The organism is Pseudomonas cremoricolorata DSM 17059 = NBRC 16634, from assembly GCF_000425745.1.
Taxonomy (GTDB): domain Bacteria; phylum Pseudomonadota; class Gammaproteobacteria; order Pseudomonadales; family Pseudomonadaceae; genus Aquipseudomonas; species Aquipseudomonas cremoricolorata.
In genome coordinates, this window is record NZ_AUEA01000011.1 from 55336 (window position 1) to 168678 (window position 113343).

The following is a 113343-nucleotide window of genomic DNA, read 5'->3' on the forward strand; positions in this document are numbered from 1 at the left end:
GAAGAAGGGTGTGCACCTGGCCTACGCGATTCCCAAGGAAGGCGGCAACCTGTGGTTCGATGTGCTGGCAATCCCCAAGGATGCCCGCAACCCCGAGCAGGCCCACGCGCTGATCAACTATCTGCTCAAGCCCGAGGTGATCGCCCGGGTCAGCGACTACGTCGGCTATGCCAACCCCAACCTCAAGGCCAAGGCGCTGATGGATGAATCGGTCAGCGATGATGCGTCGGTCTATCCGCCGCAGGAGGTACTGGACAGGATGTTCGTCAACGCCGAATTGCCACCCAAGGTGCAGCGTCTGATGACCCGCAGCTGGACCAAGGTCAAGTCAGGCAAGTAATCATTCAGGCCCGTCACGGCAGGGGCGGGCACACACCATTTGTTGGGAGTTTCATTCATGGCACTTGCCTCCGGCGCCCATAAGAAAACCCTCGAAGGCGAGCAGCAACCCAAGCAGGTGCTGGTCAAGATCGATCGGGTGACGAAAAAATTCGATGAGACGGTCGCGGTCGACGACGTCTCCCTGGAAATCCGCAAAGGTGAAATCTTCGCCTTGCTGGGTGGCTCCGGCTCCGGCAAATCGACCTTGCTGCGCATGCTCGCCGGCTTCGAGCGGCCGACCGAAGGGCGCATCTTCCTCGATGGCGTCGACATCACCGACATGCCGCCCTACGAGCGGCCGATCAACATGATGTTCCAGTCCTACGCGCTGTTCCCGCACATGACCGTGGCGCAGAACATCGCCTTCGGCCTGCAGCAGGACCGTATGCCCAAGGCCGAGATCGACGCGCGGGTTGCCGAGATGCTCAAGCTGGTGCACATGACCCAGTACGCCAAGCGTAAGCCGCACCAGCTCTCGGGCGGTCAGCGTCAGCGCGTGGCACTGGCCCGTTCCCTGGCCAAGCGGCCCAAGCTGCTGCTGCTCGATGAGCCGATGGGCGCGCTGGACAAGAAACTGCGTTCGCAGATGCAGCTGGAGCTGGTCGAGATCATCGAGCGGGTCGGGGTGACCTGCGTGATGGTGACCCACGACCAGGAAGAGGCCATGACCATGGCCCAGCGCATCGCCATCATGCACCTGGGCTGGATCGCCCAGATCGGCTCGCCGGTGGACATCTATGAAACCCCCACCAGCCGTCTGGTGTGCGAGTTCATCGGCAACGTCAACCTGTTCGACGGTGAGGTCATCGACGACGCCGAAGGTCACGCGCTGATCGCCTCGCCGGAGCTCGAGCGCTCGATCTATGTCGGCCACGGCGTCAGCACCTCGGTGGAAGACAAGCACATCACCTACGCGCTGCGCCCGGAAAAGCTGCTGATCACCACCACCCAGCCTGAATTCGAGCACAACTGGTCGCGCGGCAAGATCCACGACATCGCCTACCTGGGCGGTCACTCGGTGTTCTACGTCAAGCTGCCCAGCGGCAAGCTGGTGCAATCGTTCGTCGCCAACGCCGAGCGCCAGGGCGCACGGCCGACCTGGGATGACGAAGTGTTCGTGTGGTGGGAAGACGACAGCGGCGTGGTACTGCGTTCATGAAAATCCGCAAGCTCAAGCGAGCGTTCCAGCGTCTGGTGCCGGAGGGCCGGCACCTGGTGATCGGCGTGCCGTTCATCTGGCTGTTCCTGTTCTTCATGCTGCCGTTCTTCATCGTGTTGAAGATCAGCTTCGCCGAAGCGGATGTCGCCATTCCGCCGTACACGCAGATCTACAGCTTCGTCGAAGACAAGATCCAGATCGTGCTGAACCTGGCCAACTACGGCCTGCTCGGTGAGGACGACCTGTACCTGGCGGCCTACCTCGGCTCGCTCAAGGTGGCCTTCTTCAGTACCTTGCTGTGCCTGCTGATCGGCTACCCGATGGCCTACGCCATCGCCAACGCGCGCAAGGACATCCAGACGGTTCTGCTGCTGCTGATCATGATGCCGACCTGGACTGCGATCCTGATTCGCGTCTATGCCTGGATGGGCATTCTCAGCAACAACGGCCTGCTCAACAGCTTCCTGTTGTGGCTGGGCCTGATCGATCAGCCTTTGCAGATTCTCAACACCAACATCGCGGTGTACATCGGTGTGGTCTATTCCTACCTGCCGTTCATGATCCTGCCGCTCTACGCCAACCTGGTGAAGCACGACCAGAGCTTGCTCGAGGCCGCCTCTGATCTTGGTTCGAGCACCTTCAACAGCTTCTGGAAAATCACCGTGCCGCTGTCGAAGAACGGCATCATCGCTGGCTGCATGCTGGTGTTCATTCCGGTGGTGGGCGAGTTCGTCATCCCGGAACTGCTGGGCGGTCCTGAGACGCTGATGATCGGCAAGGTGCTGTGGCAGGAGTTCTTCAACAACCGTGACTGGCCGGTGGCCTCGGCGTTGGCCGTGGTGATGCTGGCGATCCTGATCGTGCCGATTCTGCTGTTCAACCGCAGTCAGGCCAAGGAAATGGAGGGTCGGGCATGAAGCGTTTCGGATTCTCCAAGCTGATGCTGGTGCTTGGCTTGCTGTTCATCTACCTGCCGATGGTGATTCTGGTCATCTACTCGTTCAACGCCTCCAAGCTGGTGACGGTGTGGGGCGGCTGGTCGGTGAAATGGTACGTCGGCCTGCTCGACAACACCCAGCTGATGGGCGCGGTGATGCGCTCGCTGGAAATCGCCCTGTACACCGCCGTTGCGGCAGTGGCGCTGGGCACCATGGCGGCATTCGTGCTCACCCGCATCACCCGCTTCAAGGGCCGCACGCTGTTCGGCGGCCTGGTCACCGCGCCGCTGGTGATGCCCGAGGTGATTACCGGTCTGTCGCTGTTGCTGCTGTTCGTGGCCATGGCGCAGTTGGTTGGCTGGCCTCAGGAACGTGGCGTTGCCACCATCTGGATCGCCCACACCACCTTCTGCGCCGCCTATGTGGCGGTGGTGGTGTCGGCGCGGCTGCGCGAGCTCGACCTGTCGATCGAAGAGGCGGCCATGGACCTCGGTGCACGGCCGTGGAAGGTGTTCTTCCTGATCACCATCCCGATGATCGCCCCTTCGCTGGCCGCGGGCGGCATGATGTCGTTCGCCCTGTCGCTGGATGACTTGGTACTTGCCAGCTTCGTCTCCGGTCCTGGCTCGACCACCTTGCCGATGGAAGTGTTCTCGGCGGTGCGCCTGGGCGTGAAGCCTGAGATCAATGCCGTGGCCAGCCTGATCCTGCTGTCGGTGTCGCTGGTGACCTTCCTGGTCTGGTACTTCACCCGTCAGGCCGAAGAGCGTCGGCGCAAGGCCGTGCAGCAGGCGATCGAAGAGGCAGCCGCTGGCAGTTCACCGCATGAGGGAGTCCGTCCTCAACAAGTACGTTGAGCCCATCGTTCAGTCCGGCCTGGAGCCTGCGCAAAAAGGTTCCAGGCTGGCGGATGAGGCTTGTAGCTCTAAATGTCCCTCTCGGGTCATCTCCCCTCAACGTCCGGCCCGCAGCAAACCGGCCAAGATACCCGCAGTGAGGGGGTCTGCGTGGCCAATCATGCTTTTAAGCGCGGTGCGATGTGTCCGAAACTCGTTATGCGCGGCGACGAAGTCCTTACTCCGTCGAGAGTCCATGGACGTTTTCCTCACATCGGAGTTGATCATCGCGGTTCGAGCATTCGCTGCCCGTATGTAGGCTGCTGCCCGAGGCTGTATGGCGTCAGGAAGAAACTTGAGATGCTTGATCTCGATATTCAAAGGCGTACGTGCCGCTCTTCGAGCGCCCATGCGCGTGTTTTGACCATGAACGAGGTGAGAAAGACTTTCCCTACCGGTGAAGCCGGATGAAGATTCTGACTGTTCAAACCTTTTGATATGCGCGAGCCCCCAATGCACCCTTGTGTTTCCGGCGCTAGCGAGTGGCGTAGTCATCGTTGAAGCGGAACGCGTCAAAACAGAAGATTGCAGATAGTGAGGCCTGCTTTTCAGGGTCCAGTTAGCGTCAAGCTGTATGACTTTGAACTGCCCAGACGGATCATGAAAGTTGACCGGGTCGTTTGCGCAGTAGGCGTAAGCATTCATCCCCCCATGGTCGAAAGGAGACAAGTGATCCTGAGACACAAATCTTCTCAGTGTGCTCGAGTAGCCCCGATGCCCCTGGCCCAGCATGTACAGCTGGCTGATCGGGTCGAGGAATTCTGCGCAAAAGCTCACTCTGCTCGCGGCCGAAACGCGCATTCCTGAGTGGCCGTAGGGGTCATAGCAAATCGGATCGTGAGCTCGCGCAATGACCGTGTCGCTGCTATAAAAATAGCGTTCTGTCAGGTAGCCCATGATCAAACTCGGTTTTGAATGTGGAGGGTAGGCATGGTCTCGGGCCCTATGGAAAATTATCGTGCTGGTGAATAGGGGCGGCCGCTACAGGAAAACCGTAGAACTCACCTTCAGCAGTTCTCTGAACCTTCTTGCGTTGCTGGCACCGCGGTGCGACGCGAACAACTTGCTCGACGCCGCAAGCCGGCGACACTCAGGTGCGGGTCGACCCGTTCTCAATAAAGCTTGAGCGCGCTGAGCCTGGATTGCGCACATTGTGGTTCGACGTTAAGAGTTCCACGGCCTGCCCCGTTGGGGACTGCACGCTGGTACTGAGCGCCCTTACGGCCTCTTGGGCCCCGAAGAGGGCTCTGTAAGCGGGAGGCGGGGACTGGGATGCCTCGGAATAGCCCGAGATTGGTCGGGCATTCGGTTGGAGCATTACAACTTGGTCGTAATCAGGCGGTGCGTCCAGATCTTCAAGCTGCAGCGATCGTCGAGGTGGCTGTCTTGCCCATTGCGTTGGTGATGGTGGGGGGCCGACCGGCGTCAACGAGTTTCGTCGCGAGGGGACTTGCCCAACTGGGGGGCGAAGCGCCCATTGTATCGCCTTGCCGGTGCCGAACCCGGTGACAGCCGCCAGCGCCAGAGCGCCTGAGGCACCATAGAGGAGGTCTTTGATGGGCTTCGATTGCGTCGATACCGCTGCAATGAGCACGCCGATACTCGATACGCCAAATCCGAGGGCCGCGTATTTGAACGGAACAGGCATATGCCCCGAGGGATCATGACGATTGACCGGATCTCCTGCGCAGTAGCCATAGCCATTCAGCCCGCCCTGGCCGAACGGACTCAGATTATCTGCGCTGCCAAACCTGCCCAGACTGGGGCTGAACAAGCGATAACCGTTTCCTAGCAGATAGCCGCGTGTTGCCGCGTCCAGTAATTGCCCAGTGAACGCCACTGGCTGTTTTGCTGAGTCATGAGCACCGCAGTGGCCATAAGGCGTATAAGCGAACGTGGCCCCTCGTGCGCCTTCAAGCGCGTGGGTCACCGTGCTGGCGCTATCCACGGACAGCAGCGAGCGTGAGGGTTGATTCGCTGATCTGTATTCTGCCAGGGGTAGGCCGTTGCGGCGGAGCACTGAGCGCGATCCCGCGCCGTCGAGTTCCGTGCAAATATGACCGTTTTGGTAGAATCGATGCACCGTCCGGGGAGTACTCATGGGTATGCCTCAGTTTGAAGTCAGTCAGAAGAGATTCACCGCACAGGCGTCGTGTCCAGACCATCAGCTTGATGAGCCCATGCTAGTGAAACGCTATTTTCTGGCTACTGGCATAAATGCCAGCTCGCCTCCATTACCCGCATCATCTCCTTCAACGACAGTCTCGCTGTTTTACCAACGAGCCTGACCAGCCCCACAAACTGAACCCTGATCTACGCTCAAGGTCGACTCATCGAATCATTTGTGCGCAAACAAGGAGCGAGCATGACGGTGGTGCGTCCGTTGATGGTCGTGTGCCTCGGGCTGCTGTTCACCCTCGCCGGGTGCGAGCAGGAAAAACACAGCCCGCAGCTGCCCAGGGTCGGGGTTATGCGTGTCGAGCCGGTGGACTTCGCCGCGTCGGTGGCGCTCACCGGTGATGTGCAGGCGCGGGTGCAGACCGACCTGTCGTTCCGCGTCGGCGGCAAGATCATTTCCCGTAGTGTCGATGTCGGTGACCACGTCAAGGCCGGCCAGGTCCTGGCCCGGCTCGATCCGAAAGACCTGAAGAACAACGTCGACTCGGCCAAGGCCGAGGTTTTCGCCGCGCAGGCTCGGGTCAACCAGAGCGCCGCAGCCTTTGTGCGCCAGGAAAAACTGCTGCCCAAGGGCTACACCAGCCGCAGCGAATACGACGCCGCGCAGGCTGCCTTGCGCGGTAATCAGAGCGGCCTGAAGGCGGCCCAGGCGCAGTTGGCCAACGCCAACGAGCAACTGGGCTACACCGCCTTGGTGTCCGATACCGATGGCGTCATCACCGCGCGCCAGGCCGAGGTTGGCCAGGTGGTGCAGGCGACCATGCCGATTTTCCGCCTGGCCGCCGATGGCGAGCGTGATGCCGTGTTCAATGTCTATGAATCGCTGCTCAGCGCCCCCGCCAGCGACGAAACCGTCACCGTGCAGTTGCTCGAGGACCCCAAGGTGCAGGCCCAAGGGCGGGTACGCGAAGTCACCCCGACCGTGTCTGCGCAAAGCGGCACCTTGCAGGTCAAGGTCGCCCTGCGTGACGTGCCGCCGGCCATGGCCCTCGGCGCGCCGGTCACCACCCAGGCGAAAACCCAGGGCCAGCAAAGTGTCGAGCTGCCATGGTCGGCGCTGAGCAAGGGCCTGCGCGACCCTGCGGTATGGGTCGTCGGTGACGGCGACAAGGTCGAGCTGCGCCCCGTGCGTATTGCCCGCTACCTGACCGGCAAGGTCATCATCGGTGCGGGTATCAACGGTGGCGAAACCGTGGTGATCAACGGCGCGCAGCTGCTGCACCCGGGCATGCAGGTCGAGCAGGTCGCGGCCAAGGACGGAGGGGCGCTGCCATGATTCGCCTGCTGTGGATAACCCTCGCGGCGCTGCTGTTGGCCGGCTGCGGGAAAGATGAAGAGAAACCCGCGCCGGTGCGTCCGGTGCTGTCCGCCGTGGTCGAGCAGTCGTCAGAGGCGCAACTGGGCCGCTTTGCCGGCACCATCCAGGCGCGCTATGAAAGCACCTTGGGCTTTCGCGTGTCCGGGCGCATCGCGCGGCGCTGGGTCGATGTCGGCACCTCGGTGAAAGCCGGCGACACCCTGGCCACCCTCGACCCGACCGACCAGCAGAACCAGCTGCGCGCCGCCGAAGGCGACCTGGCGCGGGTTCAGGCACAGTGGATCAACGCCCAGGCCAACGCCCGCCGTCAGCAGCAGTTGTACGATCGTGGCGTCGGTGCCCAGGCACAACTGGACATCGCCCAGACCGACCTGAAAACCGCCGATGCCAGCCTGACCCAGGCGCGCTCGTCGGTCAGCCAGGCGCGCGATCAACTCGGTTACAGCGAGCTCAAGGCCGATCATTCGGCGGTGGTCACCGCCTGGCACGCCGAAGCCGGGCAGACCGTCAGCGTCGGTCAGGAAGTGGTGACGCTGGCCCGCCCCGACGTCAAGGAAGCGGTCATCGACCTGCCCATTTCGCTGGCCGAACAGCTCAACCCGAACATGACCCTCACCGTGGCCTCGCAACTCAACCCCGACATCAACACCACCGCCAGCCTGCGCGAGCTCGAACCCCAGGCCGATGCCACCACCCGCACCCGCCGCGCACGCCTGAGTCTGGCCTCGACCCCCACCGGCTTCAACCTCGGCACCTCGGTCAGCGTCAGCCTGACCTCGCCGATCGCCGCCCGCAGCGAACTGCCGCTGACCGCGCTGCTGGAGCGCGACGGCAAGACCCAGGTGTGGGTGGTCGACCCCAAGCAGCAGGTGGTCAACCTGCGCGATGTGTCGGTCAGTGCACGCACCGAGCGCAGCGTGGTATTGACCGGCGGGGTGCAGCCCGGTGAGCGGGTGGTCACTGCCGGGGTCAACAGTCTCAAGCCAGGCCAGAAGGTCACGTTCGACGAGGAATCACGATGAAAGGCGGCTTCAACCTGTCCGAATGGGCGCTGCGCCACCAGTCTTTCGTCTGGTACCTGATGTTCGTCGGCCTGCTGATGGGGGTGTTTTCCTACTTCAACCTGGGCCGTGAAGAAGACCCGTCCTTCACCATCAAGACCATGGTCATCCAGACCCGCTGGCCCGGTGCCACCCAGGATGAAACCCTGTATCAGGTCACCGACCGCATCGAGAAGAAGCTCGAAGAACTCGACTCGCTCGACTACGTGAAGAGCTACACCCGCCCTGGCGAGTCGACCATCATGGTGTTCCTGCGCGACACCACCAAGGCCGGCGATATTCCGCAGATCTGGTACCAGGTGCGCAAGAAGATCCAGGACATCCGCGGGCAGTTCCCGCAGGGCATCCAGGGACCGGCGTTCAACGACGAATTCGGGGATGTGTACGGCTCGATCTACGCCTTCACCGCCGATGGCCTGAGCATGCGCCAGCTGCGCGACTACGTAGAGCAAGTGCGCGCAGAGATTCGCGAGGTCGAGAACATCGGCAAGGTCGAGGTGGTCGGCACGCAGAACGAAGTGCTCTACCTGAACTTCTCGGTGCGCAAGCTGGCGGCGCTGGGTATCGACCAGCGTCAGGTGATGCAGGCCCTGCAATCGCAGAACACAGTGACTCCGGCCGGGGTGATCGAGGCTGGGCCAGAGCGTATTTCGGTGCGCACTACCGGCCAGTTCGCCTCGGAGAAGGACCTGGAAAGCGTCAACCTGCGCATCAACGACCGCTTCTTCCGCCTGGCCGACATCGCCACCATCGAGCGCGGCTACGCCGACCCTCCCGCGCCGATGTTCCGCTACAACGGCCAGCCGGCCATTGGCCTTGCCATCGGCATGCAGAAGGGCGGCAACATTCAGGTGTTCGGTGAACAGCTCAAAGAGAAAATGACCCAGATCACCGGCGAGCTGCCGGTCGGGGTCGGTGTGCACAGCGTTTCCGAGCAGGCCGAGGTGGTCAAGGAAGCGGTGGGCGGCTTCACCAGTGCGCTGTTCGAGGCGGTGATCATCGTGCTGGTGGTGAGCTTCATCAGCCTCGGCGTGCGCGCCGGGCTGGTGGTGGCGTGCTCGATTCCGTTGGTGCTGGCGATGGTCTTCGTGTTCATGGAGTACAGCGGCATCACCATGCAGCGGATTTCCCTGGGCGCGCTGATCATCGCCCTGGGCCTGCTGGTGGATGACGCGATGATTACCGTCGAGGTGATGGTCACCCGGCTGGAGATGGGCGAAAGCAAGGAGGATGCGGCGACCTTCGCCTACAAGTCGACGGCCTTCCCGATGCTCACCGGCACCCTGGTGACGGTGGCCGGCTTCGTGCCCATTGGCCTCAATGCCAGCTCGGCGGGGGAGTACACCTTCACCCTGTTCGCGGTGATCGCCGTGGCGCTGTTGGTGTCGTGGGTGGTGGCGGTGTTCTTCTCGCCAGTGTTGGGGGTGCACATTCTCAGCAACCGCAAGCTCAAGGCCCACGATGAAAAGCCAGGCCGTGTCGCGCGTGGCTTCGAACATGGTCTGCTGTGGTGCATGCGCCATCGCTGGCTGACGGTGATCGGCACTGTGGTGCTGTTCGTGCTGGCGGTGTTCTGCATGCGCTTCGTGCAGAACCAGTTCTTCCCCTCATCCGACCGACCGGAAATTCTCGTCGACCTCAACCTGCCGCAGAACGCTTCCATCGAAGAGACCCGGCGCACCGTCGACCGCCTGGAAGCGACGCTCAAGGACGACAAGGACATCGACCACTGGAGCACTTACATCGGCCAGGGCGCGATCCGCTTCTACCTGCCGCTCGACCAGCAGTTGCAGAACCCCTATTACGCGCAGCTGGTGATCGTCAGCAAAGGCCTGGATGAGCGCGGCGAGCTGATCGCCCGCTTGCAGAAGCGCCTGCGCGAAGACTTCGTCGGCATTGGTAGCAACGTGCAGTCGCTGGAGATGGGGCCACCGGTAGGGCGGCCGATCCAGTACCGGGTCAGCGGCAAGGACATCGACCAGGTGCGCCATCACGCTATCGAGCTGGCCACCGTGCTCGACGCCAACCCCAACATCGGCGAGATGATCTACGACTGGAACGAGCCGGGCAAAGTGCTGCGCATCGACATCGCCCAGGACAAGGCGCGTCAGTTGGGGCTGTCGTCGGAAGACGTCGCCAACGTGATGAACAGCATCGTCAGCGGCGCGCCAGTGACTCAGGTGAACGATGAAATCTACCTGATCGATGTCATTGCCCGCGCCGAGGACAGCGAGCGTGGCTCGCCCGATACCTTGCAGAACCTGCAGATCGTCACCCCCAACGGCACCTCGATTCCGCTGCTGGCGTTCGCCACCGTGCGCTACGAGCTCGAGCAGCCGCTGGTGTGGCGGCGTGATCGCAAGCCGACCATCACCCTCAAGGCCTCGGTCAACGGCGACATGCAACCCACCGACCTGGTGGCCCAGCTGAAACCGAAGATCGACGAGTTCGCCAGCAAGCTGCCGAGCGGTTACGAGGTGGCGGTGGGCGGCACGGTGGAGGAGAGCGGCAAGGCTCAGGGGCCGATCGCCAAGGTCATTCCGCTGATGCTGTTCCTCATGGCGACCTTCCTGATGATCCAGCTGCACAGCGTGCAGAAACTGCTGCTGGTGGTGAGTGTGGCGCCGCTGGGGTTGATCGGCGTGGTGCTGGCGCTGGTGCCGACCGGCACGCCCATGGGCTTCGTGGCGATTCTCGGGGTGCTGGCGCTGATCGGCATCATCATCCGCAACTCGGTGATTCTGGTGACCCAGATCGACGCCTTCGAGGCCGAGGGCTATGCACCTTGGGATGCGGTGGTGGAAGCCACCAACCACCGGCGACGGCCGATCCTGCTGACGGCGGCGGCGGCCAGCCTGGGCATGATCCCGATTGCCCGCGAAGTGTTCTGGGGGCCGATGGCCTACGCCATGATCGGCGGCATCATCAGCGCAACGCTGCTGACGCTGTTGTTCCTGCCGGCGCTGTATGTGGCCTGGTACAAGATTCGCGAGCCGCAAGCGTAGGAGCGGCCGGCCGGCGCTCCGGTTTAGCCGCGGTGGGCCGCAAAGCGGCCCCAATTGCTCCAATGCAATCTGACCGATAAATATCAGTCGCCTGGGTTGGGCCGGCTTTGCCGGCCATCGCGACTGGCGTCGCTCCTACAGTCGGCCATCCTCATGAAAATGGTTATATAAACATTCTTAAACAGTATTTTTAAGAATATCCGCGCCTCACTATGATTGCCCTCACGCCAGGCGCAATCCCCTTCTCACTCTGCCCGGCACTTCACTCACAGGAGAACGAGCATGAGTGCATCCCTGCGTAGCATCGACGGTCAGGACGAAGCCACCATCCTGCGGGAAATCCAGAGTGCCCTGCGCGACCTGCGCTTCGGCGCGGTGGAGATCACCGTACACAACGCGCAAGTCGTGCAGATCGAGCGCAAGGAAAAATTCCGCCTGCAACAGCCTTCCAGCAAGTCCAGCTAATCACTGCCTACTTCTAATAAAACGACTGCCAATCGGGAGCTTCAACCTATGTCCATCCGCCGTTACGCGCTGGCTGCGCTCGCCAGTGCCGTGTTTGCCGGTTCCGCCATCGCCAAGGATTACGAACTGCTCAACGTTTCCTACGACCCGACCCGCGAGCTGTACCAGCAGTACAACGCCGAATTCATCAAGCATTGGCAGCAGCAGCACCCAGGCGACAAGGTGAAGATCCAGCAATCCCATGGCGGTTCGGGCAAACAGGGCCGGGCGGTGATCGATGGCCTGCGCGCCGACGTGGTGACCCTGGCGCTCGCCGGTGACATCGACGAAATCGCCAAGCTCGGCAAGACCCTGCCGGAGAACTGGCAGACCCGTCTGCCCGATGCCAGCACCCCGTACACCTCGACCATCGTGTTCCTGGTGCGCAAGGGCAACCCGAAGAACATCAAGGACTGGGGCGACCTGGTCAAGAATGACGTCTCGGTGATTACCCCCAACCCAAAAACCTCCGGCGGTGCACGCTGGAACTTCCTCGCCGCCTGGGCCTATGGCCTGAAGACCGGCGGTAGCGAAGACAAGGCCAAGGCCTACGTGCAGGAGCTGTTCAAGCACGTACCGGTGCTCGACACCGGCGCCCGTGGCTCGACCATCACCTTCGTCAACAACGGTCAGGGCGATGTGTTGCTGGCCTGGGAGAACGAAGCCTTCCTGGCGCTCAAGGAAGACGGTGGCGCCGACAAGTTCGACATCGTCGTACCGTCGCTGTCGATCCTCGCCGAGCCGCCGGTGGCGGTGGTGGACAAGAACGCCGAGCGCAAGGGCAATACCGAGATCGCTACCGAATACCTCAAGCACCTGTACAGCCCCGAAGGGCAGAAGATCGCCGCGGAAAACTTCTATCGCCCACGTGACGAGAAAGTCGCTGCCGAGTATGCCAAGCAGTTCCCCAAACTGGACCTGGTGACCATCGACAAGGATTTCGGCGGCTGGAAGACTGCACAGCCGAAGTTCTTCAACGACGGTGGCGTGTTCGACCAGATCTATCAGGCGCAGTAATCGAGCAGCCGGTCCGGCGGCCGGCGAGAACAGCCTGAAGAGGTCGAAGGCCAAATCATCAGCACCGGCCCGGGATCACCCCCGGGCTTCGTGCATTCAACAGGGACTTTTATGTCACGACGTATCTCCCCCGTCATACCCGGCTTCGGGCTGACGCTGGGCTACACCCTGGTGTATCTCAGCCTGATCGTGCTGATACCGCTGGCGGCCATGTTCATCCATGCCTCGCAGCTCACCTGGGAACAGTTCTGGACCATCATCAGCGCCCCGCGGGTCATCGCCGCGTTGAAGCTGAGTTTTGGCACCGCGCTGTTCGCCGCCATCATCAACGGCCTGATCGGCACCCTGCTGGCCTGGGTGCTGGTGCGCTACACCTTCCCCGGGCGCAAAGTCATCGACGCGATGATCGACCTGCCGTTCGCCCTGCCCACGGCCGTTGCCGGTATCGCCCTGACGGCGCTGTACGCGCCGGCGGGCTGGGTCGGACAGTTCGCCACCGACCTGGGCTTCAAGATCGCCTACACCCCGCTCGGCATCACTTTGGCGCTGACCTTCGTCACCCTGCCGTTCGTGGTGCGTACGGTGCAGCCGGTGCTGGCCGACATCCCGCGGGAAGTCGAAGAAGCCGCCGCCTGCCTGGGCGCAAGGCCGTTGCAGGTGTTCCGCCATGTGCTGGCGCCCGCCTTGCTGCCCGCCTGGCTGACCGGCTTCGCGCTGGCCTTCGCCCGTGGTGTGGGCGAGTACGGCTCGGTGATCTTCATCGCCGGCAACATGCCGATGAAGACCGAAATCCTGCCGCTGCTGATCATGGTCAAGCTCGACCAGTACGACTACACCGGCGCTACCGCCATCGGCGTGCTGATGCTGGTGGTTTCCTTCATCCTGCTGCTGCTGATCAACCTGTTGCAGCGGCGTATCGAAACCCCTTGAAGGAGGCCCAGGCTCATGTCTAGTTCAACCCTTGGCGCCACCGCCAATGCCAACGCCGCACGCCGTGGCAGTGCCACCGCGCGGCGAGTGCTGATCGTCTCGGCGTGGCTGGTGTTCGCGCTGTTTCTGCTGCTGCCGCTGTTCATCGTCGTGTCCCAAGCATTGAAGAACGGCTTCGGTACCTTCTTCGAAGCGATCTTCGAACCTGACGCGCTGGCTGCGCTGCAACTGACCTTGCTCGCCGTGGCCATTTCCATGCCGCTGAACCTGGTGTTCGGCGTCAGCGCGGCGTGGTGCGTGAGCAAATATGACTTTCCCGGCAAGAGCATCCTGGTCACGCTGATCGACCTGCCGTTCTCGGTCTCGCCGGTGATCGCAGGTCTGGTCTATGTGCTGATGTTCGGCGCCCAGGGCCTGTTCGGCCCCTGGTTGCAGGACCACGACATCCAGATCGTCTTCGCCCTGCCCGGCATCGTGCTGGCGACCATCTTCGTCACCGTGCCGTTCGTTGCCCGTGAGCTGATCCCGCTGATGCAGGAGCAGGGCACCCAGGAAGAGGAGGCCGCGCGCCTGCTCGGCGCCAACGGCTGGCAGATGTTCTGGCACGTGACCCTGCCGAACATCAAGTGGGGCCTGATCTACGGCGTGGTGCTGTGTACCGCGCGGGCGATGGGCGAGTTCGGTGCGGTGTCGGTGGTGTCCGGGCATATCCGTGGCGTGACCAACACCTTGCCGCTGCACGTCGAGATTCTCTACAACGAGTACAACCATGTCGCGGCCTTCAGCGTGGCCAGCTTGCTGCTGATCCTGGCGCTGTTCATCCTGCTGCTCAAGCAGTGGAGCGAATCCCGCATTAACCGCCTGCGCCACAACGCAGCGGAGGACTAATTCATGTCGATCGAAGTTCGTAACGTCAGCAAGCGCTTCAATACCTTCCAGGCCCTCGACGCCATTAACCTGGATATCCATAGCGGCGAGCTGGTGGCACTGCTCGGCCCGTCTGGCTGCGGCAAGACCACCCTGCTGCGCATCATCGCCGGCCTGGAAACCCCCGACCAGGGCAGCATCGTCTTCCATGGCGAAGATGTGTCCGGCCATGACGTCCGTGATCGCAACGTCGGCTTCGTGTTCCAGCACTACGCGCTGTTCCGCCACATGAGCGTGTTCGACAACGTCGCCTTCGGCCTGCGCATGAAGCCCAAGGGCGAGCGCCCGAGCGAGAGCAAGATCGCCGAGAAGGTCCATGAGCTGCTCAACATGGTGCAGCTCGACTGGCTCGCCGACCGCTACCCCGAGCAGTTGTCCGGCGGCCAGCGCCAGCGTATCGCCCTGGCCCGTGCCTTGGCGGTGGAGCCCAAGGTGCTGCTGCTCGATGAACCGTTCGGGGCGCTGGATGCCAAGGTGCGCAAGGAGCTGCGCCGCTGGCTGGCGCGCCTGCACGAAGATATCAACCTGACGTCGGTGTTCGTCACCCACGACCAGGAAGAAGCCATGGAAGTGGCTGATCGCATCGTGGTGATGAACAAGGGCGTGATCGAGCAGATCGGCTCGCCGGGCGAGGTGTACGAAAGCCCGGCCAACGATTTCGTCTATCACTTCCTCGGCGATTCCAACCGCTTCGCCATCAGCGAAGGCCAGCATGTGCTGTTCCGTCCCCATGAAGTGTCGCTGTCGCGCCATGAAACCGAAGGGCACCATGCCGCCGAGGTGCGCGACATCCGACCACTGGGCGCAACGACCCGCGTCACTCTCAAGGTGGAAGGGCAGAGCGATCTGATCGAGGTCGAAGTGGTCAAGGACCACGACAGCCTTACCGGGCTGACTCGCGGTGAGACGCTGTTCTTCCGGCCCAAGGTCTGGCAGAACGCTGCCGGCGCCTGAATCGGCGCACGCTGCGTGACTGCCCCGGGGCCGCGTGCCGGCCCCGGCGGCAGGTGGGCATTGCCGAACGAGGGTTTCCCGCCGCCGCTGCAATCTGCTTCACTGGCGGGCAACCTCGGCAAGGACGACCGCCTCCATGAGCACTTCCGTGCAACGCAGCCAGTTCAACCATTCCTACCCGATCCTCACCCGCCCCCACGACAACGACCTGCACGGGCATGTCTCGGGCGCGACCGTGCACGGCTATTTCGAAGCGGCGCTGCAGGCATTGCTGCTGCAGGAAGCCGGGCTCGATCTGCGCGATGGCGACGTCACCGGGTTCGTGGTCAGTTCCGCGGCGGACTTCTTCGCCCTGCCCAGTTTCCCCGATGCCTTGGAAGTGACGGTGGCCGTTACCCGCCTTGCCGGTAGCACGGTGGAATACCGGTTGGGGCTGTTCCGTCCAGGTGAGGCCGAGGCGTGTGCCCTGGGGCGGGTGGTGCAGGTGTTCGTCGAACGCGCCAGCGGCCGCCCGGTGGCGGTGCCCGATGCGTTGCAGAAGGTGTTGGCAGGGTTGCAATTGGGTGAGGCGGTTGGGGAGGGGTAGCAGGGCAGGTGGCACTGCGCCGCTCCTTCCAGGTCGTGGATTTCCCCTTTAAGAGCGGCTTGAGCCGGGACAAAATATTCAGGCAACAGAGACTCAGGCTAGCGAAGGCCAGCCAACCGCCTCAACGATGGTGACGGTGATGACGCGGGCCGGGGTGCTTGCGGTGGCCGTAGTGACGGCCACGGTCGTAATGCCGGCGATCATCGTAGCCGCGGCGGGCGCGACGGTCGTCGCGGTCGGCTTCGTTGCCCATATAGTTGCCCAGCGCGCCGCCGGCGCCGCCGCCTGCGGCTGCGCCGATCAGGCTGCCGGTGTTGCCACCGACCTGGCGACCGATGACGTTACCGCCCGCAGCGCCGAGACCGCCACCGATGGCCGCCTCGCCGCGCTGGCGCTTGTCGGCGCCAACCGCGCTACCGGCTGCGCCGCCCAGGCCTGCGCCGATGGCCGAGCCGGTGCTGCCGCCCATGGACTGACCGACCACGGAGCCGAGTACCCCACCGAGCGCGCCGCCAATGCCGGCTTCGGTGTTGCCACCTGCCATTGCAGCGCCGCTGAGCAGGCCCAAGGACAACAACAGAATGGAGGAATACTTCTTCATCGATAACGCCTCATAGGGATGACGAGGGCGAATGTGCCGCCCGAAGGCAAGCCTGGCAACGCAAATCCGACGAATAGCACGCATGCTAACGATTTATCTAAGTTGTTGTTTTAGCTATGAAACTTTGTTCGAAAAGTGAGGTCATAGGTTACTTGAGAAAAAGCCCCGGCCATTGCGGTCGGGGCTTTTTCGTTGTTCCGGGGTGCAAGGTGTGCGCTCACTTCGATGACTCGACTTGTATCTCTCCAGCTAGCGTCCCGGCGACATCAAGCAGCGTCTCCTCGAGCCGTTTGGCGGGGATCTGCGCAGACTTCTGATGGTCCATCCCACTGCCTGGCAGGGTGACCTTGATGATGCGGGCCGAGAAGTATTTGTCGAACGGCTCCAACTCCGAATATTCATCGGGTGCAAGCGACAGGGCCGTGAGTCGCCCGATCAGGCCGCAAATCCAGTCAGCGCATTGAATGGTTTGGAACAAGTGGCTCTCGGCCTGAATGGGCGGTTCAATGAGAGTCCTGCACTTCTCCGACGCGTCCTCGAACATGGCCAGGGTGCAAACTTCGACATTGGTCTCCCGCCACTGATTACCGGCGCGTTGCTCATCGAGCATCAGCATGAACGTCGATTCGTTCTGCGCGCAGAACCTATCTATCTTGCGCACAGATTGCAAAAGCTGCCGCTTGAATGTCTCGGTTGAGTTGTGCGCCTTGGGATCGGTCGTCTTGTGCTCACCGGTGTAAAACACGTATCCGCCGATTTTTTCGATGTGGTTGAGAAGTCGAAAGGTGGTGCGACGCAGCTGCTCGTACTTGGTGACGTTTCGCAGTGCGTACAACTGAGAGCCTTTCTTCTCCCACTGGTAAGCCGGAAGGTTTTTTGGATTGTCGTTGGCCAGGTCATGCGCCAACAGCTGACACTTGGCCTTGTAAAAATAGATCGCAAACTCTCGGATTTCAGATGCGGGCAAAACCAGGCCTGCGAATCCGAACGCCGGGTGCGTTTTGTAGTTTGGATGATTGCGAGAGACGTACTGGCCGACATGCCCGAATTCGTCCAGGTATGCGACGTAGTGTGTCATTGCTACCGGATTCCTTGCTCCAGAAACACGAAAACCCGCTGCTTTCGCAGGCGGGTCTCGGAAGGTAGGCACGAAAGCGAGCTCTCATGCGTTGAGGTCGATCATACGCCGGCTGACACTTATGTCAACGTGCCCCCACGGCTCAACCGAAGTCTTAACGATTCAGCATGTAACTGGATAACACGCGGCGCTTTCCTGAGTAGAAGTATCCGCAGGCCCCTCTGAATGCCCAGAGGGGGGTGTGATATAGGTCTGTCATATGGCTGGATCAAACAATCCGGCCATTGTCCCGCGCGCGCTCCAGCTTGATCGCCACGAACTTCGACGTCGGCGTGTGGCTGCCATCGCCGACGCTTTCCAACGGCACCAGCGGGTTGACTTCCGGGTAGTAGGCGGCGGCCTGCCCGGCAGGCATGTCGAAGGCCAGCAAGGTGAAGCCGTGTACGCGGCGCACGTGGTCATCGCCCCACAGCGAAACGATGTCGACCTTCTGCCCCGGCTGGAAGCCCAGACGCATGATGTCGGCTTCGTTGACGAACAGTACGTCACGCTGGCCGCGCACGCCGCGGTAGCGGTCGTCCATGCCATAGATGGTGGTGTTGTACTGGTCGTGCGAGCGCATCGACTGCATGACCAGGTCAGGCGTCTGGCCGCTGGCCAGCACCCGTGGATCGATCAGGCTGTCGGGCAGCAGGTTGGCATTGAAGTTGGCGCGCTTGCTGGGCGTGGCCCATTGCCGTTGTGCGGCGCTGTTGCCCAGGTAGAAGCCGCCTGGATTTTGCAGCCGCTCGTTGAAGTCGGTGAAGCCGGGGATGGTGTCGGCGATCAGCTCGCGGATGCGACCGTAGTCGGCCACTGTCCAGTGCCAGTCGATCGGCGCCTTGCCCAGGGTGGCGGCGGCGATGCCGGCGATGACCGCCGGCTCCGAGCGCATCTGCTTCGACAGCGCCTTGAGCTGGCCGTTGGAGGCGTGGACCATGCTGAACGAGTCTTCCACGGTCACCGCCTGCGGCCCTTCGACCTGCAAATCGATGTCGGTGCGACCCAGGCAAGGCAGAATCAGCGCCTGCTTGCCGTGAATCAGGTGGCTGCGGTTGAGCTTGGTGCTGATCTGCACGGTCAGGTCGCAGTTGCGCAGGGCCTGGGCGGTGCGCTCGGTGTCCGGGGTGGCCTGGGCGAAGTTGCCGCCCAGGGCGATGAACACTTTCGAGCGGCCTTCGAGCATGGCATGGATCGCCTCGACCACGTTGTGGCCGCTGTGGCGAGGCACCGGGAAGCCAAACCTGCGCTCGATGGCATCGAGCAATGCCACCGGTGGGCGTTCGTTGATGCCCATGGTGCGGTCGCCCTGCACGTTACTGTGGCCACGCACCGGGCACAGGCCGGCACCGGGGACCCCGAGGTTGCCGCGCAGCATTTGCAGGTTGGCGATTTCCTGAATGGTCTGCACCGAGTGACGGTGCTGGGTGATGCCCATGGCCCAGCACATGATCACCCGCTTGCCACGGCAGTACATGCGCGCGGCCAGCTCGATGTCTTCCAGGCTCAGGCCGGACTGCGCCTGGATCTGCTCCCAGGGCGTGGCCTCGACCACCGCCAGGTAATCGTCGACGCCATGGCCGTGTTCGGCGATGAAGGCGTGGTCGAACACCGCCGGCTCACCCTTGGCCTGGGCTTCGCGTTCCCATTGCAGGGTGAACTTGGCCATGCCGCGCAGCAACGCCATGTCGCCGCCCAGGGCCGGGCGGAAGAATGCGGTGTTGGTCGGCTTGTCGCTGTTGGTGAGCATCTCGAGCATGTGCTGCGGATGCTGGAAGCGCTCCAGGCCACGCTCCTTGAGCGGGTTGATGCACACCACCTGAGCGCCGCGCTTCACCGCATCGCGCAGCGGGTCGAGCATGCGTGGGTGATTGGTGCCAGGGTTCTGGCCCCAGACGAAGATCGCATCGGCGTGCTCGAAGTCGTCGTAGGTGACGGTGCCCTTGCCGACCCCAATGCTCTGCCCGAGGGCCACGCCGCTGGCTTCGTGACACATGTTCGAGCAATCGGGGAAGTTGTTGGTGCCGAAGGCGCGCACGAACAGCTGGTAGAGGTAAGCCGCTTCGTTGCTGGCCCGACCGGAGGTGTAGAACTCGGCCTGGTCAGGGCTGCTCAGGCCATTGAGGTGCTGGGCGATGAGGGCGAAGGCGCTGTCCCAGTCGATGGGCTTGTAGCGGTCGGTGCTCGGGTCGTAGACCACCGGCTCGGTCAGCCGGCCCTGGTACTCCAGCCAGTAGTCGCTCTGCTCGAGCAGCGCGCTGACGCTGTAGCGGGCGAAGAAGGCCGGGTCGACGCGGCGTTTGGTGGCTTCCCAGTTGACCGCCTTGGCGCCGTTCTCGCAGAACTTGACCATGCCGCTTTCCGGCGAATCGCCCCAGGCACAGCCTGGGCAGTCGAAGCCGCCGTTCTGGTTGGTCTTGAGCATGGCGCGCAGGTTCTTCAGCGCGTTGTCGCTGCCAACCCAGGCCTTGGCCACGCTGATCAGCGCGCCCCAGCCACCGGCGGGGCCAGGGTAGGGCTTGTAGCGCGGGCTGGAGGCTGGCGCGTTGTCGGGGATCTTCTGATGCGAGCTCACGGCTTTGATTACTCCATCGCGGGGCTGTAGACCCGCGGTGCACTGTGTTTGGGCAAATGAATGAGGTTGAGCTGATGCTTGCGCGCCCATTGCAAGGCAAGGCCGGTGGGCGCCGACAGGCTGACCAGGGTCTGGATACCGGCGCGCAGCACTTTCTGGATTAGCTCAAGGCTGCAACGGCTGGTGACGATGGCCAGCCCGCCGTGGGTATCGATGCGCTCGCGCAACAGGGCGCCGATCAGCTTGTCGAGGGCGTTGTGCCGGCCGATGTCTTCGCGGCCCAGGCGCAATTGACCCTGGTTGTCCATGAACAGCGCGGCGTGTACCGCACCGCAGTGCTGGCCGAGCGGCTGGAAGGCATCGATGCGCCGGCGCAGGTCGTGCAGCCAGTGCACCGGCGGTAGCGGCGCGCCAGGCAGTACCTTGAGTTCCGGCAGGGCCTGTTCCAGGGCTTCGACCCCGCACAGGCCGCAGCCGCTGGTGCCGGCCAGTTGCCGGCGCTGGTCCTTCATGTTCCAGAAGGCGCGGCTGGAAATTTCCACATCGGCGTACAGCGCCGAGCCGCTGCCCGAGAGCTTGATGTCGTAGACGTCGTCGGTGCTGCTGACCAGACCGCTGCCGATGCTGAAGCCGACCACGAAGTCTTCAAGATCCGTGGGGCTGACCAGCATCACGGCCTGGCTCAGGCCGTTGTAGGCGATCGCCAGGGCCACTTCTTCGGCCAGCGGCGTGCAGGCGCACGCGCCGTCGTCGAGCTGGACGTAATCGTAGGTGTTGCTGGCGGCAGGCAAGGCCAGGGTCGAGGATGCCGCGCAGACCGGAGGTTTGCTGTTCATCAGGCGAAATACCGGGCGGCTTTATACGCCTACAAGCCTAGGCCTGTGCCTGGGACGCGTCTAATCGCTTGATTTGATATGCCGATAGACCGCGTCGATCAGTCGCACCTAGGCTCTATATGAAAAGCCCTGATACTTGGTGATCCTGCGTTGAAAACAGCCTGGATCGCCAGCCCGGTCGGAATGCTCATTTACAATCAGTAAACTCCGCTTCCTCGGCTGTTTTCGCCTTGTCTCCCCGGCGTCTCAGGACGTTTCATACAGAACCTAGAGCAGCTTGCTCAACGCCTGAAGCTGTTCTACCCGCTCGCTCTGGTTGAGCCTTGCGCCGGGATTGAGGCTCGACCACTGCGGGTGCGCACGGGCTTTGTGCAAAGCGTGCGGCAGCTTGCCTTCGCGCCAGGTGCGTTCCTCAGGGGGTGCCAGCTGGATGCTGCCCATGGCCGCGTGACCGCGACGCTCTAGGGCCAGCAGCAACTGCTGTTGACGCAGCGCCAGCAGGCGCAGCACGGCATCGTCGACGGTCAGCTCGCGCTGGCCCTTGAACTTGCCCAGCAGCCGCGCGCCGTAGCTGCGCGCGGTCTGCAACGCACCGCCGGCAATCGCCCCGGCGAGCGCGGCGGCACCCAAGGTCAGGCCGCCGACCAGCAGGTCGACTCCGGCACCGGCCGCCGCACCCGCGGCAACCCCGCCGCCCACGCGCACGCCGAGCTGGCGCAAGGTTTCCGGGTTGAACAGGTCATCGCCCCAGCGGCCGTCGAGCAGTGGCAAGTCGTCACCGGGGGCATCGTCGCGGCGAAAGCCGTACAGCGTGAGCAGCGCTTCGACGCAGCGTTGCTCACGCTGGCGCACCTCGTCGCGCAAGGTTTGCATGGCGCTGGCCGCGACGCTGGCTTCGCTGTCGACGCTGCGCCGGCAGGCGGCGCAGTCGATCAGCAGATCGGCGATCAGCTGCCTTGCGCTGTCACGCCGGGCCAGGCGTTGTGCCTGTTGATCGGCCAACAGCCGTTGCAGGGCCGGGCGCGCGTCTTCGAGCAACAGCGCCAGGCTGTCGTACAGGCGCTGCTCGCCATCTTCCGGCGGCGCCACGCTGTCGAAGCGCACCAGCGCGTGCAGGCCCAGACGTGCCAGCGCCTCACGCCATTGCGCCTCGCGGTGGCCCTCGCTGGCGACGAAGTTGAGCACCGGCAACAGCGGCTTGCCGCAGCCGGCCAGCACTTCCAGTTCATCGCGGTATTTGGCCAACACCGGTTCACGGGCGTCGATCACGTACAGGCCGGCATCGCTGCTCAGCAGTTGGCGCAGCACTTTTGCTTCCTGCTCGAAACGCTGGCGCGCCTCGCTGCCTTGCAGAAAGCGTTCGAGCCGCGCCGGGCCGTCGAGGCGTTCGCCAGGACGCTCCAGGCGTTCCAGGTGCTCGAGCAGGGCGATGGCATCTTCAAGCCCCGGCGTGTCGTACAGCTCCAGCAGCGGCTCGCCGTCGACCGACAGCCGCGCACCTTCCACATGCCGGGTCGTGCTGGGCCGGTGCGAAACTTCGCCGAACGCCACATCGCGGGTCAGGGTACGCAGCAGCGAGGTCTTGCCGACGTTGGTGTGCCCGACCAGGGCCAGTTTCAGCGGATCAGTCATCACCGTGCTCCAGCCAGGTATGCGGCAGCTCGGCGCTGTAGGCCAGGCCGAGGCGGGTGAGGGCTTCGTGCCAGTCGCCCAGGCGCGCGGCGTCGAGCTGTTCACCCGGCACTGCTGGCAGCAACCAGATGCGCGTGGCCCCGGCGTTGCGCGCCAGCTCGCCGAGCAGCGCCAGGCTGCCGCGATCGGGCGAGCGTTGCGGGTCGCAGGCGATCAGCAGACGCGCTGGCGGAAAGCGGCTGAGCTGCTCCAGCAGACGCTGGCGTGAGGCACGGCTGTCGAGCACGCCGGCGTCGGTCACCTGCTCGGGCAGGGCCGGTGGCCAGGGGCGTTGGTCATCGAGTTCCAGGCCCACCAGCAACGCGCCGCCGTTGACCGATTGCGGCGCCTGAGTCGCGGCTTGTTCGGCCATCGCTGGCGCAGGGTCATGCACGCCCAGGCGCTCGCTGCTGGGCATCAGCACCTGGCGCAACTGTTGATAGGCCGGCTGCTCCAGGTCAGCGCTGAGCTGCTGACGCCCGCGCCGCCAGCGCCACAGGCACAGCGCCGCCAGCAGCAGGCGCGGTAGCACGCCATACACCAGCACCACCCCCAACAGCCAGCTGGCCCAGGCCTGGCGGGCGCCGTCGAACAGCGGCTGGGTGGCACCGCTGGCGCGAATCATCGCCTCGCTGGGCATGCTGAAACCCAGCAGCGCGGGCAGGGCGCCGAGGGCGTGGGTCAGGGCGATGAAGGGCTCTGCGGCGAGCAGCGTGGTTTCCCAGACGAAGCCATAGCGCCGGCCCGCGAGCAGAGTCAGCAACATGCCCAGCGCGGCGAGCATCGCCAGCAGCCACAGGCTGTTGACCAGCAGGCCCAGCAACCAGCGGGTCAGACGCTGGCGCTGCAACAACACCAGCAGCGCCGGGGCCAGTTGCGCGGCCTGGGCATCCCGCGCCAGCCGCGCACTGAGCCACAGCCACAGGCGCCCGAGCAGTGCGCCGTGCTCGCCGCTGAGCCAGCCACTCAGGGCCCAGCCGCAGAGCATCAGCAGGTTCAGACCAAGCAGGCTGCCCAAAGCCCAGAACACATTGACCGGGCGCGAACCGTCGCCTAGCGCGGCGAAGGCCAGGCCCCCGCCGCTGAGCACGGCGAGCAGCGCCAGGCCCAGCAGCGCCAGGCGCGCGCCCTGTTTCCAGTGACCGAGCGCAGCGCGCATGCCGTCGCGCTCGGCCAGCCACAGCGCGCGGCGTTCGATGCGCTGGGCCAGGTCGCCGCCGTGCTGGCGGGCCAGGCGGTTGGCCTCCTGATCGTCCAGCAGGCCGGCGTGTTCTTCACGCAGACGCACCGCCTCGGTGAGCCAGCGCACGTCGAATCGGGTCAGTTCATTCACAGGGTATTCCACGGCTCGGTCGAGGCTGGGAGCATAACCTAGGGGCTGTTCCCGTTTCATCGCAACCGCGCCGAGGCCTGTTTTTTCGCCCTTTCGAGCTCAAGACTCGAACGCTCCATACGAAAAAACAGGCACGGCCCTTCGGGTTACGCGCCAAATCGCGCCATCCAGCGTTGAAGGACTTGAAAAGGGAATGACCCTTTCCTGCGTCCTTCGCCTCGGCTGGCACGATTTGGCGCGGTAACGCGGTTTGCGCTGAAACGGGAACAGCCCCTAGGCAGGCTTTGCTATCCTCGCCGGCATGACGACCTCACTCCCCCTCAGCCTGATCGCGGCGCTCGCCGAGAACCGCGTGATCGGCATCGACAATTCCATGCCCTGGCACCTGCCGGGGGACTTCAAGTACTTCAAGGCCAGCACCCTGGGCAAGCCGATCATCATGGGTCGCAAGACCTGGGATTCGCTGGGCCGGCCACTGCCGGGCCGCCTCAACCTGGTGGTCAGCCGCCAGCCGGGCCTGCAACTGCCCGGCGCCGAGGTGTTCGCCTCGCTTGCCCAGGCACACGCCCGCGCCGAGCAGTGGGCACACGAGCATGGCGTGGCAGAAGTGATGCTGATCGGCGGTGCGCAGCTCTATACCCAGGCCCTGGAGCAAGGCCTGGTCAGCCGCATGTACCTGACCCGCGTCGAGCTGTCGCCAGCGGGCGATGCCTGGTTCCCAAACTTCGATGAACGCCAGTGGCAACTCACCTCCAGCACCCCGCAAGCGCCCGAACGCGATGGGCCGGCGTATAACTTCGAGGTGTGGGATAAACGCTGAGCGTGAGGGTTGGCAGCACTGGAATCTCAATGAACAGCTTTTGAGGTAGATCCCATTCGCTGGCCGCAACGATCGCCAGGCTCTTGTACACCGACCGTCCAGGCGCCACCGACCGCGACTGTATCCGGCCGGAGCGCAGGTGTTCGAAGGGGCGTGCGCGCAGCGCACCCGAGGCGTAGCCGAGGACGCGAGGTGTTAGGGTTGCGCAGCAACCCTTGCCCGCGGCGCCCCGTAGAGCACCGGAGCGCAGGGGACCCGGAACGGAGCGAAGCGCAGTGCAGGGCCGGATAGTGGAGCATGGGGTTTTGCCTACTTTTTCCCGTGAGACGGACCTCCAAAAAGTAGGTCGCCGCCAGGCGAAACCGGGCCGTGAAGTAAACCCAGCATTCACAGGATATACCCCGGCCCAGCCGACCCAACCAATCAATCCACCCGCGACAAATCCCCCTTCAACGCAACCCCGGCAATCACCGCGCCAGCGTGGCATTCGTAGGTCTTGGCGTCCTTGCGCTCGTTCTTCTTGTAGAAGCTGACGATGTTGGTCACGGCGTTGGCGTTGGCCTGGCGGGCGGCGTCCTGCAGGGTCAGCAGGGCCGATTGCAGGGCCCATTCACAGGCGGCTTCGTCGGTCTTGTTGAAGGCGTTGGTCTTCTTGTTGGTGACCGAGCCTGCCCGCACCAGTGTGGTCTTGCCGCGCGGCTGCACGCCGGCCAGGTAGAACTTCACCGAGCCGTCGAGTTTCTTTTCCGCCAGCATTTGCTGGACCACTTTGTCGAACGGCAGGAACAGCGCGGTATCACGGGCCTGGCTGATGCCCGGCAGGGCGCAGAGCAGCAGGGCGGCGGAGGCGGTGAGGGTTTTCAGGCGCATGGAATCGATCCTTGAGTGGGTTGGACTTGCGGTTACTGCCAGCGACGGAAGATCAACGACGTGTTGACCCCGCCAAAGGCAAAGTTGTTGTTCATCACGAATTCGTGGCTCATGGTGCGCAGCTCACCGCTCAGGTAATCCAGCTCGCCGCAGCGCGGGTCGATGTGGTCGAGGTTGAGGGTGTGCACGTAGCGGTCGCTGTTGAGCATCTCGATGCTGAACCACGACTCCAGCGCGCCACAGGCGCCGAGGGTGTGGCCGAGAAAACTCTTCTGCGAACTGATCGGCATGCGCGCACCGAACAGGCTGTGGGTGGCCAGGGTTTCGGCGATGTCGCCCTGCTCGGTGGCCGTGCCGTGACCGTTGACGTAGCCAATCGCCTCGGGCGCCAGCTCGGCGTCCTCCAGGGCCAGTTCCATGGCCCGGCGCATGGTGGTCTGCTCGGGGCGGGTGGTGTGCTGGCCGTCGGCGTTGCTGCCGAAGCCGACGATCTCGGCATGGATGCGCGCGCCGCGGGCCAGGGCGTGGTCGAGGGCTTCGAGCACCAGCATGCCGCCGCCTTCACCGATCACCAGGCCATCGCGGCCACTGTCATAGGGGCGCGGGCTGAGGTGCGGGGTGTCGTTCTTGAGGCTGGTGGCGTACAGCGCGTCGAACACCATGGCCTCGGTCGGGCACAGCTCCTCGGCGCCGCCGGCGAGCATCATCGGCAGGCGACCGTACTTGATCGCCTCATAGGCGTAGCCGATGCCCTGGCTGCCGCTGGTGCAGGCGCTGGACGTGGGGATCAGGCGCCCGGTGAGGCCGAAGAAGATGCTGATGTTGGCCGCCGTGGTGTGCGGCATCATCCGCACGTAGGAATTGGCGTTCAGACCATCGGCCACCGAGTTCAGCAGCATGTTGCCGAAGGCCTTGATCTCGTCGGTGCTCCCGGTGGACGAGCCGCAGGCCACGCCCATGCGCCCGTCGCGGATGCTGGCATCGCCCAGCAGGCCGGCGTCGTCCAGCGCGCGCTCGGCCGCCGCCACCGCCAGGCGCGACACCCGGCCCATGCTGCGCAGCTGCTTGCGGGTCCAATGCCCCGGCACCTGGAAATCGTCGATAGGCCCGGCCAGGCGCGTGTTGAGTTCTTCGAAGCGGTTCCACTCATCCATGCGGCGGATGCCGCTGCGGTTGCTGGCGAAGTTGCCGACGATGGTCGCCCAGTCGCTACCCAAAGAGGTCAGCCCGGCCATGCCGGTGACTACCACGCGGCGCATCAGCACAGCCCCCCGTTGACCGCCAGCACCTGGCGGGTGATGTAGGCCGCTTCCGCCGACATCAGGAAATTCACCGCACCGGCCACTTCCTCGGCGGTGCCCAGGCGCTGCGCCGGGATCATCTTCAACAGCTCATCCACCGGCACGTGCTCGTCGAGCATGGCGGTGTCGATCAGCCCGGGGGCGACGCAGTTGACGGTGATGCGGCGCTTGCCCAGTTCGATGGCCAGGGCCTTGGCCGCACCGATCACGCCGGCCTTGGAGGCGCTGTAGTTGACCTGCCCACGGTTGCCGATCAGCCCCGAAACAGAGGTGATGCAGACGATCCGCCCCGGCGCGCGGCGGCGGATCATCGGCATCATCACCGGGTGCAGGACGTTGTAAAAACCGTCGAGGTTGGTGCGCATCACCTGGTCCCAGTCGTCGTCGGTCAGCGCCGGGAAGGCACCGTCGCGGGTCAGGCCGGCATTGCACACCACACCGTAGTAGGCGCCGTGGCGTTCGACATCCTCGTTCAGCGCGGCGGCGCAGGCGGCGCGATCAGCGACATCGAATTGCAGCACCCGCGCCTGGCGGCCAAGGGCGTGAATTTCAGCGGCGACCGCGTCGGCCTCCGCGCGCCCGTTGCGGCAGTGCAGCACCAGGTCGAAACCGGCCTGGGCCAGACGCAGGGCGATGGCCCGGCCAATGCCACGGCTGGAACCGGTGACCAGAATGGTGTCAGTCATGGGAAGACTCCTCAGGCCCGGCTTCGGCCAGATAGCTGGCCGCTTGCGGCGGACGGTAGACGTTCAGGCGCGCGCTGGCATGGATGCCGGCACCGCGCAGATGGCATTCGAACACGCCCATGCCGTTGTCATCCTGCAACGAGCGTTGGGCGTGGATGTGCAGTTCGGCGCCAGCGGGGAAGTGCTCGACATCGCACTCGAACTTGCGCGTGCCGATAAGAAAACCCAGCTCCACCGGCTGGCCGTTGGCGCGGGCATGACAACCGGCGTAGGCGGCGACGCTCTGCGCCATCAGCTCGATGCCGAGCCAGGCCGGCAGGCTGCCATCGGCGCGGTTGAACAGGCCCCCCGGACGGACCGTGGTGCGGATGTGGATCTGCTCCTCATCGAAGCGCTCGACCTGATCGATGAGGATCATGTCGCCCGCGTGGGGCAGCAGGTCGGCCATAGGCCAGGCAATCATGGGGTGTCTCCGAGAATCAGGCTGACGTTGTTGCCACCGAAGGCGAACGAGTTGCTCATCAGGTAGCGCGGGCCACTGGCCGGCAGGCGCTGGGTGCCATCGACCAGTGTCAGCGGCGGCAGCGCCGGGTCGCGCTGGCCGTCCCACAGGTGCGGCGGCAGCAGGCGCTCGGCGTTGTGCGGGCTGAGCGCCAGCCAGCAGAACGCCGCTTCCAGCGCCCCGGCAGCGCCCAAGGTGTGGCCGGTCATGGGTTTGCTCGACGAGCAGGCCAGCTCGGCGCCGAACAGACCGTGCACCGCCAGGCTTTCCATGGCGTCGTTGTGCAGTGTGGCGGTGCCGTGCAGGTTCAGGTAATCGATGTCGTGTGGGTGCAGGCCGGCACTGCGCAGCGCCTTGTCCATCGCCAAGCGCGCGCCGGTGCCTTGCGGGTCGGGGGCGGAAATGTGATGGGCATCGGAGCTGGCGCCGGCGCCGAGCAAGGCGATCCCTGGGCCGTCGCGGTTGGCCTCGCGGGTCATCAGGAACAGCGCGGCGCCTTCGCCGATGTTGATGCCGTCGCGGTTGGCGGAAAACGGTTTGCAGCGCTCGGCGCTGACCGCTTCCAGCGCGCTGAAGCCGTTCAGGGTCAGGCCGCACAGGCTGTCGACGCCGCCGCACAGCACCGCATCGCATAGCCCCAGGTCGAGCAGCCGACGGGCGCTGAGCAAGGCTCGCGCGCTGGAGGTGCAAGCAGTGGAAATCACATAGGCCGGGCCGCTCAGGTGCAGCCAGTCGGCGAGGAAGCTGGCCGGCGCGCTGAGTTCCTGCTGGGCGTAGTGGTAGTCGTCCGGGAAGTGCTGGGTATGCAGGTAGTGGGCGATGCCGGCACTGGCCTCGGCGATGCCCGAGGTGCTGGTGCCCAGCACCACCGCGACCCGCGCCGCGCCGAAGCGGGCGATGGCGTCGCGGATGGCCGGTTCGATCTGTAGCGCCGCGCAGTACAGCAACTGGTTGTTGCGGCTGTGTTGTTCGGGCAGCGGCACAGCCGGCAGCTCGCCGCTCACCGCGCCCACCGGCAGTACACGGTCTACGACCCAGCCGGCGCTGGGCTGCATGCCTGAGGCATCGCCGGCGAACAGGCGTCGGGCGACCTCCTGCTGGCCACGGCCCAGGGCGCAGACCAGTCCCAGCGCGTTGAGGTAGGCGGTCATGGCGTGTCCTCGGCGGGCAGCGGGCTGACGCGGTAATGCATGCCTTCGGCTAGGCTCAGGCGGAACCGCTGATCGCCCTCGTAATGCACCTGCCAACGCTGCTGCAATTGGCGTTGCTGGCCGTGCTGCTGCGCCTGTGGATAACGCTGCTGCAACTCGCTCGCCGGGGTCAGAGCGAACAGCACGGCGGCGAACAGTTCCCGCGCCGCCGGGTTCGGCGGCAACAGGCCATCGGCCTGCCACTGCTGGTCGTCGAGCACTTGCCGGGCCTGGGGAATGCCCAGCAGGTCGAGCAGCGACCAGCGCAGGCGCTGTTGCTCGCCCTGGATCACCAGCAGCCAGTCCTGGCGCTGGCCGTTCTGCTCACGCTCGACGTGCAACTGCTGCGGCAACTGCAACCGTGGCAATGCGGTCGGCAGCGGCGGGGCGCTGGCGCAGGCGCTCAGCAACAGGCACAGGGCCAGGCTCAGGACGATCCTCATGCCTGCTCCAGCGGCTTGCGCGCCACCACGTTGACCAGGGTTTCCTCACGCTGGCCCACCGGCGGCGGCCGGCGCAGGCCCAGGCGTTCGAGCAGGCCGAAGTCCTTGGCCCGGCTCCACCACAGGTACGGGTACGAGACATTGCGCGTGGTGAAGGTGAAACCCTGGCCACGCAGCATCTGCAAATAACCTTCGGCGCTTTTCTGCACATGCATGGGATGGCGGAACAGCCAGCGGATCACCCAGGTGTCGATATAGGCTTCGGTGGATTCGGCGAACAGCAGGTAGCCGCCCGGCTTGAGCACGCGGTAGAACTCGGCCAGCGCGCGTTCCTGTTCCACCAGATGGTGGAAGGTCTGGTGGCAGAAGAGGATGTCGACGCTGGCGTCGGCCAATTGCAGGTGCGCGCAATCACTGCCGCGCAGCTCCACCTCAAGGCCCAGACGCTGCGCCTCGGCGGCGCTCAGGGCCAGGCTGTGCGGGTCGGCATCGGTGCCCAGCAGCTTCGACGGGGCGAATACCCGTTGCAGGTGCTTGAACGATTTGCCCTGGCCGCAGCCGGCATCGAGCAGCACCGGCGCGGCCGGTGGTTCGCCGTCGAACAGGCTGCGCAGGTCGTCGATGGCGACGCGCAGCACATGGTGCTGCCAGGTATGGCTGCGCAGGAACCAGAAGCCGAAGCGGGTTTCCTCGACGTAGCTGTCGCTGAGAAACGGCGGCCGACTCATGACGCCTCCCGTGCACACAGCTCGGCCAGGGTGCGCAGGCGCCGGCGTGGCTCGGCGACGAAAGGGTTGTGTGCATCCCAGGCATAGCCGGCGAGGATCGAGCTGATCATGGCGCGGATTTCTGGCGAACTGCCGGGGTGGTAGATGACGTCCTGGAAGCTGCCGTCGTACCAGCCCTCGACATACACACGGAAGGTCTCGACGCCGCGCTTGAGCGGTTCGGCGAACTCGCTCTGCCAGTCCACGGCATCGCCTTGCAGCTGACGGTGCAGCAGGTTGGCGGCCATGCTCGCCGAGCGCATGGCGATGGTCACCCCTGAAGAAAACACCGGGTCGAGGAATTCGGCGGCGTTGCCCAGCAGCGCGAAGCCTGGGCCGTGCAAGGTTTTCACGTTGGCCGAATAACCACCGATGCTGCGCGCCGGGGTGTCCCACACGGCGTTGGCCAGCACCTTGCTCAGGCTTGGCGTTTGCGCGACGAAGTGCTTGAGGCATTCGTCCAGGTCGCCTGGCGCATCGGCGAAGCGTTCTGCCGCCGCGACCACGCCCAGGGACGTGCGGCCATTGCTGAAGGGGATGGTCCAGAACCAGATGTCGCGGTGCTGCGGATGGGTGGTGATGAGGATCTTGTCGCGGTCGAAACCGGGGTGCTCGATGCGGTCTTCGATGTGGGTGAACACCGCCTGGCGCACCGGGAAGCTCGACGGCGCTTCGAGGTCGAGCAGGCGCGGCAGCACGCGGCCATAGCCGCTGGCGTCGAGCACGAAACCGGCCTGCACGGTGTATTGGCTGCCATCGGGCCGGCGTACCTGCACCTTGGGCTGGGCACCGCTCATGTCGGCCTGGATGATTTCCTCTTCATAGCGGATCTCCACCCCCTGCGCTTGGGCCTGGTCGGCCAGCAGCTTGTCGAAGCGCGCGCGCTGCACCTGGAAGGTGCTGGGCTTGCCGGCGGTGAACTGCTCGCCGAAATCGAACGCCGAGTACTCCTCGCCCCAGGCGAACGCCGCGCCGTTCTTGAACTGAAAACCGGCGCTTTGCACGGCTTCGAGCATGCCTGCCTCTTCGACGAAATCCAGGCAGTGGGTCAGCAGGCTTTCACCAATGGAGAAGCGCGGGAAGCGCTGGCGCTCGATCACCAGCACATCATGGCCTTTGCGCTTGAGCAGGGCGGCGGCGATGGCGCCGGACGGGCCGGCGCCGATCACCAGCACCTGGCGTTGTTGCAGTTCAGTAGTCGACATGCGGCCTCCTGGCCGTCGCAGCAGTGTTCAAGGGAAGTCGGTGCAGGCCCGCCAGTGCGGGCATCAGCGTCGCGACTAGGCTCATCAGCAATAGCGCCAGATACAACGACGGGCTGATCAACCGCTCGGTGAGCAGCAAATTGAGGAAAACGATTTCGCTCAGGCCGCGAATGTTCAGCAGCAGGCTTTCCCGCCAGCGGCTGGCGCCGGGGAACGACGCGCCGGCCCAGCGCAGGCCAAGCCAGTTGCCGAGCAGCTTGCTGATGATCGGCAAGGCCAGCAGTGCTGCCCAGTGCCAGGCGTTCAGGCCGGGCAGCGCGTCTTGCAGGTCGACCTGCAAGACGCCGTAGCTGAGGATCACCGGCACCGCGAAATACTGCTGCGCAGCCTTGCTCCAGCGCGCTGACAGCGGCACTTGCACGCCCAGTTTCAGCCAGGTCAGGCAGCCCAGATACGCCATGGCCAGCAGCAGCGCGTTGAGGTGGTAGTGCTCGGCGCCGAACAGCAAGGCGATGAACAGCGCGCCGTAGGCTTTCGCCGCGCGCACGCCGAGGGCATACAGCGGCAGCGGGGCCAGTGCGCCGAGCAAGGGCAAGAGCAGGCTGGTCGGTTGCAGGCTGCCTTTGCCCAGACCGAGCAGCAGCCAGCACAGCAGGTCAATGAGGATCGCCGCCTGCAACAGCCGGCGGCTGGCCGCGGGTGGGTAATCGATGGCGCGCAGGTACAGGTACAGCACCGGAATCGCGGTGATGGCGAACACCAGCCCCAAGGCCAGCGCACTCAGCCCGCTCAACCCCAGCAGCCACACTGCACAGGCCAGGCCGCAGACGAAAGGCACCAGGAAGCTGGGCAGCGCCAGCTTGAACGCGGCGCGCTCCGGGCGCAGCTCCAGCACGTCGCTGAGAATCGCTGCCAGCAGTAGGGCGAAGGCTGCGCCGTACACGGTCTTGACCCAAGTGGGCGCGGTCAGCGCGGCGCCTTCGAAATGCGCCGACCACTCACCGAGCCCGTGCATAGCCAGCGGCAACAGCGCGGCCAGCAGTAACTGACTGACGATGGCGATCAGCCCCAGGCGTTTGCCCAGCGCGGCGGCCGCAGCGTAGACCAGCAGGATCAGTGCCCAGGCGCCGAGAATGCTCATGCCGATGCCTTCCCTTCAGATGAGGCCGACGCTTCATCGTTCGGCGAGGCCGCCCACGGCGCGAGCAGGAAGCTGAACACCAGGCCAAGGCTGACCGCCAGGCCGAAGTTGCTCACCGCAGGCGTGCTCGACAGCGCCAGCAGGCCGAACGACAGCCAGGTGGTCAATGCCGCCAGCAGGGTGCCGAGCAGGCTCACCGCGGCGCCGCCGATGCGTTCGCGCATAAGAATCGCGTAATCGACGCTGATGGCCGTCACCAGCAGCAGGCCGAACAGGCTGAACAACGTCAGCGGCTGCCCCAGCCAGCCCAGGCAGGCCAGGCTGCACAGCGCAGCGAGCAGCGGCAGCGCCACCAGGCGCAGCGCGCCGCCGAAACCGAACGGCACGATCAGCAGCAACAGAATCAGCGCGCATGACAGCAGCTTGAGTTCGGCGGCGCTCAGCTGCGTCGCGGCGAACAGCCGGTTGAGGTCACCCAGGCGATCGACCAGTTGCACGCCCGGCTGGTCCTCGGCGAGCAGGCCGAGCAAGGCGACATCGCCGAGGCCCTGCAGGCTGATCACCGCCGCCACGCCATTGCCGTCCTGGCCCAGCCAGAGCGGACGCCAGGCCTCACCGAGCGGGCCAGCCAGCACGTGGTCGATGTCGAGCAGCGGCAGTTTTTGCAGCTGTTGCACCTCGGCATCCAACGCCGCTGGCGGCACGCCGATATCGAGCAAGGGCTGCCAATGCTGCGCCAGCTGCGCAACAGCGGCCTGCATCTGCTGTTGCGCCGGCTCGCTGGCGAGCAGTTGGCTGATGCTCATGTAGCCCTTGAGCTTGCCCAGTGCCACCAGTTCGTCGAGCTTGCCCGACAGCGCCTGCAAGCGCTCCAGCAGTTGTGTCTGATCGTCGCCGCGCACCAGGTAGAACTGGCTGGTCGGCTGGTAACCGGTGATGCGCGCCACTGCCTGGGCTTCTTCGAGCAACTGCGGCGGGCTGCCCACCCATTGGCGAATGTCGTTGCGGCTGTGCAGTTGCCACAGCCCGGCTGCGCTGAAGGCCAGCAGCAGGCCCAGCAGCACGGCGCTTGGCACCACCCGCAGCAGGCGTTCGCGCAGCCCGGTGAGGCGTTCAGCCAGGCGCAGCGGCCAGGCCGCCGGTTGCAGTTCGACGCGCCCGAGCAGCGCCGGCAGCAGGCACACCGCGCTCAGGTAGGCGCCGACCAGCCCTGCGGCGGAGAAGGCGGCGATCTGCGTCAGCGCAGGGAATGGGGTGAAGGCCAGGGCCAGGTAGCCGATGCAACTGGTCGCCAGGCTCAGGCTCAGGCCGGGCCAGGTCAGCCGCACCGCGCTCCAGCTGCGCCATGGGCGCAGGCTCCAGCTTTTCGACAGGTAGTGCAGCGGGTAGTCCACCGCGACGCCGATCAGGCTCGACCCCAGCACCAGGGTCATCACGTGCATCTTGCCGAACAGCGCCACGCAGGCCACCGCCCCGAAGAGCATGCCCACCAGTACCGGCACGAAGGCCAGCAGCGCCTGCCAGCGACGAAACGCCAGCAGCAGCATCAGCAAAATGCCCAACGTCGCGCCACCGCCGACCCAGGTGATTTCCTGGGTGGCCTGACGCTGACCATGGGCGGCGTGCAGCAGGCCGCTGGCGGCATACAGCTGCGCCCCCGCCTGCGCGGCTTCTGCGCGGCTGGCATCGAGCAGGTCGGCGACCTGCAACGGCAGCTGCATGTCGAAGGCATTGCCTTGGGTGCGGGCGCGCAGCAGCACCCATTGCTTGCCCTCGGCCTCGGCCACCAGTGCGCCGCTGGCGGTGTCCAGTTGCACATTGGCCGGGCGCGGCTGGCTGTTCTGGATCAGTCCGGTCAGGCCTAGCCAGTCGTCCTGGTTGGGCACCAGGCTGAAGCCAGCGAAGGGGTCGTACAGCCGCTCCAGGCGCTGCTCGATGAACGCCTGGGGTTGCTCGAGCAGCTGTTGCCGGTCGGCGGCCGAGAGCAGCGCCACCCGGCCTTGCAGCAACTGCGTGCGCAAGGCTGAAAGGTCAGTCTGCAAGCTCCACTGCACCTTCTCGAACAAGCCGCTGGCCTGCCATCGTTTGGCCAGTCGCTCGCTCAGGGCCAGGGCCTGGCTGCGCTCGGCGTGGCCGACCAGCACCAGCAGCTCACGGTTGAGCGGTTCCTGCATGCGCTGTTCGGCGCGCTGCACCAGCGGGTCGTGGCTGTCGCCGGGCACCAGGGTCATGAGGTCAGCCGATACCGGCGCGCCTGCGTGCCACTGCCAGGCAGCCGCGCCCAGCACCGCCAGCAGCAGAATCAGGAACAGGCGTGGCAGCAGGCGTTCACTGGGCAAAGTCGCTGCGCTCCGCGTCGCTGAGTACGGCTTCGCCGTGGCTTTCCGGCAAGCGCAGCACGGTGCTGTCGCCTTGGGTTTCGTGCAGTTCGATGCGCTGCACGTAGGCGCCACCGTCGATGTCGATGGCGCTGAACACCTGCTTGAGCAGCAGCGAACGCGGGGTCAGGTGCAGTTGCCAGCGCTCGGCATCGCCACTCAGGCGCAGCTCGAAGTCGCGTTGCAGGCCGCTGCTGTCGCCTTGCAGCACAGCGAAGAACAGGCGGTTCTGCTCGGCCCCGGCGCTGCGCCCGGGCAGGCGTTGCCAGCCGCTGGCGTCACGTCGGGCGATGCCCTCGGCGTCGATGCGGTAGTCCTGGCGCAGCGGTGTCTGCAACAGCCACAGCAGGCCGTGGTCACGGGCCAGCACGAAGCGGCCCTTGCTCAGCAGCGGCTGGGGCAGAGCGCGCAGGTGTTTTTCCTGAATGAACGGGCCCTTCACCACTGCCGGGGCGCTTAATTGCCGTTGCAGGTCAGCGAGGTCGAAGGCCAGCGCCCAGGGGCTGGCCAGCAGCAGCGCGACGGCAGCGAGGCTGCGTAGCAGGCGGCTCATGGCAGCACCTTGGCGACGGCGTCGAGCAGCACCTGCGGCGAGGCCAGCTGCATCTCGCCGCTGTCGATGTGCACCGCCACCTGCACGGTGCTGGCGCGAGTCATGCGCTCGCCGGTGTCGGCATCGCTGATCAGGTAGTGAATCTTCAGGCGGTTCTCCCATTCCACCAGGCTGGCGCGCACGTTGAGGCGCTGGCCGAAGGTGGCGCCACGGATGTAGCGCAGTTGCAGGTCGATCACCGGCCAGCCATAACCGCTGTCGCGCATGGCCGTGTAGTTGTGTTCGAGGCGGTCGAGCAGGGCGCAGCGCGCGACCTCCAGGTATTTGACGTAATGCCCGTGCCAGACGATGTGCATGCTGTCGACATCGAAGAACGGCACGACCATCTCGCAGTCGATGTGGAATACCCCGGCATTACGCATGCAGCCTCCAGTGGCGTGCGCCGATACGTTGCAGGCACAGGCGCAGCTCAGCTTCCAGGGCGCGGTCTTGGATCACTGGGGCGAAGTCGCCCAGCAGCGTTTCGTGCATTTGCGCCAGGGCCGGCGGCAACGGCGTGGCGTCGGCCTGGCGGCTGCGCAGCCACACGCCCTGGTTGGCCGCAATCAGGGTGGCGGCGGCCACCTGCTCGGTCAGCTCCAGCACGCGCAAGGCATCGCGCGCGGCGATGGTGCCCATGCTGACTTTGTCCTGGTTGTGGCATTCGGTGGAGCGCGAGAACACGCTGGCCGGCATGGTCAGCTTGAGCGCCTCTGCGGTCCAGGCACTGGTGCCGATCTGCACTGCCTTGAAGCCGTGGTTGATCATCGCCGTGGCGGCGGGCGCGCCCGAGAGATTGCTCGGCAGGCCGTGGTTGTAGCGGGTGTCGACCAGCAGCGCCAACTGTCGGTCGAGCAGGTCGGCGACGTTGGCGACCAAGGTCTTGAGGCTGTCCATGGCGAAGGCGATGTGCCCACCGTAGAAATGCCCGCCATGCAGCACCCGCTCGGCGTCGCCGTCGATGATCGGGTTGTCGTTGGCGCTGTTGAGTTCGGTTTCGATGAACCCGCGCAGCCAGCCCAGGCTGTCGGCCAGCACGCCCAGCACGTGCGGCGCGCAGCGCAGCGAATAGCGGTCTTGCAGGCGGTGCAGGGGCGGCAGCGGCGCGTCGATCGCCAGGTCCTGGCGCAGCCAGGCGGCGACCTGGGTCTGGCCGGGATGCGGCTTGGCGGCGAACAGGCGCTCGTCGAAGTGTTCCGGGTTGCCTTGCAGGGCGATGACGTTGAGCGCGGTGATGCGCGTGGCCAGTTGCAGCAGGTAGTCGGCGCGGGCGAAGGCCAGGCAGGCCAGGCCGGTCATCACCGCGGTGCCGTTCATCAACGCCAGGGCTTCCTTGGGCCGCAGGCGCAGTGGCTGCCAGCCCAGTTGCTGGTGAACCTCAGCACTGCTGCGCCGCTCGCCCTGGTACAGCACCTCGCGCTCGCCCGACAGCGTCGCGGCGACGTACGACAGCGGGGTCAGGTCGCCACTGGCGCCCACCGAGCCTTCTTCCGGAATCAGCGGCAGGATGTCGTGGGCGAGAAACGCCTGCAGGCGTTCCAGCAGCTCCATGCGCACACCGGACACGCCGTGGCTCAGCGAGCGCAAGCGCGCGGCCAGCACGGCGCGGGTAGCCGGGGCGTCGAGCAAGCGACCCAGGCCGCAGCCGTGGAAGGTGTACAGATGCTGCGGCAAGGCCTCGACCTGCTCCAGTGGCACCGCCACCACGCAGGAATCGCCGTAACCGGTGGTGACGCCGTAGATCACCCCTTCCTTGTCCAGCAGGGTGTCGAGAAAGCGCGCGCCGCGGGCAATGCGTTCGCGGTAGGCAGGGTCGTCCTGCACCTGCGTGCTGGCCTGGCGCTGGGCCACGGCCACTACGTCTTCGATTGCCAGCGGCGATTCGCCGAACACTACGGCTTCAGGGGCGTGCGTCGTCATCGGAGTTCCAGAAGGGGTAGAAGTTGAACCACTGCAGGGGCGCCTGCTCGCAGTAATGGCCCAGGCGCTGGGCATAACGCGCCGCCCACTCGGCGATCACCTGATCGCGCTGGCTGCGGCGCCACTGCACGCGCTCGGCGAACGCCTCCAGGGTGACCCGGTAGCGCCCTTGGTGTTTGGTACAGAACAACAGATTCAGCGGGCAGCCCAGCAGCCCGGCGAGCAGCCACGGCCCCTGCGGGAACGCCGCCGGCTGGCCGAGAAAATCCACCTGCACCGTGCGCCCGCCATGCAGCGGCACGCGGTCGCCGGCAATTGCCAGCCACTCGCCACGCTCGAGGCGTTCGGACAGTTGCAGCATCACCGCCGGGTCCAGCTCGCTGACCTGAATCAGCCGCAGGTTGGTCGCCCCGGCTTCGCCGAGCAGGCGGTTGAAGCGCTCGGCGTGGCGGGTGTGCACCAGCACGTTCATGGTCACCTGCTCGCCCAGCTCGGCCAGGGCGCGGCACACCTCGAGGTTGCCCAGGTGCGCGCCGACCAGCATCTGGCCACGGGCGCCGCGCAGTTGCGTGCGCAGGTTGGCCGGGTCGTGAATGTCGATGTCTTGCAGGCGCAGCTTGCCGTTCCACACGTCGAGCTTGTCCAGCAGTGCCTCGGCAAAGGCCATGAACTGGCCGAACACCCGGCGCAGGTTCGGCGCCGGCGTGCGGCCCGCGCTGTGCTGGTGCAGGCGTTGCTGGTATTGCCGGGCGCTGCGCCGGGCACGGCCGCCGAACAGGAAGAAGTAGCCGACGATGACGTGGATCACCGGGCTCAGCACCCGCCGGCCGAGCAGGCGCACCAGGGTCGCGGTGAGCTTCATCAGCCAGAAGCTGCCGCGTTCCTGGTGCTCGGCCCAGTGCTGGGGTTCGCTCATCTTCGCCACCGCCGCCAGAGGATGCTTGGGGCGCGCAGCAACATGCCGCAGAACAGCTTGGCGTGCATGGCCGAGATCAGCGCGTTGTCGTGCACCAGACGAAAATGCGACAGGCCATCCTGCGGGTAATGCACGCGGGTCGGCAGCCAGCGCATCGGCTGCTCGCGCCAGGCCAGGCGCACCAGGATTTCCGGGTCGAAGTCCATGCGCTTGCCGAGCCGCACCTGGTCGATCAAGGCCAGGGTCGGCGGCAGCGGATAAACCCGAAAGCCACACATCGAATCGGGAATCTGCAACGACAGGCAGTTGATCCACACCCACACATGGGTCAGGTAGCGGGCATACAGGCGGCCCTTGGGGACGCTGGCGTCGTACTGCGGGTAACCGCAGATCAGCGCCTGCGGCGCAGCGCGCGAGGCATCGAGGAAGCGGCTGACATCGCCCAGGTCGTGCTGGCCGTCGGCATCCACCTGCAAGGCATGGCTGAAGCCCAGCCGCGCCGCTTCGCGCAACCCGGCCATCACCGCGCCGCCCTTGCCTTGGTTGGCGGTCAGCTCGACGCGGTACACATCATGCCGCTGCTCCAGCTCGCGCAACACCCGGGCGCAGGCCGGGCCACTGGCATCGTCCACCAGCACGCAGGGCAGGCCGGCGCGTAGCAGGTCATCGACCACCGCGCCCACCGCATGCTCGTGGTTGTACACCGGAATCACCGCACAGGGCTTATGCACAGGCGGCCTCCAGCACGATGCGCCCGCTCGAGCAGGCGCGCCCGTCGCAGGTGTAGGTGAAGTACAGCTTGCTGCGCTGGGCGTCGAAACGCAGCGCCAGCTCCAGCTCATCGCCCGGGCGCACCAGTTGCTGGAACTTCAGCACCTCCATGCCGGCGAAGCGCTGCGCCTCGGGCAGCAGTGGCGCGGCCAGGGCGATGGCCCAGTCGATCTGCACCACCCCCGGCAGCACCGGGCTTTGTGGGAAGTGCCCGGTGAAGCAGGCCAGATCTGCCGAAACCGCCAGGCGCAGGTTGAGCTGTTCGGCGTCGCGCTGCTGCTCGAGCACCTCCGGGGCCATGCCGCGCGGCGCCTGCACGATGGCCTGCAAGGCGGCCTGGGGCAGCTTGCCCTGGGCGCTGTAGGGCAGCTGGCGCAGCAGGCGCCAGCGTCGGGGCAGGGCGATGGCTTCGCAGTGTCCACTTAGATGCTCGCGCAGGGTCGCCAGCAGTGCGCGGCGTCCGCCATTGCGCAGGGCGTGCAAGCCCGCCGGGCTCAGTACCAGCAGCGCCGCCAGGCTGGCGCGCCCGCCTTCGAGCATCAGCAGGCGCGCTTCGCTGACCCACGGGTGGCTGTCCAGCGCCTGTTCCAGCAGCGGCAGCGAGATGCGTTTTTCTTCCAGCTTGACGATGCGGTCGAGCCGGCCAAGCAGGCGGAACCGGCCATCGCTGGCGATTTCGGCGGCATCGGCGCTGTGCTCGAGGTGCCCGGCTGGCAGATACGCCGAGGCAATCTGCAGCGCGCCGTCTGGCCCCAGGCTCAGTCGCACATCGGCGAAGGGCTGCCACAGCGCGTCGTCCTGGCGCCAGGCGATGCCACCGGTTTCCGAGCTGCCGAGAATTTCCAGCGGCCATTGCCCCAGGCGCTGATGCAACTGCTCGGCGGCGGCCAGCGGCAGCTCCCCACCAGAGGAAAACACCGCGCGCACCGGGCGAAGTGCCGGCCAGTCGAGGTTCTCGCCCATGCGCTTGAGCAGCGCCGGGCTGGCTACCCAGGCGAAGGCTGCGTGGGCGCGGCTGGCGCGCTGCAAGTCCTCGGGGAACGGCCACTGGCGGCGTTCGAAGCCGCGCCCGGCGCACAGCGGCCAGAGCACGCGGAACAAAAGGCCATAGATGTGCTGGGTGGCGACGCTGCCGATGATCCAGGCATCGCCCAAACGCTCGCCCCACAGTCGCTCCAGCGCTTCGACTTCGTTGTGCAACTGGCTCAACTGTTTGTCGATGCGCTTGGCTTCGCCGCTGGAACCTGAGGTGCACAGGCTGATGCGGCAGCGCTCCAGGTCAAGGTCGGCAGGCGACAAGGGCGCAGCGCTGAGGCTGGCGAGGTTGGCATCACCCGGCAGGTCGGTGAGCCACAGGTCGACCTGGTCGGCCCAGCGGCTGCGGGTGTGCGGTTGCAGGTCGGCCGGCAGCAGCACCTCGACCCCGGCGCGCCAGGCGCCGAGCAAAGCGATGGCCAGCTGCGCGGCGTCGTCCAGGTGCAGCGCCAGACGGCGGATGCCGCGTTGTTGCAGGCCGCCAGCCAGGCGCAGGGCCTGTTGGCACAGCTCGGCGTGGTCCAGCGATGGTTGTTCGGTGACCTGGCGCGGCGCATCCAGCGGGCGCAGCAGGTGATGAAGCGGGATCCAGCTCATGGGCGTCCTCGCACACGTTGTCTGATCAGCCATTCGCCAGCGAACAGCAGGCCCATCGCGGCATAGGCGATCAGGCCGTTGTACAGGGTCCACCAGGTCAGCGGTGCCCACAGCGTGAGGGCGGCGGCGATCAGCCCGTTGAGCAGGAAAAACCCGCTCCACACCTGGGTCACCTGGCGGGTATAGCGCACCGCTCGCGGCGGCAGGTCGGGGTCGCGCAGGCGCGCCAGGCGCTCGGCCACCGGCATGCCGCGCAGCAGGCTGGCACCGAACAGGGCGAGCATGAAGGCGCTGATCAGCACCGGGTACCAGCGCAGCACCTGGGCGCTGTCGGACAGCCCCAGCACTGCGCAGAAGCCCAGCGCCACCACCGCAGTGCGCGCCGTGCCGGTGCGCTGGCGCAAGGTCAGCAGCCGCGCCAGCCACAGGCCGCCGAGCAGCACGGCGAATTGCCAGGGGGCGAAGTGCGCCATGCCGAAATGCACGGCGAACGGATACAGCACCCCGGCCAGCACCAGGCCCAGGCCAATCAGGCGTTTCATGCCGGCGGGTTGACCAGGCGGTACACCGCCTCGACCACGTCGTTGACGGTGCGCACCGACTTGAACTCGTCAGCGGCGATCTTCTTGCCGGTCTGGCGCTTGATGTGGTCGATCAGGTCGACGGCGTCGATGCTGTCGATTTCCAGGTCCTGGTAAAGGTTCGAGTCCAGGCTGATACGCGCCGGGTCCAGTTCGAACAGCTCGACCAGGGCGTCGCGCAGGATGTTGAAGATGTCTTCACGGGTTTGCATGGTGCGGTCTCAGGCGGCCTGACGGGCAGTGACGAACGCCGCCAGGCTGGCGACGTTGGCGAAATGGCTACGGGTGTCCTTGGCATCGGCGTCGATCTTGATGCCGTAGCGTTTCTGGATCGCCAGCCCCAGCTCCAGCGCATCCACCGAGTCCAGGCCCAGGCCCTCGCCGAACAGGGTCTGCTGGTCATCGATGTCGTGCACGCTGATGTCTTCCAGGCCCAGTGCGTCGATGATCAGTTGCTTGAGGTCACGGTTGAGGTCTTGCTGTGCTTCGCTCATGGTCGGCGAGCTCCTTGATGTAGTGCTGGTGCAGAAAATCGTTGAGTTTGCGCGACGCCTGCGGCGCCGGGCCGAGGGCCGCGAAGGCGTGTGGGTCGATGTCCTCGCCCACGCGCAGGCGAAACTGCACGCGGCGCGGCGGAATGCGGTACCAGGGTTCGTTCTTGGTCAGCGTGGTGGGGCTGACGCTGATGGTCACCGGGGTGATGACGCGCGCGCCGCGCAGGGCGATGGCCGCCGCACCACGGTGGAAGGTGGGCGTCTGCCCGGGCGGGGTGCGCGTGCCTTCGGGGAAGATGATCAGCGCCTGGCCTTGTTGCAGCGCGGCCACAGCGGCGTCGAGCATTTCCATGCTGCCATCGTTGCGGATGTACTGCGCCTCGCGCAGCGGCGCGCGGGTGAACGGGTTGCTGAACAGACTGTGCTTGACCACGCAGTTGGCATGGCGCACCAGGCCGAGCAGAAACACCACATCGATCAGCGAAGGGTGGTTGGCGATGATCACCTGACCCGGTCGGCCGAGGCGCTCGGCGCCATCGATCTGGTAGGTGAGCACGCCACAGCCGCGCATGAAGCGCACGAAGCACCAGAACAGCCAGCCGATGGTCTGCCGCGCCCGCTGACGGTGGCGCTCGGCGTCGCCCGGCAGGCACGCCAGTAGGGGGAAGACCACCAGGCGCAGGCCCAGCCCGCCAAGACCGAACAGGCAAAAGCTCAGGGCGGTGGCCAGCAGCCGCCAGTAGTAGGCATTTCGCGAGCGCTTCACGGCTGTCGCTGCCAGGTCCATGTGCGCTGCTTCCAGGTGTGGGTGAGGGTGGCCTGGCGGGTCAGCGATGCGCGCAGCCAGCTCAGGGCGTGGGGCGTCGTCTGGCCGCTGACGGCGCTGGCAGGGGCTGCGCTTGGGCGCAGTTGCCATTGCTCGCCGGGGGTGATCAACAAGCCCAGGGCATAGGCGAAGGGCACGTCGTCGATACGCGGGCGGTAGGCCTCGGGTGGCTGCTCTTCGGCAACGATCAGCAACACCGCCGCAGCGCCATCGTGCAGCAGCCCGGCGGCTTCCAGCAGGCCTTGTTCGAAACCATCGCCGGCAGCGGCCAAAGCGGTCATCTCGCTGGTTTCGCCGCGCATGATCGACCACAGGCCAATCACCGCGTTATGCACCGAGAGGCTGAACTGGGTCGGTGACAACGGCTGACCTTCTGCCAGTTCGCAGAGGATCGAGAACGTGCGCGGCGTTTCCCCATGGCGTGAGACGAACACCAGCGGCAGCGCCTGCAACCCTTCGGCCAGCGGCCAGCCCACGGCGAAGGCCATGCGCGCCAGGTGGCTGAGGCGACGACGCTGCAAGGCCGGCAGGAAGGAAACATCGGGCGCCGCATCGGCCTCGGCACTGACTGTTTCGCCCACCGCCCAACGCTGCCATTGGTCAGGCGTCTGTAGGCCGGGGGCCCAGGCACGCCATTGGCTGATATCGAAGGTGATCACGATTTATATACTTCCCGCCTCAGGGACTTCCTTGCCGTGGGGATGACTCGGAACAACGACCTGACAGGGTTGGCGCATTGATGAGTGGCGCGCATTATCCCGGTGACGAGGGTGTCTAGCAAATACTGGTTACATAATCGCCATCAGACTCTAGACCCGGTGGCTAGTGCCAAAAGTTGAAGTTTTTGTAGGCGTTTTCCGACGGATGGCGCGCGGAATTCACTTGCATCTGGGATTTTTTCCCATTGACCGACACTGGTAATGCAACAGAGGCCACCACATACTCGCTGTTCGATCACAGACGGAGGTCTCACATGCGGCGCGTGGTGTTCAATCAGAAAGGCGGCGTCGGCAAGTCCAGCATCGCCTGCAACCTGGCGGCGGTCAGCGCCAACGAAGGCTATCGAACGCTGCTGATCGACCTCGATGCCCAGGCCAACTCCACCCAGTACCTCACCGGCCTCACGGGCGACGACATTCCCGTGGGCATCGCCGATTTCTTCAAGCAGAGCCTGGCCGGGGGGCCGGTGGCGAAGAAGAACAAGATCGATATCTTCGAGACGCCATTCGACAACCTGCACGTGATCACCGCCAGTGCCGAGCTGGCCGATCTGCAGCCCAAGCTCGAGGCGAAACACAAGATCAACAAGCTGCGCAAACTGCTCGACAGCCTCGACGAAGACTACGAACGCATCTACATCGACACCCCGCCGGCACTGAACTTCTACGCCGTGTCGGCCTTGATCGGTGCCGACCGGGTGCTGATTCCATTCGACTGCGACAGCTTCTCGCGCCAGGCCCTGTACGGCCTGCTGGCGGAAATCGAAGAGCTCAAGGAAGACCATAACCCGGCGCTCGAGGTCGAAGGCATCGTGGTCAACCAGTTCCAGTCCCGCGCCAGCCTGCCGCAGCAGATGCTCGACGAACTGATCGCCGAAGGCCTGCCGGTCCTGCCGGTGTACCTCGCCAGCTCGGTGAAGATGCGCGAATCCCACCACGCCAACCTGCCGCTGATCCACCTCGATCCGAAGCACAAGCTGAGTCAGCAGTTCGTGGAGTTGCATGATGTGCTGGAGCGGGCCTAGTGGTTGTAGAGTTTTTGGCTGGGATGGCGGTAAATCTGTAAGTGCCATTTGGGTTTTCAGGCCCGGTTTCGCCTGGCGGCGACCTACTTTTGACGGGGGACAAAAGTAGGCAAAACCCCCATGCTCCACTAGCCGGCCCTGCACTGCGCTTCGCTCCGTTCCGGGTCCCCTGCGCTCCGGTGCTCTACGGGGCTGCGCGGGCAAGGGTTGCTGCGCAACCCTAACACCTCGCGTCCTCGGCTGCGCCTCGGGTGCGCTGCGCGCACGCCCCTTCGAGCACCTACGCTCCGGCCGGCTACAGTCGCGGTCGGTGGCGCCTGGACGCTTGGTGTAAAAATATCTTCTCCAAGGCTTTTGATGTTTCAGCGAAACCTGAAGGGTCGTGGTTACTTTTTCGTTGAGGATCTCAAGCTTGGGGCTTGGAGCTATGAAAGGCCGGTCTCGGATCGACTGCGATGAAACCGGGGAAATGGAGAGCAAGGTAGATGTGGAGACAATCAATGAATGTTAAGCCCATTCGTAATGACGATGGTCTGAAGCTGGCCCTCCAACGGTTGGAGAGTATTTTTCAGGCCGGGCCAGGAACGCCGCAAGCCGATGAGATGGAGACTCTGGTGACGCTGATCGAGGTCTACGAATCCACGCATTACCCAATCCCGCCGGCAGATCCAGTTGAGCGGGCGGGTGTCTGAGGTCTTCAATCCTGAGTCTGAGCATGATCAAGCGTCTGCACGAGGGACTTCGTATTCCCTACAAATCGCTACTGGCCGGAGCGTGAGCACAACCGTTCGGCCTACCCCGCTAACCCGCCTCTGCATCCACCCCTGCAACCACGGCGCGCCGATCTGGCGCGCCGTTGAACATCACGACGAACAGCTGATCTCCAGATGCTTGCCCCACTCCGGTGGGCGTTCGGCATAGGCCTGCATGCCCGGCTGCTCTTCGAAAGGGCGGCTGAGCACCTGGTGCAGTTCGCGGACTTTGCTGTAGTCGCCGGCTTCGGCCGCTTCGATGGCCTGTTGCGCCAGATAGTTGCGCAGGATGTACAGCGGGTTGACCGCGTGCATGCGCTCGCGGCGGCCTTGTGCGTTGTTCGGCTCGCGGGCGCAGCGGGCGCGGTAGCGTTCGCTCCACTGGTCGAAGGCGGCGAGGTCGATGAAGTCGTCGCGCACCACCTGCAAGGCCGCGTCCAGCGGCTGCTCGCCCAGGTGACGGAAAAACAGCGTGTAGTCCACCGCGCCGCGCTGCATGCACTGCAGCAGTTGCTCGACCAGCGCCAGGTCGTCGTCTTCGGCCGTGGTCAGGCCCAGGCGGCGGCGCATCAGGTCGAGGTAGTGCGCCTGGTACAGCGGCAGGAACAGCTCCAGTGCGGCTTTGAGATCATCGACTGCGATGAAAGGGGTCAATGCCTGGGCCAGCGCGCTGAGGTTCCAGTGCGCCACCGGCACTTGGTTGCTGTAGCTGTAGCGGCCACGGTCGTCGGAATGGTTGCAGATGAAGTTGGCGTCGAAGTCATCGAGAAACGCGTAGGGGCCAAAATCGAAGGTGATGCCCAGGATCGACATGTTGTCGGTGTTCATCACGCCGTGGCAGAAGCCATAGGCCTGCCAGCGGGCGATGAGTTCGGCATTGCGCTCGACGGTGCTGCGGAACATGGCCAGGTAAGGCGCTTCGGCTTCGCGGCAGTCGGGGTAGTGGTGCGCGAGCACATAGTCGAGCAATTGCTGAGCCTGCTCGGGCTGCTTGGTGTAGTAGAAATATTCGAAATGGCCGAAGCGCACATGGCTCTGGGCCAGGCGCACGAGCATGGCGGCGCGCTCCTGGCGTTCGCGCCAGACCACTGTGCTCGAGCCGATCACGCACAGCGCCCGGCTACTGGGAATGCCCAGCGCGTGCAACGCCTCGGAGCCGAGGAACTCGCGAATCGATGAACGCAGCACCGCGCGGCCATCGCCCATGCGCGAGAACGGCGTCTGCCCAGCGCCCTTGAGGTGCAAGTCCCAATGCTCGCCGGCCTGGTTGATCACCTCGCCCAGCAACAGGCCGCGACCATCGCCCAGGCGCGGCGTGTAGCCGCCGAACTGATGCCCGGAATACACCATCGCCCGCGGCTCGGCGCCCTCCCACAGCTTGTGCCCGCTGAACAGCTCAGTGAAGACCGGCAGTTCGGCCTGCGCCGGGTCGAGATCGAGCAGCGCCATGGCTGCCGGGCTTGCCACCACCAGACGTGGCTCGTCGATGGGGTCAGGCAGAACTTCGACGGCAAAGGCATCGCCCAGGCGAGCGAAGCGGGTGTCGAAGTGCAGTTGGTCGAGGGCTTTCACAGGCATGGGATCAACTCGCGATGGACTGTAGGGGCGAGTTTACTCGCGCTGGCGTGCAAAGCACGCCCAATCCAGACGGTCGCGACTTGCCGCAGCGACGGACCGTCCGCTCCTACGGGAGTGGGGATTGCGGCGACTCCACCCCAATCATCTGCTGCCGCCCCCCCTTGGCATCCATCAGGAACACCTCGACCTGGCGCACGGAAATCTTGATGCCGTGTTCCTTGAAGGCGCGGTCGATGTAGCGGTTGACCTCATCGAGCGTCGGGTTGCGGTCGCCCAGGTCGCGTACGTGCATGCGCAGTTCGTGCTCCAGGGTTTCGCCGAAATTGAGGAAGTACACAAGCGGCTCCGGGTCTTTGAGCACCCGTGGGTTTTCATGGGCGCCCTTGAGCAGCAGTTCGCGCACCAGGTCGAGGTCCGAGCCGTAGTCGATGCCGAGCTTGAGGGTGACGCGGGTGATGGTGTCGGTCAGCGACCAGTTGATCAACTGGCCGGTGATGAAGGTCTTGTTGGGGACGATGATGTCCTTGCGGTCGAAGTCGGTGATGGTGGTGGCGCGGATGCGGATCTTGCTCACCGTGCCCGACAGGTTGCCGATGGTGATGGTGTCGCCGATACGCACTGGGCGCTCGAACAGGATCATGATGCCGGAAATGAAGTTGGCGAAGATCTCCTGCATGCCGAAACCCAGACCCAGCGACAGCGCGGCCACCAGCCATTGCAGCTTGTCCCAACTGACCCCAAGGGTCGCCAGGGTGCTGACGATACCGACCCCGGCGATGACGTACGACAGCAGCGTGGTAATGGCATAGGCGCTGCCCTGGGCCAGATTCAGGCGCGACAGCACCAGCACTTCCAGAAGGCCTGGCAGGTTGCTGGCCAGGGCGACGGTGATACCGGCGATTACCAGCGCACCGAGCAGGTCGCCCAGGCTGATCGGCACCATGCTCGCCGCCGCACCGGTGCCGCTGGTGTACTCGTAGAGGGTGAAGTTGTTCAGGTAGGAGAACACGCTGAGCAGGTCCGACCAGACCCAGTACAGCCCCGCGAGGAAGCCGCCGAGCAGCGCCAGGCGAATCAGCCGCAGCGACTGCTGGTTGACCTGCTCGATGTCCAGAGTCGGCTCTTCGATGACCACTTCACCTTCAAGCCCTTCCTTGTTCGCCTGGCGTTTGCTGATCGCCCGTTGATAGGCCAGGCGCCGCGCCGCCACCGACAGCCCGCGCATGAACGCAGCCTCGATGACCAGCCAGAACAGCAGCAGGTACAAGGTGTAGATCAGGCGGTCGGTGAGCTTGAGCGCGGTGTAGTAGTAGCCGAAGCACACCGCCACGAACAAGGCGATGGGCAGCGCGGTGAACGCCACCCCCACGGCCTTGCGAAACAGCGAGGTGTCGCGGTGCGCCGGGCTGCTCAAAAGCAGCCGGCTCAGCAGCAGCGCCATCAGCGCGTAGCAGGTGAGCACCACGGCGATGCCGAATACATCGTCGGCCAGCGCCGAAGGCTGGTGCTCGGCCACCGCCACCACGCCGACCAGCGCCAGCACCACGGTGCCCAGCCGGCGCACCCAGCCGCGCAGGAACTGCACCTGCGGCTTGTGCCAACGGAAATGCACCTCGGCGACGCCGCCTGGGGAAAGAATCCGGTAGGCGGTGTAGAACACCAGCCAGGCCTGGGCCAGTTGCCACAGCGCCGCGCCGAGGTTGGCGTTCTGCCCGCGGGCATCGATCTGCAAGGCGTAGCTGCACAGCGCCAGGCCCAGGCTGAGCGGCATGGCCAGAAGAATGTTGATCAGGATCGCGTTGGGCGTGTGCCACTGGCTGTCGCGCTTGAAGTGGCCAATGTCCTGGTGGATGTCGTTGATTCGCTCGTACAGGTAGGTGCGGCGCCACAGCAGGCCGCCGATCACCAGCAGCAGTGGCAGGAACAGCAGCGGGTGCTGGGCCAGGCCATCGGCCAGCTCGGTAATGCCCGAGACCCACGGCAGTCCGGCGATCTGCTCGACGAAGCGCTCTGGCGCGTAGCGCAGCCACTCCAGGTCGATGGCCTTGTTGCTGGGAATCCAGAACATCTGCTCTTCGAGGGTGGTGCGCAGGTTCTGCGCGGTGCTGAGCAGTTGCTTCTGGTTCAGCTGCAGGGTGATCGATTCATTGAGCAGCGACGACAGCTCGCGGTTGAGTCGCTCGAGCAGATCGCTGCGGGTGATCGCCACTTCCAGCAGGGCTTTGCGCAGGGCCGGGGTGACGTCCTGCTCGGGTCGCTCGGCCAGCAGCTTGTCGACGTAGGCGCTGGGCGTGCTCATCTGTTCGCGCTGCTGGTTGACCTCGAACTGGTACAGGCGAATGTCGGCGATCTGGTCGGCCAGGTCGCGGTCGAGTTTCAGGTGCGGCAGTGCCTGCTTCTGCTGATAGAGAATCTTCGACAGCAGCAGGCTGCCCTTGAGCACGTTGATCTGCTCGTCGAGGGCCTGGTCGGCCTGGGTCACGCTGTCGAGCTGCTGGCGCGCGCGCAGGTTCTGCTGGGTCAGCTCGTTGAGGCGGTCAGTGCTCTTGAGCAGGTAGTCAGAAAGTTCGAGGTTGGCCGCGCTCTCGCTGGCCAGCAGCGTGCTGCCGCCGGCCTTCTGCGCCTCCAGCGATTGCTGGGTGACGGTCTGCTGCGACTGCGCCAGGCGCTTGCTGTTGATCAGCGTTTGCAGGTCTTGGATTTCCTGCTCCTGGCGCGTGGCCTTTTCGATCAGCAGGTCGTGGCGGGCGTTGCCGAGGTCTTGCAGCAGGCCATTGCCGGCCAGTTCCTGGCGGCGCAGCTGGGTCAGCGCGGCGAGCGAGGCCAGCTCGGCATTGAGCTGGTTGCGTTGATCGGCGCTGAGGGTCTTGCCGTTGTCCTTGCCCTGCTTGAGGGTGCTGTTGATCTGCTGGGTGCGGTTCTGGCTGTTGCTGATCTCGGCCTGCGCCCGCTCTGGGCGGGTCTGCGAATTGATGATCAGGCTATTGGCTTCCGACAGCGCCTTTTGCAGGTCGCCCTGCTGGGTGCTGCGTTCGCTGAGCATCTGTTCGAGCTGGGCCACGCTGAGGCTGGCGTAGCGTTCGGCGACCGGAGCCGCTTTGCTGTCCTTGAGCTTGGCCAGTTCCTGCTGGCTGTCGCGGATTTCCCTGGGCGCATCGCTCAGCTGCTGCTTCAGCGCTTCGAGCTTTTGCTGGTTGTCATCCCGGCTGTCGAGCCACGACAGGGTTTTTTCCAGCAGTTGCTGCAAGGCCTTCTGATCGGCCTCGGGCAGCTTGCGGTCGGCGATCTTGTCGAGGCTTTCTTGCACGCTGGCGGTGCCGGGGGCTTCGGCTGCCACCACCACCAGCGATAGGGACAGGCACAGCCCGAGCAGGGCTGTGCGCAAGGCACGGAGGAACATAGGCAGACTTCTTGATGGAACCGCGAGGCGATAAACGAGTTTAGAGGAACAACCCAGGTCCTGGGCGAGCCCCTTCGGGGAATCTGACGCCGACTTTCATGATCTTGTTCCCCTCCATCAGGGCGATGGTCCACAGCGTGCTGTGCCATTCGATCTGGTCGCCCACCACCGGCGCGCCACCGACCTTCTGCCGAATGAACTGGGCCAGCGGCATCTTGCTGTCCAGGCCGTCGAGCTTGAGGCCGTACAGCGCTGCCACGGCGCCCAGCTCGGCGTCGCCTTCGAGCACGAAGTCGCCGAAAAAGCGCAGATCGAGGCCGCGGTGTGGCGCCTGGCTGAACAGTTTGCCCAGCGCCGGCAGATCGTGTTCGTGGCCGATCACGCAGAGCATGTCGTCGACCTGCAGCACGGTGCTGCCCGACGGGTGGAGCAGTTGTTCGCCGCGGAACAGCGCTGCGATACGCGTGCCTTCCGGCATTTTCAGCTCACGCAGGGCGGCGCCGATGCACCACTTTTCCGCGCCCAGGCGGTAGACGAACAGCTCCCACTCGCTGGTGATGTTGACCTCCAGCGCCGAGCGGGAAATCGGCGATGGATCAGGCGGTACGGTGACCTTCAGCAACTTGGCCATCCACGGCAGGCTGGTGCCCTGCACCAGCAGCGAAATCAGCACGATGAAGAACGCCAGGTTGAAGAACAGCTGCGCTTGCGGCAGCCCGGCCATCAACGGGAACACCGCCAGAATGATCGGCACCGCACCGCGCAGCCCCACCCAGGCGATGAAGCCTTTTTCGCGGGTGTGGAATGCCTTGAACGGCAGCAGCGCGGCGAACACCGACAGCGGCCGTGCGACCACGATCATCCACAGCGCCAGGGCCAGTGCCGGAACGGCGATCGGCAGCAGGTCGTGCGGGGTGACCAGCAGACCGAGCACCAGGAACATGCCGATCTGCGCCAGCCAGGCCATGCCGTCGAGCATGTGCAGAATGCCGTGGCGGCTGCGGATTGGCCGGTTGCCCAGCACCAGGCCACACAGGTACACGGCGAGGAAGCCGCTGCCGTGCAGGGCGTTGGTCAGGGAGAACACCACCAGGCCACCGGCGACCACCAGGATCGGGTACAGCCCGCTGGCCAGGTTGATGCGATTGACCATTTGCAGCATCAGCCAGCCGCCGCCCAGGCCGAGCAGGCCGCCGATGCCGAATTCACGCAGCAGGTGGCCGAGCAAGCCCCAGTGCAGGCCGGTCTGGTTGCTGGCGATCATGTCGATCAGGGTCACGGTGAGGAACACCGCCATCGGGTCGTTGCTGCCCGATTCGATCTCCAGGGTGGCGGTGACCCGCTCGTTGAGGCCCTTGCCGCCCAGCAGCGAGAACACCGCTGCGGCGTCGGTGGAGCCGACGATGGCGCCGATCAGCAGGCCCTGGATCAGGCTCAGGTCGAATAGCCAGGCGGCGACCATGCCGGTCAGCGCCGTGGTGATCAGTACCCCGACGGTTGCCAGCGACAGCGCCGGCCATAGCGCCACGCGGAAACTCGCCACCCGCGTGCGCAGCCCGCCGTCGAGCAGAATCACTGCCAGCGCGAGGTTGCCGACCAGGTAGGCGGTGGGATAGTTGTTGAAGATGATGCCGCCACCATCGACCCCGGCGACCATGCCGACGGCGAGAATGATGACCAGAATCGGGATGCCCAGACGCGAAGACAGCGAACTGACCAGAATGCTTGCACCCACCAGCAAAGCGCCGATCAAGAACAGGCTGTTGATGGTGCTTGCATCCAAAGGCGTGTACTCCAGGTGTTGCGGGGGGAAGCCGACCTGCCGGGGATTCAGCTAGCAGGTCGCGTGCCAATCGATTCTAACCTGATGAATTGGCTGGCTGTAAAGCGTTTCTATTGATGTCCCTGGGGGCGGTCCAATGCACCTGAAACCGCCCCACAGGTTCTGAGGCGGATCAGCCCTGCTTCACCTCACGCATCGCCTTGCCCTTCACCGGCGCGCCGTTGGCGACGTAGTACTGGGCGGTGCTGCGTGGCAGCGGGGTGCGGTTGCGGATCTTGTCGGCGATTTTCTCGGCGATCATGATCGTCGTGGCGTTGAGGTTGCCGGTGATGATGATCGGCATGATCGACGCATCCACCACACGCAGGCCCTGCATGCCGTGCACGCGGCCCTGGTTGTCGACCACGGCCATGTCGTCTTCGCCCATCTTGCACGAGCAGGATGGGTGGAACGCGGTCTCGGCGTGCTCGCGGATGAATTTATCCAGCTCTTCATCGGTCTGCACGTGCTCGCCCGGGCTGATTTCGCGGCCACGGTATGGGTCGAGCGCCGGCTGGGCCATGATTTCCCGGGTCAGGCGAATGCCGTCACGGAATTCCTGCCAGTCCTGCTCGGTGGCCATGTAGTTGAAGAGGATGCTCGGGTGCTGGCGCGGGTCTTTCGACTTGGCCTGCACGCGACCACGGCTGGGCGAGCGCATCGAACCCATGTGTGCCTGGAAGCCGTGTTCCTTGACGCCGTTGGAGCCGTTGTAATTGATCGCCACCGGCAGGAAGTGGTACTGGATGTTCGGCCAGTCGAACTCAGGACGGGTGCGGATGAAACCACCGGCCTCGAACTGGTTGCTGGCGCCGATGCCGGTGCCGTTGAACAGCCACTCGGCACCGATGGCCGGCTGGTTCCACCACAGCAGCGATGGGTACAGCGAAACCGGCTGGGTGCAGGCGTATTGCAGGTACAGCTCAAGGTGGTCCTGCAGGTTTTCACCGACGCCCGGCAGTTCGTGAACCACTGGAATATCCAGGCTTTCCAGCAGCGCACGCGGGCCGACGCCCGAGCGTTGCAGCAGTTGCGGCGAAGCGATGGCGCCGGAGCTGACGATCACTTCCTTGCGCGCACGAGCTTCGACACGCTCTTCGCTGTCGCCGACCAGGTAGGTCACGCCCACTGCGCGCTTGCCTTCGAACAGAATGCGGTCGCTCAGGGCATGGGTGACGATGGTCAGGTTCGAGCGCTTCTTGGCCTGGTCCAGGTAACCGCGAGCGGTGCTGGAGCGGCGGCCGTTCTTGGTCACCGAGCGGTCCATCGGGCCGAAGCCTTCCTGCTGGTAGCCGTTGAGGTCTTCGGTGCGCGGGTAACCGGCCTGCACGCCGGCTTCGACCATGGCGTGGAACAGCGGGTTGTTGCCGGCCTTGGGCGTTGCCACGCTGACCGGGCCGTCGCCGCCGTGGTAGTCGTTGGGGCCGATGTCACGGGTTTCGGCCTTGCGGAAGTAGGGCAGGCAGTCGAGGTAGGCCCAGTCTTCCAGGCCTGGCAGCTTGGCCCAGCCATCGAAGTCCAGGGCGTTGCCACGGATGTAGCACATGCCGTTGATCAGCGACGAACCACCCAGGCCCTTGCCGCGACCACACTCCATGCGCCGCCCGTCCATGTGCGGCTCGGGATCGGTTTCATAGGCCCAGTTGTAGCGACGACCTTGCAGCGGGAAGGCCAGCGCGGCAGGCATCTGGGTACGGAAGTCGAAACGGTAGTCCGGGCCACCGGCTTCGAGCAGCAGCACGCTGACATTGGCGTCTTCGGTCAGGCGTGTGGCGAGCGTGTTACCGGCCGAGCCGGCACCAACGATGATGTAGTCGTAATCCATGGGGGGGCTTCCTCCGGAAGCAGCTGCGAGCGTGTAGCTACAAGCGGCAAGTGGAAGCGCTTGTGCGTGGCTCGCAAGTGGATGATCCCTGCAAGGGCCGGTGGCCAACGCCGACCGGCTCTTTCTTGCAGCTTGTAGCTAGCGGCTAGCGGCTGCCTCTCAAAAGACCGAGGCGTAGTCGCCCAGCTCGACCTGTACCGACTTGATCCGGGTGTACTGCGCCAGGGAGCTGACGCCGTTCTCGCGGCCCACGCCCGACTGTTTGTAGCCGCCGACCGGCATTTCGGCTGGCGACTCGCCCCAGGCATTGATCCAGCAGATGCCGGCTTCGAGCTGGTGGATGATGCGGTGCGCGCGAGTCAGGTCGTTGGTGCACACGCCGGCGGCCAAGCCGTACTCGGTGTCGTTGGCGCGGCGGATGACTTCTTCCTCGGTCTCGTAGCTGAGAATGCTCATCACCGGGCCGAAGATTTCTTCCTGGACGATGGTCATGTCGTCGCGGCAGTCGGTGAACACGGTCGGTGCAACGAAGGCGCCCTTGGCGAATTCGCCTTCGGTCAGACGCTCACCGCCGCACAGCACACGGGCGCCTTGCTCTTTGCCCTTGGCGATGTAGCCGAGCACGCTTTCCATGTGGGCGAAGCTGACCAGCGGGCCGAAGTTGGTGTTGTCGTCTTCCGGGTTGCCGATGCGGATGCGCGCGACGCGCTCGGCGATCTTGGCTTCGAACTCGACTTTCAGCGACGCCGGGATGAACACGCGGGTGCCGTTGGTGCAGACCTGACCGGAGCTGTAGAAGTTGGCCATCATGGCGATGTCGGCGGCGCGATCGAGGTCGGCGTCGGCGCAGATGATCAGCGGCGACTTGCCGCCCAGTTCCATGGTCACTTCCTTGAGCGACGAGCTCGAAGCGCTGGCCATGACTTTCTTGCCGGTGGTGGTGCCGCCGGTGAACGAGATTTTCTCGATGCGCGGGTGCTCGGTCAGCCAGTTGCCAACTTCACGGCCGCTGCCGGTCAGGACGTTGAACACGCCATCGGGCAGGCCGGCTTCGGTGTAGATTTCGGCCAGTTTCAGGGTGGTCAGCGAGGTGACTTCCGACGGCTTGAAGATCATCGCGTTGCCAGCGGCCAGGGCCGGGGCGGATTTCCACAGGGCGATCTGGATCGGGTAGTTCCACGCGCCGATACCGGCGGTGACGCCCAGTGGCTCGCGGCGGGTATAGACGAAGGAGCTGTCGCGCAGGGGAATCTGCTCGCCTTCGATGGCCGGCACCAGGCCTGCGTAGTATTCGAGCACGTCGGCGCCGGTGACGATGTCGACGTAACGGGTTTCCGAGTACGACTTGCCGGTGTCGAGGGTTTCCAGCATGGCCAGCTCATCGTTGCGCTCGCGCAGGATGTCGACGGCGCGGCGCAGGATGCGCGAGCGCTGCATGGCCGTCATCGCTGCCCAGACCTTCTGGCCGCGCTCGGCGCTTTCTACGGCACGCTCGACGTCGGCTTCGGTAGCCCGCTGGACGTGAGCCAGGACTTCACCGGTCGCTGGGTTGATGGCTTCGAAGGTGGCATCGCTGCCGGCGTCGACGTAACCGCCATCGATGTAGAGTTTTTGCGTTCCGAAACGGGCCATAGTGTCCTCGCAAGTGCAATGTTTGATGTGGCTATGCGCGTCGCGCCTGTGCCGATTGGGCAATGGCTGCGCGCGGTTGTTCAGTCACGTGGGCATCACTGCCCGGGCGTTGCTGCTTAGCCAGTTGTAGATCCATGTATTCGTAAGCGATGCGTACCGCCTGCTCGGTGTCGAAGGCATCGCCCGACAGCGCACCGCGCAACCACAAGCCGTCGATCAACGCTGCCAGGCCGCGGGCGGCGCTGCGCGCCTCATCGAGCGGCAGCACCTGACGGAACTGGTAGCACAGGTTGGAATACAGGCGGTGGTCGTTGATCCGCTGCAACCTGTGCAAGGACGGCTGGTGCATGCTGGAGGCCCAGAAGGCCAGCCAGGTTTTCATTGCCGGGCCGGTGACCTGGCTGGCGTCGAAGTTGCCCTCGATGATCACTTGCAGCTGGGCACGGGGGCTGGTGTCCGTCAGTGCCTGGCGCCGGGCGATCACGCCTTCGTTGAGCATGTTCATGATGTAGCGCATCGTCGCTGCGATCAGGCCGTTCTTGTCCCGAAAGTAGTGACTGATGATGCCGTTCGACACCCCAGCGAGGCGGGCGATCAGCGCAATGCTGGCGTCTCCCAGGCCTACTTGATCGACCGCTTGCAGGGTGGCTTCGATCAACTGCTGGCGGCGAATGGGTTGCATACCGACCTTGGGCATCGTGCTATCTCCTCCAGGTCTGGCGAGCAGGCGACAGGCGTCTGACTCGGCGAAGACCAGTCTATTTTGTTTTGATTGAACGTTCAATCAATAAAGAATAAGCTCTGCGACAATTTGTGCCATTGACAGCTTTTCAGCCCCTCAAGCGGGCACGAATTGAAACCCCAGGAAGTCGTGAAGCCCCCGGAATACAAGGCGTTGACGGGTATGAGCGATGCACGAGTCAGATTCCGCCGAGCGGTCAAGCGACTGCCCGGCAAGCCTTCGGAGTGAGGTCGAGCCTGATTTTTTTGCAACGATTCGATTCGGGAGCACGATTTCCTTAGGTGCTTTTATAACACCTGAAGCAGTAGGGCTATTGCACCAATTGCTCGGGACAAGACTGATTAGCCTCCACCGCCGCACTCCGCCGGAGCATTCGTGCAATGAGTTCTGCCTCACTTACCAACCCCCCCGCCGAGAGGGTCCGGGTCAACCGCGTGGTGTTCTACACCTCGGCCTTGTTGATCCTCGTTCTGACTGCCTTGCTGATCGCTGTACCTGAAACCGCCGGCCGCGTGCTCGGCGTCGCCCAGTCCTGGCTCACCCGCAGCTTCGGCTGGTACTACATGCTGGTGATCTGCGGCTACCTGGTGTTCGTCATCTACCTGGCGTTTTCCGACTTCGGCAAGCTCAAGCTGGGCGGCAAGGACGACACTCCCGATTTCAGCTACGGCGCCTGGGCCGGCATGCTGTTCTCCTCGGGCATCGGGATTTCGCTGCTGTACTTCGGCGCCTCCGAGCCGCTGGACCACTATTTCAATCCGCCTGAAGGCACCCCGGCCAGCCTCGAAGCTGCCCGTGAAGGCCTGCAGCTGACCTTCCTGCACTGGGGCCTGCATGGCTGGGCGATCTACGCGCTGGTCGGCCTGGCGGTGGGCTACTTCGCCTACCGTCACAACCAGCCATTGGCACTGCGCTCGGCGCTGTACCCGCTGGTCGGTGAGCGCTGGGTCAAGGGCGCGGCGGGCAATGCCGTGGACATCTTCGGCATGTTCGTCACCCTGCTGGGTCTGGTGACCAACCTCGGCATCGGCTCGATGCAGGTGGCCTCGGGCCTGGAATACCTGTTCGGCATGGACCACAGCAAGACCAACCTGCTGGCGGTGATCCTGACCATGGCGTCGGTGGCGACCATCGCCGCGGTGTCGGGTGTGGAGAACGGCATCCGCCGCCTCTCGAACCTCAACATCGCGCTGTTCAGCGGCCTGTTGATCTTCGTGCTGCTGGGCGGCGAGACCCTGCACCTGCTCAATGGCTTCGTGCAGAACGTCGGTGATTACCTCAACGGCTTCGTGCTGAAAACCTTCGACCTCTATGTGTATGAGGGCGATGGCGCCAAGTCGGAGCGCTGGCTGGGGCTGTGGACGGTGTTCTACTGGGCCTGGTGGATTTCCTGGGGCCCGTTCGTGGGCATGTTCATCGCGCGTATTTCCAAAGGCCGCACGGTGCGCCAGCTGGTCTGTGGCGTGCTGCTGATTCCGCTGGGCTTCACCCTGGCCTGGCTGTCGATCTTCGGTAACACCGCGCTGGACTTGGTGATGAACCAGGGCGCCGTGGAGCTGGGGCGTACCGCCGTCGAGCAGCCGTCGATGTCGATCTACCAACTGCTGGAATACTTCCCGGCGGCGAAGATCGTCATCGGTGTGGCGATCTTCGTCGGCTTCGTGCTGTTCCTCACCCCTGCCGATTCGGGTGCGGTGATGATGGCCAACCTCTCGTGCAAAGGCGGCAAGGTCGACGAAGACGCCCCGCACTGGATGGTGGTGTTCTGGTCGGTGGTGATCACCCTGGTGACCATCGGCCTGCTGTTCGCCGGCAATTTCGAAGCCATGCAGACCATGGTGGTGCTGGCCGGCCTGCCGTTCTCGGTGGTGCTGGTGCTGTTCATGTTCGGCCTGCACAAGGCCATGAAGCAGGATGTGGCCATCGAGCAGGAACGCGCCGAACTGGCCGCCCGTGGCCGTCGCGGTTTCAGCGAGCGCCTGACCCAGCTGGAGCTGGAGCCGACCCAGGCCATCGTCCAGCGTTTCATGGACAAGCAGGTCAGCCCGGCGCTGCGTGAAGCCGCCGAGTGCCTGCGCGCACAAGGCTTCGAGGTGGAAACCCGGCTCGGTCAGTCACGCAACATGATGGGCTTGCGGGTGCTGATGGAAGAAGGTAACCCGTTCGTCTACGAAGTGAGCCTGGACGGCTACCTGGCTGCACCCGGTGAAGCACCGGCCGAGGGTGAGGAGGAGGTGCGTCAGCGCTTCTACCGTGCCGAGGTGTACCTGCACGATGGCAGTCAGGAGTACGACCTGATGGGCTTTGTCCCCGAGCAGATCGTGCGCGACGTGCTCGACCAGTTCGAGAGCCATCGCCAGGTGCTGGGCCGGGTCTACAGCTAAGCCCAGCGGCGCCCCGTCCGCGGGGCGCTCAGCGATTGCGGTAGACGCCGTTGCGACCGTGGCCGGCCATAGCCCGGTTGCTGCGCTCGGCGATCATCTGTTTGATCGGAATCCATTCGATGCCCTGGCTCTTGAGCCGGGGCAGCTGTTTTTCCAGCACTTCCAGGGTTTGCGGATACGGATGGCCGATCATCACCGCAGAGCCTTGCTTGCGCGCCAGCTCGATGGCCACCTGCAATTGCCCGGCAATCGCCTCTGTGGTGCGCACGTCATCGAGGAACACATCCCGCGACACATGCGCCAGGCCGATGTCCTGGGCCTTGGCGGCGGCCACCGTGGCGGCGCTGGTGCGGCTGTCGACGAAGAACAGGCCACGCTGTTGCAGTTCGCCCATCAACCAGGCCATGGCCGCCGGCTGCGAGGTCATGCGGCTGCCCATGTGGTTGTTCACGCCTGCGGCGAACGGCACCTTGGCGAGCGCGGCGTCCAGGCGCTGGGCGAGGGTCGGCAGCGGCACGTCGGGGTGCCAGGCATAGGGGCCGGTGGCCGGGTCCATGGGCATGTGCAAAATCACCGTCTTGCCGGCCTTGTGCGCCTGGCGGGCGAAATCGCTGGCATGCGGGGTGTCGGGCATGATCGCGAGGGTGACCGGGCCGGGCAGGGCGAGGGTGCGTGCGTCGCGCTCGGTGTTCTGACCGAGGTCGTCGATGATCAGGCTCAGGTAGGCTTTGGGAGGCTGGGCCGATGCCGCAGTCGCGACACCAGCCAGCAGGCAGAACAGGGCACAGCGCAGTACAGACATGGGCGGCTCAGTCGCCCTTGGTCACGTTCAGCCCTTTGAGCAGGCTCAAGGCCTGGCTCAGCTGGAAGTCGCCATCCTGCGGGCGTTCCTTGCGTGCGGTGCTGCTGGTGGGACGGTCGGCGCCGCCGTTGCCGTTGCCCAGGTGGCCCTTGAGGTCGGCTTCCTTGAAGTTCTCGCTGTCGTCGTCGGTGGTCAGCTTGCCGGAGCGCACTTCGATGTCCGGAACGATGCCCTGGGCCTGAATCGAACGGCCATTGGGGGTGTAGTACAGCGCGGTGGTGAGCTTCAGCGCACGGTCGTTGTTCAGCGGCAGTACGGTCTGCACCGAGCCTTTGCCGAAGCTGTCGGTGCCCATCAGCACGCCACGCTTTTGATCCTGCAGGGCGCCGGCGACGATTTCCGAGGCCGAGGCACTGCCACCGTTGATCAGCACCACCAGCGGTACGCCTTCGCTGGCATCGGCAGGATCGGCCGAGAAGCGCAGTTCGGAATTGGCGATACGGCCCTTGGTGTAGACGATCAGGCCTTTGGTCAGGAAGTGGTCGGCCACTTCCACCGCCGACTGCAACACCCCGCCTGGGTTGTTGCGCAGGTCGAGAATCAGGCCGCGCAGCTTCTTGCCGTTGTCCTTGCGCAATTTCGCCAGGGCCTTGCCGACTTCCTCGCCGGTCTTGACCTGGAACTGGGTGATGCGGATGTAGCCATAGCCGCTTTCCAGCAACTGGCTCTTCACGCTTTTCACCTGGATGACCGCACGGGCCAGGGTCACGTCGAACGGGTTGCCGCCGTCGCGCACCAGGGTCAGGGTGATTTTCTGGCCGATCTTGCCGCGCATCTTGTCCACCGCCTCGGACATGCTCTGGCCGCGGGTGGGGGCGCCGTTGATCTTGAGGATCAGGTCGCCGGCCTGGATACCGGCACGCGAGGCCGGGGTGTCGTCGATGGGCGAAACCACCTTGACGAAACCATCCTCCATGCCGACTTCGATGCCCAGGCCGCCAAACTCGCCGCTGGTGCTTTCCTGCAGCTCCTGGAAGTCTTCCGGGCCGAGGTAGGCCGAGTGCGGGTCGAGGTTGCTGAGCATGCCCTTGATGGCATTTTCCAGCAGGGTCTTGTCGTCCACGGGTTCGACGTAGGCGGCCTTGATGCGGTCCATCACCTCGGCGAAGGTGCGCAGTTCGTCCAGCGGCAGAGGTGCGTTGGCCGTCACTTCCGTGGCCGGCACGGCGGCGCCCTTGGCGGGCTGCGCAGCAGTGGCCAGGGGGGCGCTGACCACCAACGCGACGGTCAGGGCCAACTGGGTGAGGCGGGGCGAGTGCAGCATGTCGAACGAACTCCTGATCCTGATCCTTGTGACGCTCCAGACGGGAGCCTCGGTGCAGCCCTTGCCGGCGCTACGCCAAATAGACGTTGAACAGCCTAACCGCGACACCATTGCGCAGGATCGGCGGGCCGACCTTGCTGGCGAATGGCGAAGTACAGCCCAGCGCTTTCCTGGCCGCCACTGTCGCCGACGGTGGAAATACTGTCGCCAGCCTTGACGATATCGCCCGCACGCGTGAGCAGGCTCTGGTTGTGCCCGTACAGGCTCAGGTAACCGTTGCCGTGGTCGAGAATGACCAGAAGCCCGGCGCCGCGCAACCAATCGGCGAACACCACGCGCCCGCCATGCACGGCGCGTACCTGGGTGCCGGGCGAGGCGCTGATCATCACCCCATCCCACTTGGCACGCGAGTCGCCACCGCGGGCATCGCCGAAGCGTGCCAGCAATCGACCATTGACAGGCCAAGGAAGTTTTCCGCGGGCCGCAGAAAAAGCGCCGCCATAGTTCGCGCCATCGCTGGATACCACCGGGCCGAGCGGCCTGCGCGGCGCGACGGGGGCGTCTTCGACCGGCGCCGGGGGCGACGGGGTGGCGCCGCGGGCTTTGTCTGCCTCGGCGCGCGCCAGGGCTTCCTGCTGACGGCGGCGCTCGGCTTCCTGTTGCGCCAACAGCGCCTTCTGCCGCGCTTCTTCGGCTTCGCGGGCCTGGCGCGCCAGGGTTTCCTCGATGGTCTTGAGCACCTGGGCGAGGTCGGCCTGATCCTGCTGGCGGGCTTGCAGCGCCTGGTTGCGCTGCTTGAGGTCGCCGTTGATCTTGGCCAGCACCTGACGGCGCTCGTTGCGCACGGTTTCCAGTTCCTGTCGGCGGCTGTCGAGGTTGCCGCGCTGGGCCAGCAATTGCGCCTGCTGGCGGGAGATGTCTTGCTCCACGGCAGCCAGCTGGCGCAGGGTTTCGTTGAAGGCGCGCAGTTGTTCGAGGCGCGCCTTGCTCAGGTAGTCGTAGTAGGTGAGGGTGCGGGCGAATTTCTCGGGGTTCTGCTGGTTGAGCAGCAGCTTGAGGTATTCCTCGCGGCCACTCTGGTAGGCCGAACGGGCCTGGATGGCAATCAGTCGTTGTTGTTCAACGCGGGCGCTCTGGAGTTTTTTTTTCTCGGAATCAAGGCGCTCCAGTTCGCCCTCGGTCTTTTTTAGTTGTTGTTGCAGGGCCTCCACCTGCTTCTCCAGCGTGCCGATTTCGGTTTCGGTGGTTTGCAGGTCTTTCTGCACGCCGGCTTTTTCCGCCTGGATCTTGCCGAGCATCTTCTGCAACTCGGCGATGTCCTTGCGGGTGGCGTCCAGCTGCTGCTGGGTTTGCGCGCGCTCGTCGGCGAAGGCCGGGCTGAGCAGGCACGACAAGGCGAGGGGTAGGAGAGCACGAAGCATGAGGTTGGGCGTACCAGGGATGAGAATCGACCTAGTATGCCCATCCGGGGCAGCAAAAAAAACGCCCCGGCGTCTCGACGGCGGGGCGTTGGTCTGGAATGCGCCGGACGATCAGGCGTCGAGCAGGATCGAGGTGCCGGTCATTTCTTCTGGGATTGGTAGGCCGAGCAAGGTCAGCATGGTCGGCGCCACGTCCGCCAGCACGCCACCTTCACGCACTTTCAGCGCACGCTTGCCGATATAGATGAACGGCACCGGCTCGGTGGTGTGCGCGGTGTGCGCCTGGCCGGTGCATTCATCTTCCATCTGCTCGACGTTGCCGTGGTCGGCCGTCAGCAGCGCTTCGCCGCCCACTTTGTCGAGCGCCTCGACGATGCGCCCGACGCAGGTGTCCAGGGCTTCCACGGCCTTGACCGCGGCGTCGAACACGCCGGTGTGGCCGACCATGTCGCCGTTGGCGTAGTTGACCACGATGACATCGAAGCGCTGCTGCTCGATGGCCTCGACGATGCGGTCGGTGACCTGCGGCGCGTTCATCTCCGGTTGCAGGTCGTAGGTGGCGACCTTCGGCGATGGAATCAGAATGCGCTCTTCGCCTTCGAACGGCTCTTCACGACCGCCCGAGAAGAAAAAGGTCACGTGGGCGTACTTTTCCGTTTCGGCGATGCGCAGTTGGGTCTTGCCGTGCTTGGCCAGGTATTCGCCGAGGACGTTGTTCAGGCTGGCCGGGGCGAAGGCTGCCGGGGCCGGAATTTTCGCCGAGTACTGGGTCAGGCCAATGAAGGCGGCCACTTTCGGCAGGCGCGCACGGGGGAATTCGTTGAAGTCTGGCTCGACGAACACACGCGACAGCTCGCGGGCACGGTCGGCGCGGAAGTTCATGAATACCACGGCATCGCCGTCCTCGACCTTGACCGCATCACCGATGCGCGTGGCCTTGACGAATTCATCGCTCTCGTCGCGTGCGTAGGCCGCTTCCAGGCCCGCGACGGCGGTGGCGGCGCTGTAGTCGGCGACGCTGTCGACGATCAGGTCGTAGGCGGCGCTGACGCGGTCCCAGCGGTTGTCGCGGTCCATGGCGAAATAGCGGCCAATGAGGCTGGCGATGCGGCCCTTGCCAAGCTTGGCGAAGGTGCTGTCGAGCAGTTCCAGCGACGCTTGCGCGCTACGCGGCGGAGTGTCGCGGCCATCGAGGAAGGCGTGCAGGTAGATCTTTTCGGCGCCGCGCTGGGCGGCCAGTTCGGCCATGGCCACCAGATGGTCCTGGTGGCTGTGCACACCACCGTCGGAGAGCAGGCCGAGAATGTGCACAGCCTTGCCCGCCTTCGCGGCGCTGTCGACGGCGCCGGTGAGCACCGGGTTGGTGAAGAACTCGCCGTCACGAATGGCTTTGGTGACGCGGGTGAAGTCCTGATACACCACCCGGCCGGCGCCGAGGTTCATGTGACCGACTTCAGAGTTGCCCATCTGCCCGTCGGGCAGGCCGACATCCATGCCTGAACCGGAAATCAGACCATGGGGCTGAGTCGCCAGGAGGCGGTCGTAGACCGGCGTGTTGGCGGCGAAGATGGCGTTGTACTCAGGGCTTTCGCTGTGACCGAAACCATCGAGGATGATCAGGACCAGGGGTTTAGGCGTGCTCGTCATCAATCCCACTCACGGTTGCTGAAAATGATAAAGACCCGCATTTTAGGGCAAATCGTTCCGCGACTGCGAATAATCCTCAGTGCCGCCGGGCGGCATGCCTACAGCCTGGAGATGAAAGCGCCTCACCGCTGGCCGGCCGGGCTGTGGCGGGCCTGAGGCGGTGTGTATACTGGCCGGCATTTTCACTCGCTTGGAACAGCCCTGATGGTTGAGAAATTGCTGCAATTTGCCACGGATAACCTTCTTCTGGTGGCGATCTTCGTGGTTCTGCTGGTGTTGCTGTTGCTCAACGAAATGCGCCGCGGTGGCAAGAGCCTGAGCAACGGCCAACTGACCGCACTGGTCAACGCCGACAAGGCCGTGGTCATCGACGTGCGCCCGAGCAAGGAGTACGCCGCCGGGCATATCGTCGGCGCGCTGAACATCCCCCACGACAAACTGCTGGGCCGCGTTGGCGAACTGGAAAAATACAAGGGCAAGACCCTGATTCTGGCCGACACCATGGGCCAGCAGGCCGGCGCCCTGTGCCGCGAACTGCTCAAATCCGGCTTCGACGCCGCCCGGCTCAGCGGTGGCGTTTCCAGCTGGAAAGCCGATAACCTGCCACTGGTGAAGTAATCATGAAGAGCGTCATCGTCTACTCCAGCGACTATTGCCCCTACTGCATGCGCGCCAAGCACCTGCTCAACAGCAAAGGTGTCGACTTCGAGGAAATCAAGGTCGACGGCAAGCCGCAAGTGCGCGCGGAAATGAGCCAGAAGGCGGGCCGCACCTCGGTGCCGCAGATCTGGATCGGCAGTACCCACGTCGGCGGCTGCGATGAGCTCTTCGCCCTGGAGCGTGCGGGCAAACTCGACCCGCTGCTGCAGTCCTGATCCACGCCGTATCCACTCGTTAAGCCATAGGATTTGTCATGACCGAGCAACAGAACAGCGGCGCTGCCGCCGCCGACGACACCTCACCTCAGTTCTCCATGCAGCGCATCTACGTGCGCGACCTGTCGTTCGAAGCGCCGAAAAGCCCGGCGATCTTCCGTCAGCAGTGGGAGCCGAGCGTCGCCCTTGACCTCAACACCAAGCAGAAGGCTCTGGACGGCGACTTCCACGAAGTGGTGCTGACCCTGTCGGTCACCGTCAAGAACGGTGACGAAGTGGCCTTCATCGCCGAAGTGCAGCAGGCCGGTATCTTCCTGATCAAGAACCTCGACGCCGCTTCGATGAGCCACACCCTCGGCGCGTTCTGCCCGAACATCCTGTTCCCGTACGCCCGTGAAACCCTCGACAGCCTGGTGACCCGTGGTTCGTTCCCGGCGCTGATGCTCTCGCCGGTCAACTTCGACGCCCTGTACGCCCAGGAAATGCAGCGCATGCAGGAAGCTGGCGAAGCGCCTGCCCTGCAATAAGCCCGTTGCGGTCGTGAAGCGCCCTGCGGGGTGGTGATGTCAGGCCGGCTCGTTCTCGAACCAATCCCCTCCCCGTGCAGGAGCGGATTTATCCGTGAACAGCCTCAAGCGTCTCGACAGCATCCCCCAAGGGCGCTTTTTCATGCCCGCCGCTCAGGCGAAGCCCTGCTGACGCCACGCCTCGTAGACCGTCACCGCCACCGTGTTGGACAGGTTCAGGCTGCGGCAGCCCGGGCGCATCGGCAGGCGCAGACGTTGCTCGGCGGGCAGGCTGCCCAGCACCTCGGCCGGCAGGCCGCGGCTTTCCGGGCCGAACAGGAAGGCATCGCCCGGCTGATACGCCACCTCGTGAAACGGGTGAGACGCTTTGGTGGTGAAGGCGAACAAGCGCGGCCGACCGAGGCTGTGCAGACACGCCTCGAGGCTGGCATGGCGCTGCAAGGTGGCGTATTCGTGGTAGTCCAGGCCGGCGCGACGCAGGCGTTTGTCGTCCAGTTCGAAGCCCAGCGGCTCGATCAGGTGCAAATGGCAGCCGCTATTGGCGCACAGCCGAATGATGTTGCCGGTGTTCGGTGGAATCTCAGGTTGAAACAGGATGACGTGGAACATGCACGGCCCCAGGCAAGAAGAGGATGAGCATTCTACCCTCGAACCCGACCCCCGTCCGAAGGCGCGCCGACGCATGCTGCTGTCGCTGGTGCTGTTCGGCCTGCTGGTGGGGTTGATGATCGGCCGTCTGACCACCACCCCGCCCAGCCAGCTCGAGCAGATCGAAGTGGTCGAAGCGGGCCTTGACCTGTGGTTCGACCACCCGCCGAAACTGCACGGTGAGCACGTCCAGGGCACGCTGGCGCTGCTGTTCGATGCGCAAGGCAAGGCCGCGCGGGGGCAATTGCAGATGGCCGGCAAGCCGGTGGCGTGGCGGGTGCAGCGGGCCGACAAAGGCTTGTTGCTGACCCTGGTGGCGGCCCGCCCCCTGCGCGGTAGCTGGACCGCTGCAGAGGAAGAGGCTGGACGCTGGCGAGTGCAGGTGAGACTGCACGAATAAAAGAGGGGATATCCCGGCCTGCCTGTACCGAGGTCCCCAAAAGGGGTTGGTGAGCGGTTTCGATCACCTGTACAGGAGTTATTGCAGGTGCCGTGCCAACTTCTCCAATCCCCTGTTTTCGCGGGTTTGCAGGTAGTTCAGTGCCCAGCATGCCGACGACCCTGCCTCTGTGCGGTGCAGCCGGCACAGGATCGGTGCACCGCGCCTCAGCGGTGCCGCGGCAGGTCGCGGCGCAGATCGCTTAAGTAAGGAAACCCCTTGCGCCCCTCCAGCACCCGCTCACGCTGCACATCGGCCAGCAACTGACAGGGCGAGTGCCCGGCCATCGCTAGCAGGCTGCCATCCGGGCCGACGATGCTGCTCTGCCCGCAATAGTGAATGTCGTCCTCGGCGCCGCAGTAGTTGGCGTATACCAGATAGCACTGGTTCTCCTGGGCGCGGGCGCGCACGGTGACCTGGCAGATGAAGTCGTAGGGCGTCATGTTCGCCGTCGGCACCACGATCAGCTCGGCGCCGGCCAAGGCCAGCTGCCGGGCGTTCTCGGGGAATTCGATGTCGTAGCAGATCAACAACCCGAGCTTGAAACCGTTCAGCTCGACCACCGGGCAGTGCTGGCTGCCGGCGCTGAACTGGGCCCGGTCCAGCTCACCGAACAGGTGGGTTTTGCGGTAGTTGGCCAGCCGCTGGCCGTGGGCGTCGATCAACTGCACGCTGTTGTACAGCGCGCCATCCTCGCCACGCTCGGGATAGCCGTAGACCACCGCCAGGGCATGCGTTCGGCACAGCTGCGCCAGCGCCTCGGCCGCCGCGCCGTCCGCGGCTTCGGCCAGACGCTGCACGGCAGCCTGGCCGATGTTGTAGCCGCTGAGGAACATCTCCGGACACACCAGCAACTCGGCGCCGCATTGCGCCGCCAGCGCGGCCTGCTGGCCCAGGCGTTGCAGATTGCCCGCAACGTCCAGCGGCTGGGGCGATCCTTGATACACGGCGATGCGCATGCTCTTGCACCTGTCAGTCGGGCAGGGCGATGGGGCCGATCTCGTCGAACACATCCCCCGGGCCAGGGTTGTCAGCCGCAGTACGGCCACCGAAGTGGTGGAGAATACCCCACACCGCATTCAGCGACGTTTGCACCGCGCCTTCGACCCACGCCGGGGTCCACGATACGTCGTCGCCGGCGAGGAACAGCCCGCGCTGCTCCGCCGGCAGACGGTCCTGCATGAAATGCGCGTACATGCGCTGGTTGTAGCGGTAGTGGCCGGGCAGCGCGCCCTTGAAGGCGCCGAGGAAGTACGGGTCGGACTCCCAGGAAATGCTGATCGGGTCACCGATGATGTGCCCGGCGATGTCGGTCTTCGGGTAGATCTTCTTCAGCGCCTCCAAGGCCAGCTGCACGCGCTTCTCGGTCGGGTGTGGAAGCATCTTCAGGGCGTCGCTCATCCACGCATACGACAGGCAGATCACCCCCGGCTTGTCGTCGCCGTTGTCGAACAGGTAGGTACCGCGAGTAAGGCGATCGGTGAGGGTCATGCTCAAAAGGTCGCGACCGGTTTCCGGGTCTTTGTCTTTCCAGAAGGGGCGGTCGACCATGACGAAGGTCTTCGACGCCTGCATGTAGCGGGTGCGGTCCAGCGCCATCCACATCTTCTGCGAGAACAGGCTTTCTTCGCAGTCGATCTGCGTGGTCAGCAGCCAGCTCTGACAAGTGACCAGTACTGCGGCGTAGTGCCGGGCAGTGCCCCACATGTCGGTGACGGCCAGCAGGCCATCGGCCGCGCGGGCGATACGCTTGACCCCGCTGCGCGGTGCACCGCCGTGCAACGAGCTGAGGCTGGTGCCGGCCGGCCAGTGCGCGCAACGTTCTGGCACGTGGCGCCACAGGCGCTGCGGCACCTGCTCGACGCCACCGACCACCAGGTGCTGATGATCGTCGCAGTTGGTCATAACCACGCGGAAGATTTCCAGCATGGAATTGGGGAAGTCCGAGTCCCAGCCGCCGGTACCGAAGCCCACCTGACCGAACACCTCACGGTGCAGGAAGCTCAGCTTGGCGAAGGCCTTCGAGCTGGCGACGAAGTCATAGAAGGTGCGGTCGTCCCACAGCGGCACCAGCTCGTTCCACAGCGCTTTGAGCCTGGCTACGTCACGGTCGCGGATGGCCTGCTGAATCTCGCCGAAACGCGCACCGTCTTCCAGCGCATCAGCCCAGGCTTCGGCGACTTCGTTGAACAGCGCCGGCAGGTCGGTGGCGTTCTGCGCGTAGTAGGTCTGGCCTTCAAGGTCGATGACCGTACTGCCCGAGGCCGGTGTCAGCGGATTGGGGAACGGTTTGGTTTCCAGACCAAGCTTGTCGACATAGTGGTAGAACGCCGTCGATGACACCGGAAAGCGCATGCCGCCCAGCTCGGCGACGATGCCGTCGGTGCCGTTGAACGGCTGCGAGCGCAGCCGCCCGCCGAGCTTGGACGCCTCGTACACCACAGGTTTCAAGCCCAGCTTCATCAGCTCGTAGGCCGCCACCAACCCGGCGATCCCGGCTCCGACGATGGCCACTTCTTCCCCGTGGCGCTCAGATGGGACACTGCCCAGCCCTGCCGGGTGCTCAAGCCAGTCATCGAAGGCAAAGGGGAAGTCCGGGCCGAAGATGGTGATAGGCGCTTTGCCGTCGTCGGGATGGCGATTGTGCTTGTTCATGCGCTGACCCTGGTGTGGCTCGTGGCGTCGAGCCTGAGTATAGGAAATGCCTGAGGGTCAGTTTAGAGAGCGGTCTTGTCGTAATTAAGACGCAGAGTGCCGACGTTTCGACCACTTGCTCGTCATAGTGACGAATCTGCCAGCACTTTCGCCGAGTCAGCCGCGATCAACCTTGTTGCTGAGAATGATCGACGTGGTGGTTTTTTCAACGCCCGGTACGCTGCCGATCTGATCGAGCAACTGATCGAGCTGCTCCGGCGAGTCGCTGCGCAACCAGGCGACATAGTCGAATTCGCCACTGACCGTGCACAGCTGCTGTACCTGGCCCATGGCGCTGAGGCGTTTGACCACCTCCTTGCCTGCGCGCGATTGCACTTTGATTCCGACGTACGCCTGCAAGCCACCGTCCGTGAGGCGTTGGCCCAGGCGTACGCCATAGCCGGTGATGACCTGCGCCTGCTCGAGACGCGCCAGCCGCGAATTGACCGTGGTACGCGCGATCCCCAACTGGCGGGCAAGGTTGGCGACGCTCTCACGGGCGTTGATCTGCAACAGCTCGATCAGACGACGGTCGGTGTCATCCAGGGTCACGGGGCGCAGGGGCGACATGGCTCGGCTCTATGGAGGTGGACGGCCAGACTAGCCAGCCCTGTGCGCCCAGAGCAAGACGGCCGTCATTTGCTGCGGGCGGTTTTTGTAGTCTCAGGCTCGGGTCGGTATCATCCGCGCCTATCCGCCGACCGGGCGCCAGCAACAGGTACACAGGGTTGAGCAAGATCCATTTCGATGTCGACGCCGTCTATTGCATCTCGCTGGATGCCCGTGACGACCGTCGCGAGTTGTTCCGTCAGGGCATCGCCAGCCAGATGAGCAACCCGGTGATCTTTCACGTTGTCGAGCGCGCCAGCGATCCGCGGCAAGGCTGTTACGAATCCCATCAGCAGCTGGCCCGACTGGCGTTGGACAAAGGCTTCGCGCGCATTCTGGTGTTCGAAGACGACGCCCAGGCCTACCCGCTCAAACCCGGCCAGGTCGACTGGATCAACCGCTTCATGCGCGGCCAGCCATTCCAGGCCCTGCATCTGGGCTACAGCATGGGCAAGACCTGGCTGACCTGGTTCCCGTTCATCGCCCGCGGCCGCGTGGTGGCGCTGCATGCTTACGTGCTGTCGCGCGAAGGCTGTCAGATTCTGGCCGACACGCCGTACGAAGGCATGCCGGTCGACGTGCTGTTCAAGAAACGTATCCGCCAGCACTGCGTGTTCCCGATGATGTACCGCCAGCTTCCCGCCGAGGTGGCCGGCAGCGACCTGGAAACCGTGGTGCGCAACGAAGACGAGTGGTGGGCGCGCAACTGGCGCAAGCATTGGCTATCGCCGCTGAAGAACTTCTGGCGCACGGTGCTGCGCCTGGGTTTCTGAGCCCTTGCCGATTGCGCTGCGAGCGAACCGAACGATCTCGCCGACCCCCGGTCAGTTTCCCTGGCTGGCTCTAGGCTATACGTAGCAATTCCTACAGAATGCGACGAACCGGCTGTATCGCCGGGCTGACCAAGCACGGCCAGGCATCGTCAACAAGGAATGCACGACATGTATAAAAGCAAGGATCTGAGCCAGCTGGAAATCGATGGGGTGTTCTGCATCAGCCTGCGCGAACGCACCGACCGCCGCGCGCTGCTCGAGGCCGAATTTCTCGGCAGCGGCCTGAACATCGAATTCCTCATCGTCGACCGCGACGCCCACAGCCCCGAGCGCGGCTGCTTCACCTCCCACGTCAGGTGCGCCGAACTCGCCCTCGAACGCGGCTACCGCCACGTGCTGATTCTCGAAGACGACGCCACGCTGATGCAGTTCCAGTCCGTGCAGGTGCAGCAGATCAACGCCTTCCTGCGCCGCCGCGACCCCGAACAGCTCTACCTCGGCGCCAACCTCGGCAAGGTCTGGCTGACCTGGAACCTGGGCATCGCCCGCGTACGCGCCAAAGGCACCCACGCCTACATCCTCTCCACCGCCGGCTGCCACCGCCTGCTCAGCCACGCCCCCTACAGCGGCGTGGCCATCGACAAGATCTACTGCAAGCACTTCAAGGGCTACATGTCCTTCCCCATGCTCAGCCAACAACAACCCGAAGAAATCGCCCCCAGCGACGTCCTCGCCGCCCGCTCCACCGACGGCACCAGCCCCGACGCCGACTTCTGGAAAGGCAACTGGCGGCGGCAGTACACCGAGGCTTTCAGGAATATTGGCAAGACGGTGTTGCATCGGGATTTGTAGGGGGGCGCCTGACGGCTTCTGGCGCTCGACCTGCCTCAATACGCTTCGAACCTGCCCAGCAGAGCCATTGCCTTGTTGGCTTTCATAGCACGCCTTTAGAATGGCCGGCCCTCGCAAGGCAGGAAACACTATGTGGTTCATGAATAAAAAAACGCTCAGTGCCGAGCAGGCGACTGCGCTCCATGAGCAGGCCTGGGCAGCGTTTCGCGAGCAGGATCTGGACACCGCGCAGGAGTGCTTCCAGACCCTTGCCAAGGCGTGTCCCGCCGACGCACGCTGGATGAATGGGGTTGGCGCGGTGAGCCTGGCACGTGACGATCGCGCCGGTGCCCGCCGACACTTCCAGAAGGCCGCCGATCTTGATTATCCCGGCAGCCACTACAACCTCGGCGTCATGGCCTACCAGGACGGTAATCACGACGTCGCCCGCCGACACTTTCTCAGGGCTGCCGAGCACGATTATCCAGGCAGCCACTACAACCTCGGAACCATGGCCTTCCAGGAGGGTGACCACGACACCGCCCGGCAATACTTCCAGCAAGCCGCCGAGTACGATTGTCCTCGCAGCCACTTCCATCTTGGCAGCATGGCCTACCAGGATGGCGATCACGATGCCGCCGTCGAGCACCTCAACAACGCCGTGCGCCACGATCACCCGGAGGCGCTGAACCTGCTCGGCGACGTCCATCTGCATGCCGAGCGCTATCCGCAGGCTGAGCAGGCCTACCGGCGCGCGGCCGAGTTGGGCAATGTCGACGGCTACAACAATCTTGGCCTCCTGTACTTGCAGCTCGAAGACTATCAGCAGGCCAAGCAGGCCTTGTTGCAGGCACTGGAATCCGACCACGTCTACGCCCAGCACAACCTGGCTGTGGCCTATCACCGCCTGGGCGAACTCGAGCAGGCCGAGCGCTGGTACCTGATCTCCTTCTCTCTGCACGGCAACCTGCAGTCGCTGGAGAACCTTGGGCATGTCTATGGCGACAGCGGGCGTGAGGCCGAGGGCCAGGCGCTGGTCGCGGCCTCCGACAAGCTCTACGAAGATCAGCCTCTCAACGATTACGAGCAGGCGTTGATCGACCGGTTGCTGGCCTGAGGACGGTATCTGGCGTGTTTGCCCCAGAAACACAAAAGCCGCGCATTCGCGCGGCTTTGACGTTGGTGGGCCCACACGGACTCGAACCGTGGACCAAAGGATTATGAGGGAGCTGCTTTGAAATTTCAGGCGCTTTCTTGAATTGTCGGTAGCCTCTCTAGCTCCCGTATTTGCTAGGTTTGAGGTTGCGTAGTATTTCAGCAGCTTTCCTTGTCTTTAGCCGAAGTGTTGAGCATAGTGTTGAGCATTTCACGGGAGGAATTATGGCTAAGTACAGTGACTCTGCTTTGCGCGGCTGGAAGCGGAGCGGTTCGATCCGGAAACCTGGAGCCAAGGAAGCATCTCCCGCGCGGACATTGTCAGAGGGGCTGCAGGAGCGTGGCGCCGGTAGTCTCCTGCTGGAGCGGCGAGAGACAGGAACGGTGGAGGTGTATTTCGGCTGGCGAGCGGGCGGATCTCAGAAGCGCATCAAACTCGGCGCTTTGTTCGACATCGCACCGGATGGCAGCGAGCGCGGCATCTCATACTGGCGTGCTGAAGCTGAGCGAGTATCTGCGGAGGTACGGGAGCACGGCGGCCTCCAGGAGCGCGCTCACTATCAGGCCCAGGCCGTTGCGGCCGCAGTTCAACGCGCAGCTGAGGAGGCTGCACGAGGGACCTTTCGTCATCTGTTCGAAGATTATGTCGCAGACCGCCGAGGGAAGGTTCGCGAGGACCAGATCGCGGAGTTCGAGAGGATCCTGAAAGTCGATCTTGGCCGCTTCCCTCAGCTTCTCAAGCTGCCCGCCAAAGATATCGGCCCGCAGCATATTCGCCAGGTGCTCGAACCGATCTGGGAGCGCAACGCGCGCCGGCAAGCTGCGAAGGTCCGTAGCTTCCTGCGGGCAGCATTCGCATATGGGCTCCGAGCGGAGCACGCGCTCGGACGTGCCAGCGGTAAGTCGTTCGGATTGCTGCAGAACCCGGTCGATGCTGTGTCAGTCCCAGACGATTCCCGGCCCGGCACGCGAGCCCTTACCGAGCAGGAGCTGGCGCACTTCTGGCAAACCGTAGAGACGGCAGATGGCGTCGGCCCAGTTGTCGCGCGGCTACTGAAATTCATCGTCGCGACCGCCGGCCAACGAGTTGAGCAAGTTATGCGCGAGCCCTGGTCATCTTTCGACGAAGATGCCAGAACGATGCGTTTGATTGATGCGAAAGGCCGCGGAGGCGTCAGAAGAACTCACCTTGTCCCTCTGACGGATGCTGCCATGAAGATACTCAAGGAAGTTCGGGAGATAAACCCGTCTAGCAATTGGCCTTGGTCTACAACTGGGAAAACGCCTATCTCGGTTACGACGCCGGTTCACGCAATTGCGAAGTGGCGTCAAACGAACGGAGTACTCGACGGCAGGAATGTTGAGCACTTTACCCCGCGTGACCTGCGGCGAACTTGCGCGCAGGTGATGCAGCGAGCGGGAGTTGATGATCGTGCCTCGGATCTTCTCCAAAGCCATGGGGTGAGTGGTGTGGTTGCAGCCCACTATCGCAACGACCCGGCGGGTTATCTGCCGGCAAAGCGCGCGGCATTGGAGGTCTTTGATGCAGAGCTGCAACGGATTCTGACCGCCCGGACCGCCTAGGCGTGACCGTTCGTCGGATGAAACGTCGATAAACAAGAATTTCGCGTTGCTCAAATTTGAATAAGCGAACAATGGCATTCGGGCAATTAAAGGCATTGATCATTTTTGATGCATGGACGAGGGTCTAGCGCCAATTAAACATCCAAGCATAATGAGCTCACCTGAAGGGCTTTGAAACGTATAGGAAGCCCCAGAAGATCCCCGAAATTTCACTAGGTGAGCTTTATGCATCCAACAATCTCGGAAACTTGGCAGCCCGCCAGTTTCTTCCACGAGCGCTATAAAATTAGCGGTGCAACTTGGTGGCGGCTGTCCAAAAAAGAGAACTTCCCGACGCCTATCCGTATTGGACGGCGTGTTCGCTGGAATGTTGCCGAATGCGACGGCTACTTCTTGGCGACCCGCGGTTAGTCAGAACTTCAACTATGTACAGGCCGCTCCCCTGTAGGTGACGGCCCTGGAGGTTTCCATGCGGTACCAGTTCCCCGAAGTTAACTTTCCGCTCCCGACCCCCTCGGGCGTCGATCCAGCCATTGCTCGCAGGGAAGTTCAGCAGCGCAACACAGCCCCCACCGGCCAGCCCTCGCAGAAACACCGCACTGAGATGATTGCCCACGGCGTCGTGGAGAGAAGCGGCTGCTACATCGAAAGCTCCATAGTCGGCCTGGTCATCCGCCGCGCCCACTCTGGCGAGGTGGTCGGCAAAGGCTTCTCCAGCTTCGATGAGGTGGTCGCAGCTGCAGAGCGTGGCGAGTTCGCCGAGGAGGAGCGCCATGCCTAACCTCCTCGAAGGCAACCCGGAGTTCACCCGCGAGCTGATCAACGCTGCCAGGCGCATCGCAAAGGCGCACGGCCACACCATGCGCAAGCCAAGTGGCAGGATGTCCCTGCATGAATGGGGAATGGGCTTCTTCAGGTTGACCGATGCTGACGGCAACATAGTCGCTGGGGCGCGGCACGAGCTGACGCCACGCGCTGTGGCGAAGTTCTACGGGGCGGAGCTGTGAGCGCCCTGGCGGCCCTGTGCCGCGATCTGCGCACCCTCACCCCTGGCCAGCTCCTGATCGTCACCCTGACGCCGCTGGGAGCCTTCGCGCTAGGCTGCGCGGCCATCTTTCCCGGCCGTTTCTTCGCCTGACAATACAACCACCCATGAAAAAGCCCCACCGAGATCACTGGACCTGGTGGGGCTGGGGTGCTGGCGATGAGCGGCACCAGCAGGACTGCTTCACTCGACGCAATCCGCATTCAAATGATGCGCTCACGACTTCGGCAGACGCGAGCAGACCGGGCAAAAAGAGCCCGCTCCAATGATCAGACTGGGGCGGGCTGATGAGATATCGGTCCATTCGACACGGCAAACATCCCATCACGACGAACAGTCAGCCAATCATCTCCTCATCGATAGCCATAGGCTATTGAAAAAATCTTTGTGATTGAAAAATTTTTTCTGATCAACGCGCCCCACTTTGGTTGGATCATTGCTCAAATTTGCTTATCAGCTTCTATAGCAATGACCGTGCCAGCTATTGATGGCCTGCCGATTAGACGGTTTACTGCGCTCGTGAGGACAAAACACCACATCTCTACCTACAGGTATCCCCATGAGCACTGATGATCGATTGATCAATCGCACCCAGGCAGCCGCCATGCTCGGCGTCAGCGTGGCGACGTTCGACCGCATGATCCTCGATGGCCGCGCGCCAAATGGCTTAAAGGTCTCCGCCCGGATCTGCGTCTGGAAGGAGAGCGCCATCCGCGGGCTGGCCAAGCTGTACGAGGCCAAAGCATGCGCAAAGTAAATCCCCAGAATGCAGAAAGGCCCAACGGCTCCACCCGTCAGGCCTTCCCACTCAATGCTTCACATCAGGTGCAAACTGATATGACTTACCACAACAGCAACACCGACATTATTGCCGAAGAAGCCGGCAAAACGCAAGCAGTATCGGGTCCAATCATCGATTTTGATGAAGAGTTTGCCGGAACTTTGGCCGAGTGGTTCGGCGCCGTGCATGACGTGCCTGCTGGTGGCTTCTATGTGTATGGCCAGCACGTTTGCAAACAGCGCCAGCGCGCCCAGTTCGCACCTACCGCCCGCGCTCCGGAGGGATGGGATCGTTGGAGGCTTGCTGGCCCTGACGGTGTCGCTCGGGCTGGGGACCGCAAGGCTCCGAGCCTGATTTATTCGGCCGATGGCGATGCCTTCCTGTTCGTCCGTCGCGACAACCTGAAGCCGAAGAAGCTGTCGTTCGAGCAGTTCGTCGCCCTGCTGGCCAAGCACCGCCAGGGCCTGGCTAAGGTGGCAGCATGAACACCGCACTGCATGAGCAGGCCGCGATCGACGCGCTGATCAGCGCCATGCTGGCCGAAGGCATCGAGACCGACGACCACCTGAAATTCGACGGCACCCTCGAGCGCTTCCACGTGCTTGGCGACCGCAAGGGCAGCCGCAACGGGTGGGTCTGCGCCCACATCGACGCCACGCCGGCCGCCTCCTTCGGGTGCAACAAACGACACGGGCCGCACAAGATCAGCTGGAAGGCCGATCGTGCGATGGCGCCGATGACCGCGGACGAGCGCCGCGCCTTGCGTGAGCGCATCGAGGCGAAGCGTGCTGAGAAGGCTGAGGAGGAGCGCAAGCGCCACTCCGCCGCAGCCGTGCGTGCCAACCAGATCTGGGATGCTGCCAAGCCCGCGTCGGATGACCACCCATACCTGGTCAAGAAGGGCGTCAAGGCTCATGGCCTGCGCGTGGGCCCGTGGGAGTTCGTCAATGAGGAGACTGGCGAGGTCTTCACCCTGACCGACAACGCCCTGCTGGTGCCGATCTGCGACAGGAAGCGCGCTGTCCAGTCACTGCAGGCCATCCTGCCAGGCAAGATCCTGGGCAAGGGCGATGGGGCCAGGGACAAAGACTATTTGAAGGGTGGCGCCAAGGCCGGCCTGTTCCACGCTATCGGCCGGCCCAAGATGGTCGACGATCGCCCGGTGTTCATCATCGTTGAGGGGTACGCCACCGGCGCCTCCATCCACGAGGCCACCGGCCACTTGGTGCTGGTCACTTTCGACAGCTCGAACCTGCTGCCCGTGGCAGACGCGATCCGCGATGCGAAGCCCGATGCCATCATCGTCATGGGGGCTGACAACGACCAGTGGACCGAGTCGCCGATGCCAAACCCGGGCAAGTACTTCGCCGAACGCGCCGCCCTGTCGGCCAATGGCGTGGTCGCTCTCCCGCAGTTCGCTGACCTGACCAAGAAGCCGACCGACTTCAACGACCTGGCCCTGAACGAAGGGCCCGAGGCCGTGGCGACTGTAATCGAGCGGGCCATTGCCAAGGGGGCTGCCAAGATGGCGGCTGCCCAGGCCCAGCCCAAGGATGAGGTGCCCCCTGCGGTCGAGGAGCTGCCGGACGGCTCCCCGTGGCCGCAGCCCGCCCAGGATAGCGCTGACGACGACTACGATCCGCCAGCGCCAACCGCGAGCCTGGACGGCCAGACCGTGCTGCAGGACCACGATTTCCCGGACCTGTCCAAGAAGCTGCGCCCGCTCAACACCATCAGCAACCTGGCGACGCTGATGAACCACTACCGGATCTCGGCCCGCTACAACCTGATCGCCAAGGAGGTCGAGCTGTCGGTGCCTGGCCTGTGGGGCACTAGCGACAACGCCCAGAACGTGCGCTTGGCTCACCTCAACAGCCTAGCGGCCCGGTGCGGTCTGCCGCGCGAGAACCTGACCGAGTACGTCAAGGCGATCGCCGACGCGAATGCCTACAACCCGGTGCTGGAGTGGATCGAGTCGAAGCCGTGGGACGGCGTGAGCCGCATCCAGACGCTGGCCGACACCCTAGTATGCACGAACCCGGAGTTTCGCACTGTGCTGCTGCGCCGTTGGCTCATTTCCTGCGCCGCCGCGCTAGAGCACAAGGGCTTCTGGAACAAGGGCGTGCTGACCCTCCACGGCGCCCAGGACTTGGGCAAGACCTCGTGGTTCCGGCGCCTGATCCCGGCCGAGCTGAGTGCCTTTCGCGAGGGCGTCAGCCTGGACGCGAACAATAAGGACAGCGTCATGACGGCCGTCAGCCACTGGATCGTCGAGCTGGGCGAGCTGGAGAGCACCCTGCGCCGCGACATGGAGAGCCTGAAGGCCTTCGTCTCGCAGACTGTCGATCGCCTGCGGCGGCCCTACGACCGGGTCGACAGCGAGTACCCGCGCCGCACCGTGTTCTGCGCGAGCGTGAACAGCGAGAAGTTCCTGAAGGACGACACCGGGAACGGCCGCTTCTGGGTCATCGCGGTCGAGGCCGTGAAGCACGACCACGACATCGACATGCAGCAGCTGTGGGCCGAGGTCCTGACCCTGTACCGCGGTGGCGAGCAGTGGCACCTGGCGCCGGATGAGAAGGCCAAGCTGAACGCCTGCAACGAGAAGTTCCGCCAGGTGAGCCCGATCGAGGAACTGCTGACCACCAACTACGACCTGTCGGCGCCGGCCGCACGCTGGATCACCGCCACGCAGCTGCTGCTGGAGATGGGCTACGACAAGCCGAACCGCGGCCAGACGACCGAGACCGGGCAGATGCTGCATAGCATGGGCGTCACCAAGCGGACGCTGCATGGACGTACAGTCTACCGCATCCCGGAGAAGCTGCTGGGCAACGGACGCCACTGACGCCCAAGCGAACTGTCATCCTCGCCTTTGAGAGACCCGCCCCGAGCGGGTTTCTTTTTGCCTGCCGAAAGGGTGGCCCAGGGTGGCGAACAAGCATACCTCTCAAAGGTCAACCCACCCCGGAAAGCCCAATGATTACCGGCGATTTTGAGAGGAGGAGGACGTGGGTGGACCAATACCTTTTATGACAAGGGAGTTATAGGAAATAGGGAGTGCAGGGCAGACGATGCGTATAGGTCATAGGTAGCCCGCCTAATGGGATTTCGGGCCACAGGTCAACCTTTTGTGCCTTAAATTTGATTATTGGCTCAGTGCCTACCGAAGCAAATCTGTGGGTGGATCAGGGAAGATAGGAGCCACCTTGGCCCCACCTGATCGAAATTCAATCAAATGCCCGGTCTGTCTAGGCTCATTGGGCCTGATGCTCGTACGGGCAGGCAGAAGCGGAAAACCGCGCAAATTTTACCCATCCGAAGCCTCACGCCCGCGTGCGTGTGATTGCGTGCGCGCGCGAGGGAATGGCCGATCGCGCTGCAGGCGCCTTCTGCTGCTGGTGGGCGTGACGGCACAATCACGGCCAATCCGAACCGATCGAGATCACCAGAGTGGCCACGCACGAGCAATCAGTCACGGCATGCAGATGCTGGACACAGAGCGCGAAAAATGACGCTAATATTCAGGGCGCCAAACACTAGGGAGGTGGCGTTATGCTGGTATTAGGGATGTTCAGATCAGGAACAGCAGGAATTGGGAGTGGCGTAAATAACCAGGTATGGGCAGCGAGTCGCCTTATGAAAAAAGTGATGGCGTCGGCAGCTCTGGTTATGTGCAGCGGTAACTCATTTTCCGCAGTTGTCGCCGAGAAGATCGTAATACAAGATGGCTACACCATCCGCCTTCAATTGCTCGACGAAGAAGTGGCCGGCCCAATTGAGAAGTTCATAAAGTGCCAGTTTGGAGTCAACCTTGCTCGACTTAGCTCCGAAGTGGTCGGTGCTCCCCAGACGAACGAGTTGCAGGCCCTAGGATGTTGGGTTGTGAACCGAGATGGGTTCATTGAGTTTAGCGCGACTGATCACCACACCGGCCATCCAATCTACCTCAAAACATCAGTTGATCAGTACACCACTGCCCCTGCTTTTACGTCTTGGGGCGACTATATGGCTTCACACACGCTGGATGCGCGGTAGCCACGGCTAGCTCTCTCTCCCTAGCTCAAAAGGTACACCCTGCGACCCATGCACCAAGCCGCTGGGCGAGGCTGGCTCAAAGGTGTTGCTCAAATATGAGCTATGTCTTAACATTTGAGCCATACATTATGATCCAGTACGGGGTGCTGTATGGCAGTCATTGGGTACATCAGGGTCAGCACGGGCGATCAGAGTGTCGAGGCGCAGCGTCACAGCATCGAGCAGCTGCATAAGGTCGAGAGCTGGTACGCGGACGAGGCCGTGTCGGGCCTGGTGCGAGCTGCTGACCGCCCAGGCTTCGCCGCCCTACTCAAATACGTTCGCAATGGCGACACCCTGATCGTCGGCGCCGTGGATCGCCTGGGGCGCGACACGCTGGACGTGCTGTTCACCGTTGACGCCCTGCAGGCGAAGGGCGTGGCTATCATCAGCCTTCGCGAGGGCTTCGATCTCTCCACGCCGATCGGCAAGGCCATGCTGACCATGCTGGCGGCTGTGGCCGAGCTGGAGCGTTCCAGCATCAAGGCCCGCCAAATGGCTGGCATCCAGCGGGCGAAGGCTGAAGGGAAGGCCCTGGGCCGGGAGAAGACCATCAATGATGATCAGGTGGCCACCTGGCGGAAGGACAATGGCGCCAGCATCGCTGCTACCGCCGCTCAATTTGGCATATCGGCAGCGAGCGTGAAGCGCGCTTGTCGGCCTGTGGTGCAGTAACGGGGCGCCCGCTCATCGTGGTTGAGGAGCGGGCGCCTACCCCGGGCGGAATAGCGCGGCCGCCCTTCCTACTCTGGAGCGCAGTTCTCGATCGCTTTGACCTTCACCGGCCCCACAAGCGGGTTGCCGTGACCCTGGGCGCAAGCCGTCGCGCGATTGCGGGCTCGCTCCCAGCTCTGCACCGGATACCGCTCACTCCAGGCCGCGTATCGCTGGCGATCCTGTTCGGTCATGGGCAGCCGGTAGCGATCGGCCATGTAGAGGGCGACCCGGGCAATGGCGCCGCGCACCTCGGGCTGCTCGACAGCCTCGCCGGGCTCGATGCGAAAGACTGGGACCACGTTGACGAGGTCCTGTCGGGCCTCCGGGGCTGTCTCGTCGGGGAGATCGATCACGCGCACCTCCGCGATGCGGCCGACCATGCGTTCGGGCAGGGCATCCGCTGCGTACAGGTGCCCCGTGAGCAGTTCGGCCTCGCCAGCATTGGCGACGGTAGTGATCAGTGTGAGCGCCGCGATGGCGCAGATACGGTGGAGCATGATGGAGCACTCTTGGCTGGTGAAGCCGCCATCTTGCTGTCACTCGGCCTCAGGCCGCTGCCATCCGTCTCAGCCTGAATTACAGGCCACTCTCCAGCCGCCTCGCGACCAACCCCAGCGCGCCTGACTGGACGGCCATCAGCACCACGCTTCCCCACCCGTGATTGTGCCTCTCGCACCGGTATAGCGCGTGCACGTAGCGGCGCAGCTCGCGACCCGGTAGCGCCGCCAACTGCACCTCGGGCCTGGCATTGATCGTCTCCAGATCGATACCGTCCTGGGACAACTCGCCGTGCACGAAGCCATCGGCGTAGGCCTCTCGCAGCAGGTCCTCGTACTCAGCCATGCCGTACACCTGGTCGGCGTTGGCGATGCTGTCAGTGCCCCATCGTGCCCTGCCCACGGCCGCCTCCAGCCTACGGATCCCTGCCGCGAACGACCGCTGCAGCTCCCTGCTCGGCAATGCCGGTAACCCCTCCGTTTCGCACATCTTCTGCCTCCTGATCAGTCGTGACGCCATGATTCAGTAACAGGCAGATAACAGACGGACATCTGGTGAAAGGGCGTCTTTATCAGGCCTTTATGAGTCCAAATCGATAGTAAAACGAGGTCTTATTCATGTCGACGATCGAACAACTCATCCAGCGCATCGACGCTGCGAAAACCGAACTCGATCTGGCGCTGTCGGATGGCGAAAACACCGCCCCGATCCGTGCCCAGATCACAACCCTGGAGGGTGAGCTGGCCACTGCACGCGCCGCTTCCCGCCGTGCCGCCGAGGATGCTGCTGCCGGAGATACCGCCGCCGTGCAGGCCGCCACAGAAACCCTGGCGGCCGAGCAGCAGGGCGCGCTCGAAGCCGCAACCGCCCTCCCTGAGCTGGCGGATATGCCTGACGAGGAGCCGCTGTCGCCGATCGAGCTGTCCCCTGCTGTCGCTGCGGCCGTGCGCGATGTCGCCGTCGCACGCATTGCCCTGGAGAAGCGCCTGCCCATCCTTCAGCGTCAGCAGCAGGCCCTGGCCAAGCTGCAAGGGCGCATCGCCGAGGAGCAGGCAAAGATCCAGGCCATCAAGGATCGCCGAGCCGCTGGTGATCGCCGCGATGACGACGCTGGAGCCATCACGCTGCTCAGCGACGACGTAGCGGGCCTGGAGCGACTCCTGGCGGGTGCAATGGCCAAGGTACGGGAAGCCGAGCCAGTTGCCGAGCGTCATGCCTTGCAGGCAGCCGAGCAGCGGCTGGAGCATACCCGCGGGAAGGTGCTGCTGGACATCGCCAACGAGCGCATCCGCTTGGCGGAGCAGATCTTCATGCGCGCCTACGCCGCCCAGCGCGGGGCCGAGCGCGCTCTTGGCCTGCATCTCTCGAACCCGAGCGGCACGTATCGCGCAACCAAAGAGTTCCGCGACACTGTCTACCGCCACTGAGGGGTTGGTCATGACCAATACAGCGCAGGACACACGCTTCAAGCCTGGAGCCAGCGGTAACCCGAGAGGGCGCCCGACCCGGGCTGCCTCGCGACACAAGGCCGAAGCCCTGATCGAGGAGCGCATGCCCGGGCTTATAGCTCACGCAATCGATCGGGCTGAGCATGACGACCAAGTCCTGGCGGGCCTCTGTCAGCTGCTCGCCCAGCGGCTCCGCGCACAGAACCTGATTGCCGAGCGGCGCCTGCTCGACGGCACCACCCATTGATCACTGATATGGCCGCTGCCTGGCTGCGGCCCGAGGACCCAACATGGGACGCTTCGATCAACTCCTGAACACCATCGGCATCCAGCCGAAAAAGTCCGCCATCCTGGCCAAGGCCCAGGGCGATGAGACCCTGCCGCAGCTACGCGCCCGCCTGGCGAAGAAGGGCAAGCCCCGCACGGTCATCGTCCTGGCAAAGGCTAAGCCGGCGGAGAAGCCTGCAAAGCCACTGCCCAAGGATATGGCGGAGCTGCGCCGTGAGCTGGATGAGGCCGTCATCGCCGGCAAGATCAGCGGCACCGACGCACGGGACATCTGCCACCAGCTGGCGGCCGGCACCCCGCTGCCAGACGACCTGGCGATCCAGCTCGCTGCCGTGCTGGGGATCGAGACCAAGCCGAACAGCTTCAACCAGAAGCGCAACCCGCAGATGAAGGCCGACCTGCAGGCCCAGCTCGCCCGGGCGGTGCAGGAGAAGAAGGTCACTGCTGCCGAGGCTGCGAAGGCGGAACACCTGCTCAACAACGGTCTGGATCTTCCCGACCATCTTAAGGTCCTGCTCGGGAAGTACACGCAATGACTTCTATCAACGTCTACAGGCCTCAGTTCGAGGTGCGCTTGGTAAAGATGATCAAGCGCAAAGACGTCGACGGCGTCACGCCCACCTCGGAGCGCTTCCAGGGGACGCGGAAGGTGATCGACCTGGCGCCGTGGTTGTCCGACAGCACCAACATCAGCACCTTCAAGTCTATCCACGAAGGAGCTGGCGGCTTCGCCCTCACGCTGCCTGACAAGCCTTACGGCGACGCGCGAGGCCTGAACAGCCTCTACGGGATCATCGAACCGATGGACCTGATCGAGATCCGCGCTTGTCACGGGGTTGCTTCAGGATCCGCGCAAGGACGCAAGCCCCCAGTGGTGATGCGCGGCTTTGTCTCCAAGGTCGGCCGGCGCGAGCTGATGCAGCCGAATGGGCAGCCTTCGCGCAGTGTGGTCGTGGTCGGCCAAGACTACGGCAAGATCTGGCAGATGCTGCAGATCTTCTACGGGCCGAGTTACATCATCGGTGAAGACATTCTGTCGAACTTCAAGCTGATGGACCGCTTCGGCGCGGGCTTGAACAACGCTTTGACCAACATCGATTTTCTCAAGCTTGGCGTGCAGATGGTCAATCAGTACCTGGCCAAGATTCTGCCGGAGGGCGCCGAGTTCCCCAGCATCACAGTCCATGCAGAGGGCGTGAAAGAGGCCTCGGTGGGGATCACGGGCGTGCAGTCAGCGGAAGGCAGCATCTACACCCTGATGCGGCGCTATCTCGACACAGGCCCCTTCAACGAGCTGTTCCTGACCGAAGACGACAATGGCGTGTACTGTGTGTACCGCCAAAACCCCGCAATCGGCCTGAGTGGCCAGGTGCTCGATCGGAAGGTGACGGCAGCCCCGCTGCCTGCCCGAGATGGGCTCCCCGCCTCGCAGCTCGTGATCGTGAACATCCCTGCGAAGGACATCGTGGAGATCAGCGTCGATCGCTCTGACAGCAACGTGGCCAACTACTACTGGGTGTCAGCGCCGTCGTTCAGCTTGAACAGCGACGTACTGCAGCGCCAGATGGGCGCCAGCGTTGAGGAGCGGAAGACTACAGACCTGGGCAGCTATGGGAACTGCAGCGTCGACCTCTACGGCAACCGCTTGATGATGATCGAAACCAAGCTTGGCGGTCCGAACGTCCGGAACGTCAAGTCGGGCTTGTCCGAGCAAGAGCACTATGTGCGCGACGGCAACGTGTTCGACTGGATCAAGGATCGCCGAGAGTTCTTGGTCGCCCAGAACAAAGACAACAGCGTCCTTGAGCAGGGTACCATCCAGGTGCGTGGTAACGAGAAGATCCGAGTCGGCAACTACGTCCAGGTCATGCGGGGCGACACCTCATCGCTGTACTACGTGGTCGCTGTTGCTCACCAGATGCTGCCGTTCCGGGGCTTCTTCACCACGCTGACGGTGGCGCGAGGACTTGGGTTCGCCGACCGCGTCACTAAAGGCGGTGGGGTGGCCAGCCCATACTTGGCAGAGCTTGCCGAGCGTTAGGGCTGGGCCACCTGGCGCCAAGGATGGCGCTTCAGCGGACGTAGTCACTGGTGGAGATTTTCGTGTGCTTCATCTCCCACTCGATGACATCTTCAAGGCGGTAGACGATGCGGCCACCTAGCTTCACGAACTTCGGCCCGGTGCCCTGAGAGCGCCAGTTGGCAAGTGTGCGCACGGAAACGGCTCCGTTCCAGCGCTCGACCAGCTCGTGGGGCCGCAAGGGTTGAAGGGCCTTCTTCTGCTGTGCGCTTTCCGTGGCGACGTTGGGGTTTTGCATCTTCTGTGCGCTTCCAATTGTCTGGGTGAGTCCGCCAGAGCTTCAGTGGCGTGCAGTGATAACTGACGACCCGTAGAGGCAGAGTCAAACGGCCCGTCAAGCAGTCGCAAGTAACCAGATTGCCAATCTGGGGGTCAGAAGTGGCGCACGCAGTGCGGTGAGCCCTGCCTATGGGGCTGATGCCCGATGCGAATTTTTTTTGCAGCTCGTCTAGGGCGCATATAGGGCACAGACTTGCTGAGAGCGCCTGGCGACGGTAGATCGAGTGGCGGAGGACACCGCAGCACTACGTGGACCAAGACATCTTCTAAGGGCCGTCTGCCCTTCAGGAGATCGTATTGAGCATTAAGAATGCCCGCGATCGGCTACCCAATGGGCGGCTGAGAAGCAGGCGTAGGGTTGGGGCGCAGATCGATGTCTGCTCCCGCTGGTACCTGGGCGCGCCCTGGTGGTGGCGAAACCTCATGATGACGCGGCGGGCCAGGCGGCGCGATGCCGAGGCTTGTAGGAAGGTGATGCTGGGCGCCGACGCCGACGACATGGTGTTCGAGCTGGCCCGCAAACCGCACCGTTACTACTGGTGATTACTGCCCTCGCGCTCTATGCGCGGGGGCAGCTTACCGCCTCACTTCCGCCAGGCAGATTGAGCGCAGGCCGGCGTTCTGGATCGTATAGCAGGTGCCCGGGTCGTTCCTGGCCTTGGCGAGGCAGTAGGCCCGAGCGTCAGCTTCACCGATGCCGTAGCAGCTGCCCGCATCGGTGGCGTGCGCAGCTCCGCTGACCAGTATGGCGAACACAGCCCTGTGGATGGTGCGCCCTAGCGAAAAATCTTTCATCGCTAAACCCCAGTAGACGCAGCGCTTTAGCGCGTTGACCCCCAGATTATGGGCGACGTTCTTTGTCACGGGTATTGCCTCTAGATCAAAAGGACGCTGGAGGCTTCTTGGGTCGACGTGGTTGGCCTGCAGAAGCACAGCAATGTCACGCGATATGTTCTTGACCCCCGCCCAGCTGTCGGCGCGCTGGGGTGGGGCCGTCAGTGTTCGGACCCTCGCCAATTGGCGATCCGTGGGTAAGGGGCCCCGATATGTGAAGATCGGTGGGCGGGTTCGTTACAGGCTTTCGGATGTGGAAGCCTATGAGAAGGCGAGGAGCGTCCGGAGCACGTCGCAATACGAGGGAGACACCTTCAAGGAAGCGTGACCACGCATGATAAGCCGTGCGTGACCACGCTTCCTGGGTAGTCGTGAGCCTACCGTGACCACGTTTTCGAACGTGACCACGAGGCTATAGCGATGAAGACTCCTCAAACACCGCAGCAACGCCAGCAAAAGAGCAGGCAGAAGCAGAAGGCAGCGGGCGCGACCCGGATGACCTTGTCCCTGAATGCTTCGACCGCGCAGATCCTTCGATCGCTGGCGGTCGAGCACCAGGTGACCCAGGCCAAGGTGATCGAGATGGGCGTCCAGCTGGCCAAGCGGGCGCTGCTGGAGTTCGCTGGCGGCGAGGAGCCTGCCAAGGCCGTTGCGGCGCCTGCGGTGCCCCCTGAGGATCCCAGCGGTCCGGATGACCTGGAGGACTTGGAGGAGGACGGGCCTGCGCCGATGCGCCCCGCTGAGGCCCGTGCCATTCGCCTCGGCTTGGCCAACCTCCAGGTGCAGCCATGAGCGCCGCCGAGGGGCGCGCCGAGGGCGTCGAGTACATGCAGTGGGTGCCTGGGAAGACGCACTTCCGCTGCGACAAGCTGAGCGCCACCATGAGCACGACGGACTGCGCGAGCCGCCACGCTCAGGCCACCGCCGGCGATGAGCGGATGTTGGCCTGCCGCTTCTGCCCTATCGGCGCCGTGCACGCCGGCAAGGATGATCCCCTGCAGGCGGCCTCGGCCTCGGCCAAGGTGCGGATCGTGGGGCGTCCTGACAACGAAGATAGATGCACGCGATGCGGGCGCGGTGGTCTGCGCCTCATCCATTCAGGGGGCGAAATCTGCGTCAGCTGCTGGAACCGGCAGCGTGAGTGGCGGATCGGCAAGAATGCTAAAGGCACAGCCCCGAAGACTTTCACGCCGCTGCGCACCCGCCGAGTCGGGCTCATCGTGGACGGGGAGCCTTGCTACCGCCTGGTGCCGGATACCCAGAATGACGCTGAGCCGCTGGCCAAGAGCATCCGTGAGCTGCCTGAGGGCCTGGCGTTCCATGACGAGCAGCCAGGGATCACCACATGGAACGAGCAGGCGCAGCGCTTCGAGTACCGCGACCGCAGCGACCCAACCCGGGTAATGCTTGAGCTTATCGTCGACGGCATGCTGCACTACGTTTCCGCCGAGGCTGACAGTGTGCAGCCTGGGGATGTGATCGCGGCCCCAACCATGCCCACAATGATGGCCAGCGTTCACGTGGCGGCCATCTGGCTTGCGCTCGATGAAGATGGCGATGGGGCCCAGGTCAGCACGGAATGGCGTCCGCAGCCGTTCGTGTGCTCGGACTGTGGCATCGCCCAGGTGCGGGCCCGCAGGTTCGCCGGCTGGGTGGAGTGCCGGTGCCCTGCCTGCGCGTCGTCGACCAAGTCTGCAGTGGTTGCTTAAGCGTGTCTGTTGCACCACGAACAAGTAGGATCCCCTGCGTGAGGAGGCGGTGTCCGCTTCAATGTTCGCTTCAATCGAATTGTATAGGGCAAGCCTGTGATGAAAACATGCATTTATTGCGGACTAGAAAAGCAGGAAGAAGACTTTTCTGACGAACACATTTGGCCAGATGCTCTGGGCGGGGATTATGTATCTGGATTTTGGCGAACTGATGACGTCTGCACAGCGTGTAACAACATGTCGGGCGTGTTTGTTGACGGCGCGTTCATCAAAAGCTTCCTTATTTCCGGCGAGCGGTCCTATGACGCACTTGAGTACCTTGATCCTGTAAAGCCAACAGGGATACTGCCCTTGAGCTACTGCGGAACAATACTAAATGTCCCTACGCAGGAGGGCGAGATCGCCGATTACTGGGTCTGCGCGCCTGGCGCCAATATCATCCATTTCCGTGCGGAGAATGAGGATGCTGCCTGGAAGGCATACGTTGGCGGAGATCCGCGCCGGCAGTCGAAGCGATCCAAGGCGGGGCGTGTCGTCGTCGCTTTGACAACAGTGGAGCCTTACTGGGTTCTCACTGCTCTAGCATCGGTAAAGCACCACTTTGCCAAGGCAGATAAATTTGTCACAAATCTCGTGCTTCCCTCTACAGCCAAGCATTTCAAAGCGCTAGATCTAGATGACCCACAGCACTTGGCTGATCGAAGATTCTTCGATGATTTCGAGTCCCGAGCGGTCAAAAAAGAATTCATCCACACTCGGGCATCGGTCGCGCTTGGGGCGGACGGGCGTTTTTTGGCGAAACTTGCCTTGGCCGTCGGCTATAAGCTATTCGGAGCGCCCTTTTTGGCGACGCCTTATGGTCTCAATCTGCGTTCGGCGTTCAGAGAAGCGAACGTGGAAAAGCGCCAGCAAATTCCTATCCAAGGTACCGGATATTTAAGAGGGGTTGGACTAGGAGAGATCGGTGATGCGTTGCGCTGGCCGGGAGGGTGGGTTCTCGTTCTATTCTGCCATGCAGATGGGTTGTCTCTCACAGTCCAGCCACCATCGGGCCGTCGGATGGTAATCCAGGTCACAGATGATCCTCGTCTCTTGTCAGGGCTTGGACTTGAGTATCGCGATGGCGTCGTGTGGGTTTCTGTGCCTCAGGCTTCCCACGCCGTGGGACCTATAGCCTTTGCGGATTACCTGGTTCATCAGCTGAGGCATACCCCACACGCTGAACTACAAGCGCTGGAGGCTCGGCGAGGATCAAGCAGTAGGCTTCCGCCAACCGGCCTACCAGATTAGCTGCTTTGAAATCTACAGACTGCTGAAAACCCGAGTGTGATGACCACAGTTCAACGTCATCGAAGTGTTGAGCAAAGTGTTGAGCGGAAACTAAAAGGCCAGCGGATGCGCTGGCCTAAGTTACTGATTTAATTGGTGGGCCCACACGGACTCGAACCGTGGACCAAAGGATTATGAGTCCTCTGCTCTAACCAACTGAGCTATAGGCCCCCAGAAGGAGGCCGGATTATAACGGGGGAATGGGAGTGGTGCCATCTGAAAGATCTGTTGGTGCTATGCGCAAAAACTGCGCGGCGAATTCGGCGGGGGGGAGGGGGAGGCTGACGTAGTAGCCCTGGATCTGTTCGCAGCCTTCGGCGGCGAGGAATTGCTGTTGAGCCTGGGTTTCGACGCCTTCGGCGATGATGGTCAGCTGCATGCTGCGGCCCAGGGCGATGATGGCGCGGGCGATGGCGGCGTCGTGGGCGTCTTCGGGGAGGCCGCGGATGAAGGATTGGTCGATCTTGAGGATGTCCAGCGGCAGGCGCTTGAGGTAGCTGAGCGAGGAGTAGCCGGTGCCGAAATCGTCGATGGCCAGCTGTACGCAGAGCTGCTTGAGCTGATCGAGCACGATTAGCGCCTCTTCGGCCTGGCTCATGATGAAGTTTTCAGTGATCTCCAGTTGCAGGTCGCCGGCTTCCAGTTGGTAGGCGCCGAGCAGTTGCTCGATGCGCCCGGCCAGGTTGGGCTGGCGCAGTTGGGCGCCGGCGAGGTTGATCGACAGTGGGCCGAAGGGCTGGTACTCGGCTTTCCACGCCTGCATCTGCCGGCACGCCTGCTCCAGCACCCAGTCGCCGAGCTGGAGAATGCTGCCGTTGTCTTCGGCCAAGTGAATGAAGTGTTCGGGCGGCACCTCGCCGAAGGTGGGGTGGCTCCAGCGAATCAGCGCTTCGGCGCCGACCAGGCTCTGCGTCTTGAGGCTGAATTTGGGCTGGTAGCACAGGCTCAGTTCATCGCGCTCGATGGCCCGGCGCAGTTCGTGTTCCAGAGCGATGCGCTCGCTGGCCTGGGCGGTGAGGTCGCGGGTGTAGGCCTCGACGCGGTTGCGGCCTTTGGCCTTGGAGCGGTACATGGCGGCGTCGGCGTTGCGGATCAGGCTGGCGACATCGGTGCCGTCCTGTGGATAAAGGCTGATGCCGATGCTGGCACTGGTGAAGAACTCGTGCTCGCCGGCCTGGAACGGGCCGACGAAGCAGTCGAGCAACTTGTTGGCGATGGCGCTGGCGTCGCTGGGGCGGTGCAGGCCCGGTAGCAGGATGATGAATTCGTCGCCGCCCAGCCGCGCCACGGTGTCGACGTCGCGCACCTGTTCTTTCAGGCGCTGGGCGATGCCTTTGAGCAGCAGGTCGCCGACCGGGTGGCCGAGGCTGTCGTTGATGTGCTTGAAGCGGTCGAGGTCGAGGAACAGCACCGCGCCCTGATGGCTGGAGCCTTGCGAGCAGGTGAGGGCGGCCTGCAGGCGGTTCTCGAACAGCGCGCGGTTGGGCAGGCCGGTCAGCGGGTCGTGGTGGGCCTGGTAATCGAGTTTGGCCTGGGCGTGCTTGAGGCTGGAGATGTCGGCGAACACCGACACGAAGTGGGTGATCTCCCGCTCGTGGTTGCGCACCACGCTGATGGTCACCCAGCCCGGGTACAGCTCGCCGTTCTTGCGCTTGTTGCAGATCTCGCCCTGCCAGTGCCCCTCGGCGGTCAGCTGGTGCCACATCGCCGCATAGAAAGCGCTGTCGTGTTGCCCGGACGCCATCAGCCGGGGTGTCTGGCCCAGGGCTTCGATCTCGCTGTAGCCGGTGATTTCGCTGAATGCGCGGTTGACCGCGCTGATGTGCTGCTCGGTGTCGGTGATCAGCACGGCTTCTGCGGTGTTTTCGAACACGGTGGCGGCCAGTTGCAGTTTTTCCTGCATCAGGTGGCGTTCGGTGATGTCGCGGGCGATGGTCAGCATGCAGTCGACGCCGGCAATCGGCAGCGGCCGGGCAGACAGCTCGCACAGGCGAATCTGCCCGTCGCTGCGGCGGATCAGGCAGCTGAAATCACGCACGAAGCCGTCCTGGCGCAAGCGCTCCACCAGGCGCCGGCGTTCGTCGAGATCGACCCAGATGCCCAGATCGAGGGCGGTCTGGTTGTTGATCAGGGGGTTGAGGTCGTAGCCGGTCAGGCGGCAGAACCCCTCGTTGACTTCGATCAGCAGGCCATCGCTCTGGCGCGACAGCAGCAGGCCGTCAGGCGAGGCGTGGAAGGCCTTGGCGAACTTTTCCTCGGAGGTCTGCAACTGTTCCTGGGTCTGCTTGAGCTGGCTGATGTCGCGCACCGCCACCACCATCGCCGCGGTGCCGTCGAGGTCGAAGGTCTGCGCCGAGGTGAGGCCGGTGAAGCGCTGGCCGTTGCTGCGCAGAAAGGTCATCTCGAGGTTGCGGATGCCGCCACGATGCAGGCGTTCCAGCAAGCTGGTGCCGGCCTCCTGGGCATCCCACAGGCCCAGTTCGGTGGCGGTGTGGCCGATGACCTGGGCATGGCGCAAGCCGATTTGTTCTTCGAAGGCTTCGTTGACCTCCAGCAGGCAGCCATCGCTGTGGCGGGCGATGACCAGGATGTCCGGGCATTGCTCGAACACCGACGCGAATTTCTGCTCTGAGAGGCGCAGCGCATGTTCGGTGCGTTTGGTTTCGCTGATGTCGATCATCAGCCCGCGCATCAGTGGCTTGTGGCCCTGCTCGATCATGCTGACGATATTGCGTACCCACAGCGCGCGGCCGTCGGCGCGAATCACCCGGTAGTCAAGGCTGTGGTCGCGCCCGGCGGCGGTTTCGGTTTCGCAGTAGGTCTGCGCCCAGAGGGCGTCGTCGGGGTGCAGGATGCTGCGCCAGAACCCGGGCTTGAGCCACTCCTTCAGCGCGTAGCCGAGCAGGCCCTCGGCGTGGGGTGAGACATAGCTGTAGGTGAAGTCGTTGGCGTCGGCCTCCCAGGCGATTGCCGACAGGCTCTCGATCAGGCTGCGGTAGTGATACTCGCTGCTGCGCAGCTCCTGTTCGAGGGCGATGCGCCGGGAGATTTCCGAGCTCAGCCGGCGGTTGATGCGGATCACGATCGCCAGCACCACGATCAACAGCAGCAGGGCGGGCAGGCCGTAGAGCAGCAGGTCGGTCCATAACGTGCGTTGGTCGAGCGTATCGGCCACCCAGCGCTGCTGGATTTCATCGATTTCGCTGGGCGACAGGTCGGCCATGACCTTGTCGAGAATCGACACCAGCAGGCTGCTTTCCCGCGGCGCAGCCATCGCCAGTTGATAGCGATATGGGGTTTGGCCGCTGACGTGCAGGCCATCGAGCTTGAGCTCGCGCAGGCTCCAGATGCTCGAAGCGAGGTCGCCGACCACCGCGTCGACCTGGTCGGTGGCCAGCGCCTGCAAGGTCGAGCTGACGTTGCCCATGGCTACCAGGTTGAGGTCGGGGTGATGGGTGCGCAGCAGTTCGTGGGGAGCGTAGTTTTCCACCACGGCGATTTTCAGGCCGTAGAGGTCTTGCAAGGAGCGCGGCTGCGGACCGCCAGTGTGCGCCAGGATGACAATCGGGAAGTCCAGGTAGGGTCGGGTGAACGACAGGTACGCCTGGCGCTCGGGCGTGGACATGATTCCGGCCAGCAGGTCGAGTTGATTGTGTCGGGCCTGATCGAGCATCTGGGTCCAGCTACTGGGGGGCTGGGGGGTGATGCTGATGCCCAGGCGTTTCTCGATCAGCGCGACGTAATCGGCAGACAGGCCCTGGTAGCGACCGCTTGGGTCGCGAAACTCGAACGGTGGCCAGGCCGAGTCGACACCCAAGCGGATATCCGGGTGTTTGCTGAGCCAGTTTTGCTCTTCTTGCGTGAGGTTGAGGGCGCTGGCAGCCGTCGTCCAGAAGGACAAGAACAGCAACAGGAAGGCCGGCAGCAACGGCATGACGGGGTCTCGACCAAGGGGGTTTGAGTCGAGTGTAGCCGGGCATTTGGCCGGCGCTGGACGCGTGAAGATTTTGTCTTCGAGGTGGGAAAAATGGCGCCAAGTGGCTGTCGCCAAAGCCCTTTATGCGCGGGTGCGTGCACTGGGACGGTGCGCGCAGAAAAGAAAAACCCCGGCCTGGGCCGGGGTTCTTTGATCACTCGTCGAGGAACGAGCGCAGGTGCTCGCTTCGCGTCGGGTGGCGCAGCTTGCGCAGCGCTTTGGCCTCTATCTGACGAATCCGCTCGCGGGTGACATCGAACTGTTTGCCGACTTCCTCGAGGGTATGGTCGGTGTTCATGTCGATACCGAAGCGCATGCGCAGTACCTTGGCTTCGCGTGCGGTGAGGCCCGACAGCACATCGCGGGTCGCTTCCTTGAGGCTTTCGACAGTGGCGACGTCGATGGGCGACTGCATGGTCGAGTCTTCGATGAAGTCGCCCAGGTGCGAATCTTCGTCGTCACCGATCGGCGTCTCCATGGAGATCGGCTCTTTGGCGATCTTCAATACCTTGCGGATCTTGTCCTCAGGCATTTCCATACGCTCGCCGAGCTCTTCCGGGGTCGGTTCGCGACCCATTTCCTGCAGCATCTGCCGGGAAATACGGTTGAGCTTGTTGATCGTCTCGATCATGTGCACCGGAATACGGATGGTGCGTGCCTGGTCGGCGATCGAGCGGGTAATGGCCTGACGAATCCACCAGGTGGCGTAGGTCGAGAACTTGTAGCCGCGACGGTATTCGAACTTGTCTACCGCCTTCATCAGACCAATGTTGCCTTCCTGGATCAGGTCGAGGAATTGCAGGCCACGGTTGGTGTACTTCTTGGCGATGGAGATGACCAGACGCAGGTTCGCCTCGACCATTTCCTTCTTGGCGCGACGGGCCTTGGCTTCGCCGATGGACATGCGACGGTTGATGTCCTTGATTTCGAGCACGGTCAGGCCGGTCTCGGTTTCCAGGTCGATCAACTTCTGCTGGCAGGCGACGATGGCGGCGTCTTTCTCGCCCAGCGCGGCAGCCCACTTGGTGCTGCGCTTGGAGAGGTCGCCGCTCCAGGTCTGGTCGGTTTCGTTGCCGGGGAACAGGCGCAGGAAGTCGGCACGCGGCATGCGCGCATCACGCACACACAGTTGCATGATGGCGCGTTCCTGGGCACGCAGGCGCTCCAGTGCACCGCGAACACGCTCTACCAGTGCTTCGAACTGCTTGGGCACCAGCTTGATGGGCATGAACAGCTCAGCCAGGGCGAGCATGGCAGCGATGCTGTCCTTGTGCGCACGGCCGTGCTTTTTCAGCACTTTCAGGGTGGCGTCACGCTGCTCGGCGACGGCGCCGAAACGCTGCGCGGCCAGGACCGGGTCCGGGCCGCTCTCGGTTTCTTCCTCTTCGCTGTCGCTGTCGTCGCTTTCTTCTTCCTCTTCGTCGTCCGCCTTGGCCGCAGGCTTGGCGCCTGGAACCGGGAGGTCGTCGTTGGGGGCGGCGATGTTGTCGTCAGGGTCGATGTAACCGCTGAAGACGTCGGACAGACGGCCACTGTCGGTGGTGACGCGCTCGTACTCGCTGAGGATGTGGTCGACGGTGCCCGGGAAGTGAGCGATGGCGCCCATGACTTCACGGATGCCTTCCTCGATGCGTTTGGCGATTTCGATTTCGCCTTCGCGGGTCAGCAGTTCGACGGTACCCATTTCACGCATGTACATGCGCACCGGGTCGGTCGTACGGCCAATATCGGTTTCAACGGCCGCCAACGCAGCGGCAGCTTCTTCGGCAGCGGCTTCGTCAGTGTCGGCTTCCGCCAACAGAAGGGCATCCGCATCCGGAGCACTCTCGAATACGTTGATCCCCATGTCGTTGATCATGCGGATGATGTCTTCCACCTGTTCCGGATCTGAAATATCCTCCGGCAGGTGGTCGTTGACCTCCGCGTAAGTCAGGTAGCCCTGCTCACGACCGCGGGTGATCAACTCTTTGATACGAGACTGCTGTTGCGCTTTTCCGGACATAACACCCTATCCACTGAAGGTCTTGGCGGGCAAAAAACAAGCCGAGGATTATACCCGAGCATGGACCTCACGCGCCAGTTGAGGTCGGGGTTTGTGCTGGAACATGTCGAATGAGCAAGGCGACCAGCTCGGTTTTTTCTTCGCTGGTCAGCGCTGGGCCATGGCCACTATCACTTAGACGCGCCTGCTTCATCAGATGTTCAAGCCTTCGCTCGCGCTGGCGAGCGGACAATCTGGTTATGGTGTCGATAAATTGCTGTTCAAGGTTTTCCCCATCGATCAGCCACTCCTTCTCGGCCAGGGCCCGAAGCAGACGACCCTGGTCGGTGCCGTGCCAGCGGGCGATCAGTTGCATCGAGCTTAGACCAGGATTTTTCTGTGCGGCTTCGATCAAGGCCACCAGCAATTGACTGTAGACGTGGTCTTCGTCAGCGAAGTGGCTGGCGTTTTCCACCTTCCCGGCCAGCAGCGGATGATGCAGCAGGGTCCGCAGCGCAGACAGGGTGGGCGGTTCCACGGGTGCCGGCACCCGCGGCGGCGCTTCACGCTGACCGTCGCGCTGCCAGGGTTTGCCGCCCTTTTTGCTCCACGGCTTGTCCTGCCACTGCTTCTTGCCGCTCTTTTCAGGTGACCATGGCCGTTGTTCCGGCTGCGGCTGAACGTGCTCGAACTGCGCGTAATCGTCGTGGTTCGGGCTGAAACTGGCCATGGCGTCGTAATCGTAGCCAGGGTCGTAGTCCGGCGTGCTGGCCGGCGGAGCTTTCTGCGCCAGTTGCTCGACCTGCTGAGGGTCGAGCCCGGTAATTTCGCGCAAGCGATTGCGCATCAGCTGGCGCAGGTTGGCGCCTGGCACCTGTTCGATCAGCGGCGCGGCCAATGTGGCCATGTGCGCCTTGCCTTCCAATGAGCGCGGGTCGGCTTCGTTGCTCAACTGCTCGAAGAAGTAATCGGCGAGCGGCTGGGCATGCTGGTTGATGCGGGCATGGAAGGCATCGGTGCCCTCGGCGCGAACCAGGCTGTCCGGGTCTTCGCCCTCGGGCAGGAACAGAAAGCGCGCGCGGCGCCCATCCTGCAGGCTGGGCAGGGCCGACTCTAGTGCGCGCCAGGCCGCCTTGCGGCCGGCCTGGTCGCCGTCGAAACAGAACAGCACGCTGGGCACCACGCGGAACAGGCGCTTGAGGTGCTCTTCGCTGGTGGCCGTGCCCAGGGTCGCCACGGCATTGCGCAAGCCCTGTTGGGCCAGGGCAATGACGTCCATATAGCCCTCGACGACGATGATTTCGTCGAGGTTGCGGTTGTGCTTGCGTGCCTCGAACAGGCCATACAGCTCCTGGCCCTTGTGGAACACCGGGGTCTCTGGCGAGTTGAGGTACTTGGGCTTGTCGTCGCCCAGTACCCGTCCACCGAAGGCGATCACCCGGCCACGGCTGTCGCGGATCGGGAAGATCACCCGGTCGCGGAAGCGATCGTAGCGTTTGCCGGTTTCGGCGTTCTCGATCAGCAGGCCAGCGTCGACCATCACCTTGTGTTGCAAAGGATCGGCACCCAGGTGCTTGAGCAGGTTGTCCCAGCCCGGTGGGGCGAAGCCCAGGCCGAAGTCGCGGGCGATCTCGCCCGAGAGGCCGCGGCCCTTGAGGTATTCGACGGCCGCCTTGCGCGTCGGATGGCTGCGCAGCGCCTGGCGGTAGAACTCACCGGCTGCGGCCAGCAGCGGGTACAGCGGTGAATCGGTTGGCTGGCGCGGCTTATGCCCGCGTCGGCTGTCTTCGCGCGGCACTTCCATGCCGGCCGCTCGGGCCAGTTCCTCGACGGCCTGGGGAAAGTCCAGGTTGTCGTGGTCCATGATGAAGCCCAGCGCGTTGCCGCCTGCGCCACAGCCGAAGCAGTAATAGAACTGTTTGTCAGGGCTGACCGTGAACGACGGGCTTTTTTCCTTGTGGAAAGGGCAGCACGCCGAGAGGTTCTTGCCGGTTTTTTTCAACTGGACGCGCGAGCTCACCACGTCGACGATGTCGGTGCGGTTGAGAAGGTCGTCAATGAAGCTTTGTGGAATCAGCCCGGCCATGGTCGTCTCGTCATCTGGCTACTGGCAAGTCTAAACGCTTGCGCGCAGCTTCGCGGCCAGTGATGAAAGTGGGAAAAGCGGGAAGGGTGTGCGCGTCGCCAGCCTCGAAAGGCTCGTCAGTAGCACGTGCACCGCTGGTCGATGACCAGGTCTGACGTTATGCAGCAGGTTGCCCGTGGCTTGTGCCGGGGCGCAATAGGCGCATGGCCTAAAGCTTGAAACTACAACTGCCATTAGCCCGGCACGAGGCCGGGCTTTGGCAGAAGCTTTGCGACGACGTCTGTATTAGTACAGACGAACGGCGCGGCGCTGTTCGCGCTGTACTTTCTTGGCGTGACGCTTGACCGCGGCAGCGGCCTTGCGCTTACGCTCTGCGGTTGGCTTCTCGTAAAACTCGCGGCTACGAACTTCAGCCAATACACCGGCTTTTTCGCAGGAGCGCTTGAAACGACGCAGAGCGACGTCGAAGGGTTCGTTCTCTTTAACTTTGACGGCTGGCATCCAGGGCTACCTTAATTCATTACCGGGGTAGACGTACTCCTGGCAAAACAATGGTGTGCTGGAGAACGTCGGTTTTCAAGGGTTGCGGATGTTACCCCGTAGCCAGCCGGAATGCAAAGCCTCTGATCGAAAACCGCTGGTCGGCACTTGGCACGACGACTATCATGCGCGGCTTCGAATTCAGCCTCTACAAGGCAAAGGCCCATGCTAGTACTGGGATTGGAAACATCCTGCGATGAGACAGGCGTCGCATTATATGACAGTGAGCGCGGTTTGCTAGCCGATGCGCTGTTCAGCCAGATCGATCTGCACCGCGTGTACGGCGGCGTGGTGCCCGAGCTCGCCTCGCGCGATCACGTCAAGCGCATGCTGCCGTTGATCCGCGAAGTGCTGGCCAGCGCCGGCTGCGTGGCCAGCGACATCGACGCCATCGCCTACACCGCAGGCCCCGGCCTGGTTGGCGCGCTGCTGGTCGGCGCCTCGTGCGCCCAGGCGCTGGCGTTCGCCTGGGACATCCCTGCGATTGGCGTACACCATATGGAAGGGCACCTGCTGGCGCCCATGCTCGAAGCCGAACCACCGCAGTTTCCGTTCGTCGCTTTGTTGGTGTCCGGCGGTCACACGCAGCTGGTTCGGGTCGATGGCATCGGCCAATACCAGCTGCTGGGCGAGAGCCTAGACGATGCCGCGGGCGAGGCATTCGACAAGACCGCCAAGCTCATCGGCCTGAATTACCCAGGTGGCCCGGAAATCGCGCGTCTGGCCGAGCAAGGCGTACCGGGCCGCTTCAAGTTCCCGCGGCCCATGACCGATCGCCCGGGCCTGGAATTCAGCTTCAGCGGTTTGAAGACCTTCGCCCTCAACACCTGGCAGCAGTGCTGTGCGGCCGGCGATGACACCGAGCAGACCCGTTGCGATGTGTCCCTGGCGTTCCAGCAGGCGGTGGTCGAGACCCTGACCATCAAGTGCAAGCGTGCCCTCAAGCAAACCGGCCTCAAGCGCCTGGTGATCGCCGGTGGGGTGAGTGCCAACAAGGCGTTGCGCGCGTCACTTGAAGAAATGCTGGCCGGGCTGAAGGGTAACGTTTACTACGCACGTCCGCAGTTCTGCACCGACAACGGCGCGATGATCGCCTATGCCGGTTGCCAGCGTCTGCTGGCCGGTCAGCAGCAGGACCTGGCGATCAGCGTGCAGGCGCGCTGGCCGATGGAGCAGTTGCCGCCGCTGTGAATGGCTGCTCGCTAAGCGTCTAGAAATGCCGCTCGCGGCCTGCGCGCAGATCGCGCAGGTTGCTGCGATGGCTCCAGACGATGAGCACGGTCAGCACCGCCATGGGCAGCAACGCCTCGGGCTGGCGCCAGGCCAGCAGCGGCAGCGTCAGAGGCGTGGCGATGAGGGCGGCCAGCGAGCTGGTGCGGCTGAGGTAGAGCGTCAGCAGCCAGACGCCGATCGCCAGCGCCGCCGCCGGCAGGTACAGCGCGCCGAGCATGCCCGCCGCCGTGGCGACGCCCTTGCCGCCGCGGAAGCGGAAATACAGCGGAAACACATGGCCGACCACTGCGCACAGGCCAATCCAGGCTTGCTCTTGCAGGTCCAGGCCCGCCGCCCGCGCCAGCAACACAGGCACGACGCCCTTGCACAGGTCGCCCAACAGGGTCAGGATCGCCATTCGGCGCCCTGCCAGGCGCAGCATGTTGGTGGCGCCGGCATTGCCCGAACCGCTGCAACGTGGGTCCGGGCTGCCCGAAAGGCGGCTCAGGACGATGGCGAAGGACAGCGAGCCAAGCAGGTAGGCGAGCAGTGCCAGAAACCAAAACATGCTAACTATTCCGGGCGAGGACGCCCCAGATTCTAACGGCGCCAGTCGCCCTTGTCGTGCTGTGGAGAGAAGTGCTTGGACAGAGTGTTCATCGAAGGCCTGGAGGTCGATACCGTCATTGGTGCCTATGATTGGGAGCGTGACATCCGCCAGTGCCTGCGCCTGGACCTGCGGTTCGCCTGGGATAACCGCCCGGCCGCCGCGGACGACGATCTCAGCCTGACCCTGGATTACGCCACGGTCACCGCGCGCATCCAGGCCTTCGCCGAGCAGGCACGCTTCGAGCTGGTGGAAACCTTCGCCGAGCGTCTGGCCGCCGCGCTGATGAGCGAGTTCGGCATCAGCTGGATGCGCCTGAAAGTCACCAAGCCGGGCGCCATTGCTGCAGCTCGGGGTGGAGTTGGCGTGGAGATCGAGCGCGGATGTCTCTGAGCACGGTGTACCTGGGGCTGGGCAGCAATATCGAGCGCGAGCGGCATCTGTGCGCCGGGCTCGATGCCCTGGCCGAAGTGCTGGTCGACCTGCGCTGCTCGCCCGCCTTCGAAAGTGAAGCGGTCGGCATCAAGAGCGGCCCGTTCATTAACTTCGTGGTCACTGGCCAAACGAGCCTGCCCCTGCTCGAACTCGACCGTCGGCTCAAGTTCATCGAGGCCGACAACGGCCGCTACGCCCCTGAGCGCAAGGGCTTGCCGCTGGATATCGACGTATTGATGTACCAGGACTGGCACGGCACCTTCGACGGGCTGGTGCTACCGCGGGCGGAAATCCTCAAGAACGCCTTCGTGCTGTGGCCGCTTTCGCTACTGGCACCGCAACTGATGCACCCCGTTGCGGGCAAGAGCATGGCGCAGCTGTGGCAGGAAGCCGACATTCAGCAAGTGCTGGCGCCAGTGCCCTTCGAGTGGCGTGGGCGGCAACTGACCGAAGCCTGAATCCTTTGGCCTGAGCCGGCGTCCTGCCCGCTCAAGCCGTGTCCGCACTCAAGCCTGCGCGCGCTCTGCCTTGAAGGCTTTCAGCGCTTGCAGCCGGGCGTGCTGGATGGCATCGCCGAGCGCCTTGCCGCTCAAGCCCTGATCGATCAGCGACTGCGCCGTGACGCCACGCGCCACCTGCGCTGCGGCGCGCAGGTAGTCGGCCTGGGGATATGCGCGATGCTCGAGGCCCAGTCGGCCACGGGCATCCATTTCACAGGCGGCGATGAAATCCTCGAAGCGCTGCGGCCGGCGGTAGATGTCGAATTTCTGCAGCAGGGTCAGTAGCGTGTCGGCGCGCAGCTCCAGGGCGCGATGGCCATGGGTGTGGTATTCGCCCACCAGCAACGCCAGTTCCTGACACTCCCGTGGCGCCTTGAAGCGCTCATTCACCGCCTTGATCAGTTTCAGCCCACGGTGCTCGTGGGCGATATGCCGTGGCCACTGCGCGGGCGGGGTGGTGCCCTTGCCGAGGTCGTGCAGCAGGCAGGCCCAGCGCACGCTCAGCGGCTGCTGGTGCAGCGCGGCTTGCTGGAGCACCGACAAGGTGTGCACGCCGCTGTCGATTTCCGGGTGGTGCGCCTCGGGCTGTGGCACGCCGAACAGCGCGTCGACTTCCGGCAGCAGTTGATGCAGCGCGCCGCATTCGCGCAGCACCTGAATGAACACTTGCGGCTGGTCTTCCAGCAACGCACGTTCGATTTCCTTCCAACTGCGCTCGGCGGTCAGTGCCTGAAGCTCGCCCGACTCACTGATCTGGCGCATCAGGGCCAGGGTAGTGTCGGCGACGCGAAAGCCCAGCGGCGCGTAGCGGGCGGCGAAGCGTGCGACCCGCAGCACGCGTAACGGGTCTTCGGCGAAGGCTGGGGAGACGTGGCGCAGCAGGCGCGCGGCCAGATCGGCCTGGCCGTCGTAGGGGTCGTACAGCTGGCCGTCATCATCTTCTGCCATGGCATTGATGGTCAGGTCGCGGCGGATGAGGTCTTGTTTGAGGGTGACGTCCGGGCTGGCATGGAAGGTGAATCCGCCATAGCCGCGCCCGCTCTTGCGTTCAGTGCGCGCCAGGGCATATTCCTCGCCGCTCTGCGGGTGCAGGAACACCGGAAAATCCGCGCCGACCGGTCGATAGCCCAGTGCAAGCATCTGTTCGACAGTGGCCCCGACCACCACACGGTCGATATCACTGACGCTGCGCCCGAGAAGACGATCACGCACGGCGCCGCCAACTTTGTAGATTTTCATGAACAACCCCTTTCGATCTGGCGCACAGCATACCGTGCGCGTCAGATCGAGGGGATCACTCAGGAACGATGGGCCATGGCCAGGTCGCCACGTCCATAGTCCAGGCCGTCACCGTGCTCACTGCGCGGCGGCATGTGGTGAGACTTCACCACCTGATCGCCCTCTACGCTTTCCAGGTGGATGTCGAAGCCCCACAGCCGATGCAGATGGCGCAGCACTTCTTCGGTGGATTCGCCCAACGGCTTGCGGTTGTGCTGCTGGTGACGCAGGGTCAGCGAGCGGTCGCCGCGGCGGTCGATACTCCAGATCTGCACGTTGGGCTCGCGGTTGCCGAGGTTGTATTGCGCCGCCAGTTGCTCACGAATGACCCGATACCCGGATTCGTCGTGAATCGCCGGCACCAGCAGATCATCGCGCTGGTCGTCGTCGAGAATGCTGAACAGCTTCAGGTCACGGATGACCTTGGGCGACAGGTACTGAAGAATGAAGCTCTCATCCTTGAAGCTGCTCATGGCGAACTTCAGGGTCGACAGCCAATCACTGCCGGCAATGTCCGGGAACCAGCGGCGGTCTTCTTCGGTGGGGTGTTCGCACATCCTGCGAATGTCGGTGTACATGGCAAAACCCAGCGCATAGGGGTTGATGCCGTTGTAGTAAGGGCTGTCGTAGCCAGGCTGGAACACCACGCTGGTATGCGACTGCAGAAACTCCATCATGAAGCCTTCGGTCACCAGGCCTTCGTCATACAAGTCATTCATCAGCGTGTAGTGCCAGAACGTTGCCCAGCCTTCGTTCATCACTTGGGTCTGGCGCTGTGGATAAAAATACTGGGCGATCTTGCGCACGATACGCACTACTTCACGCTGCCACGGCTCCAGTAGCGGCGCGTGTTTTTCGATGAAATAAAGAATGTTCTCCTGAGGCTCGGCGGGGAAGCGTGCGAAGTCCTTCTCGTTGCCCTTTTCCGCACCTTTGGGAATGGTCCGCCACAGATCGTTGATCTGCCGTTGCAGGTGCTCCTCACGGTCTTTCTGCCGGCGCCGCTCTTCTTCGGCAGAAATCGGGTAGGGCCGTTTGTAGCGGTCGACCCCGTAGTTCATCAGCGCATGGCACGAATCGATCAAGTCCTCGACCGCATCGATACCGTGGCGCTCTTCGCACTGGCTGATGTACTGCTTGGCGAACACCAGGTAATCGATGATCGAGGTGGCGTCGGTCCAGGTGCGGAACAGGTAATTGCCTTTGAAGAAACTGTTATGCCCGTAGCAGGCGTGGGCGATCACCAGTGCCTGCATGCACATGGTGTTTTCTTCCATCAGGTAGGCGATGCACGGATCGGAGTTGATGACGATCTCGTAGGCCAGGCCCATCTGCCCGCGGGTATAGGACTTCTCGGTACTGAGAAACTGCTTGCCGTACGACCAGTGGTGATAACCCAGGGGCATGCCGACCGAGGCATAGGCATCCATCATCTGTTCAGCGGTGATGACTTCGATCTGGTTGGGGTAGGTGTCGAGTGCGTAGCGGGCCGCCAGACGACTGATTTCGCGGTCGTAGGTCTGGATCAGCTCGAATGTCCACTCCGATCCGGTGGAAATGGGCTGGCGTCTCTGGGCTCTGGCAGTCATGTGGCTAACCTGCGCTGGAAGAGTTCACGGAAGACCGGGTAGATATCGCCGGCCGAGACTAGTTGCTGTTGCGCGAAGGTGTCAGGGAAGGCCTCGCCAATGCGCTCGTACTCGTACCACAGCGCCTGGTGCTCCCGCGGGGTGATCTCGACGTAAGTGTAGTACTGCACATGCGGCATGATCTGCTTGGCGAGGATGTCGCGGCACACTGGCGAATCGTCGTTCCAGTTGTCGCCGTCCGAAGCCTGGGCTGCGTAGATGTTCCAGTCGTTGGTGGGGTAGCGCTCGGCCATGATCTCTTGCATCAGCTTGAGTGCGCTGGAGACGATGGTGCCGCCGGTTTCACGCGAATAGAAGAACTCCTCTTCGTCCACTTCGCGGGCGCTGGTGTGGTGGCGGATGAACACCACATCGATGCGGTCGTAGTTCCGCTTGAGGAACAGGTACAGCAGGATGAAAAAGCGCTTGGCGACATCCTTGGTCGCCTGGGTCATGGAGCCGGAGACGTCCATCAGGCAGAACATCACCGCTTTCGAACTGGGGTTGGGCTGCTTGACCAGCAAGTTGTACTTGAGGTCGAAGGTGTCGAGGAACGGCAGACGGTTGATACGCGCTTTCAGGCGTACGATTTCGGCCTCGACGGCCTGAATGTCACCGAAGTTGTCGGGCTCTTCGAGTTTGAGGCGTTCCAGCTCGGCCTGGGCCTCGCGCAGCAGCGCACGACTGCTGCCGGTCAGGGCAATGCGCCGGGCATGGGCCGAGCGCAGGGTGCGCACGATATTGATACGCGACGGGTTGCCTTCGCTGCTGATGCCGGCGCGCACGGTCTTGAAGGTATCGGTGCCGTTGAGGTGACGCTTCACCAAGTTGGGAAGTTCGAGGTCTTCGAACATGAATTCGAGGAACTCTTCCTGGGTGATCTGGAAGACGAACTCGTCCATGCCTTCGCCGGAATTACCGGCCTTGCCGCGTCCGCCACCACCGCCGCCGCCACCTTGTGGCCTGGCGATCTGCTCACCCGCGGTGAACTCCTTGTTGCCCGGGTGCACGATGGTCTGTTTGCCACCACGGCCATGGTGCAGCACCGGCTCGTCGATATCGCGTCCGGGAATGCTGATCTGCTCGCCGTGCTCCATATCGGTGATGGAGCGACGACTAACGGCCTCTTCGACCGCCTTCTTGATGTGGTCACGGTAACGCCGCAGGAAACGCTGGCGGTTCACCGTGCTCTTGTTCTTGCCGTTCAGGCGTCGGTCGATAACGTAGCTCATGGTCCCTCCGGTAGCTGGAGCAGCTGCAAGCCACAAGCTTCAAGCTGCAAGAAAGAGCAGCCACCGCTGCCGCAAGACCTGGGGCGGGCGGCAATGCCCACGCCAGGCAGCTTGCAGCTTGCGGCTCGTCGCTTGCCGCTTTATTGCGATTTCCTGACCCGCAAGTACCATTCCGAAAGCAGGCGCACCTGTTTGTCGGTATAGCCACGTTCCACCATGCGCGTGACGAAGTCGTTGTGTTTTTGCTGGTCCTCCTTGCTTGCCTTGGCGTTGAAGCTGATGACCGGCAGCAGATCCTCGGTGTTGGAGAACATCTTCTTCTCGATCACCACGCGCAGCTTTTCATAGCTGAGCCAGCTGGGGTTCTTGCCGTTGTTGTTGGCCCTGGCGCGCAGCACGAAGTTGACGATCTCGTTGCGGAAATCCTTGGGATTGCTGATGCCGGCGGGCTTCTCGATTTTTTCCAGTTCTTCGTTCAGGGCGATGCGGTTGAGAATTTCCCCGGTTTCCGGGTCGCGGTATTCCTGGTCCTGAATCCAGAAGTCGGCGTACAGCACATAACGGTCGAAGATGTTCTGGCCATATTCGCTGTACGACTCGAGGTAGGCGGTCTGGATTTCCTTGCCGATGAACTCGATGTAGCGCGGTGCCAGGTATTCCTTGAGGTAACGCAGATAGCGCTCGCGGGTTTCGGCGGGGAATTGCTCTTGTTCGATCTGCTGTTCCAGCACGTAGAGCAAGTGCACCGGGTTGGCGGCGACTTCATGCGGGTCGAAGTTGAAGACCTTGGAGAGAATCTTGAACGCGAAGCGGGTCGACAGGCCATTCATGCCCTCATCGACGCCGGCCGAATCGCGGTATTCCTGGATCGACTTGGCCTTGGGGTCGGTGTCCTTGAGGTTTTCACCGTCGTAGACGCGCATCTTCGAATAGATATTCGAGTTTTCCGGCTCTTTGAGGCGCGACAGCGAGGTGAACTGGGCGAGCATCTTCAGGGTATCGGGTGCGCAGTGCGCATTGGCCAGCGAACTGTTGACCAGCAACTTGTCGTAGATCTTGATTTCGTCGCTGACGCGCAGGCAGTAAGGCACTTTGACGATGTAGATCCGGTCGATGAACGCTTCGTTGTTCTTGTTGTTGCGGAAGGTGTGCCACTCCGATTCGTTGGAGTGGGCCAGCAGGATGCCGGTGTAGGGAATGGCGCCGAGCCCCTCGGTGCTGTTGTAGTTGCCTTCCTGGGTGGCGGTCAGCAAGGGGTGCAGTACCTTGATCGGTGCCTTGAACATCTCGACGAATTCCATCAAACCCTGGTTGGCGCGGCACAGTGCGCCGGAGTAGCTGTAGGCGTCGGCATCGTTCTGCGGAAATTCTTCGAGCTTGCGGATATCCACCTTGCCCACCAGGGCAGAAATATCCTGGTTGTTCTCATCACCCGGTTCGGTCTTGGCGATGGCGATCTGGTTGAGGATCGACGGGTACAGCTTGACCACTTTGAATTTGGAAATATCGCCGCCGAATTCCTGCAGGCGCTTGGTGGCCCACGGCGACATGATGGTGCTCAGGTACCGCCGGGAAATGCCGTATTCCTCTTCGAGGATGGCGCCATCTTCAGTGGCGTTGAACAATCCCAGTGGAGATTCGAATACCGGTGAGCCCTTGATGGCGTAGAAGGGCACTTTCTCCATCAATTGCTTGAGCTTTTCCGCCAGCGACGATTTACCGCCGCCCACGGGGCCCAGCAGATAGAGGATCTGTTTCTTCTCTTCCAGGCCCTGAGCGGCGTGGCGGAAGTAGGACACGATCTGCTCGATGCATTCTTCCATGCCATGGAAGTCGGCAAAGGCGGGATAGCGGCGAATGACCTTGTTGGAAAAGATCCGCGACATTCTCGAGTTGGTCGAGGTGTCTACAAGCTCGGGCTCGCCAATGGCCATCAATAGACGCTCGGCGGCCGAGGCATAGGCACTGCGGTCCGCTTTGCACAGCTCGAGATACTCTTGTAGCGAGAGTTCTTCTTGTCGGGTGGATTCGAAACGCTGTTGGAAGTGGCTAAAAATACTCATGACGTCACCTCGCTCGATACGTGGAGCCGACGCCGGATCTATCAGCTGATGCTGGCATGCAAGTGGCAACTACCCCTTGCAGTTAACCCCCCAGAACACCCTTGGAACGCAGCCGATGACCCGCACGCCGGTGTACCGGCTCTCCCCTGTTTGGATGGCCTGGGCTTAAGGATAGTTGGTTCTGCGCAAGGTCAAGGTCGGGAGAGGAAGAAGTGCCTCTTGACCGTTCGTCAGCAAGGGCGGCAGCCCGCGCAGAGCGCGGGCTGGGGGCGAGATGAAAAAATTATTCGAGGCTGCCTTGGGCGGTCTCGGTGGGGTAGGTGGCGCGCCACAGTTCGAAGCCGCCATCGAGGCTGTAGACGTCGGAAAAGCCTTGGTTGATCAGGTACGCCGCAGCGCTCTGGCTGGAGTTGCCGTGGTAGCACACCACCAGGGTGGGGGCGTCGAGGTCTGCCTGACGGATGAAGTCGGCGACCGATTCGTTGTCCAGATGGCGGGCGCCGACGATATGCCCGGCAGCGAAGGCCTGCTGGTCGCGAATGTCGACTACCACGGCGCCTTGTTCACGCAGCGGCTGGGCCTGCTCGGGGGAAATACGCTTGAAATCGCTCATGAGTGTGTCCTTCAGGGCTGGTCGTTGAGTGTGGCAGGGGTAGCCGGCGAACGTAAGGCCCCGCCTTCAGCGCAGTCGCAACGGTGATATTCGCCGGTGTCGACGTTGTACAGCGTCATCGCGCCACCCCAGACACAACCGGTGTCCAGGGCGATCACCCCAGGCTCGTCGACCTTGCCCTCGAGCGCTGCCCAATGGCCGAAAATGATCTCGACGTGGCGCGCGCGGCGACCCTTGTGCATGAACCAGGGCTTGTAGCCCTTCGGCGCGCTGTCCAGGCCTTCCTTGCTCTTGAGGTCGAGCTTGCCCTCGGCGGTGCAGAAGCGCATGCGCGTGAAGTAGTTGGTGATGACCCGCAGCCGCTCGACGCCTGCAAGGCGCTTGCTCCACTTGTTCGGCTCGTTGCCGTACATGCCTTCCAGGTACAGCTGCAGGCGAATGTCATCGCGCAGCACCTCTTCGACCTCGGCGGCCAGCTCCAGCGCAGTACCTAGGGTCCATTGCGGCGGTATGCCGGCATGCACCATGGCCACCCCGCGGGCCTCGTCGTAGTGCAGCAGCTTCTGCTGGCGCAGCCAGCCGAACAGCTGGTCGGCGTCGGGCGCTTTGATGATTTCCAGCAGAGTATCGCTTTTCTTCAAGCGCTCGACGTTGTGCCAGGCGGCCAGCAAGTGCAGGTCGTGGTTGCCGAGCACGCAGACCACGGCATCGCGCATGCCGTAGAGAAAACGCAGGGTTTCCAGCGAATCGGGACCGCGATTGACCAGGTCGCCGACCAGCCACAGGCGGTCGACTGCCGGGTCGAAGCTGACCCGTTCGAGCAGGCACTTGAGCGGCTGCAGGCAGCCCTGCAGGTCACCGACGGCGTACACCGCCATCAGTGCAGCGCCCCTGGCACGGCAAGACGGAACGGCGCGATGGGCGCATCGAACTGGCTGCCATCCTCGGCCAGCATCTGATAGCTGCCCTGCATGGTGCCCACCCGGGTGGCGATCACCGAGCCGCTGCTGTAGGTGTGCGACTGACCAGGCGCGAGCAACGGTTGCTGGCCGACCACGCCTGCACCGCGCACCTCCTCGACTTCGCCGTCACCGTTGGTGATCAGCCAGTGACGGGAGATCAATCGAGCGGCCACGCTGCCGTTGTTCTGCACCGTGATGGTGTAGGCAAAGGCGAAGCGATCGGTGTCGGGGTCGGATTGGTCTTTCAGGTAACGGGTCACGACGCTGACGTCGATCTGGTAACGGGGGTCGGACATGCGAGGGCCTTGGAGGGAATGAGGCAACGACGGCAATGCCAGCAGTCTAGGCCATTGCCGGGTGGGTCGGCCAGTTGCCTGCCGGCGCAAGCGGGGCGAACCCCGCAGCGCATCAGCTGTTGGCAGGTTGCGCGGCGAGCTGGTCGGCCAGGCGCACGAACGCAGCCAGATCCAGCTGCTCCGGGCGCAGGCTGCCATCGACGCCGGCCGCTTCGATGGCAGCGCCGTCGAGCAGGCCCTTGAGGGTGTTGCGCAGGGTCTTGCGCCGCTGATTGAAAGCTTCGCGCACCACCCGCTCGAGCAGCGCCGGATCTTTGGCCGGATGCGGCGGGGTCTCGTGGGGCACCAGGCGGACGATGGCCGAGTCGACCTTCGGCGCCGGGTTGAATGCACCCGGGCCGACGTTGAACAGGTGTTCGACCCGGCAGTGGTACTGCACCATGATCGACAGCCGTCCCCAATCGCCACCGCCAGGCCCTGCCGCCATGCGCTCGACCACTTCCTTTTGCAGCATGAAATGCATGTCGCGAATCAGGTGCGCGTGGGCTAGCAGGTGGAAGATCAGCGGGGTTGAGATGTTGTAAGGCAGGTTGCCGACCACTTTCAGGCTGCGCGGCGGTGCCTGCAACTGATTGAAGTCGAACTTCAGGGCATCACCCTGATGCAGGGTGAAGTTGTCGAAGTTGCGGAATTTGTGTTGCAGGACCGGGACGAGGTCTTTGTCCAGCTCGACCACGTCCAAGTGCGCGCCGCTGTTGAGCAGGCCTTCGGTGAGTGCGCCCTGGCCAGGACCGATCTCCAGCAGGTGCTCGCCGGGCTTGGCGTGGATGGCGCGCAGGATGCGGTCGATGACGCCTGCGTCGTGCAGGAAGTTCTGCCCGAAGCGCTTGCGCGCCCGGTGTTGGTAATGCTCGTTCATGCTCGGTTCTCGGCCATCTGGTAGGCGGTGTGCAGCGCTACGCGCAGGCTGCCGGTATCGACCTTGCCGCTGCCGGCCAGGTCCAGGGCGGTGCCGTGGTCAACCGAAGTGCGGATGATCGGCAGGCCCAGGGTGACATTGACGGCGGCGCCAAAGCCTTTGTACTTGAGGACCGGCAGGCCCTGATCGTGGTACATCGCCAGCACTGCGTCGCAGTGCTCCAGATATTTGGGGGTAAACAGGGTATCGGCGGGCAGGGGACCGCGCAGGTTCATGCCTTCGCTGCGCAGGCGCGCAAGCGTCGGCTCGATGATGTCGATTTCTTCGCGGCCAAGGTGGCCGCCTTCGCCGGCATGGGGGTTGAGCCCGCACACCAGGATACGCGGCTGGGGGATGCCGAACTTGTCTTGCAGGTCGGCGTGAAGAATGCGCGTGACGCGCTCCACGCGCTCAGCGCTGATGGCATCGGCAATCTCGCGCAAGGGCAGGTGAGTGGTCACCAGCGCCACGCGCAGCCCATGGGTCGCGAGCATCATCACCACTTGTTCGGTGTGGGTCAGCTCGGCGAGGAATTCAGTGTGGCCGGAAAAGGCGATGCCGCTTTCGTTGATCACGCCCTTGTGCACAGGGGCGGTGATCATTCCGGCGAAATTACCGTTCAGGCAGCCATTGCCGGCCCGGGTCAGGGTCTGCAAAACGAACGCCGCATTGGCGCTGTCGAGCTGTCCGGCAACCACTGGCGCGGCCAGCGGCGTGTCCCAGACATACAGGCTGCCGGCGGCGGCAGGCGCATCGGGCCAATGGCCTGGCGCTACGTCGAGCAGTGTGACGGCCACACCCAGCTGCGTGGCCCGCTCGGCGAGCAGGTCACGGCTGGTGATGGCGATCAGGGGGTGGGGCTGGACCTCTGCGGCGAGCAGCAGGCACAGGTCAGGACCTATGCCGGCCGGTTCGCCCGGAGTCAGTGCGAAGCGCTGTGGCTTCACTGTGCAGCCTGGTCAGCGCCAGGCAGCTTGATTTCAACGTAGGCTTCGTCGCGGATCTGGCGCAGCCAGGTCTGCAGCTCTTCGTCGTACTTGCGGTTGCGCAGAACGGTCATCGCCTGTTGCTCGCGTGCCTGTTCGGTGCTGTCGGTGGCGCGGCGGCCCAGCACTTCCAGCACATGCCAGCCGTACTGAGTGCGGAACGGACGGGTCACCACGCCTTGCTGGGCGTTGGCCATCTGCTCACGGAACTCAGGCACCAGGCTGTTCGGATCGACCCAGTTGAGGTCGCCGCCGTTGAGCGCCGAGCCCGGATCTTCCGAGAAGCTCTTGGCCAGGGTGGCGAAGTCTTCACCGTTCTGGATGCGCTCGTACAGACGCTCGGCCAACTGCTCGGTAGCCGCATCGCTGCGAATTTCGTTGGGCTTGATCAGGATGTGGCGCACATGCACTTCATCGCGCAGCACGTTGGCACTGCCGCCGCGCTTCTCTTCCAGCTTGAGAATGATGAAGCCGTTGGGGATACGGATCGGCTGAGTGATATCGCCCTGGCTCATGCTGCCCAGCAGCTTGGCGAAGTCAGGTGGCAGTTGCCCGGCCTTGCGCCAGCCCATTTCGCCGCCTTCCAGGGCGTTTTCGCTGGCCGACTGGGAGATGGCCATCTGCCCGAAGTCAGCACCCTGACGCAGTTGCTGGTAGACGTTACCGGCCTTGCGTGCCGCTGCCTGGATCACGTCAGAGCTGGCGCTTTCCGGGGTCGGGATGAGGATGTTGGCCAGACGGTACTCTTCCGAGAGCTGCATCTTGCCCATGTCCGAGGCGAGGAAGTTCTTCACTTCCTGCTCGGAAACCTGGATACGCTCGGCCACGCGGCGCTGGCGCACGCGGCTGATGATCATCTCGCGCTTGACCTGCTCGCGGGCGTCCTCGAACGACAGACCGTCACGCGACAGCGCGGCGCGGAACTGATCCAGCGACATGCCATTGCGCTGGGCAATGGTGCCGATTGCCTGGTTCAGCTCTTCATCGCTGATGCGAATGCCGGTGCGTTCGCCGATCTGCAATTGCAGGTTCTCGACGATCAGTCGCTCCAGCACCTGCTGCTCCAGCGCGCCTGCCGGCGGCACGCCACCACCGCGCTTGGCGATGGTCTGCTGCACTTCGCGGGTGCGTTGGTCGAGTTGGCTCTGCATGACCACATCGTTGTCGACGATGGCCGCCACACGGTCCAGCGGTTGTACGGCGGCGTGCACCGCCCCACTCAGCAATGCCGCACCCACCATCAGTGGGCGCAGTCGATCAATAAGCTTGCTTTTCACGTTCGCGGTAACCTTGAATGCCTTGGTCGAGGAAGGATTCGACCTTGTTGCCAACTACACCGCCGAGGCCCTTGAGGACGATCTGCAGGAAGATGCCGTGGTCGCCCTTCTCGTTCTGTGGGGTGGCCTGGCTGAAGTCGTCGATATCAAGCCAGTAGCGGTTGATCAGGCGCAGCTTCCAGCAGCAGTTGTCGTACTCGAAACCGCCCATGGCTTCCAGGGTGCGGTTGCGGTTGTAGTCGTGCTGCCAGCGGGCAATGACGCTCCATTGCGGGACGATCGGCCAGATGACCGAGAAGTCGTGCTGCTGGATCTTGTAGTAGTCCTTGATGTAGTTCGGATCGCCTGGCTGACCGTAGTCGCTACGGCCTGTTTGCCACTTACCAGTCGAAGAGTCGAACGTGACCAGGTCGTTGCGATAGCGATAACCGAGGTTGACCACCTTGTTCGGTTCGGCTTCAGGCTGGTAGTGGAACATCGCGCTGCCCGAGCGGGTGCTGTGGCTGTCCGGGTCCCAGTTGAAGTCGGAGTTGAAGCGCCAGTCGCGGTTGAAGCGATAGCCATAGACCAGTGCATAAGGCGAAACATTGGCCTTGCTGTCGTCGCGGGTGCGGTAGTCGATACCCGGCAACTGCACTTCGCGGTCCTTGAAGTACACGGCCTGGCCGATGCTGAAGGTCTGACGCTCGAAGCCGTTGTCTTCGATCCAGCGGGTGGTCACGCCCAGCGACAGTTTGTTCTCGTCGCCGATGCGGTCGGTGCCAGAGAAGCGATTGTCACGGAACAGCGAGTCGTAGCTGAACAGTGTTTCGGTGGTGTCGAACAGCGGAATGTCCGACTGGTCCTTGTTCGGCACGTACAGGTAGTACGCACGCGGCTCGAGGGTCTGCTTGTAGTTGGTGCCGAACAGCGAGGTGTTGCGGTCGAAGTACAGGCCGCTGTCGACGCTGAAAATCGGGATCGAGCGATCGATCGAGCTGCTGTAGCTGCCGTAGCCAGGCTGATTGGCTTGGGCGATGGCCTGAGCCTTGCCCTGGCTGTCCAGATCGAGGTCGTACTGGGTGTAGGCGTACTTCAACTTCGGCGTGATATAGCCGTAGCTCGCTTCCATCGGCAGGCTGATCGACGGCGCCAGGTTTAGACGGGTGCCGTTGGCGCGAGCGATGCCGGTGACGTTCTCGTCAAGGCGCTTGCCGCCGAGGATGTTGCCGACTTCGTCGCGCACATAGCCGATAGAGCCATCAGGCGCGCCGCGCTTGTCGAAGACCAGATCGTTCTTCAGATCACGCTCGAAACGCACCACTTCGGTCTCGTAATCGAAGTTCACGCCACCTGGCTGGAACGGCAGCTTGCCGTTGAAGGTGACCTGCGGCAGGCGGTCGTAAGGGGTGATCTGCG

At 63.7% G+C, this 113343-nt stretch carries 105 protein-coding genes, 1 tRNA gene and 2 pseudogenes (2 of these 108 cut by a window edge); 44 read left to right on the forward strand and 64 right to left on the reverse strand.

The features are described from left to right. The 4 genes in view from H618_RS0113940 to H618_RS0113955 are tightly spaced (at most 57 nt apart) and all read left to right on the forward strand, a layout consistent with a single transcriptional unit that may run on beyond the window. Positions 1 to 340, forward strand: partial view of a polyamine ABC transporter substrate-binding protein gene (locus H618_RS0113940; RefSeq protein WP_028695643.1) — the 3' end only. The gene continues 755 nt to the left of window position 1, outside the view; only the last 340 of its 1095 coding nucleotides appear in the window; its start codon lies off the left edge, out of view; the stop codon is at positions 338 to 340. A 57-nt stretch (positions 341 to 397) separates the two neighbouring features. Beyond that, a complete protein-coding gene (potA, locus tag H618_RS0113945) occupies positions 398 to 1540 on the forward strand; it encodes a polyamine ABC transporter ATP-binding protein (RefSeq protein ID WP_028695644.1) in 1143 nt (380 codons plus the stop codon). Between the two features lie 35 nt (positions 1541 to 1575). Then, a complete protein-coding gene (locus tag H618_RS0113950; RefSeq protein WP_211232364.1) occupies positions 1576 to 2457 on the forward strand; it encodes an ABC transporter permease subunit in 882 nt (293 codons plus the stop codon). Beyond that, entirely contained in the window at positions 2454 to 3335 is an 882-nt protein-coding gene (locus H618_RS0113955; protein WP_028695646.1) for an ABC transporter permease subunit, read from the forward strand. The genes H618_RS0113950 and H618_RS0113955 overlap by 4 nt, the downstream gene beginning before the upstream one ends. 96 nt (positions 3336 to 3431) lie before the next feature. Here the strand turns inward: H618_RS0113955 and H618_RS22115 are convergent, their stop codons facing one another. Together H618_RS22115 and H618_RS22510 are read right to left on the reverse strand one after the other, a co-directional pair. Further along, entirely contained in the window at positions 3432 to 4271 is an 840-nt protein-coding gene (locus H618_RS22115; protein ID WP_050577317.1) for an RHS repeat-associated core domain-containing protein, read from the reverse strand. A 193-nt stretch (positions 4272 to 4464) separates the two neighbouring features. Then, on the reverse strand, positions 4465 to 5475 hold the full coding sequence (locus H618_RS22510; RefSeq protein ID WP_081673777.1) for an RHS repeat-associated core domain-containing protein: 1011 nt from the start codon (positions 5473 to 5475) through the stop codon (positions 4465 to 4467). 264 nt (positions 5476 to 5739) lie between these two features. Here H618_RS22510 and H618_RS0113970 point away from each other — a divergent pair, with 264 nt between their 5' ends. The 9 genes from H618_RS0113970 (at position 5740) to H618_RS0114010 (ending at position 15854) form a co-directional block, all read left to right on the forward strand. Then, a complete protein-coding gene (locus tag H618_RS0113970; RefSeq protein WP_028695647.1) occupies positions 5740 to 6828 on the forward strand; it encodes an efflux RND transporter periplasmic adaptor subunit in 1089 nt (362 codons plus the stop codon). Next, complete coding sequence (locus H618_RS0113975) at positions 6825 to 7892, forward strand: efflux RND transporter periplasmic adaptor subunit (protein WP_028695648.1); 1068 nt, start codon at positions 6825 to 6827, stop codon at positions 7890 to 7892. The genes H618_RS0113970 and H618_RS0113975 overlap by 4 nt, the downstream gene beginning before the upstream one ends. Beyond that, positions 7889 to 10936 carry an efflux RND transporter permease subunit gene (locus H618_RS0113980; RefSeq protein WP_028695649.1) on the forward strand — a complete coding sequence of 1016 codons (3048 nt, stop codon included), beginning with the start codon at positions 7889 to 7891 and terminating at the stop codon, positions 10934 to 10936. Before H618_RS0113975 ends, H618_RS0113980 begins: the two co-directional genes overlap by 4 nt. 282 nt (positions 10937 to 11218) lie before the next feature. After that, positions 11219 to 11401 (forward strand): sulfur starvation response protein OscA, encoded by a 183-nt coding sequence (gene oscA, locus H618_RS0113985; protein ID WP_028695650.1) that lies wholly within the window; start codon positions 11219 to 11221, stop codon positions 11399 to 11401. A 48-nt stretch (positions 11402 to 11449) separates the two neighbouring features. After that, positions 11450 to 12457 carry a sulfate ABC transporter substrate-binding protein gene (locus H618_RS0113990; protein WP_028695651.1) on the forward strand — a complete coding sequence of 336 codons (1008 nt, stop codon included), beginning with the start codon at positions 11450 to 11452 and terminating at the stop codon, positions 12455 to 12457. Positions 12458 to 12568: 111 nt separating this feature from the next. Continuing rightward, positions 12569 to 13387, forward strand: coding sequence for a sulfate ABC transporter permease subunit CysT (gene cysT, locus H618_RS0113995; RefSeq protein WP_028695652.1), 819 nt, complete (start codon positions 12569 to 12571; stop codon positions 13385 to 13387). Between the two features lie 15 nt (positions 13388 to 13402). After that, entirely contained in the window at positions 13403 to 14275 is an 873-nt protein-coding gene (gene cysW / locus H618_RS0114000; RefSeq protein ID WP_028695653.1) for a sulfate ABC transporter permease subunit CysW, read from the forward strand. A 3-nt stretch (positions 14276 to 14278) separates the two neighbouring features. Next, positions 14279 to 15268: a sulfate/molybdate ABC transporter ATP-binding protein gene (locus tag H618_RS0114005; RefSeq protein WP_028695654.1), complete on the forward strand. Its 990-nt coding sequence runs from the start codon at positions 14279 to 14281 to the stop codon at positions 15266 to 15268. A 136-nt stretch (positions 15269 to 15404) separates the two neighbouring features. Next, positions 15405 to 15854: an acyl-CoA thioesterase gene (locus H618_RS0114010; protein WP_028695655.1), complete on the forward strand. Its 450-nt coding sequence runs from the start codon at positions 15405 to 15407 to the stop codon at positions 15852 to 15854. A 121-nt stretch (positions 15855 to 15975) separates the two neighbouring features. Here the strand turns inward: H618_RS0114010 and H618_RS0114015 are convergent, their stop codons facing one another. From H618_RS0114015 to H618_RS0114040, 6 genes are all read right to left on the reverse strand, one after another. Next, entirely contained in the window at positions 15976 to 16455 is a 480-nt protein-coding gene (locus H618_RS0114015; protein ID WP_028695656.1) for a glycine zipper domain-containing protein, read from the reverse strand. 217 nt (positions 16456 to 16672) lie between these two features. Next, positions 16673 to 17533 carry a DUF3800 domain-containing protein gene (locus tag H618_RS0114020; RefSeq protein WP_028695657.1) on the reverse strand — a complete coding sequence of 287 codons (861 nt, stop codon included), beginning with the start codon at positions 17531 to 17533 and terminating at the stop codon, positions 16673 to 16675. Positions 17534 to 17801: 268 nt separating this feature from the next. Next, positions 17802 to 20129: an FdhF/YdeP family oxidoreductase gene (locus tag H618_RS0114025; RefSeq protein ID WP_425414200.1), complete on the reverse strand. Its 2328-nt coding sequence runs from the start codon at positions 20127 to 20129 to the stop codon at positions 17802 to 17804. 26 nt (positions 20130 to 20155) lie between these two features. After that, complete coding sequence (gene fdhD, locus H618_RS0114030; protein ID WP_028695659.1) at positions 20156 to 20983, reverse strand: formate dehydrogenase accessory sulfurtransferase FdhD; 828 nt, start codon at positions 20981 to 20983, stop codon at positions 20156 to 20158. Positions 20984 to 21250: 267 nt separating this feature from the next. After that, a complete protein-coding gene (locus tag H618_RS0114035; protein ID WP_028695660.1) occupies positions 21251 to 22615 on the reverse strand; it encodes a GTPase/DUF3482 domain-containing protein in 1365 nt (454 codons plus the stop codon). Continuing rightward, complete coding sequence (locus H618_RS0114040; protein WP_081673778.1) at positions 22608 to 24047, reverse strand: DUF2868 domain-containing protein; 1440 nt, start codon at positions 24045 to 24047, stop codon at positions 22608 to 22610. The genes H618_RS0114035 and H618_RS0114040 overlap by 8 nt, the downstream gene beginning before the upstream one ends. Before the next feature lie 241 nt (positions 24048 to 24288). Between H618_RS0114040 and H618_RS0114045 the strand changes: the two genes are divergently transcribed. Further along, positions 24289 to 24807, forward strand: a complete 519-nt coding sequence (locus H618_RS0114045) for a dihydrofolate reductase (protein WP_028695662.1) — start codon at positions 24289 to 24291, stop codon at positions 24805 to 24807. A gap of 423 nt (positions 24808 to 25230) precedes the next feature. On the opposite strand, the gene H618_RS0114050 is transcribed toward H618_RS0114045, so the two are convergent. From H618_RS0114050 to H618_RS0114150, 21 genes are read right to left on the reverse strand one after another with little or no spacing between them, the layout of a single operon-like run. Further along, positions 25231 to 25677 (reverse strand): hypothetical protein, encoded by a 447-nt coding sequence (locus H618_RS0114050; protein ID WP_028695663.1) that lies wholly within the window; start codon positions 25675 to 25677, stop codon positions 25231 to 25233. A gap of 32 nt (positions 25678 to 25709) precedes the next feature. Next, the gene (locus H618_RS0114055; protein ID WP_028695664.1) at positions 25710 to 26936 is read right to left on the reverse strand and encodes a beta-ketoacyl-ACP synthase; all 1227 of its coding nucleotides are present in this window, start codon (positions 26934 to 26936) and stop codon (positions 25710 to 25712) included. Then, positions 26936 to 27664 (reverse strand): 3-oxoacyl-ACP reductase FabG, encoded by a 729-nt coding sequence (gene fabG, locus H618_RS0114060; RefSeq protein WP_028695665.1) that lies wholly within the window; start codon positions 27662 to 27664, stop codon positions 26936 to 26938. Before fabG ends, H618_RS0114055 begins: the two co-directional genes overlap by 1 nt. Then, positions 27657 to 28127: a hotdog family protein gene (locus H618_RS0114065; RefSeq protein ID WP_028695666.1), complete on the reverse strand. Its 471-nt coding sequence runs from the start codon at positions 28125 to 28127 to the stop codon at positions 27657 to 27659. Before H618_RS0114065 ends, fabG begins: the two co-directional genes overlap by 8 nt. Then, entirely contained in the window at positions 28124 to 29317 is a 1194-nt protein-coding gene (locus H618_RS0114070; RefSeq protein WP_028695667.1) for a beta-ketoacyl-[acyl-carrier-protein] synthase family protein, read from the reverse strand. Before H618_RS0114070 ends, H618_RS0114065 begins: the two co-directional genes overlap by 4 nt. Then, complete coding sequence (locus H618_RS0114075) at positions 29314 to 29799, reverse strand: DUF3261 domain-containing protein (protein WP_028695668.1); 486 nt, start codon at positions 29797 to 29799, stop codon at positions 29314 to 29316. The genes H618_RS0114070 and H618_RS0114075 overlap by 4 nt, the downstream gene beginning before the upstream one ends. Next, on the reverse strand, positions 29796 to 30527 hold the full coding sequence (locus tag H618_RS0114080) for a class I SAM-dependent methyltransferase (RefSeq protein ID WP_028695669.1): 732 nt from the start codon (positions 30525 to 30527) through the stop codon (positions 29796 to 29798). Before H618_RS0114080 ends, H618_RS0114075 begins: the two co-directional genes overlap by 4 nt. Then, positions 30524 to 31771 (reverse strand): NAD(P)/FAD-dependent oxidoreductase, encoded by a 1248-nt coding sequence (locus tag H618_RS0114085; RefSeq protein WP_028695670.1) that lies wholly within the window; start codon positions 31769 to 31771, stop codon positions 30524 to 30526. Before H618_RS0114085 ends, H618_RS0114080 begins: the two co-directional genes overlap by 4 nt. Beyond that, the gene (locus H618_RS0114090) at positions 31758 to 32912 is read right to left on the reverse strand and encodes a hypothetical protein (protein WP_028695671.1); all 1155 of its coding nucleotides are present in this window, start codon (positions 32910 to 32912) and stop codon (positions 31758 to 31760) included. The genes H618_RS0114085 and H618_RS0114090 overlap by 14 nt, the downstream gene beginning before the upstream one ends. Then, a complete protein-coding gene (locus tag H618_RS0114095; protein WP_028695672.1) occupies positions 32909 to 35251 on the reverse strand; it encodes an MMPL family transporter in 2343 nt (780 codons plus the stop codon). Before H618_RS0114095 ends, H618_RS0114090 begins: the two co-directional genes overlap by 4 nt. Further along, complete coding sequence (locus H618_RS0114100; protein WP_028695673.1) at positions 35241 to 35843, reverse strand: outer membrane lipoprotein carrier protein LolA; 603 nt, start codon at positions 35841 to 35843, stop codon at positions 35241 to 35243. The genes H618_RS0114095 and H618_RS0114100 overlap by 11 nt, the downstream gene beginning before the upstream one ends. Continuing rightward, positions 35840 to 36265: an acyl-CoA thioesterase gene (locus tag H618_RS0114105; protein WP_028695674.1), complete on the reverse strand. Its 426-nt coding sequence runs from the start codon at positions 36263 to 36265 to the stop codon at positions 35840 to 35842. The genes H618_RS0114100 and H618_RS0114105 overlap by 4 nt, the downstream gene beginning before the upstream one ends. Continuing rightward, the gene (locus H618_RS0114110; protein ID WP_028695675.1) at positions 36258 to 37802 is read right to left on the reverse strand and encodes an HAL/PAL/TAL family ammonia-lyase; all 1545 of its coding nucleotides are present in this window, start codon (positions 37800 to 37802) and stop codon (positions 36258 to 36260) included. The genes H618_RS0114105 and H618_RS0114110 overlap by 8 nt, the downstream gene beginning before the upstream one ends. Beyond that, the gene (locus H618_RS0114115) at positions 37783 to 38718 is read right to left on the reverse strand and encodes a lysophospholipid acyltransferase family protein (RefSeq protein ID WP_028695676.1); all 936 of its coding nucleotides are present in this window, start codon (positions 38716 to 38718) and stop codon (positions 37783 to 37785) included. Before H618_RS0114115 ends, H618_RS0114110 begins: the two co-directional genes overlap by 20 nt. Further along, positions 38715 to 39449, reverse strand: a complete 735-nt coding sequence (locus H618_RS0114120; RefSeq protein ID WP_028695677.1) for a glycosyltransferase family 2 protein — start codon at positions 39447 to 39449, stop codon at positions 38715 to 38717. Before H618_RS0114120 ends, H618_RS0114115 begins: the two co-directional genes overlap by 4 nt. Then, positions 39442 to 41121: an ApeI family dehydratase gene (locus H618_RS0114125; RefSeq protein ID WP_028695678.1), complete on the reverse strand. Its 1680-nt coding sequence runs from the start codon at positions 41119 to 41121 to the stop codon at positions 39442 to 39444. Before H618_RS0114125 ends, H618_RS0114120 begins: the two co-directional genes overlap by 8 nt. Further along, a complete protein-coding gene (locus H618_RS0114130; protein ID WP_028695679.1) occupies positions 41118 to 41663 on the reverse strand; it encodes a COG4648 family protein in 546 nt (181 codons plus the stop codon). The genes H618_RS0114125 and H618_RS0114130 overlap by 4 nt, the downstream gene beginning before the upstream one ends. Beyond that, positions 41660 to 41914 (reverse strand): acyl carrier protein, encoded by a 255-nt coding sequence (locus H618_RS0114135; RefSeq protein WP_028695680.1) that lies wholly within the window; start codon positions 41912 to 41914, stop codon positions 41660 to 41662. Before H618_RS0114135 ends, H618_RS0114130 begins: the two co-directional genes overlap by 4 nt. 9 nt (positions 41915 to 41923) lie before the next feature. Next, positions 41924 to 42196, reverse strand: coding sequence for a phosphopantetheine-binding protein (locus H618_RS0114140; RefSeq protein ID WP_028695681.1), 273 nt, complete (start codon positions 42194 to 42196; stop codon positions 41924 to 41926). Further along, positions 42165 to 42983, reverse strand: a complete 819-nt coding sequence (locus H618_RS0114145; RefSeq protein WP_028695682.1) for a lysophospholipid acyltransferase family protein — start codon at positions 42981 to 42983, stop codon at positions 42165 to 42167. The genes H618_RS0114140 and H618_RS0114145 overlap by 32 nt, the downstream gene beginning before the upstream one ends. Next, complete coding sequence (locus H618_RS0114150) at positions 42959 to 43681, reverse strand: beta-ketoacyl synthase chain length factor (RefSeq protein ID WP_028695683.1); 723 nt, start codon at positions 43679 to 43681, stop codon at positions 42959 to 42961. The genes H618_RS0114145 and H618_RS0114150 overlap by 25 nt, the downstream gene beginning before the upstream one ends. Before the next feature lie 314 nt (positions 43682 to 43995). Between H618_RS0114150 and H618_RS0114155 the strand changes: the two genes are divergently transcribed. Beyond that, positions 43996 to 44766, forward strand: a complete 771-nt coding sequence (locus tag H618_RS0114155) for a ParA family protein (protein ID WP_028695684.1) — start codon at positions 43996 to 43998, stop codon at positions 44764 to 44766. Positions 44767 to 45266: 500 nt separating this feature from the next. Further along, positions 45267 to 45544: pseudogene (locus H618_RS21725) on the forward strand (helix-turn-helix domain-containing protein). An 85-nt stretch (positions 45545 to 45629) separates the two neighbouring features. Here H618_RS21725 and selO read toward each other — a convergent pair. The 6 genes from selO to betI form a co-directional block, all read right to left on the reverse strand. Beyond that, positions 45630 to 47090 carry a protein adenylyltransferase SelO gene (gene selO / locus H618_RS0114165; protein WP_028695685.1) on the reverse strand — a complete coding sequence of 487 codons (1461 nt, stop codon included), beginning with the start codon at positions 47088 to 47090 and terminating at the stop codon, positions 45630 to 45632. Positions 47091 to 47202: 112 nt separating this feature from the next. Continuing rightward, a complete protein-coding gene (gene mscK / locus H618_RS0114170) occupies positions 47203 to 50496 on the reverse strand; it encodes a mechanosensitive channel MscK (RefSeq protein ID WP_028695686.1) in 3294 nt (1097 codons plus the stop codon). Positions 50497 to 50536: 40 nt separating this feature from the next. After that, on the reverse strand, positions 50537 to 52279 hold the full coding sequence (locus H618_RS0114175) for a potassium/proton antiporter (RefSeq protein ID WP_028695687.1): 1743 nt from the start codon (positions 52277 to 52279) through the stop codon (positions 50537 to 50539). A gap of 172 nt (positions 52280 to 52451) precedes the next feature. Next, positions 52452 to 54143, reverse strand: a complete 1692-nt coding sequence (betA, locus tag H618_RS0114180; RefSeq protein ID WP_028695688.1) for a choline dehydrogenase — start codon at positions 54141 to 54143, stop codon at positions 52452 to 52454. Positions 54144 to 54302: 159 nt separating this feature from the next. Then, entirely contained in the window at positions 54303 to 55775 is a 1473-nt protein-coding gene (gene betB / locus H618_RS0114185) for a betaine-aldehyde dehydrogenase (protein ID WP_028695689.1), read from the reverse strand. A 31-nt stretch (positions 55776 to 55806) separates the two neighbouring features. After that, the gene (gene betI, locus H618_RS0114190; protein ID WP_028695690.1) at positions 55807 to 56472 is read right to left on the reverse strand and encodes a transcriptional regulator BetI; all 666 of its coding nucleotides are present in this window, start codon (positions 56470 to 56472) and stop codon (positions 55807 to 55809) included. Between the two features lie 482 nt (positions 56473 to 56954). Between betI and H618_RS0114195 the strand changes: the two are divergent. Together H618_RS0114195 and H618_RS23020 are read left to right on the forward strand one after the other, a co-directional pair. Further along, positions 56955 to 58498, forward strand: a pseudogene (locus tag H618_RS0114195) (BCCT family transporter); the annotation flags it as partial. Between the two features lie 46 nt (positions 58499 to 58544). Further along, positions 58545 to 58901, forward strand: coding sequence for a hypothetical protein (locus tag H618_RS23020; RefSeq protein WP_211232362.1), 357 nt, complete (start codon positions 58545 to 58547; stop codon positions 58899 to 58901). A 28-nt stretch (positions 58902 to 58929) separates the two neighbouring features. Here the strand turns inward: H618_RS23020 and H618_RS0114200 are convergent, their stop codons facing one another. The 4 genes from H618_RS0114200 to gpmI form a co-directional block, all read right to left on the reverse strand. Then, positions 58930 to 59703 (reverse strand): divergent polysaccharide deacetylase family protein, encoded by a 774-nt coding sequence (locus tag H618_RS0114200; protein ID WP_028695692.1) that lies wholly within the window; start codon positions 59701 to 59703, stop codon positions 58930 to 58932. Between the two features lie 7 nt (positions 59704 to 59710). Next, positions 59711 to 61027 (reverse strand): S41 family peptidase, encoded by a 1317-nt coding sequence (locus H618_RS0114205; protein ID WP_028695693.1) that lies wholly within the window; start codon positions 61025 to 61027, stop codon positions 59711 to 59713. 95 nt (positions 61028 to 61122) lie between these two features. Next, positions 61123 to 62448 (reverse strand): murein hydrolase activator EnvC family protein, encoded by a 1326-nt coding sequence (locus tag H618_RS0114210; RefSeq protein WP_028695694.1) that lies wholly within the window; start codon positions 62446 to 62448, stop codon positions 61123 to 61125. Between the two features lie 111 nt (positions 62449 to 62559). After that, complete coding sequence (gene gpmI / locus H618_RS0114215) at positions 62560 to 64095, reverse strand: 2,3-bisphosphoglycerate-independent phosphoglycerate mutase (RefSeq protein ID WP_028695695.1); 1536 nt, start codon at positions 64093 to 64095, stop codon at positions 62560 to 62562. A gap of 204 nt (positions 64096 to 64299) precedes the next feature. On the opposite strand from gpmI, the gene H618_RS0114220 reads away from it, so the two are divergent. From H618_RS0114220 to secB, 3 genes are read left to right on the forward strand one after another with little or no spacing between them, the layout of a single operon-like run. Then, the gene (locus H618_RS0114220) at positions 64300 to 64713 is read left to right on the forward strand and encodes a rhodanese-like domain-containing protein (protein ID WP_028695696.1); all 414 of its coding nucleotides are present in this window, start codon (positions 64300 to 64302) and stop codon (positions 64711 to 64713) included. Positions 64714 to 64715: 2 nt separating this feature from the next. Further along, positions 64716 to 64970 carry a glutaredoxin 3 gene (gene grxC / locus H618_RS0114225; protein ID WP_028695697.1) on the forward strand — a complete coding sequence of 85 codons (255 nt, stop codon included), beginning with the start codon at positions 64716 to 64718 and terminating at the stop codon, positions 64968 to 64970. Between the two features lie 38 nt (positions 64971 to 65008). Continuing rightward, positions 65009 to 65497, forward strand: a complete 489-nt coding sequence (secB, locus tag H618_RS0114230) for a protein-export chaperone SecB (protein WP_028695698.1) — start codon at positions 65009 to 65011, stop codon at positions 65495 to 65497. Positions 65498 to 65650: 153 nt separating this feature from the next. Here the strand turns inward: secB and trmL are convergent, their stop codons facing one another. Continuing rightward, positions 65651 to 66106: a tRNA (uridine(34)/cytosine(34)/5-carboxymethylaminomethyluridine(34)-2'-O)-methyltransferase TrmL gene (gene trmL / locus H618_RS0114235; protein WP_028695699.1), complete on the reverse strand. Its 456-nt coding sequence runs from the start codon at positions 66104 to 66106 to the stop codon at positions 65651 to 65653. Between trmL and H618_RS0114240 the strand changes: the two genes are divergently transcribed. After that, positions 66105 to 66545: a hypothetical protein gene (locus tag H618_RS0114240; RefSeq protein ID WP_028695700.1), complete on the forward strand. Its 441-nt coding sequence runs from the start codon at positions 66105 to 66107 to the stop codon at positions 66543 to 66545. The two genes, trmL and H618_RS0114240, sit on opposite strands and share 2 nt — an antisense overlap. 206 nt (positions 66546 to 66751) lie before the next feature. On the opposite strand, the gene H618_RS0114245 is transcribed toward H618_RS0114240, so the two are convergent. The 3 genes from H618_RS0114245 to H618_RS0114255 all read right to left on the reverse strand — a co-directional run bounded on the left by H618_RS0114245 (position 66752) and on the right by H618_RS0114255 (position 69848). Continuing rightward, complete coding sequence (locus H618_RS0114245) at positions 66752 to 67543, reverse strand: carbon-nitrogen hydrolase family protein (protein ID WP_028695701.1); 792 nt, start codon at positions 67541 to 67543, stop codon at positions 66752 to 66754. A gap of 13 nt (positions 67544 to 67556) precedes the next feature. Continuing rightward, positions 67557 to 69239: a flavin monoamine oxidase family protein gene (locus tag H618_RS0114250; protein WP_028695702.1), complete on the reverse strand. Its 1683-nt coding sequence runs from the start codon at positions 69237 to 69239 to the stop codon at positions 67557 to 67559. A gap of 156 nt (positions 69240 to 69395) precedes the next feature. Beyond that, the gene (locus H618_RS0114255) at positions 69396 to 69848 is read right to left on the reverse strand and encodes an Lrp/AsnC family transcriptional regulator (RefSeq protein WP_028695703.1); all 453 of its coding nucleotides are present in this window, start codon (positions 69846 to 69848) and stop codon (positions 69396 to 69398) included. 158 nt (positions 69849 to 70006) lie between these two features. Here H618_RS0114255 and H618_RS0114260 point away from each other — a divergent pair, with 158 nt between their 5' ends. The 11 genes from H618_RS0114260 to H618_RS0114315 all read left to right on the forward strand — a co-directional run bounded on the left by H618_RS0114260 (position 70007) and on the right by H618_RS0114315 (position 80808). Further along, positions 70007 to 70660 (forward strand): glycosyltransferase family 25 protein, encoded by a 654-nt coding sequence (locus tag H618_RS0114260; protein ID WP_028695704.1) that lies wholly within the window; start codon positions 70007 to 70009, stop codon positions 70658 to 70660. A gap of 168 nt (positions 70661 to 70828) precedes the next feature. Further along, complete coding sequence (locus tag H618_RS0114265; RefSeq protein WP_028695705.1) at positions 70829 to 71512, forward strand: glycosyltransferase family 25 protein; 684 nt, start codon at positions 70829 to 70831, stop codon at positions 71510 to 71512. A 139-nt stretch (positions 71513 to 71651) separates the two neighbouring features. Further along, positions 71652 to 72608 carry a tetratricopeptide repeat protein gene (locus tag H618_RS0114270; RefSeq protein ID WP_245586782.1) on the forward strand — a complete coding sequence of 319 codons (957 nt, stop codon included), beginning with the start codon at positions 71652 to 71654 and terminating at the stop codon, positions 72606 to 72608. Positions 72609 to 72871: 263 nt separating this feature from the next. After that, positions 72872 to 74230, forward strand: a complete 1359-nt coding sequence (locus H618_RS0114275; RefSeq protein ID WP_081673779.1) for a tyrosine-type recombinase/integrase — start codon at positions 72872 to 72874, stop codon at positions 74228 to 74230. A gap of 469 nt (positions 74231 to 74699) precedes the next feature. After that, positions 74700 to 75011 (forward strand): hypothetical protein, encoded by a 312-nt coding sequence (locus tag H618_RS0114280; protein WP_028695708.1) that lies wholly within the window; start codon positions 74700 to 74702, stop codon positions 75009 to 75011. Beyond that, positions 75004 to 75237: a hypothetical protein gene (locus H618_RS0114285; protein WP_028695709.1), complete on the forward strand. Its 234-nt coding sequence runs from the start codon at positions 75004 to 75006 to the stop codon at positions 75235 to 75237. The genes H618_RS0114280 and H618_RS0114285 overlap by 8 nt, the downstream gene beginning before the upstream one ends. 597 nt (positions 75238 to 75834) lie before the next feature. Further along, positions 75835 to 76032 carry a helix-turn-helix transcriptional regulator gene (locus H618_RS21730; protein ID WP_033727691.1) on the forward strand — a complete coding sequence of 66 codons (198 nt, stop codon included), beginning with the start codon at positions 75835 to 75837 and terminating at the stop codon, positions 76030 to 76032. Next, positions 76020 to 76541, forward strand: a complete 522-nt coding sequence (locus H618_RS0114300) for a hypothetical protein (protein ID WP_154660663.1) — start codon at positions 76020 to 76022, stop codon at positions 76539 to 76541. The genes H618_RS21730 and H618_RS0114300 overlap by 13 nt, the downstream gene beginning before the upstream one ends. Next, positions 76538 to 78904, forward strand: coding sequence for a VapE domain-containing protein (locus tag H618_RS0114305; protein WP_028695711.1), 2367 nt, complete (start codon positions 76538 to 76540; stop codon positions 78902 to 78904). Before H618_RS0114300 ends, H618_RS0114305 begins: the two co-directional genes overlap by 4 nt. A 791-nt stretch (positions 78905 to 79695) precedes the next feature. Next, a complete protein-coding gene (locus tag H618_RS0114310) occupies positions 79696 to 80094 on the forward strand; it encodes a hypothetical protein (RefSeq protein ID WP_154660664.1) in 399 nt (132 codons plus the stop codon). A 150-nt stretch (positions 80095 to 80244) separates the two neighbouring features. Continuing rightward, on the forward strand, positions 80245 to 80808 hold the full coding sequence (locus tag H618_RS0114315; protein ID WP_028695713.1) for a recombinase family protein: 564 nt from the start codon (positions 80245 to 80247) through the stop codon (positions 80806 to 80808). Between the two features lie 68 nt (positions 80809 to 80876). Here H618_RS0114315 and H618_RS0114320 read toward each other — a convergent pair whose 3' ends face one another. Together H618_RS0114320 and H618_RS22785 are read right to left on the reverse strand one after the other, a co-directional pair. Then, a complete protein-coding gene (locus tag H618_RS0114320; RefSeq protein WP_028695714.1) occupies positions 80877 to 81347 on the reverse strand; it encodes an endonuclease in 471 nt (156 codons plus the stop codon). Between the two features lie 79 nt (positions 81348 to 81426). After that, the gene (locus H618_RS22785) at positions 81427 to 81693 is read right to left on the reverse strand and encodes a hypothetical protein (RefSeq protein ID WP_154660665.1); all 267 of its coding nucleotides are present in this window, start codon (positions 81691 to 81693) and stop codon (positions 81427 to 81429) included. 272 nt (positions 81694 to 81965) lie between these two features. On the opposite strand from H618_RS22785, the gene H618_RS0114330 reads away from it, so the two are divergent. The 4 genes from H618_RS0114330 to H618_RS0114345 are packed head-to-tail and all read left to right on the forward strand — an operon-like array spanning position 81966 to position 85125. Next, positions 81966 to 82775, forward strand: a complete 810-nt coding sequence (locus tag H618_RS0114330; RefSeq protein WP_028695716.1) for a hypothetical protein — start codon at positions 81966 to 81968, stop codon at positions 82773 to 82775. A gap of 10 nt (positions 82776 to 82785) precedes the next feature. Next, a complete protein-coding gene (locus tag H618_RS0114335; RefSeq protein WP_028695717.1) occupies positions 82786 to 83043 on the forward strand; it encodes a DUF5681 domain-containing protein in 258 nt (85 codons plus the stop codon). A 43-nt stretch (positions 83044 to 83086) separates the two neighbouring features. Further along, the gene (locus tag H618_RS0114340) at positions 83087 to 83620 is read left to right on the forward strand and encodes a hypothetical protein (RefSeq protein WP_028695718.1); all 534 of its coding nucleotides are present in this window, start codon (positions 83087 to 83089) and stop codon (positions 83618 to 83620) included. Further along, on the forward strand, positions 83617 to 85125 hold the full coding sequence (locus H618_RS0114345) for a hypothetical protein (protein ID WP_028695719.1): 1509 nt from the start codon (positions 83617 to 83619) through the stop codon (positions 85123 to 85125). The genes H618_RS0114340 and H618_RS0114345 overlap by 4 nt, the downstream gene beginning before the upstream one ends. A gap of 31 nt (positions 85126 to 85156) precedes the next feature. On the opposite strand, the gene H618_RS0114350 is transcribed toward H618_RS0114345, so the two are convergent. Further along, complete coding sequence (locus H618_RS0114350) at positions 85157 to 85402, reverse strand: helix-turn-helix transcriptional regulator (protein ID WP_211232363.1); 246 nt, start codon at positions 85400 to 85402, stop codon at positions 85157 to 85159. Between the two features lie 338 nt (positions 85403 to 85740). Here H618_RS0114350 and H618_RS0114355 point away from each other — a divergent pair, with 338 nt between their 5' ends. Then, a complete protein-coding gene (locus tag H618_RS0114355; RefSeq protein ID WP_028695721.1) occupies positions 85741 to 85986 on the forward strand; it encodes a hypothetical protein in 246 nt (81 codons plus the stop codon). A 33-nt stretch (positions 85987 to 86019) separates the two neighbouring features. Here the strand turns inward: H618_RS0114355 and H618_RS0114360 are convergent, their stop codons facing one another. After that, positions 86020 to 86307 carry a hypothetical protein gene (locus H618_RS0114360; protein WP_154660666.1) on the reverse strand — a complete coding sequence of 96 codons (288 nt, stop codon included), beginning with the start codon at positions 86305 to 86307 and terminating at the stop codon, positions 86020 to 86022. A gap of 390 nt (positions 86308 to 86697) precedes the next feature. On the opposite strand from H618_RS0114360, the gene H618_RS21735 reads away from it, so the two are divergent. From H618_RS21735 to H618_RS22520, 3 genes are all read left to right on the forward strand, one after another. Then, the gene (locus H618_RS21735; protein WP_033727693.1) at positions 86698 to 87069 is read left to right on the forward strand and encodes a hypothetical protein; all 372 of its coding nucleotides are present in this window, start codon (positions 86698 to 86700) and stop codon (positions 87067 to 87069) included. Next, positions 87066 to 87986, forward strand: coding sequence for a hypothetical protein (locus H618_RS22120; RefSeq protein ID WP_050577318.1), 921 nt, complete (start codon positions 87066 to 87068; stop codon positions 87984 to 87986). The genes H618_RS21735 and H618_RS22120 overlap by 4 nt, the downstream gene beginning before the upstream one ends. 99 nt (positions 87987 to 88085) lie before the next feature. Continuing rightward, positions 88086 to 89276, forward strand: coding sequence for an HNH endonuclease (locus H618_RS22520; protein WP_081673780.1), 1191 nt, complete (start codon positions 88086 to 88088; stop codon positions 89274 to 89276). A 133-nt stretch (positions 89277 to 89409) separates the two neighbouring features. On the opposite strand, the gene H618_RS0114385 is transcribed toward H618_RS22520, so the two are convergent. The 5 genes from H618_RS0114385 to rpsU form a co-directional block, all read right to left on the reverse strand. After that, positions 89410 to 89486: transfer RNA gene (locus tag H618_RS0114385), tRNA-Ile, on the reverse strand. A 16-nt stretch (positions 89487 to 89502) separates the two neighbouring features. Further along, positions 89503 to 93249 carry a bifunctional diguanylate cyclase/phosphodiesterase gene (locus H618_RS0114390; RefSeq protein ID WP_028695725.1) on the reverse strand — a complete coding sequence of 1249 codons (3747 nt, stop codon included), beginning with the start codon at positions 93247 to 93249 and terminating at the stop codon, positions 89503 to 89505. A gap of 196 nt (positions 93250 to 93445) precedes the next feature. After that, positions 93446 to 95293 (reverse strand): RNA polymerase sigma factor RpoD, encoded by a 1848-nt coding sequence (gene rpoD / locus H618_RS0114395; protein WP_028695726.1) that lies wholly within the window; start codon positions 95291 to 95293, stop codon positions 93446 to 93448. Between the two features lie 67 nt (positions 95294 to 95360). Next, complete coding sequence (gene dnaG / locus H618_RS0114400; protein ID WP_028695727.1) at positions 95361 to 97358, reverse strand: DNA primase; 1998 nt, start codon at positions 97356 to 97358, stop codon at positions 95361 to 95363. A gap of 285 nt (positions 97359 to 97643) precedes the next feature. Further along, the gene (gene rpsU, locus H618_RS0114405) at positions 97644 to 97859 is read right to left on the reverse strand and encodes a 30S ribosomal protein S21 (protein ID WP_003255575.1); all 216 of its coding nucleotides are present in this window, start codon (positions 97857 to 97859) and stop codon (positions 97644 to 97646) included. A 204-nt stretch (positions 97860 to 98063) separates the two neighbouring features. Between rpsU and tsaD the strand changes: the two genes are divergently transcribed. Then, on the forward strand, positions 98064 to 99089 hold the full coding sequence (tsaD, locus tag H618_RS0114410) for a tRNA (adenosine(37)-N6)-threonylcarbamoyltransferase complex transferase subunit TsaD (protein ID WP_028695728.1): 1026 nt from the start codon (positions 98064 to 98066) through the stop codon (positions 99087 to 99089). Between the two features lie 19 nt (positions 99090 to 99108). On the opposite strand, the gene plsY is transcribed toward tsaD, so the two are convergent. Then, the gene (gene plsY / locus H618_RS0114415; RefSeq protein WP_028695729.1) at positions 99109 to 99678 is read right to left on the reverse strand and encodes a glycerol-3-phosphate 1-O-acyltransferase PlsY; all 570 of its coding nucleotides are present in this window, start codon (positions 99676 to 99678) and stop codon (positions 99109 to 99111) included. Between the two features lie 75 nt (positions 99679 to 99753). Between plsY and folB the strand changes: the two genes are divergently transcribed. Together folB and folK are read left to right on the forward strand one after the other, a co-directional pair. After that, entirely contained in the window at positions 99754 to 100110 is a 357-nt protein-coding gene (gene folB, locus H618_RS0114420; RefSeq protein ID WP_028695730.1) for a dihydroneopterin aldolase, read from the forward strand. Then, positions 100101 to 100610, forward strand: coding sequence for a 2-amino-4-hydroxy-6-hydroxymethyldihydropteridine diphosphokinase (gene folK / locus H618_RS0114425; RefSeq protein WP_028695731.1), 510 nt, complete (start codon positions 100101 to 100103; stop codon positions 100608 to 100610). Before folB ends, folK begins: the two co-directional genes overlap by 10 nt. A gap of 48 nt (positions 100611 to 100658) precedes the next feature. Here folK and H618_RS0114430 read toward each other — a convergent pair whose 3' ends face one another. The 11 genes from H618_RS0114430 to H618_RS0114480 form a co-directional block, all read right to left on the reverse strand. After that, positions 100659 to 101891 carry a multifunctional CCA addition/repair protein gene (locus tag H618_RS0114430; protein ID WP_028695732.1) on the reverse strand — a complete coding sequence of 411 codons (1233 nt, stop codon included), beginning with the start codon at positions 101889 to 101891 and terminating at the stop codon, positions 100659 to 100661. A 59-nt stretch (positions 101892 to 101950) separates the two neighbouring features. Further along, positions 101951 to 103519, reverse strand: a complete 1569-nt coding sequence (locus H618_RS0114435; protein ID WP_028695733.1) for a SpoVR family protein — start codon at positions 103517 to 103519, stop codon at positions 101951 to 101953. Continuing rightward, on the reverse strand, positions 103516 to 104790 hold the full coding sequence (locus tag H618_RS0114440; RefSeq protein ID WP_028695734.1) for a YeaH/YhbH family protein: 1275 nt from the start codon (positions 104788 to 104790) through the stop codon (positions 103516 to 103518). The genes H618_RS0114435 and H618_RS0114440 overlap by 4 nt, the downstream gene beginning before the upstream one ends. A gap of 140 nt (positions 104791 to 104930) precedes the next feature. Continuing rightward, entirely contained in the window at positions 104931 to 106853 is a 1923-nt protein-coding gene (locus H618_RS0114445) for a PrkA family serine protein kinase (protein ID WP_028695735.1), read from the reverse strand. A 283-nt stretch (positions 106854 to 107136) separates the two neighbouring features. Beyond that, positions 107137 to 107466, reverse strand: a complete 330-nt coding sequence (gene glpE, locus H618_RS0114450; protein WP_028695736.1) for a thiosulfate sulfurtransferase GlpE — start codon at positions 107464 to 107466, stop codon at positions 107137 to 107139. Between the two features lie 11 nt (positions 107467 to 107477). Beyond that, entirely contained in the window at positions 107478 to 108344 is an 867-nt protein-coding gene (locus H618_RS0114455; protein WP_028695737.1) for a symmetrical bis(5'-nucleosyl)-tetraphosphatase, read from the reverse strand. After that, positions 108344 to 108724: a Co2+/Mg2+ efflux protein ApaG gene (gene apaG / locus H618_RS0114460; RefSeq protein ID WP_028695738.1), complete on the reverse strand. Its 381-nt coding sequence runs from the start codon at positions 108722 to 108724 to the stop codon at positions 108344 to 108346. Before apaG ends, H618_RS0114455 begins: the two co-directional genes overlap by 1 nt. A gap of 112 nt (positions 108725 to 108836) precedes the next feature. Then, complete coding sequence (gene rsmA, locus H618_RS0114465) at positions 108837 to 109643, reverse strand: 16S rRNA (adenine(1518)-N(6)/adenine(1519)-N(6))-dimethyltransferase RsmA (RefSeq protein WP_028695739.1); 807 nt, start codon at positions 109641 to 109643, stop codon at positions 108837 to 108839. Then, positions 109640 to 110629 carry a 4-hydroxythreonine-4-phosphate dehydrogenase PdxA gene (gene pdxA / locus H618_RS0114470; protein WP_028695740.1) on the reverse strand — a complete coding sequence of 330 codons (990 nt, stop codon included), beginning with the start codon at positions 110627 to 110629 and terminating at the stop codon, positions 109640 to 109642. The genes rsmA and pdxA overlap by 4 nt, the downstream gene beginning before the upstream one ends. Next, complete coding sequence (locus H618_RS0114475) at positions 110626 to 111945, reverse strand: peptidylprolyl isomerase (RefSeq protein ID WP_028695741.1); 1320 nt, start codon at positions 111943 to 111945, stop codon at positions 110626 to 110628. The genes pdxA and H618_RS0114475 overlap by 4 nt, the downstream gene beginning before the upstream one ends. Beyond that, positions 111926 to 113343: the 3' portion of an LPS-assembly protein LptD gene (locus H618_RS0114480; RefSeq protein ID WP_028695742.1), read on the reverse strand. It continues 1414 nt past the right edge of the window; the window shows 1418 of its 2832 coding nt (coding positions 1415-2832); the start codon falls outside the window, past its right edge; its stop codon occupies positions 111926 to 111928. The genes H618_RS0114475 and H618_RS0114480 overlap by 20 nt, the downstream gene beginning before the upstream one ends.

Coding starts and splice junctions, on each gene's coding strand:
- potA (WP_028695644.1), top strand. CDS start 398: ATGGCACTTGCCTCCGGCGCCCATAAGAAAACCCTCGAAGGCGAGCAG.
- H618_RS0113955 (WP_028695646.1), top strand. CDS start 2,454: ATGAAGCGTTTCGGATTCTCCAAGCTGATGCTGGTGCTTGGCTTGCTG.
- H618_RS22115 (WP_050577317.1), bottom strand. CDS start 4,271: ATGGGCTACCTGACAGAACGCTATTTTTATAGCAGCGACACGGTCATT.
- H618_RS22510 (WP_081673777.1), bottom strand. CDS start 5,475: ATGAGTACTCCCCGGACGGTGCATCGATTCTACCAAAACGGTCATATT.
- H618_RS0113970 (WP_028695647.1), top strand. CDS start 5,740: ATGACGGTGGTGCGTCCGTTGATGGTCGTGTGCCTCGGGCTGCTGTTC.
- H618_RS0113975 (WP_028695648.1), top strand. CDS start 6,825: ATGATTCGCCTGCTGTGGATAACCCTCGCGGCGCTGCTGTTGGCCGGC.
- H618_RS0113980 (WP_028695649.1), top strand. CDS start 7,889: ATGAAAGGCGGCTTCAACCTGTCCGAATGGGCGCTGCGCCACCAGTCT.
- oscA (WP_028695650.1), top strand. CDS start 11,219: ATGAGTGCATCCCTGCGTAGCATCGACGGTCAGGACGAAGCCACCATC.
- H618_RS0113990 (WP_028695651.1), top strand. CDS start 11,450: ATGTCCATCCGCCGTTACGCGCTGGCTGCGCTCGCCAGTGCCGTGTTT.
- cysT (WP_028695652.1), top strand. CDS start 12,569: ATGTCACGACGTATCTCCCCCGTCATACCCGGCTTCGGGCTGACGCTG.
- cysW (WP_028695653.1), top strand. CDS start 13,403: ATGTCTAGTTCAACCCTTGGCGCCACCGCCAATGCCAACGCCGCACGC.
- H618_RS0114005 (WP_028695654.1), top strand. CDS start 14,279: ATGTCGATCGAAGTTCGTAACGTCAGCAAGCGCTTCAATACCTTCCAG.
- H618_RS0114010 (WP_028695655.1), top strand. CDS start 15,405: ATGAGCACTTCCGTGCAACGCAGCCAGTTCAACCATTCCTACCCGATC.
- H618_RS0114015 (WP_028695656.1), bottom strand. CDS start 16,455: ATGAAGAAGTATTCCTCCATTCTGTTGTTGTCCTTGGGCCTGCTCAGC.
- H618_RS0114020 (WP_028695657.1), bottom strand. CDS start 17,533: ATGACACACTACGTCGCATACCTGGACGAATTCGGGCATGTCGGCCAG.
- fdhD (WP_028695659.1), bottom strand. CDS start 20,983: ATGAACAGCAAACCTCCGGTCTGCGCGGCATCCTCGACCCTGGCCTTG.
- H618_RS0114035 (WP_028695660.1), bottom strand. CDS start 22,615: ATGACTGATCCGCTGAAACTGGCCCTGGTCGGGCACACCAACGTCGGC.
- H618_RS0114040 (WP_081673778.1), bottom strand. CDS start 24,047: ATGAAACGGGAACAGCCCCTAGGTTATGCTCCCAGCCTCGACCGAGCC.
- H618_RS0114045 (WP_028695662.1), top strand. CDS start 24,289: ATGACGACCTCACTCCCCCTCAGCCTGATCGCGGCGCTCGCCGAGAAC.
- H618_RS0114050 (WP_028695663.1), bottom strand. CDS start 25,677: ATGCGCCTGAAAACCCTCACCGCCTCCGCCGCCCTGCTGCTCTGCGCC.
- H618_RS0114055 (WP_028695664.1), bottom strand. CDS start 26,936: ATGCGCCGCGTGGTAGTCACCGGCATGGCCGGGCTGACCTCTTTGGGT.
- fabG (WP_028695665.1), bottom strand. CDS start 27,664: ATGACTGACACCATTCTGGTCACCGGTTCCAGCCGTGGCATTGGCCGG.
- H618_RS0114065 (WP_028695666.1), bottom strand. CDS start 28,127: ATGATTGCCTGGCCTATGGCCGACCTGCTGCCCCACGCGGGCGACATG.
- H618_RS0114070 (WP_028695667.1), bottom strand. CDS start 29,317: ATGACCGCCTACCTCAACGCGCTGGGACTGGTCTGCGCCCTGGGCCGT.
- H618_RS0114075 (WP_028695668.1), bottom strand. CDS start 29,799: ATGAGGATCGTCCTGAGCCTGGCCCTGTGCCTGTTGCTGAGCGCCTGC.
- H618_RS0114080 (WP_028695669.1), bottom strand. CDS start 30,527: ATGAGTCGGCCGCCGTTTCTCAGCGACAGCTACGTCGAGGAAACCCGC.
- H618_RS0114085 (WP_028695670.1), bottom strand. CDS start 31,771: ATGTCGACTACTGAACTGCAACAACGCCAGGTGCTGGTGATCGGCGCC.
- H618_RS0114090 (WP_028695671.1), bottom strand. CDS start 32,912: ATGAGCATTCTCGGCGCCTGGGCACTGATCCTGCTGGTCTACGCTGCG.
- H618_RS0114100 (WP_028695673.1), bottom strand. CDS start 35,843: ATGAGCCGCCTGCTACGCAGCCTCGCTGCCGTCGCGCTGCTGCTGGCC.
- H618_RS0114105 (WP_028695674.1), bottom strand. CDS start 36,265: ATGCGTAATGCCGGGGTATTCCACATCGACTGCGAGATGGTCGTGCCG.
- H618_RS0114110 (WP_028695675.1), bottom strand. CDS start 37,802: ATGACGACGCACGCCCCTGAAGCCGTAGTGTTCGGCGAATCGCCGCTG.
- H618_RS0114115 (WP_028695676.1), bottom strand. CDS start 38,718: ATGAGCGAACCCCAGCACTGGGCCGAGCACCAGGAACGCGGCAGCTTC.
- H618_RS0114125 (WP_028695678.1), bottom strand. CDS start 41,121: ATGAGCTGGATCCCGCTTCATCACCTGCTGCGCCCGCTGGATGCGCCG.
- H618_RS0114130 (WP_028695679.1), bottom strand. CDS start 41,663: ATGAAACGCCTGATTGGCCTGGGCCTGGTGCTGGCCGGGGTGCTGTAT.
- H618_RS0114135 (WP_028695680.1), bottom strand. CDS start 41,914: ATGCAAACCCGTGAAGACATCTTCAACATCCTGCGCGACGCCCTGGTC.
- H618_RS0114140 (WP_028695681.1), bottom strand. CDS start 42,196: ATGAGCGAAGCACAGCAAGACCTCAACCGTGACCTCAAGCAACTGATC.
- H618_RS0114145 (WP_028695682.1), bottom strand. CDS start 42,983: ATGGACCTGGCAGCGACAGCCGTGAAGCGCTCGCGAAATGCCTACTAC.
- H618_RS0114155 (WP_028695684.1), top strand. CDS start 43,996: ATGCGGCGCGTGGTGTTCAATCAGAAAGGCGGCGTCGGCAAGTCCAGC.
- mscK (WP_028695686.1), bottom strand. CDS start 50,496: ATGTTCCTCCGTGCCTTGCGCACAGCCCTGCTCGGGCTGTGCCTGTCC.
- betA (WP_028695688.1), bottom strand. CDS start 54,143: ATGGATTACGACTACATCATCGTTGGTGCCGGCTCGGCCGGTAACACG.
- betB (WP_028695689.1), bottom strand. CDS start 55,775: ATGGCCCGTTTCGGAACGCAAAAACTCTACATCGATGGCGGTTACGTC.
- betI (WP_028695690.1), bottom strand. CDS start 56,472: ATGCCCAAGGTCGGTATGCAACCCATTCGCCGCCAGCAGTTGATCGAA.
- H618_RS23020 (WP_211232362.1), top strand. CDS start 58,545: ATGGACAAGCAGGTCAGCCCGGCGCTGCGTGAAGCCGCCGAGTGCCTG.
- H618_RS0114200 (WP_028695692.1), bottom strand. CDS start 59,703: ATGTCTGTACTGCGCTGTGCCCTGTTCTGCCTGCTGGCTGGTGTCGCG.
- H618_RS0114205 (WP_028695693.1), bottom strand. CDS start 61,027: ATGCTGCACTCGCCCCGCCTCACCCAGTTGGCCCTGACCGTCGCGTTG.
- H618_RS0114210 (WP_028695694.1), bottom strand. CDS start 62,448: ATGCTTCGTGCTCTCCTACCCCTCGCCTTGTCGTGCCTGCTCAGCCCG.
- gpmI (WP_028695695.1), bottom strand. CDS start 64,095: ATGACGAGCACGCCTAAACCCCTGGTCCTGATCATCCTCGATGGTTTC.
- H618_RS0114220 (WP_028695696.1), top strand. CDS start 64,300: ATGGTTGAGAAATTGCTGCAATTTGCCACGGATAACCTTCTTCTGGTG.
- grxC (WP_028695697.1), top strand. CDS start 64,716: ATGAAGAGCGTCATCGTCTACTCCAGCGACTATTGCCCCTACTGCATG.
- secB (WP_028695698.1), top strand. CDS start 65,009: ATGACCGAGCAACAGAACAGCGGCGCTGCCGCCGCCGACGACACCTCA.
- H618_RS0114240 (WP_028695700.1), top strand. CDS start 66,105: ATGCACGGCCCCAGGCAAGAAGAGGATGAGCATTCTACCCTCGAACCC.
- trmL (WP_028695699.1), bottom strand. CDS start 66,106: ATGTTCCACGTCATCCTGTTTCAACCTGAGATTCCACCGAACACCGGC.
- H618_RS0114245 (WP_028695701.1), bottom strand. CDS start 67,543: ATGCGCATCGCCGTGTATCAAGGATCGCCCCAGCCGCTGGACGTTGCG.
- H618_RS0114250 (WP_028695702.1), bottom strand. CDS start 69,239: ATGAACAAGCACAATCGCCATCCCGACGACGGCAAAGCGCCTATCACC.
- H618_RS0114255 (WP_028695703.1), bottom strand. CDS start 69,848: ATGTCGCCCCTGCGCCCCGTGACCCTGGATGACACCGACCGTCGTCTG.
- H618_RS0114265 (WP_028695705.1), top strand. CDS start 70,829: ATGTATAAAAGCAAGGATCTGAGCCAGCTGGAAATCGATGGGGTGTTC.
- H618_RS0114270 (WP_245586782.1), top strand. CDS start 71,652: ATGAATAAAAAAACGCTCAGTGCCGAGCAGGCGACTGCGCTCCATGAG.
- H618_RS0114275 (WP_081673779.1), top strand. CDS start 72,872: ATGGCTAAGTACAGTGACTCTGCTTTGCGCGGCTGGAAGCGGAGCGGT.
- H618_RS0114280 (WP_028695708.1), top strand. CDS start 74,700: ATGCGGTACCAGTTCCCCGAAGTTAACTTTCCGCTCCCGACCCCCTCG.
- H618_RS0114285 (WP_028695709.1), top strand. CDS start 75,004: ATGCCTAACCTCCTCGAAGGCAACCCGGAGTTCACCCGCGAGCTGATC.
- H618_RS21730 (WP_033727691.1), top strand. CDS start 75,835: ATGAGCACTGATGATCGATTGATCAATCGCACCCAGGCAGCCGCCATG.
- H618_RS0114300 (WP_154660663.1), top strand. CDS start 76,020: ATGCGCAAAGTAAATCCCCAGAATGCAGAAAGGCCCAACGGCTCCACC.
- H618_RS0114305 (WP_028695711.1), top strand. CDS start 76,538: ATGAACACCGCACTGCATGAGCAGGCCGCGATCGACGCGCTGATCAGC.
- H618_RS0114310 (WP_154660664.1), top strand. CDS start 79,696: ATGAAAAAAGTGATGGCGTCGGCAGCTCTGGTTATGTGCAGCGGTAAC.
- H618_RS0114315 (WP_028695713.1), top strand. CDS start 80,245: ATGGCAGTCATTGGGTACATCAGGGTCAGCACGGGCGATCAGAGTGTC.
- H618_RS0114320 (WP_028695714.1), bottom strand. CDS start 81,347: ATGCTCCACCGTATCTGCGCCATCGCGGCGCTCACACTGATCACTACC.
- H618_RS22785 (WP_154660665.1), bottom strand. CDS start 81,693: ATGGCTGAGTACGAGGACCTGCTGCGAGAGGCCTACGCCGATGGCTTC.
- H618_RS0114330 (WP_028695716.1), top strand. CDS start 81,966: ATGTCGACGATCGAACAACTCATCCAGCGCATCGACGCTGCGAAAACC.
- H618_RS0114335 (WP_028695717.1), top strand. CDS start 82,786: ATGACCAATACAGCGCAGGACACACGCTTCAAGCCTGGAGCCAGCGGT.
- H618_RS0114340 (WP_028695718.1), top strand. CDS start 83,087: ATGGGACGCTTCGATCAACTCCTGAACACCATCGGCATCCAGCCGAAA.
- H618_RS0114345 (WP_028695719.1), top strand. CDS start 83,617: ATGACTTCTATCAACGTCTACAGGCCTCAGTTCGAGGTGCGCTTGGTA.
- H618_RS0114350 (WP_211232363.1), bottom strand. CDS start 85,402: ATGCAAAACCCCAACGTCGCCACGGAAAGCGCACAGCAGAAGAAGGCC.
- H618_RS21735 (WP_033727693.1), top strand. CDS start 86,698: ATGAAGACTCCTCAAACACCGCAGCAACGCCAGCAAAAGAGCAGGCAG.
- H618_RS22120 (WP_050577318.1), top strand. CDS start 87,066: ATGAGCGCCGCCGAGGGGCGCGCCGAGGGCGTCGAGTACATGCAGTGG.
- H618_RS22520 (WP_081673780.1), top strand. CDS start 88,086: ATGAAAACATGCATTTATTGCGGACTAGAAAAGCAGGAAGAAGACTTT.
- H618_RS0114390 (WP_028695725.1), bottom strand. CDS start 93,249: ATGCCGTTGCTGCCGGCCTTCCTGTTGCTGTTCTTGTCCTTCTGGACG.
- rpoD (WP_028695726.1), bottom strand. CDS start 95,293: ATGTCCGGAAAAGCGCAACAGCAGTCTCGTATCAAAGAGTTGATCACC.
- dnaG (WP_028695727.1), bottom strand. CDS start 97,358: ATGGCCGGGCTGATTCCACAAAGCTTCATTGACGACCTTCTCAACCGC.
- rpsU (WP_003255575.1), bottom strand. CDS start 97,859: ATGCCAGCCGTCAAAGTTAAAGAGAACGAACCCTTCGACGTCGCTCTG.
- tsaD (WP_028695728.1), top strand. CDS start 98,064: ATGCTAGTACTGGGATTGGAAACATCCTGCGATGAGACAGGCGTCGCA.
- plsY (WP_028695729.1), bottom strand. CDS start 99,678: ATGTTTTGGTTTCTGGCACTGCTCGCCTACCTGCTTGGCTCGCTGTCC.
- folK (WP_028695731.1), top strand. CDS start 100,101: ATGTCTCTGAGCACGGTGTACCTGGGGCTGGGCAGCAATATCGAGCGC.
- H618_RS0114430 (WP_028695732.1), bottom strand. CDS start 101,891: ATGAAAATCTACAAAGTTGGCGGCGCCGTGCGTGATCGTCTTCTCGGG.
- H618_RS0114435 (WP_028695733.1), bottom strand. CDS start 103,519: ATGACTGCCAGAGCCCAGAGACGCCAGCCCATTTCCACCGGATCGGAG.
- H618_RS0114440 (WP_028695734.1), bottom strand. CDS start 104,790: ATGAGCTACGTTATCGACCGACGCCTGAACGGCAAGAACAAGAGCACG.
- H618_RS0114445 (WP_028695735.1), bottom strand. CDS start 106,853: ATGAGTATTTTTAGCCACTTCCAACAGCGTTTCGAATCCACCCGACAA.
- glpE (WP_028695736.1), bottom strand. CDS start 107,466: ATGAGCGATTTCAAGCGTATTTCCCCCGAGCAGGCCCAGCCGCTGCGT.
- H618_RS0114455 (WP_028695737.1), bottom strand. CDS start 108,344: ATGGCGGTGTACGCCGTCGGTGACCTGCAGGGCTGCCTGCAGCCGCTC.
- apaG (WP_028695738.1), bottom strand. CDS start 108,724: ATGTCCGACCCCCGTTACCAGATCGACGTCAGCGTCGTGACCCGTTAC.
- rsmA (WP_028695739.1), bottom strand. CDS start 109,643: ATGAACGAGCATTACCAACACCGGGCGCGCAAGCGCTTCGGGCAGAAC.